General features: G+C 70.6%; 100 protein-coding genes and 3 pseudogenes (1 of these 103 running past the window's edge). 46 read left to right on the forward strand and 57 right to left on the reverse strand.

Features of this window, described 5'->3' with window-relative positions; genetic code table 11:
- Positions 1-559 precede the first annotated feature (559 nt).
- Positions 560-808, forward strand: a complete 249-nt coding sequence (locus ACIF83_RS12100; RefSeq protein ID WP_399725972.1) for a hypothetical protein — start codon at positions 560-562, stop codon at positions 806-808.
- 9 nt (positions 809-817) lie between these two features.
- On the opposite strand, the gene ACIF83_RS12105 is transcribed toward ACIF83_RS12100, so the two are convergent.
- From ACIF83_RS12105 to ngcE, 3 genes are read right to left on the reverse strand one after another with little or no spacing between them, the layout of a single operon-like run.
- Positions 818-1741, reverse strand: a complete 924-nt coding sequence (locus ACIF83_RS12105) for a carbohydrate ABC transporter permease (RefSeq protein WP_386575683.1) — start codon at positions 1739-1741, stop codon at positions 818-820.
- 4 nt (positions 1742-1745) lie between these two features.
- Entirely contained in the window at positions 1746-2672 is a 927-nt protein-coding gene (locus ACIF83_RS12110) for a carbohydrate ABC transporter permease (protein WP_386575684.1), read from the reverse strand.
- 28 nt (positions 2673-2700) lie between these two features.
- On the reverse strand, positions 2701-4146 hold the full coding sequence (gene ngcE, locus ACIF83_RS12115) for an N-acetylglucosamine/diacetylchitobiose ABC transporter substrate-binding protein (protein ID WP_393473663.1): 1446 nt from the start codon (positions 4144-4146) through the stop codon (positions 2701-2703).
- A 413-nt stretch (positions 4147-4559) separates the two neighbouring features.
- Here ngcE and ACIF83_RS12120 point away from each other — a divergent pair, with 413 nt between their 5' ends.
- Entirely contained in the window at positions 4560-8303 is a 3744-nt protein-coding gene (locus ACIF83_RS12120; RefSeq protein ID WP_399726301.1) for a GH92 family glycosyl hydrolase, read from the forward strand.
- Positions 8304-8360: 57 nt separating this feature from the next.
- Here ACIF83_RS12120 and ACIF83_RS12125 read toward each other — a convergent pair whose 3' ends face one another.
- Together ACIF83_RS12125 and ACIF83_RS12130 are read right to left on the reverse strand one after the other, a co-directional pair.
- Positions 8361-11627 carry a GH92 family glycosyl hydrolase gene (locus tag ACIF83_RS12125; protein WP_399725976.1) on the reverse strand — a complete coding sequence of 1089 codons (3267 nt, stop codon included), beginning with the start codon at positions 11625-11627 and terminating at the stop codon, positions 8361-8363.
- 340 nt (positions 11628-11967) lie between these two features.
- A pseudogene (locus ACIF83_RS12130) lies at positions 11968-12728 on the reverse strand (cellulose binding domain-containing protein); the annotation flags it as partial.
- A 355-nt stretch (positions 12729-13083) separates the two neighbouring features.
- Between ACIF83_RS12130 and ACIF83_RS12135 the strand changes: the two are divergent.
- The gene (locus tag ACIF83_RS12135; protein WP_399725979.1) at positions 13084-15753 is read left to right on the forward strand and encodes a SpoIIE family protein phosphatase; all 2670 of its coding nucleotides are present in this window, start codon (positions 13084-13086) and stop codon (positions 15751-15753) included.
- A gap of 48 nt (positions 15754-15801) precedes the next feature.
- Here ACIF83_RS12135 and ACIF83_RS12140 read toward each other — a convergent pair whose 3' ends face one another.
- The 7 genes from ACIF83_RS12140 to acnA all read right to left on the reverse strand — a co-directional run bounded on the left by ACIF83_RS12140 (position 15802) and on the right by acnA (position 35148).
- Positions 15802-18246, reverse strand: coding sequence for an ATP-binding protein (locus ACIF83_RS12140; RefSeq protein WP_398138466.1), 2445 nt, complete (start codon positions 18244-18246; stop codon positions 15802-15804).
- The gene (locus ACIF83_RS12145; RefSeq protein ID WP_399725982.1) at positions 18243-21515 is read right to left on the reverse strand and encodes a hypothetical protein; all 3273 of its coding nucleotides are present in this window, start codon (positions 21513-21515) and stop codon (positions 18243-18245) included. The genes ACIF83_RS12140 and ACIF83_RS12145 overlap by 4 nt, the downstream gene beginning before the upstream one ends.
- A gap of 3 nt (positions 21516-21518) precedes the next feature.
- Positions 21519-25160 (reverse strand): AAA domain-containing protein, encoded by a 3642-nt coding sequence (locus tag ACIF83_RS12150; RefSeq protein ID WP_399725985.1) that lies wholly within the window; start codon positions 25158-25160, stop codon positions 21519-21521.
- Positions 25135-29208 carry a hypothetical protein gene (locus ACIF83_RS12155; protein WP_399725987.1) on the reverse strand — a complete coding sequence of 1358 codons (4074 nt, stop codon included), beginning with the start codon at positions 29206-29208 and terminating at the stop codon, positions 25135-25137. Before ACIF83_RS12155 ends, ACIF83_RS12150 begins: the two co-directional genes overlap by 26 nt.
- Before the next feature lie 3 nt (positions 29209-29211).
- Entirely contained in the window at positions 29212-30642 is a 1431-nt protein-coding gene (locus ACIF83_RS12160) for an esterase/lipase family protein (protein ID WP_393473681.1), read from the reverse strand.
- Between the two features lie 89 nt (positions 30643-30731).
- A complete protein-coding gene (locus tag ACIF83_RS12165) occupies positions 30732-32249 on the reverse strand; it encodes an ATP-binding protein (protein WP_399725991.1) in 1518 nt (505 codons plus the stop codon).
- 181 nt (positions 32250-32430) lie between these two features.
- A complete protein-coding gene (acnA, locus tag ACIF83_RS12170; protein WP_399725994.1) occupies positions 32431-35148 on the reverse strand; it encodes an aconitate hydratase AcnA in 2718 nt (905 codons plus the stop codon).
- 245 nt (positions 35149-35393) lie between these two features.
- Here acnA and ACIF83_RS12175 point away from each other — a divergent pair, with 245 nt between their 5' ends.
- Both ACIF83_RS12175 and ACIF83_RS12180 read left to right on the forward strand, forming a co-directional pair.
- The gene (locus ACIF83_RS12175) at positions 35394-35726 is read left to right on the forward strand and encodes a hypothetical protein (RefSeq protein ID WP_399725997.1); all 333 of its coding nucleotides are present in this window, start codon (positions 35394-35396) and stop codon (positions 35724-35726) included.
- Between the two features lie 149 nt (positions 35727-35875).
- Positions 35876-37405, forward strand: coding sequence for a UDP-N-acetylglucosamine 1-carboxyvinyltransferase (locus ACIF83_RS12180; RefSeq protein ID WP_145884138.1), 1530 nt, complete (start codon positions 35876-35878; stop codon positions 37403-37405).
- A gap of 121 nt (positions 37406-37526) precedes the next feature.
- Here the strand turns inward: ACIF83_RS12180 and ACIF83_RS12185 are convergent, their stop codons facing one another.
- The 3 genes from ACIF83_RS12185 to ACIF83_RS12195 are packed head-to-tail and all read right to left on the reverse strand — an operon-like array spanning position 37527 to position 39132.
- Positions 37527-37895 carry a hypothetical protein gene (locus tag ACIF83_RS12185; protein WP_393473693.1) on the reverse strand — a complete coding sequence of 123 codons (369 nt, stop codon included), beginning with the start codon at positions 37893-37895 and terminating at the stop codon, positions 37527-37529.
- Positions 37892-38566: a hypothetical protein gene (locus ACIF83_RS12190; protein ID WP_399726000.1), complete on the reverse strand. Its 675-nt coding sequence runs from the start codon at positions 38564-38566 to the stop codon at positions 37892-37894. The genes ACIF83_RS12185 and ACIF83_RS12190 overlap by 4 nt, the downstream gene beginning before the upstream one ends.
- Positions 38557-39132, reverse strand: coding sequence for an RNA polymerase sigma factor (locus ACIF83_RS12195; RefSeq protein ID WP_399726003.1), 576 nt, complete (start codon positions 39130-39132; stop codon positions 38557-38559). The genes ACIF83_RS12190 and ACIF83_RS12195 overlap by 10 nt, the downstream gene beginning before the upstream one ends.
- A gap of 155 nt (positions 39133-39287) precedes the next feature.
- Between ACIF83_RS12195 and ACIF83_RS12200 the strand changes: the two genes are divergently transcribed.
- From ACIF83_RS12200 to ACIF83_RS12225, 6 genes are all read left to right on the forward strand, one after another.
- Positions 39288-39773 carry an Asp23/Gls24 family envelope stress response protein gene (locus ACIF83_RS12200; protein ID WP_399726006.1) on the forward strand — a complete coding sequence of 162 codons (486 nt, stop codon included), beginning with the start codon at positions 39288-39290 and terminating at the stop codon, positions 39771-39773.
- 79 nt (positions 39774-39852) lie between these two features.
- Positions 39853-40023, forward strand: coding sequence for a hypothetical protein (locus ACIF83_RS12205; protein ID WP_393474117.1), 171 nt, complete (start codon positions 39853-39855; stop codon positions 40021-40023).
- Positions 40020-40433 (forward strand): Asp23/Gls24 family envelope stress response protein, encoded by a 414-nt coding sequence (locus ACIF83_RS12210; protein ID WP_399726009.1) that lies wholly within the window; start codon positions 40020-40022, stop codon positions 40431-40433. The genes ACIF83_RS12205 and ACIF83_RS12210 overlap by 4 nt, the downstream gene beginning before the upstream one ends.
- Before the next feature lie 52 nt (positions 40434-40485).
- Entirely contained in the window at positions 40486-41193 is a 708-nt protein-coding gene (locus tag ACIF83_RS12215; protein WP_399726012.1) for a DUF6286 domain-containing protein, read from the forward strand.
- Positions 41194-41223: 30 nt separating this feature from the next.
- On the forward strand, positions 41224-41832 hold the full coding sequence (locus tag ACIF83_RS12220; RefSeq protein WP_399726015.1) for an alkaline shock response membrane anchor protein AmaP: 609 nt from the start codon (positions 41224-41226) through the stop codon (positions 41830-41832).
- A gap of 88 nt (positions 41833-41920) precedes the next feature.
- Positions 41921-42076: a DUF6131 family protein gene (locus tag ACIF83_RS12225; protein WP_351495678.1), complete on the forward strand. Its 156-nt coding sequence runs from the start codon at positions 41921-41923 to the stop codon at positions 42074-42076.
- A gap of 242 nt (positions 42077-42318) precedes the next feature.
- Here ACIF83_RS12225 and ACIF83_RS12230 read toward each other — a convergent pair whose 3' ends face one another.
- Genes ACIF83_RS12230 through ACIF83_RS12265 form a run of 8 tightly spaced genes read right to left on the reverse strand, consistent with a single transcriptional unit; the run spans position 42319 to position 46080 of the window.
- Positions 42319-42729 carry a gas vesicle protein K gene (locus tag ACIF83_RS12230; protein WP_217548036.1) on the reverse strand — a complete coding sequence of 137 codons (411 nt, stop codon included), beginning with the start codon at positions 42727-42729 and terminating at the stop codon, positions 42319-42321.
- Positions 42719-42961 carry a gas vesicle protein gene (locus ACIF83_RS12235; RefSeq protein ID WP_390772279.1) on the reverse strand — a complete coding sequence of 81 codons (243 nt, stop codon included), beginning with the start codon at positions 42959-42961 and terminating at the stop codon, positions 42719-42721. Before ACIF83_RS12235 ends, ACIF83_RS12230 begins: the two co-directional genes overlap by 11 nt.
- A complete protein-coding gene (locus tag ACIF83_RS12240) occupies positions 42958-43788 on the reverse strand; it encodes a GvpL/GvpF family gas vesicle protein (RefSeq protein ID WP_399726019.1) in 831 nt (276 codons plus the stop codon). The genes ACIF83_RS12235 and ACIF83_RS12240 overlap by 4 nt, the downstream gene beginning before the upstream one ends.
- Positions 43781-44188, reverse strand: coding sequence for a gas vesicle protein (locus tag ACIF83_RS12245; protein WP_399726022.1), 408 nt, complete (start codon positions 44186-44188; stop codon positions 43781-43783). Before ACIF83_RS12245 ends, ACIF83_RS12240 begins: the two co-directional genes overlap by 8 nt.
- Positions 44189-44227: 39 nt before the next feature.
- Positions 44228-44470: a gas vesicle protein GvpG gene (locus tag ACIF83_RS12250; RefSeq protein WP_067306907.1), complete on the reverse strand. Its 243-nt coding sequence runs from the start codon at positions 44468-44470 to the stop codon at positions 44228-44230.
- A 10-nt stretch (positions 44471-44480) separates the two neighbouring features.
- Positions 44481-45194, reverse strand: coding sequence for a GvpL/GvpF family gas vesicle protein (locus tag ACIF83_RS12255; RefSeq protein WP_399726027.1), 714 nt, complete (start codon positions 45192-45194; stop codon positions 44481-44483).
- Positions 45195-45221: 27 nt separating this feature from the next.
- On the reverse strand, positions 45222-45701 hold the full coding sequence (locus ACIF83_RS12260; protein WP_390772276.1) for a gas vesicle structural protein GvpA: 480 nt from the start codon (positions 45699-45701) through the stop codon (positions 45222-45224).
- A gap of 28 nt (positions 45702-45729) precedes the next feature.
- On the reverse strand, positions 45730-46080 hold the full coding sequence (locus tag ACIF83_RS12265; protein ID WP_399726304.1) for a gas vesicle protein: 351 nt from the start codon (positions 46078-46080) through the stop codon (positions 45730-45732).
- A gap of 262 nt (positions 46081-46342) precedes the next feature.
- Between ACIF83_RS12265 and ACIF83_RS12270 the strand changes: the two genes are divergently transcribed.
- Together ACIF83_RS12270 and ACIF83_RS12275 are read left to right on the forward strand one after the other, a co-directional pair.
- The gene (locus tag ACIF83_RS12270) at positions 46343-47230 is read left to right on the forward strand and encodes a histone H1-like repetitive region-containing protein (RefSeq protein ID WP_399726030.1); all 888 of its coding nucleotides are present in this window, start codon (positions 46343-46345) and stop codon (positions 47228-47230) included.
- Between the two features lie 3 nt (positions 47231-47233).
- On the forward strand, positions 47234-48223 hold the full coding sequence (locus ACIF83_RS12275; protein ID WP_399726033.1) for an SRPBCC family protein: 990 nt from the start codon (positions 47234-47236) through the stop codon (positions 48221-48223).
- A 27-nt stretch (positions 48224-48250) separates the two neighbouring features.
- Here ACIF83_RS12275 and ACIF83_RS12280 read toward each other — a convergent pair whose 3' ends face one another.
- Both ACIF83_RS12280 and ACIF83_RS12285 read right to left on the reverse strand, forming a co-directional pair.
- The gene (locus ACIF83_RS12280) at positions 48251-49840 is read right to left on the reverse strand and encodes a phytoene desaturase family protein (RefSeq protein ID WP_399726036.1); all 1590 of its coding nucleotides are present in this window, start codon (positions 49838-49840) and stop codon (positions 48251-48253) included.
- Positions 49833-50303 (reverse strand): SRPBCC family protein, encoded by a 471-nt coding sequence (locus ACIF83_RS12285; protein WP_399726039.1) that lies wholly within the window; start codon positions 50301-50303, stop codon positions 49833-49835. The genes ACIF83_RS12280 and ACIF83_RS12285 overlap by 8 nt, the downstream gene beginning before the upstream one ends.
- 545 nt (positions 50304-50848) lie before the next feature.
- Here ACIF83_RS12285 and ACIF83_RS12290 point away from each other — a divergent pair.
- From ACIF83_RS12290 to ACIF83_RS12315, 6 genes and pseudogenes are all read left to right on the forward strand, one after another.
- Positions 50849-51310 (forward strand): GNAT family N-acetyltransferase, encoded by a 462-nt coding sequence (locus ACIF83_RS12290; RefSeq protein ID WP_399726307.1) that lies wholly within the window; start codon positions 50849-50851, stop codon positions 51308-51310.
- Positions 51311-51526: 216 nt separating this feature from the next.
- A pseudogene (locus tag ACIF83_RS12295) lies at positions 51527-51619 on the forward strand (catalase); the annotation flags it as partial.
- Positions 51618-51776, forward strand: coding sequence for a hypothetical protein (locus tag ACIF83_RS12300; RefSeq protein ID WP_398138497.1), 159 nt, complete (start codon positions 51618-51620; stop codon positions 51774-51776). The pseudogene ACIF83_RS12295 and the gene ACIF83_RS12300, both read left to right, overlap by 2 nt.
- Positions 51777-51964: 188 nt before the next feature.
- A pseudogene (gene gvpK, locus ACIF83_RS12305) lies at positions 51965-52081 on the forward strand (gas vesicle protein GvpK); the annotation flags it as partial.
- Positions 52082-52119: 38 nt separating this feature from the next.
- Complete coding sequence (locus ACIF83_RS12310) at positions 52120-52293, forward strand: CsbD family protein (RefSeq protein WP_393473739.1); 174 nt, start codon at positions 52120-52122, stop codon at positions 52291-52293.
- Positions 52294-52340: 47 nt separating this feature from the next.
- Complete coding sequence (locus tag ACIF83_RS12315; RefSeq protein ID WP_399726042.1) at positions 52341-52493, forward strand: hypothetical protein; 153 nt, start codon at positions 52341-52343, stop codon at positions 52491-52493.
- Between the two features lie 199 nt (positions 52494-52692).
- Here ACIF83_RS12315 and metF read toward each other — a convergent pair whose 3' ends face one another.
- The 4 genes from metF to ACIF83_RS12335 all read right to left on the reverse strand — a co-directional run bounded on the left by metF (position 52693) and on the right by ACIF83_RS12335 (position 56729).
- Positions 52693-53625, reverse strand: a complete 933-nt coding sequence (gene metF / locus ACIF83_RS12320; RefSeq protein WP_399726045.1) for a methylenetetrahydrofolate reductase [NAD(P)H] — start codon at positions 53623-53625, stop codon at positions 52693-52695.
- Positions 53622-54605 (reverse strand): carbohydrate kinase family protein, encoded by a 984-nt coding sequence (locus ACIF83_RS12325; RefSeq protein WP_399726048.1) that lies wholly within the window; start codon positions 54603-54605, stop codon positions 53622-53624. Before ACIF83_RS12325 ends, metF begins: the two co-directional genes overlap by 4 nt.
- Position 54606: 1 nt before the next feature.
- Complete coding sequence (gene metK, locus ACIF83_RS12330) at positions 54607-55830, reverse strand: methionine adenosyltransferase (RefSeq protein ID WP_399726051.1); 1224 nt, start codon at positions 55828-55830, stop codon at positions 54607-54609.
- A gap of 68 nt (positions 55831-55898) precedes the next feature.
- Positions 55899-56729, reverse strand: coding sequence for a BTAD domain-containing putative transcriptional regulator (locus tag ACIF83_RS12335; RefSeq protein ID WP_393473752.1), 831 nt, complete (start codon positions 56727-56729; stop codon positions 55899-55901).
- Positions 56730-56961: 232 nt separating this feature from the next.
- On the opposite strand from ACIF83_RS12335, the gene ACIF83_RS12340 reads away from it, so the two are divergent.
- The 5 genes from ACIF83_RS12340 (at position 56962) to ACIF83_RS12360 (ending at position 62481) form a co-directional block, all read left to right on the forward strand.
- On the forward strand, positions 56962-57138 hold the full coding sequence (locus tag ACIF83_RS12340) for a hypothetical protein (protein WP_399726055.1): 177 nt from the start codon (positions 56962-56964) through the stop codon (positions 57136-57138).
- Complete coding sequence (locus tag ACIF83_RS12345; protein ID WP_399726058.1) at positions 57135-59411, forward strand: TOMM precursor leader peptide-binding protein; 2277 nt, start codon at positions 57135-57137, stop codon at positions 59409-59411. Before ACIF83_RS12340 ends, ACIF83_RS12345 begins: the two co-directional genes overlap by 4 nt.
- Positions 59412-59455: 44 nt before the next feature.
- The gene (locus ACIF83_RS12350; protein ID WP_393473760.1) at positions 59456-60310 is read left to right on the forward strand and encodes a hypothetical protein; all 855 of its coding nucleotides are present in this window, start codon (positions 59456-59458) and stop codon (positions 60308-60310) included.
- 361 nt (positions 60311-60671) lie between these two features.
- On the forward strand, positions 60672-61775 hold the full coding sequence (locus ACIF83_RS12355; RefSeq protein ID WP_393473763.1) for a sensor histidine kinase: 1104 nt from the start codon (positions 60672-60674) through the stop codon (positions 61773-61775).
- Between the two features lie 94 nt (positions 61776-61869).
- Entirely contained in the window at positions 61870-62481 is a 612-nt protein-coding gene (locus tag ACIF83_RS12360; RefSeq protein ID WP_393473766.1) for a DNA-binding response regulator, read from the forward strand.
- Here ACIF83_RS12360 and ACIF83_RS12365 read toward each other — a convergent pair.
- The 3 genes from ACIF83_RS12365 to ACIF83_RS12375 form a co-directional block, all read right to left on the reverse strand.
- Positions 62478-62756 carry a DUF6059 family protein gene (locus ACIF83_RS12365; RefSeq protein WP_393473769.1) on the reverse strand — a complete coding sequence of 93 codons (279 nt, stop codon included), beginning with the start codon at positions 62754-62756 and terminating at the stop codon, positions 62478-62480. The two genes, ACIF83_RS12360 and ACIF83_RS12365, sit on opposite strands and share 4 nt — an antisense overlap.
- Positions 62757-62851: 95 nt before the next feature.
- Positions 62852-63766 (reverse strand): LuxR C-terminal-related transcriptional regulator, encoded by a 915-nt coding sequence (locus ACIF83_RS12370; RefSeq protein ID WP_393473772.1) that lies wholly within the window; start codon positions 63764-63766, stop codon positions 62852-62854.
- Positions 63767-64088: 322 nt separating this feature from the next.
- Entirely contained in the window at positions 64089-64703 is a 615-nt protein-coding gene (locus ACIF83_RS12375; RefSeq protein WP_393473775.1) for a dTDP-4-dehydrorhamnose 3,5-epimerase family protein, read from the reverse strand.
- A 181-nt stretch (positions 64704-64884) separates the two neighbouring features.
- Between ACIF83_RS12375 and ACIF83_RS12380 the strand changes: the two genes are divergently transcribed.
- Together ACIF83_RS12380 and ACIF83_RS12385 are read left to right on the forward strand one after the other, a co-directional pair.
- Positions 64885-65682 carry a TylF/MycF family methyltransferase gene (locus ACIF83_RS12380; protein ID WP_393473778.1) on the forward strand — a complete coding sequence of 266 codons (798 nt, stop codon included), beginning with the start codon at positions 64885-64887 and terminating at the stop codon, positions 65680-65682.
- A 28-nt stretch (positions 65683-65710) separates the two neighbouring features.
- Positions 65711-66478 (forward strand): BTAD domain-containing putative transcriptional regulator, encoded by a 768-nt coding sequence (locus ACIF83_RS12385; protein WP_393473781.1) that lies wholly within the window; start codon positions 65711-65713, stop codon positions 66476-66478.
- Between the two features lie 25 nt (positions 66479-66503).
- Here ACIF83_RS12385 and ACIF83_RS12390 read toward each other — a convergent pair whose 3' ends face one another.
- Complete coding sequence (locus ACIF83_RS12390; protein WP_399726066.1) at positions 66504-67598, reverse strand: alkene reductase; 1095 nt, start codon at positions 67596-67598, stop codon at positions 66504-66506.
- 182 nt (positions 67599-67780) lie between these two features.
- Here ACIF83_RS12390 and ACIF83_RS12395 point away from each other — a divergent pair, with 182 nt between their 5' ends.
- The 5 genes from ACIF83_RS12395 (at position 67781) to ACIF83_RS12415 (ending at position 73619) form a co-directional block, all read left to right on the forward strand.
- The gene (locus ACIF83_RS12395) at positions 67781-68842 is read left to right on the forward strand and encodes a glucose-1-phosphate thymidylyltransferase (RefSeq protein WP_399726069.1); all 1062 of its coding nucleotides are present in this window, start codon (positions 67781-67783) and stop codon (positions 68840-68842) included.
- Complete coding sequence (gene rfbB, locus ACIF83_RS12400; protein WP_393473789.1) at positions 68839-69822, forward strand: dTDP-glucose 4,6-dehydratase; 984 nt, start codon at positions 68839-68841, stop codon at positions 69820-69822. Before ACIF83_RS12395 ends, rfbB begins: the two co-directional genes overlap by 4 nt.
- 160 nt (positions 69823-69982) lie before the next feature.
- Entirely contained in the window at positions 69983-71212 is a 1230-nt protein-coding gene (locus ACIF83_RS12405) for a class I SAM-dependent methyltransferase (RefSeq protein WP_393473792.1), read from the forward strand.
- A gap of 91 nt (positions 71213-71303) precedes the next feature.
- The gene (locus ACIF83_RS12410; RefSeq protein ID WP_393473795.1) at positions 71304-72230 is read left to right on the forward strand and encodes an LLM class flavin-dependent oxidoreductase; all 927 of its coding nucleotides are present in this window, start codon (positions 71304-71306) and stop codon (positions 72228-72230) included.
- Positions 72231-72314: 84 nt separating this feature from the next.
- Entirely contained in the window at positions 72315-73619 is a 1305-nt protein-coding gene (locus tag ACIF83_RS12415) for a glycosyltransferase (protein WP_399726073.1), read from the forward strand.
- Between the two features lie 75 nt (positions 73620-73694).
- Here ACIF83_RS12415 and ACIF83_RS12420 read toward each other — a convergent pair whose 3' ends face one another.
- Complete coding sequence (locus tag ACIF83_RS12420; RefSeq protein ID WP_399726076.1) at positions 73695-74798, reverse strand: nitrous oxide reductase family maturation protein NosD; 1104 nt, start codon at positions 74796-74798, stop codon at positions 73695-73697.
- Between the two features lie 286 nt (positions 74799-75084).
- Here ACIF83_RS12420 and ACIF83_RS12425 point away from each other — a divergent pair, with 286 nt between their 5' ends.
- From ACIF83_RS12425 to ACIF83_RS12460, 8 genes are all read left to right on the forward strand, one after another.
- On the forward strand, positions 75085-76014 hold the full coding sequence (locus ACIF83_RS12425; protein WP_393473804.1) for an SDR family oxidoreductase: 930 nt from the start codon (positions 75085-75087) through the stop codon (positions 76012-76014).
- Positions 76015-76187: 173 nt separating this feature from the next.
- A complete protein-coding gene (locus ACIF83_RS12430; protein WP_393473807.1) occupies positions 76188-77930 on the forward strand; it encodes a fatty acyl-AMP ligase in 1743 nt (580 codons plus the stop codon).
- 129 nt (positions 77931-78059) lie between these two features.
- Positions 78060-78869, forward strand: coding sequence for a BTAD domain-containing putative transcriptional regulator (locus tag ACIF83_RS12435; protein WP_393474110.1), 810 nt, complete (start codon positions 78060-78062; stop codon positions 78867-78869).
- 153 nt (positions 78870-79022) lie between these two features.
- Positions 79023-79805 carry a thioesterase II family protein gene (locus ACIF83_RS12440; protein ID WP_393473810.1) on the forward strand — a complete coding sequence of 261 codons (783 nt, stop codon included), beginning with the start codon at positions 79023-79025 and terminating at the stop codon, positions 79803-79805.
- Positions 79802-80641 (forward strand): BTAD domain-containing putative transcriptional regulator, encoded by an 840-nt coding sequence (locus ACIF83_RS12445; RefSeq protein ID WP_399726080.1) that lies wholly within the window; start codon positions 79802-79804, stop codon positions 80639-80641. Before ACIF83_RS12440 ends, ACIF83_RS12445 begins: the two co-directional genes overlap by 4 nt.
- Positions 80642-80781: 140 nt before the next feature.
- Positions 80782-82050, forward strand: a complete 1269-nt coding sequence (locus tag ACIF83_RS12450; RefSeq protein ID WP_393474112.1) for a beta-ketoacyl-[acyl-carrier-protein] synthase family protein — start codon at positions 80782-80784, stop codon at positions 82048-82050.
- Positions 82051-82102: 52 nt separating this feature from the next.
- Positions 82103-83362 (forward strand): ketosynthase chain-length factor, encoded by a 1260-nt coding sequence (locus ACIF83_RS12455; RefSeq protein WP_398140907.1) that lies wholly within the window; start codon positions 82103-82105, stop codon positions 83360-83362.
- A gap of 74 nt (positions 83363-83436) precedes the next feature.
- Positions 83437-83706: an acyl carrier protein gene (locus ACIF83_RS12460; protein ID WP_393473818.1), complete on the forward strand. Its 270-nt coding sequence runs from the start codon at positions 83437-83439 to the stop codon at positions 83704-83706.
- A gap of 68 nt (positions 83707-83774) precedes the next feature.
- On the opposite strand, the gene ACIF83_RS12465 is transcribed toward ACIF83_RS12460, so the two are convergent.
- The gene (locus ACIF83_RS12465) at positions 83775-84218 is read right to left on the reverse strand and encodes a nuclear transport factor 2 family protein (protein ID WP_393473821.1); all 444 of its coding nucleotides are present in this window, start codon (positions 84216-84218) and stop codon (positions 83775-83777) included.
- Positions 84219-84440: 222 nt separating this feature from the next.
- On the opposite strand from ACIF83_RS12465, the gene ACIF83_RS12470 reads away from it, so the two are divergent.
- The 3 genes from ACIF83_RS12470 to ACIF83_RS12480 are packed head-to-tail and all read left to right on the forward strand — an operon-like array spanning position 84441 to position 87887.
- Complete coding sequence (locus ACIF83_RS12470) at positions 84441-85223, forward strand: SDR family NAD(P)-dependent oxidoreductase (RefSeq protein ID WP_393473824.1); 783 nt, start codon at positions 84441-84443, stop codon at positions 85221-85223.
- Between the two features lie 53 nt (positions 85224-85276).
- On the forward strand, positions 85277-86257 hold the full coding sequence (locus ACIF83_RS12475) for an aromatase/cyclase (RefSeq protein WP_399726086.1): 981 nt from the start codon (positions 85277-85279) through the stop codon (positions 86255-86257).
- Complete coding sequence (locus ACIF83_RS12480; protein ID WP_399726089.1) at positions 86250-87887, forward strand: class I adenylate-forming enzyme family protein; 1638 nt, start codon at positions 86250-86252, stop codon at positions 87885-87887. Before ACIF83_RS12475 ends, ACIF83_RS12480 begins: the two co-directional genes overlap by 8 nt.
- 78 nt (positions 87888-87965) lie before the next feature.
- On the opposite strand, the gene ACIF83_RS12485 is transcribed toward ACIF83_RS12480, so the two are convergent.
- From ACIF83_RS12485 to ACIF83_RS12530, 10 genes are all read right to left on the reverse strand, one after another.
- Positions 87966-88745 carry a cyclase family protein gene (locus ACIF83_RS12485; RefSeq protein WP_399726092.1) on the reverse strand — a complete coding sequence of 260 codons (780 nt, stop codon included), beginning with the start codon at positions 88743-88745 and terminating at the stop codon, positions 87966-87968.
- The gene (locus ACIF83_RS12490) at positions 88742-89983 is read right to left on the reverse strand and encodes an FAD-dependent monooxygenase (RefSeq protein WP_399726095.1); all 1242 of its coding nucleotides are present in this window, start codon (positions 89981-89983) and stop codon (positions 88742-88744) included. Before ACIF83_RS12490 ends, ACIF83_RS12485 begins: the two co-directional genes overlap by 4 nt.
- Before the next feature lie 67 nt (positions 89984-90050).
- Entirely contained in the window at positions 90051-90836 is a 786-nt protein-coding gene (locus ACIF83_RS12495; protein ID WP_393473839.1) for an SDR family oxidoreductase, read from the reverse strand.
- Positions 90833-91585, reverse strand: a complete 753-nt coding sequence (locus tag ACIF83_RS12500) for an SDR family NAD(P)-dependent oxidoreductase (RefSeq protein ID WP_399726099.1) — start codon at positions 91583-91585, stop codon at positions 90833-90835. Before ACIF83_RS12500 ends, ACIF83_RS12495 begins: the two co-directional genes overlap by 4 nt.
- Positions 91582-91878, reverse strand: a complete 297-nt coding sequence (locus ACIF83_RS12505) for an antibiotic biosynthesis monooxygenase family protein (protein WP_393473845.1) — start codon at positions 91876-91878, stop codon at positions 91582-91584. The genes ACIF83_RS12500 and ACIF83_RS12505 overlap by 4 nt, the downstream gene beginning before the upstream one ends.
- A gap of 74 nt (positions 91879-91952) precedes the next feature.
- Complete coding sequence (locus tag ACIF83_RS12510; RefSeq protein ID WP_399726103.1) at positions 91953-92900, reverse strand: SRPBCC family protein; 948 nt, start codon at positions 92898-92900, stop codon at positions 91953-91955.
- Between the two features lie 102 nt (positions 92901-93002).
- Positions 93003-93980, reverse strand: coding sequence for an aldo/keto reductase (locus tag ACIF83_RS12515; protein WP_399726106.1), 978 nt, complete (start codon positions 93978-93980; stop codon positions 93003-93005).
- A gap of 46 nt (positions 93981-94026) precedes the next feature.
- Positions 94027-94488: a cupin domain-containing protein gene (locus ACIF83_RS12520; RefSeq protein WP_398140899.1), complete on the reverse strand. Its 462-nt coding sequence runs from the start codon at positions 94486-94488 to the stop codon at positions 94027-94029.
- Entirely contained in the window at positions 94485-95405 is a 921-nt protein-coding gene (locus ACIF83_RS12525) for an amidohydrolase family protein (RefSeq protein WP_399726109.1), read from the reverse strand. Before ACIF83_RS12525 ends, ACIF83_RS12520 begins: the two co-directional genes overlap by 4 nt.
- A gap of 205 nt (positions 95406-95610) precedes the next feature.
- Positions 95611-96201 (reverse strand): isochorismatase family protein, encoded by a 591-nt coding sequence (locus ACIF83_RS12530; RefSeq protein WP_399726112.1) that lies wholly within the window; start codon positions 96199-96201, stop codon positions 95611-95613.
- Between the two features lie 80 nt (positions 96202-96281).
- On the opposite strand from ACIF83_RS12530, the gene ACIF83_RS12535 reads away from it, so the two are divergent.
- On the forward strand, positions 96282-97271 hold the full coding sequence (locus ACIF83_RS12535; protein ID WP_399726115.1) for a GlxA family transcriptional regulator: 990 nt from the start codon (positions 96282-96284) through the stop codon (positions 97269-97271).
- A 12-nt stretch (positions 97272-97283) separates the two neighbouring features.
- Here the strand turns inward: ACIF83_RS12535 and ACIF83_RS12540 are convergent, their stop codons facing one another.
- The 9 genes from ACIF83_RS12540 to ACIF83_RS12580 all read right to left on the reverse strand — a co-directional run bounded on the left by ACIF83_RS12540 (position 97284) and on the right by ACIF83_RS12580 (position 107380).
- Positions 97284-98456, reverse strand: coding sequence for an MFS transporter (locus ACIF83_RS12540; protein ID WP_393473864.1), 1173 nt, complete (start codon positions 98454-98456; stop codon positions 97284-97286).
- Positions 98456-98959 (reverse strand): GNAT family N-acetyltransferase, encoded by a 504-nt coding sequence (locus ACIF83_RS12545; protein ID WP_393473867.1) that lies wholly within the window; start codon positions 98957-98959, stop codon positions 98456-98458. Before ACIF83_RS12545 ends, ACIF83_RS12540 begins: the two co-directional genes overlap by 1 nt.
- A gap of 1 nt (position 98960) precedes the next feature.
- Positions 98961-100157 carry a type III PLP-dependent enzyme gene (locus tag ACIF83_RS12550; RefSeq protein WP_399726120.1) on the reverse strand — a complete coding sequence of 399 codons (1197 nt, stop codon included), beginning with the start codon at positions 100155-100157 and terminating at the stop codon, positions 98961-98963.
- On the reverse strand, positions 100154-101452 hold the full coding sequence (locus ACIF83_RS12555) for a DUF6271 family protein (protein WP_399726123.1): 1299 nt from the start codon (positions 101450-101452) through the stop codon (positions 100154-100156). Before ACIF83_RS12555 ends, ACIF83_RS12550 begins: the two co-directional genes overlap by 4 nt.
- Positions 101449-102468 (reverse strand): phytanoyl-CoA dioxygenase family protein, encoded by a 1020-nt coding sequence (locus ACIF83_RS12560; protein ID WP_393473875.1) that lies wholly within the window; start codon positions 102466-102468, stop codon positions 101449-101451. Before ACIF83_RS12560 ends, ACIF83_RS12555 begins: the two co-directional genes overlap by 4 nt.
- Positions 102469-102661: 193 nt before the next feature.
- Complete coding sequence (locus ACIF83_RS12565) at positions 102662-104173, reverse strand: glycoside hydrolase family 3 protein (protein WP_398140893.1); 1512 nt, start codon at positions 104171-104173, stop codon at positions 102662-102664.
- Between the two features lie 8 nt (positions 104174-104181).
- Positions 104182-105012: a carbohydrate ABC transporter permease gene (locus tag ACIF83_RS12570; protein WP_393473880.1), complete on the reverse strand. Its 831-nt coding sequence runs from the start codon at positions 105010-105012 to the stop codon at positions 104182-104184.
- Positions 105009-106007 (reverse strand): carbohydrate ABC transporter permease, encoded by a 999-nt coding sequence (locus ACIF83_RS12575; protein ID WP_393473883.1) that lies wholly within the window; start codon positions 106005-106007, stop codon positions 105009-105011. Before ACIF83_RS12575 ends, ACIF83_RS12570 begins: the two co-directional genes overlap by 4 nt.
- Positions 106008-106099: 92 nt before the next feature.
- Positions 106100-107380, reverse strand: coding sequence for an extracellular solute-binding protein (locus ACIF83_RS12580; protein ID WP_393473886.1), 1281 nt, complete (start codon positions 107378-107380; stop codon positions 106100-106102).
- Positions 107381-107703: 323 nt separating this feature from the next.
- Here ACIF83_RS12580 and ACIF83_RS12585 point away from each other — a divergent pair, with 323 nt between their 5' ends.
- Positions 107704-108468 carry a GntR family transcriptional regulator gene (locus ACIF83_RS12585; protein WP_393473889.1) on the forward strand — a complete coding sequence of 255 codons (765 nt, stop codon included), beginning with the start codon at positions 107704-107706 and terminating at the stop codon, positions 108466-108468.
- Positions 108468-109760 carry an NB-ARC domain-containing protein gene (locus ACIF83_RS12590; protein WP_399726130.1) on the forward strand — a complete coding sequence of 431 codons (1293 nt, stop codon included), beginning with the start codon at positions 108468-108470 and terminating at the stop codon, positions 109758-109760. Before ACIF83_RS12585 ends, ACIF83_RS12590 begins: the two co-directional genes overlap by 1 nt.
- Positions 109761-109764: 4 nt before the next feature.
- On the opposite strand, the gene ACIF83_RS12595 is transcribed toward ACIF83_RS12590, so the two are convergent.
- Entirely contained in the window at positions 109765-112056 is a 2292-nt protein-coding gene (locus tag ACIF83_RS12595; RefSeq protein ID WP_399726133.1) for a Dyp-type peroxidase, read from the reverse strand.
- A gap of 109 nt (positions 112057-112165) precedes the next feature.
- Positions 112166-114061, reverse strand: a complete 1896-nt coding sequence (locus ACIF83_RS12600; protein ID WP_399726137.1) for a galactose oxidase-like domain-containing protein — start codon at positions 114059-114061, stop codon at positions 112166-112168.
- 240 nt (positions 114062-114301) lie between these two features.
- Here ACIF83_RS12600 and ACIF83_RS12605 point away from each other — a divergent pair, with 240 nt between their 5' ends.
- The gene (locus ACIF83_RS12605) at positions 114302-114706 is read left to right on the forward strand and encodes a hypothetical protein (RefSeq protein WP_393473901.1); all 405 of its coding nucleotides are present in this window, start codon (positions 114302-114304) and stop codon (positions 114704-114706) included.
- Between the two features lie 22 nt (positions 114707-114728).
- On the opposite strand, the gene ACIF83_RS12610 is transcribed toward ACIF83_RS12605, so the two are convergent.
- A protein-coding gene (locus tag ACIF83_RS12610; RefSeq protein WP_393473904.1) for an MmgE/PrpD family protein crosses the window boundary here: on the reverse strand, positions 114729-115343 show its 3' portion. 954 nt of this gene lie beyond the right edge of the window; 615 of the gene's 1569 nt are visible here — the last part of the coding sequence; its start codon lies off the right edge, out of view; it ends in the stop codon at positions 114729-114731.

A 115343-nucleotide genomic window follows, 5' to 3' on the forward strand; every position in this document is an offset into this window, starting at 1 on the left:
GAGGCCGCGAGGCCGCGAGGCCGCGAGGCCGCGAGGCCGCGAGGCCGCGAGGCCGCGAGGCCGCGAGGCCGCGAGGCCGCGAGGCCGCGAGGCCGCGAGGCCGCAGCAGCGTACGACTCGGGGGTCGGCGGACGAGATTTGCGGCTGGCGGCTGGCGGCTGGCGGCTGGCGGCTGGCGGCTGGCGGCTGGCGGCTGGCGGCTGGCGGCTGGCGGCTGGCGGCTGGCGGCTGGCGGCAAGACCGTAGGGCCGGGAGACCTGCAGCGACGTAGAACTTGGCGCTGACGGCAGCGAGACTGCGGCCGGCAGCAAGACCGCCAGACCAGCGGCAGCAGACCGCGAGACCTCAGGGCCGCCAGGCCGGCGGCAGCGTAGGGGGGCCGTGGCGGTGGAGGGCTCGGGGGGGGCGGGCGGCGGCCTCTGCCTCGGCGGGCTGGTGCTACCGCTTCCCGAAGAGCGGTGGCCCGGGTGTGCGGCAGGATGGGGCTGTGCTTCCGGAGCGACTGTCGTGGTGCGACCCGCGGCCCATCCCCCGGTTCAACCGGCAGGAACCGGTGACCGTGATCGTTCGTGACCCCGCGTTCCACGAGCCGGGGGACGAGGACGACTGTGTGCGGGTCTGGTACGCCTGCCGGACGCACGGGCGGCCCTACCTGCACGAGGGCTGCGGGGAAGGCGCCCACCTGATCGCGCTGCACTGCGAGGCACACGGGCCCGAGAACCTGTGGCCGGACCCGCGCATGCTGATGTTTCCGGACGGCTTCACTCCCCCGCTGAGTGAGGCCCAGCTGAGCTGGGCCCGCTCGTGAGGACGCTTCCTACTTCAGCGCGCCGGCGGTCAGGCCCGCGACCACCTGGCGCTGGAAGATGATGTAGGCCGCCAGGACGGGCAGCATCGCCATGACCAGCCCCGCGAAGAGGCCGGACCAGTCGCCCTTGTAGCCCTGGCTGACCGCCAGCTGGACCAGGCCCTGGGTGAGGACGCGCTTGTCGGGGTCGGTGTTGAGGACCGTCGGGAGCATGTACTGGTTCCACTGGCCCAGGAAGTTGAAGATGCCCACGCTGATCAGGCCCGGCTTGGCCATCGGCAGCATGATCTGGAAGAACGTACGCGTGTGCGAGGCGCCGTCGACGAAGGCCGCCTCCGCCACCGAGGTGGGCAGCGTGCGGAAGAAGGCGGTCAGGAAGAACACCGTGAACGGCAGCGAGTACGCGATGTAGACCAGGATCAGGCCGTGGATCGTGTTCAGCAGCCCCATGTTGTTCACGACGTAGAACAGCGGGACCAGCGCCAGCATGATCGGGAAGCTCATGCCGCCGATGAAGAGGTAGTAGATGAAGCGGTTCCCGGGGAAGTCGAAGCGGGCCAGGACGTAGGCCGCCATGGAGCCGAGGACCAGGGTGCCGATCAGCGAGCCGCCGACCACCAGGATGGTGTTCAGGAAGTAGTCGCTCATGTTGGCCTGGGTCCAGGCCCGCGACCAGTTGTCGAAGTGCAGTTTGTCCGGCAGGGACCAGGGCGAGCCGAAGATGGCACTGTCGTCCTTGAAGGACGTCATCACCGCCCACAGCAGCGGCATGACCACCATGATCGCCCACAGGATCAGCATGCCGTGGGAGAAGACGTTGAGGACGCTGCCCTCTTTCTTCTCGGCGGCCGGCTTCGCCGACGGCACGTCGACCTTGGAGACGGTCGCACCGGACTCGGCCGGCAGCGGAGCGGAGGTCTCGGTCGTCTTCATCGCTTCAGTACTCCAGCCGCTCGCGACGGCCCAGCCGCATCACGATCGCGGCGAACGCGAGCGTGACGACGAGCAGGGCGACGCCGATGGTGGTGGCGTAGGCGGCCTGACCGTCCCGGAACGCCTTCTGGTACACGTACAGGACCATCACGGTGGTCGAGTAGTCGGGACCGCCCGGCCCGGTCGTCATGATCTGTACGACCGCGAACGACTCGGCGCCGAGCGCGAGGATGCCCATGTAGACCCAGCCGGACTGCACCGTGTCCCACAGCAGCGGCAGGGTGACGCGGAAGAACGTGGTGGCGCGGCTCGCGCCGTCCAGCAGGGCCGCCTCGTACAGCTCGGCCGGGATCGACGCCATGCCCGCCGAGAACAGGACCACGAAGAAGCCGACCGTGGACCACACGAGCACCGCCATCACGCACCACAGTGCGAGACTCGGGTCGCCGAGCCACAGCGGCTGGACGCTGTCGAGCCCGATGCCGCGCAGGAGTGAGTTGATCGCGCCGCTGTCCGGGTTGTACGCGAAGGCGAACAACAGCGACACGATCGCGATCGACAGGACCTGCGGGAAGAAGTAGACGATCTTGTAGAAGGACGAGCCCCGGACACCCGAGATCACGGGGCCGCCCCTTCTCCGCCGTCCGCCCACATTGATCATGAAGGCGAAGAACAGCGCCAGACCGAGTGTCACCAGTGGCAGCACCAGGGCGAAGAGCAGACTGTGCTGCAACGACTTCCAGAAGATGTCGTCATGGAACATCCTCTTGTAGTTGTCGAAGCCGACCATCTTGAATTCGGGGCTGAGGCCGGTCCAGTCCGTGAACGAGTAGTAGATGGACTGGATGAACGGCCACACCACGAATAGCGCGTACAGTCCCAGGGGCAGTGCCAGAAACCCCACGATGAACCGGTACTTGCCGTGCTGCATCGCCACTCCGGTGCGGTAAAGGTGCTGGTTACTGGTGCTTGTAGTGCTTGATCGAGGTGTCCTTGGCCGCCTCGTCGGCAAAGCCCTGGATCTTCTTGATGGCCTCGGCCGGGGTGAGGCGGCCGGCCATCATCTCGCCGAGACCGGCCACACCGATCTTCTCCTTCTGCAGCTGCACATACCAGTCCTGCAGCCGCGGGTTCACCACGTTGGATCCGGCCTTGTCCAGCGCCGCCACACCCGACTTCAGACCCGGGGTGAGGCTGATGCCGCTGGTGCCGCCGTTGTACGCGGTCAGCGACTTCACCTTGGCGGTGAAGTTCTTCGAGGACGCCTCGGAGAGCATGATGCGCAGCTGCTCCATGCCGCCCTCGGCGTTGGCCGCCTTGGCCGGCACGACGAAGGGCTCACCCCCGGAGGCCCAGATGGTGCCGAACGGCATCTTGTCCGAACTGTCGATGCCGGTGGGCGCGGACACCGCGAGGTTGAAGTCGGCCGGGATGACGTTGGCCGACTCGTTCTCCACCCAGGAACCGTTCGGGATGAACAGCGCCTTGCCCTTGGCCCAGGCAGTCTGCGACTGGATGTGGTCCAGGCCCGGGGTGCCCTTGAGGATGTAGCCCTTCTTGTAGAGCTCGTAGTAGGCATCGAAACACGCCTTGACCGCCGGGTGCTTCCAGGCGTTCGGCTCCAGGTTGTCGATGGCGTCGAGCACCTCGCGGCCGCCGACCTTGCCGATCATCGGGTACAGCGAGAACGGGAGGTAGTACGGGTACTTGCCCGCGTACGTCCAGCCCGCCATGCCCTTCTTCTTGGCCTTCTCGCACACGGCGAGCATCTGGTCCCAGGTCTCGGGGTACTCCGCGTCGAGGGAGTCCAGCGCCTTCTGCGAGTACCAGACGCCGTAGACCGTGTAGGCGTAGTACAGGATCCAGACCGGCTTGCCGTCGAACTGCCCCATCTCCACGATGCCGGGGCGCAGCGTGTCGCGGACCTTCTTGCTCGGGTCGTCGTACGACGGCGCGTCCAGCAGCGGGGTGAGGTCCGCCAGCTGGTTCTTGCCGACGAGGACGCCCATGTCCATCTGCTCGGCGCCGGAGTTGTCGATGAGGTCCGGCGGGTTGCCCTGGTTGAAGCGGGGCTGCAGGGTGGACTGGATCTTCTGGGTGGCGGAGAACTTCACCGTCGCCTTGGGGAAGTCCTTCTGGTAGATCTTCACGGCGTCCTGGGCGTACTCCTTGCCGAAGCCGCCGTCGAAGAGGACGAACTCCATCTTCGCCGTCTCGTTGACGCCGAGCGGGTTCTTCGCGGTCTTCTTGCCCGCCTTCGCCTTGTCCTGGCCGTCGCCGCCGCTGCTCGCGCAGGCAGACAGCAGACCCATTCCGGGGGCCGCCACCAGACCGAGGGCGGCCGAACGCTTGATCAGATCGCGGCGGCCGACGCCTTCGCCACCGTGGTGCGCAGTGGATCCCATGCTCAAGTCCTCGCCTTCTCCAGGACTCAGGCGGTGAACCGGATCCTCCCCGGCACCGCTGTCGGGTAGTGCAGGGTCATGCGGGAAACGCCGACAGGTATAGTCCACTTCCCGCCAGCGGAGCAAGATCGAATGCAAGGTTGGCGATGGGTCTTTTCCGAGTTGAGACCTCTCGGAAATATGAGCGACCTGTGGGTGTCGTGGCGGAAAAATTGGCGACATAGGCCCCTGAATGCCACACCCAACACCCTTGACATCAAGGGCCACTTGACCACCTACTGGTTCCTGCGCATCGAAGTTGACAACGTTGTCCAGAGCGGGCGCAGGAGGGGAATCCGTAGATGCAGCGCAAGAGGCAGCGGAGAACTCGGCACAGATACGGTCCGGCGGTCGTCCTCACGGCCGCCTTTGTCATGGCCGTCGGCGCGCAGGGCGCCGCGGTCGCCCAGCCGGCCAAGGCCGCGGCCACCGACCAGGAGTTCGCATCCTCGTTCGAGGCCGGTGACCCGGCGCCGGACTGGTTGAACACGGTCGACACGGCGCCGGACGGGAGCAAGCGCGCCTCGGGCGTGGACGGCGGCTACAGCACGGGCATTCCGGGCAATGTCACCGACCATGTGACAGAGGTCCGGGCCAGCGGCGAGAACGAGGGCGCGGGCGAGGTGAAGGAGAACCTCGTCGACGGCGAGCCCGGCACCAAGTGGCTGACCTTCCAGCCCACCGGCTGGGTCGAGTTCGACCTGGACAAGCCCATCAAGCTGGTGACGTACGCGCTCACCTCCGCCAACGACTTCGACGAGCGCGACCCGAAGGACTGGACGCTCAGGGGCTCGACGGACGGCAAGGACTGGAAGACGATCGACACCCGCTCCGGTGAGTCCTTCTCGGAGCGCTTCCAGACGAAGTCGTACGACCTGGCCGAGCCGGCCGAGTACCAGTTCTTCCGGCTGGACGTGACGCGGAACAACGGCGCCTCGGACATCCTGCAGATCGCCGACATGCAGTTCTCGACCGGCGGCGGGGGCGGCCCGGTGCCGCAGGACATGCTGTCGCTGGTCGACAAGGGCCCGAGCGGCTCGCCCACGGCCAAGGCCCGGGCCGGCTTCACCGGCAAGCGGGCCCTGCGCTACGCCGGGCGGCACACGGCGGCCGGCCGGGCATACTCGTACAACAAGGTCTTCGACGTGAACGTGAAGGTCGGCGCCGACACCCAGCTGTCGTACCGCATCTTCCCGTCGATGGCCGACGGCGACCGCGACTACGACGCCACCAACGTCTCCGTGGACCTGGCCTTCACCGACGGCACCTATCTGAGCGACCTGGGCGCGCTGGACCAGCACGGCTACCCGCTGTCGCCGCGCGGGCAGGGCGCGGCGAAGGTGCTCTACGTCAACCAGTGGAACAACGTGCTCTCGCGGATCGGCTCGGTGGCGGCCGGCAAGACCGTCGACCGGATCCTGGTGGCCTACGAGTCCCCGGGCGGCCCGGCGAAGTTCCGCGGCTGGATAGACGACGTGGCGCTCAGGCCGGTGGCTCCCGAGAAGCCGAAGGCGCATCTGTCGGACTACGCGCTGACCACGCGTGGCACCAACTCCAGCGGCAGCTTCTCACGCGGCAACGACTTCCCGGCCACGGCCCTTCCGCACGGATTCAACTTCTGGACGCCGGTGACCAACGCGTCCTCGCTGAGCTGGCTGTACGAGTACGCACGTGCGAACAACGACGACAACCTGCCGACGATCCAGGCCTTCAGCGCGAGCCACGAACCGAGCCCGTGGATGGGCGACCGGCAGACCTTCCAGCTGATGCCGTCCGCCGTGCCCGGCACCCCGGACACCGGCCGTGAGACACGGGAGCTGGCCTTCCGACACGAGAACGAGACCGCGCGGCCGTACTACTACGGCGTCAGGTTCGAGAACGGCCTGAAGGCGGAGATAACGCCGACCGACCACGCGGCCGCGCTGCGCTTCACCTACCCGGGCGACGACGCGAGCGTGCTGTTCGACAACGTCACCGAGCAGGCGGGCCTGACCCTGGACAAGGAACACGGGGTCGTCACCGGCTACTCGGACGTGAAGTCGGGCCTCTCCACGGGCGCCACCCGGCTGTTCGTGTACGGCGTCTTCGACAAGCCGGTGACGGACGGCTCCTCCAGCGGGGTCAAGGGCTATCTGCGCTTCGACGCGGGCGCCGACCGTACGGTCACCCTGCGCCTGGCCACCTCCCTGATCAGCGTCGACCAGGCGAAGGACAACCTGCGCCAGGAGATCCCGGACGGCACGTCCTTCGACACGGTGAAGAAGCAGGCCCAGCGGGCCTGGGACGGGCTGCTCGGCAAGGTCGAGGTGGAGGGCGCGACCCCGGACCAACTGACCACGCTGTACTCCAGCATGTACCGGCTGTACCTGTACCCGAACTCCGGCTTCGAGAAGGTCGGCGGCAAGGACCAGTACGCCTCGCCCTTCTCCCCCATGCCGGGTCCGGACACCCCGACGCACACCGGCGCGAAGATCGTCGACGGCAAGGTGTACGTCAACAACGGCTTCTGGGACACCTACCGGACCACCTGGCCGGCGTACTCCTTCCTGACGCCGTCTCAGGCGGGCGAGATGGTCGACGGGTTCGTGCAGCAGTACAAGGACGGCGGCTGGACCTCGCGCTGGTCCTCCCCCGGTTACGCCGACCTGATGACCGGCACCTCCTCGGACGTGGCGTTCGCCGACGCGTACGTCAAGGGCGTGCACTTCGACGCGAAGGCGGCGTACGACGCGGCGGTCAAGAACGCGACGGTCGTTCCGCCGTCCTCGGGCGTGGGCCGCAAGGGCATGAGCACCTCGCCGTTCCTCGGCTACACCAGCACCGACACGCACGAGGGCCTGTCGTGGGCGATGGAGGGCTACGTCAACGACTACGGCATCGCGAAGATGGGCGAGGCCCTCTACAAGAAGACGGGCGAGAAGCGCTACCAGGAGGAGTCGCAGTACTTCCTCAACCGCGCCCGGGACTACGTGAACCTCTTCGACCCCAAGGCGGGCTTCTTCCAGGGCCGGGACGCCAAGGGGGCCTGGCGCGTGGACTCCGCGAAGTACGACCCGCGCGTGTGGGGCTACGACTACACGGAGACCAACGGCTGGGGCTACGCCTTCACCGCCCCGCAGGACAGCCGGGGCCTGGCCAACCTGTACGGCGGCCGCACCGGCCTCGCGGAGAAGCTCGACGACTACTTCGGCACCCCGGAGACCGCCTCGCCGGACTTCGTCGGCTCCTACGGCGGTGTCATCCACGAGATGACCGAGGCCCGGGACGTCCGGATGGGCATGTACGGCCACTCCAACCAGGTCGCGCACCACGTGATCTACATGTACGACGCGGCCGCCGAGCCCTGGAAGGCGCAGGCGAACGTCCGCGAGGCGCTGTCCCGGCTGTACACCGGAAGCGAGATCGGGCAGGGCTACCACGGCGACGAGGACAACGGCGAGCAGTCGGCCTGGTACCTCTTCTCCTCGCTGGGCTTCTACCCGCTGGTCATGGGCAGCGGCGAGTACGCCATCGGCTCCCCGCTGTTCACGAAGGCGACCGTGCATCTGGAGAACGGCCGGAACCTGGTGATCAAGGCGCCGCGCAACAGCGCGCGGAACGTGTACGTGCAGGGTCTGAAGGTCAACGGCCGTCCCTGGACATCGACTTCGCTCCCCCACTCGCTGCTGGCCAAGGGCGGGGTGCTGGAGTTCTTCATGGGGTCCAAGCCCTCGACCTGGGGCACGGGCAAGAACGCGGCACCGGTGTCCATCACCCAGGACGACAAGGTGCCGACGCCCCGTGCGGACGCGCTGAAGGGTGACGGCGCCCTGTTCGACAACACGTCGGCGACGAGCGCCACGGTCACCTCGGTGGACCTGCCGGTCGGCGCCGCCACCCGGACCGTCCAGTACACCCTCACCTCGTCGGCCGACCACACCAAGGCGCCGACCGGCTGGACCCTGCAGGGTTCCACGGACGGCACGACCTGGAAGACCCTGGACCACCGCTCCGGCGAGTCGTTCACCTGGGACCGCCAGACCCGGGCGTTCACCGTCGCCGCACCGGGCTCGTACGCGAAGTACCGCCTGGTCCTCGACGGCGAGTCGACGCTGGCGGAGGTGGAGTTGCTGGCCTGACCGCGGCACGGAAGAGGGGGCGGGCCCGCTCGGGTCCGCCCCCTGTCGTGTGTGCGCTCAGCCGGTGGCGAGGGTGAACACGTGCAGGTCCGTGTTCTCCGGCAGCCGGACGCTCCTGACGGTCTTGCCTGCCGGTGCCGCGAACGGCTCGGTGGCGAAGACGTATGTCGCCACCGGGTCCTTGTCGGCGCCCGCGACGTTGCGGTACGCGGTCTTGGCGACGACCTCGTTGCCGTACTGGACGGTGCCGCCCCCGCCGCCGACGGTCCAGTCGGTGAAGGAGAGGTCGACGGTGTCGGTGGTGCCGTCGGTGTAGGTCACGGTCGCCTTGGTCTGCTGGTTGCCGTTGACCGCGCTGCCGATGAAGGACAACCGGGCGGAGGGCTTGGCGAGTTCGATGGTCTGGCCGGTGGCCGAGGCGTTGTCGGGGCGGGCCGCGGACGAGGCCGGCCAGGTGAAGGTCAGGCCGTCGACCGTGCCCCGGCCGCCCGGGGTGAGGCCGGCCGCGGCGAGGGCCTGGCGGGAGTAGCTCCAGCCGCCGCCGTCGTAGTCGGCCTCGTCGTGCTCGCCCTCGTCGTCGGAGACGCCGGTGTTGTTGTAGGCGGCGAGCAGGGTGCCCGGTGCGGCCACGGTGAGGGAGACCGGCTGCTCGTAGGAGGTGTCGCCGGAGGTCACCGTGACCTTGACGGCGTAGAAGCCCTGGGTGGCGTCCTCGGCCGCGGTGAGGGTGATCTCCTGGGAGCCGTCGGTGACCGTGCCCTCGGCGGGCGTGGCGGTCACTCCCGAGGGGGTTTCGACCCGGAAGCGCACCTCCGGGCCGGTGCCGCCGCCGAGCGCGAGGGCGCGGACGCCGAGCTTCGTGCGGTCACCGGGTGCGACCGTGGCGGCGGTGGGGCCGACACCGATCTGGTACGGCTGCTCGCCCTCCCGGAAGGAGGGCGGCGGGGAGGCCGCGCCCCAGGTGCGGTCCGGGGTGGTGGCGAGGGTGTAGTCGAGGCGGCCGCCGTCGCGCACGAAGGAGGCGGGCAGCCAAGGCCGTTCGCCGACCCGCCCGTTGACCTTCAGGGACCGGATGTACGGCGCGTCGGCCGCCGCCCCGGTCGCGTGCACAGAGATGTCGTTGCCCTGCGGACGGTCGATCTCGATGCGCTCGAACAGCGGTGAGGCGAGGACGAGTTCGGCCCGGGAGGGCACCTGCGGGTACATGCCGAGCGCGGAGAAGACGTACCAGGACGACATCGCCCCGAGGTCGTCGTTTCCGGGGATGCCGCCGGGCGCGGTCGACCAGAGCTGCCGCATCGCCGCACGGACGGTCTCCTGCGCCTTGTAGGGCGCGCCCGCGTAGTCGTACAGGTAGGGCACGTTGACGGACGGCTCGTTGTCCAGCTCGGACTTGGTGCCGCCCTGGCCGGTGAAGGCCCAGCCGCCGTCGCTCGTGTGGAAGAAGTCGTCGAGCCGGGCCAGCGCCTTGTCCGTGCCGCCCATCGCCGCGAACAGGCCCGCCGGGTCGTGCTGGACCATCCAGGTGTACTGGGCGGCCGTGCCCTCCACGAAGCCGTTGCCGGTGTCGGGTGTGAAGCCGGTGACCCAGCTGCCGTCGGCCCTGCGGTTGGCGACGTAGCCGCCGCTCCGGTCCGCCGCGATGTTGAAGTTGTTCTGCCACCACTGCGCGCGGCGGGCGAAGGCGGCCGCCGTGTCCTTCTCCCCTGCCGCCATGGCGAGTTGGGCGAGGGAGAAGTCCGCGGTGGACATCTCCAGGGTCTCGGCGGCACCGCCCCAGGCATTGGAGACGCTGGGCATGTAGTGCAGCTTGAGGTACTTGTCGAGCGACGGGCGCTGGCCCACCGACAGCACCGGCTTGCCCGCCGCGGACAGGTCCTGCTGCGTGGGTACGGTCGCCGCCCGGACCAGCGAGTGCAGGGCGCCCTTGAGGTCGAAGCCGGTGCCGCCGAAGGCGTGGATGCCGGCCAGTGCGGTGGGCGACGGGTCGCCGTTCATGACGTGGGTGCCGCTCGCGCCGTGCAGCCAGCGGTCCCAGATCCCGCCGTTCTGACCGGCGAGTTCGTACAGCGACTGGGCGATGTCGGAGCCGGTGCGCGGGTCGAGGAGGGTGAGCAGCTGCACCTGGTCGCGGTAGACGTCCCAGCCGGAGAAGGTGCCGTACTGCGCGCGATGGCGACGGTCGACGGTGTGCGGCCGGCCGTCCGCGCCACGGTATCTGCGGTCGGCGTCGCTGATGACGTTCGGATGCAGCAGGGAGTGGTACAGCGCCGTGTAGAAGGTGGTGCGTTCGGCCTCGGTCCCGCCGCCGACCCGGACCGCGCCCAGCCGGTCGTGCCAGGCCCGCCGCGCCGCGTCCGCGACGGCGTCGAAGGAACGGCCCGCCGGGTTCTCCGCGGCGAGGTTCGCCTCGGCGCCTGCCTGACTGACGTAGGAGATGCCGACCTTGACGTTCACCGGGCCGGTTCCGGGCGCGAACTGCACATACGCTCCGGCGCCCTTGCCCGCGACCGGCCGGCCGCCGTGCGAGAAGCCGCCCGTACCCCCGGAGGCCTGCAGAGAGCCGGGGCTCAGCCTGTCGTCCTGCCAGGTGCCGGTGGCCGTGAACGCCCGGTCGAAGCGGGCGGTGAAGTACAGCGTGTAGTAGGAGCGTTGGCCCTCGGGGTCGAGGTAGCCGCAGAAGTTTCCGGAGGTGACGGAGCCGGAGACGGTGCGGGTCGCCGGGTCGACGGTGACCGTCGAGTCCGCCGAGCCCACCTCGGCGTTGGCGGTGCGCACGAGCAGCGAGGCGGGCTTGTCCGCCGGGTAGGTGAAGCGGGCCGAGCCGGTGCGGGTGGTCGCGGTGAGGTCGGCGGTGACGCCGGAGGCGAGGCCCACCTTGTAGTGGCCGGGCTCTGCCGTCTCGTCGGAGTGGCGGAAGTCCGCTGCGTAGACGGCGTCCTTGGTGTCGTTCGCCGGGGAGGAGGTGACCTCGCCCGCGTACGGGAAGAGCGGGATGTCGCCGCTGCCGCCCGCGCAGCCGGTGCCGGACATGTGGGTGAGGCTGAAGCCGCGGATGCGGGTGGCGTCGTACTGGTAACCGCCGGGCGCGGCGGTGCGGGTGGCGTCGCCTCTGGTGTTCTCCGGGCTGAAGGAGAACATGCCGAACGGCACGACGGCGCCCGGGAAGACGTTGCCGCCGTTCCTGGTGCCGATCAGCGGATCGACGTACGGGGTAGGGTCCTTGACGAGGCCGGGGGGAGCTGCGGTCGCCGCGAGGGCGGGGGTGGCACCGCCGGTCGCGAGCACCGCGGCCAGCAGCAGGGACGTGGGACGGAATCGCATGACGCGGCCCTTCCTCCTGACGGACGGGTCGCGCACCACAGGTCGCACAAGCCGCAGGGACAGTAACGCGCGCCACCCGTAGCACGGAAGACCGCGTTCGCCCCGGCGGGCGCGCGCCGGGATCACTCGGTCGGGCTACCCCAAGTACCTTGACATCGTTGTCGGTTGAAGCGGTAGAGTCATGTACAGACCATACGACAACGTTGTCGCGCACCACAGGGCAGAGGCCCGCCCACGGCCTCGCCGTCACAAGCCAGCACCACCCGGGCAGGGACTCACCCCCTCGCCTGCCCGGCTCGCGGACCCGGTGTGCACGGCCACCGGGTCCGCCCAGAGCGGCTCAACCGACCTGACGGGGAAGGATCGTGGAGTCGTCACCGCCGGAGCCCCGGACGACATGGCCGAAGGTCGTGCTCCGCCCCGGACTCGGCGAGCCGTCCCGGTCCGCGTTGTGGACCGTCACACCCTGTCCGGTGCACGTGGCGTTGCCGTGCCAGAGGCCGGACACCACCTGCCCGGCGGGCGGCGCCCGATCGACCATCCAGCCGAGCATCGGGGCGTCACCGCTGTCGGTGACCGTCACCTCGGGCCGGTGACCGCCGGGCCGGGTGCCGGCGGTCCGGCTCGTCGCGGTACAGGTGCCGGGCGGGGGGGGTTCGGTGGGGTTGCCGGGGTCGTGGACGCCCGCGACCTCTCCGCTGCCGCCGTCGAAGACGACGCCGGACCAGGAGTAGCAGGAGCAGGAGCAGGAGGTCTCCGTACTGTCCGAGCGCTGTCAGACCATGTGGATGATGTGCCGCCCCGTCCTGCCCGACGGGAGCTTTCCGGCCCAGGAGCAGTCGGCCTCGACCGTGCCCGGGGTGCCGCTCAGTGGCGGGTGGTCGACGGTGAGGAACGGATGGCCCTCCAGTCACCGGCCGGTCGTCGCGGGCCAGGTCGAAGCCGGTGAAGTCGGGGTTGCCGCCGCTGCACGGCCTGCCGTCCGGCACGAGGCCGCGGGTAGCGGCCTGCGCCGACCGGGCGGAGCACCGAGAACCAGTCATGGAACGACGTGGTGCCGCCCGACTGCTGCGCCGCCTTGCGGGCCGGGCGGGCGTCTCGGGAGGCCCGCATCGATTGCCGCAGGCATGACATTTATGCCCTCGGTGCGTTCTCAGTCGTACCGTAGGAAGACAGGTGCGGGAGCGTTCGCGCGATCCGGGCGGGTTCCGGTCCGCCCGGGCCGCGCCAGGGCCCTCAGGAGCCGTGGGAGCGCTCCCAGCCCTTGTGCGCGAAGCTAGCGCACACGGCGTCAGGTGTAAACGCCTGACGTCGGCGTTGTGACACACGGACCGGCATACCGGTCGGGATGTGATGTCCATCGCTTGGACCAGCCGTAGTCACTCAGAAAAGCCGGTGCTAGAAATATCGCATGTGGGACCTTTTGGCCCGATTCAGGCACCTCTCAAGGCGTGCGATGGTCGGCAAGAGCCCTCGTAGCGTCGCCGGGCAGGTCTTCGTCCTGCAGGTGGCGCTGGTGGTGGTGCTCGTGGTCGGCGCCGTCTTCGCCCTCGTCCTGCAGTCGGAGCGTGACACCAGCACGGAGGCCAAGCGGCGGTCCATCGCCGTCGCGCAGACCTTTGCGCACTCTCCCGGCGTCCTCCAGGCCCTGCAGACCGCCCAACCGTCGAAGGTGCTCCAGCCGCTCACCGAGGCGGGGCGCAAGAGCGCGGGCGTCGACTTCATCGTGGTCATGGACACCAAGGGGATCCGCTACACCCACCCCATTCCGAGCAAGATCGGTCATCGGTTCGTGGGCCGGATCGGGCCGTCCCTGGCCGGGAAGGTCTACACCGAGAGCGTCCACGGCCCGCTCGGCCACGAGGTGCAGGCGACCGTGCCGATCAAGGACGACCACGGCAAGGTGGTCGCCCTCGTCTCCGCGGGACTGAAGGTCAAGAACGTGGCCAGCGAGGTGAACCGGCAGCTGCCGATCATCCTGGCCGCGGGGGCCGGAGCGCTGGTGCTGTCGACCGGCGGGACGGCCCTGGTGGGCAGGCGGCTGCGGCGGCAGACCCACAGCCTGGCTCCGGCCGAGATGACCCGGATGTACGAACACCACGACACGGTGCTGCACTCGGTGCGGGAAGGTGTGCTGATCGTCGCCGACGACGGACATCTGCTGCTGGCCAACGACGAGGCCAGGCGGCTGCTGGAGCTGCCCCCCGAGGCCGAGGGACGCAACGTGCGGGAGCTGTCGGTCCTCGACGCGGAGATGGTGGAGCTGCTGGTCTCGGGGCGCGAGGCCACCGACGAGGTGCACTTCGCCGGTGGACGGCTGCTGGCGGTGAACCAGCGGCCGACGGACCGCGAGGGAGGCCCCAGGGGAACCGTGGTGACGCTTCGGGACTCCACCGAGCTGCAGGCGGTGTCCGGCAGGGCGGAGGCCGCCCGGGAGCGGCTCGAGCTGCTGTACGACGCGGGACTGAGCGTCGGCACCACCCTCGACGTGGTCCATACGGCCGAGGAGCTGGCGCAGCTCGCCGTCCCACGCTTCGCCGACTTCGTCACCGTGGACGTGGCCGACGCCGTGCTGCACGGAGAGGATCCGGCCCCCACGGCAACGGACATGCGACGCGTCGCCGTGAACGGCATCCGGGACGACCACCCGCTCTACGAGAAGGGCCGGCTGATCGACTTCCTGCCCTCCACCCCGCAGGCGCGCGGCTACGGCGCCGGCCGCTCCGAGCTGGTGACCGACCTGTCGACCGCAACGGGCTGGCAGGCGCAGGACCCGAAGCGGGCCCGGCAGATCATCGACTTCGGCATCCACACGCTCATCGCCGCCCCGATCAAGGCCGGCGGTTCCGTGCTGGGCATGGTCAACTTCTGGCGGTCCAAGCGGGACACCTTCGACGAGGAGGAGCTGTCGCTCGCCGAGGAGCTGGTGGCCCGGGCCGCGGTCAGCATCGACAACGCCCGCCGGTACACCCGCGAGCACGCCCTGGCGGTCACCCTCCAGCGCAGCCTGCTGCCGCGGGCCCTGCCCGAGCAGAGCGCCCTGGAGGTGGGCTACCGCTACCTCCCGGCCCACTCGGGTGTGAGCGGCGACTGGTTCGACGTGATCCCCCTGCCGGGGAGCCGGGTGGCGCTGGCCGTCGGAGACGTGGTCGGGCACGGTCTGCACGCGGCCGCGACGATGGGCCGGCTGCGGACCGCGGTGCACAACTTCTCCACGCTCGACCTGCCGCCCGACGAGCTGCTCAGCCATCTGGACGACCTGGTGGGCCGCATCGACCAGGACGAGTCGGCGTGCGCGGAGTCGGCCGGTGACATCGTCGGCGCCACCTGTCTGTACGCGATCTACGACCCGGTGACGCGGCGCTGTGTCATGTCGCGGGCCGGGCACCTGGCGCCCGCGCTGATCCACCCCGACGGCAGCGTCACCTTCCCCGAGCTGCCGGGCGGGCCGCCGCTGGGCCTCGGCGGCATGCCGTTCCGGACGGCCGAGCTGGAGCTCGCCGAGGGCACCCAGCTCGTCCTCTACACCGACGGGCTCATCGAGGACCGCAGGCGCGATCTGGACGTGGGCATGGAGCTGCTGCGCCAGGCGCTGACCGGGCACCCCGACCGGACGCCGGAGGACAGCTGCCAGGCGGTGCTGGACGAGCTGCTGCCCGAGCGGCCCAAGGACGACGTCGCCCTGCTCATCGCTCGCACCCGGGCGCTGCCGCCCGAGAACGTGGCCGACTGGGACGTGCCGCGCGACCCGGCCGCCGTCTCGGGGATGCGTGGCGCCGTGTCCGAGAAGCTGGAGGAGTGGGGCCTGGCCGAGCTGGGCTTCGCCATGGAACTGGTGCTGAGCGAGCTGATCACCAACGCCATCCGCTACGGCTCCGACCCGATCCACGTCCGGCTGATCCGTGACCGCACCCTGGTCTGCGAGGTGGCCGACGGCAGCAGCACCTCGCCGCATCTGCGCTACGCCGCGACCACCGACGAGGGCGGCCGGGGCCTGTTCCTGGTCTCGCAGATGACCGAGCGCTGGGGCACCCGCTACACACCCCAGGGCAAGGTGATCTGGGCCGAGGTGGCGCTGCCGCACTTCACGGAGCTCTCGGACTTCTCGGACTTCTCTGCCGACTGACGGGGTTCATCAGAAGTCCGCTGAACGTGTCCAGGCCCGCCTCCGTGTTCAGGCTCGCGGAAGCAGCAGCTGAAAGTGTGCGCCCCGCAGGACGGGGTGCCCCAGTGCGCGCGACCGCACGCTGAGGTCGCCATCGACACCGCGGGCCAGCCTGCGAGCGTTGTACAGACCAAGGCCGCGATCCGGCCCTCGGCTCGACTCCCGCTTGCGGAACACCACGTGCTCCGTCCCTTCGACGTAGGTCAGACCAGGACCGCTGTCCTGGACGTCCACGACGAATTCCGTCCCCAGAGGCGTCACCGTCGCCCGTACGGTCTGCTCGCCATGCCCGGTGCAGGCCTCGGCCGCGTTGGTCAGCAGTTCGTAGAGGATGACCTGCAGGCTCTGGGCGGAGACGGCGACCGGGGAGCTGTCCGGTGCGTGGATCTGCAGCTTGATCTCGGGATAGTGCGCGGCGAACGACTCTTCCATCTCGCCCAGCGTGGCAGTGACGTCGGAGACTCCGTCCACCGGGGCCGCCGGGAGTTCGGTGCTCCCGGCGATCAGTTCGTTCGCGGCTGCGGTCAGCTCCTCGGGTTTCGTGGTGGGTGTGTCGGCAAGCTCCCGGTAGCGTCGCAGCTCGGGACGCAGGGCGTGCCGGTACAACCGCCAGTCCCCGGAGCTGAGCGGCCGGCCGTTGCCCTCGCGGGCTGCTGTGGCCTCCTCCGTCAACCTGAACAGGGCATCCTGTACCTTCCGGTCTGCTTCACCGGCAAGGACCAGAAGGACACCGCAGCGGTCGAAGTGAACCTCCTCCTCGCCGGCTCTGACGACCAACGGCAGTGCCTCAAGCCGGGCCAGGCCCCGCCGGATCTCGGATACGTGGCCGTTGTCGGCCATCTCGTCCCCCGCGATCGTCGCGGCGCTCAGCAGGATCTCGTCGAGGGTCACCGTCTGTCCCGGGACGGCCGCCGACAAAGCGGCCCAGAAGGCGACCTGGGCCGCCGGGGAGTCGGCGATCGGGCTGAGCACCACCTTTTCGACGGTCCTGGCGAACTGCGGGTCCTTCGACCAGCCGCGTACGTCGTCGTAGGCGCTGCTCTGCGACCGTTCCACTCGCTTCTTGCGAGCCAGGAACTCCAGGAAGAGGTGGAGCAGCGCCGGGTCGTCACCCACCTGGAATGCCAGGGCGTCCGCCGTCGTCAGGTCCCCGAGACCGGCGAGATCGATGATCCAGCGCAGGACATGCCATCGCTCGCCGGGCTCACTGCCGATCAGTGTCTCCAGCGAGGCGACCGACCCGCCGGTGAACGCGGCCAGCGGCCATTGCCGTCCGAGGACCCTCAGCAACTGCAGGCGTACGTGGGAGCGCAAGGTGACCAGCTCGACGAGGTGTCCGAGATCGAGCACCGCACAAGCGCCCCGCTCAGGCGCGTCGGCTGCCGACAGGGAACGCCCAACCGCGATGTAGGGCTGCTGCAGACTGAGTTCCGGCCTCTCCCTGGTCTCCGGATCGGCAATGAAGAGTTCCGCCCTGTCAGCGGGGCGGAACCGGGAGATCTCAGCTTCGGCGAATACCCCGGTGATGGTCGCGAGATACCCTCCGTCGACGCGATGCACCGAGACCGCAGGAGATTCCTCCGGCCCCGTGCCGAGGAGCCGGGCGAGCGCACGGGCGAACTGGGCGGCGGCTGCCTCGGTGTTGTCACCAAGGGCTTCGAACGCCTCCAAGAGTTCCTGCCCCCGCTGGTCAGCAGGGGCCCAGCGCTCGTAGGTCCGTGGTCTCAGCGCCGCGTTGAGATGCCACTGCATGACCTCCGAGGGAGATTCCGCGACATGCGACCAGCCGCGCAGCGGCGGCACGCTCTCCGGTCCCGGGCGTGGTGAGGCCCCGCTGGCCAGAAGTAGTTCCACCGCTCGCAGTTGCCCGGCTTCCAGCAAGGTGCTGACACCGCGCAGGGCGTCCGACTGCCAGCCCAGTGCGTCGTCCCACTCCCCAGCCCGTCGGGCGGCCTCCTCGCAGCGCGCGCGCAGCGTCGCCCGTTTTTCGCGCAGGCTGTCCCGCAGCGCGTCCTCTTTCGCCTGCAGCCGCTCCTGGACCTGCGGCCACGACCGCTCGCAGAGCGCGATCAGCGCGCCTCGGTCCAGATCGAAGTCCACCTCGGCGGCCCCGGCCCGGTCAAGGAGCTGCTGCACTGTGCCCAGCAGGTTCTGCAGGCATTCCGCCCGGCGTCGGCGCAGCCGGGTCCGCAGTTCGTCGATCTGTGCCGTCTCCAGGGACTGGCACTCGGCGAGTGCCTCCTCCACGACCTGGAACTCGCCGGTGGAGATCAGCCCCAGGAAGGTCTGGTACTCGTTGCCGTCGGCAGCGATCCCCTCCAGGCCGAGGAGGGCCAGATCCTCCGGGGAGGTGACCCGACCATCGGAGAGCGCCACCAGCAGTCCGGGGAATCTGAATCGGCCGGACCACAGGGCGAGGGCTTCCGTCAGGAAGGTGTCGGTCTCGTTCGTCATCCTTCGGTCCTCCTCCTGCTCTGCGCCCTGTGCCACTGGGCGAGCGGATCTAGCCGGTCCAGCAGGGCGAGGAGTGGTGACGCATACGGGCGGGCCAAGCCATTCGCCTCGCTGAACAGGGCGTCCCACCTCGCTGCGATCAACTCTGCGAGCTCGGCGCAGTGGTCCAGCTCGACAGGATGGCCCAGGGCGGAGCCGCGCTCCCTCGGCAGGGCTGTGAGAGACCTCGCGCGACGCACGATGTCCTCGATGGTCTCCAGGAAGGTGCGCTGGTTGCCCCACTGCATATCGGGTCGCCCGCCGTCGGCCACGATCTGGTCCAGATGGCGACGGACGTGCGTGGGGAGGCCGGCCTGCATCCGTACGCACTCCTCGGCGCCGGCCTCGGCCGCCGCCCGTATCCCCGACAGCAGCCCGTCCTTGGCGAACAGCTCCCGATGCAGGAACTTTCCCGAGTCGAAGGTGAATCGGTGCAGCCGTTCCATCCGGTTGATCCGGTCGACGAGATCGGCCCACTGTTCGGCGGTCTCGCTGAGTTCCGTCATCCGCGACAACTCGGCGTCCAGCAGGGCGAGCGGGAGCGGGCCACGGCCGCTGGGCCCGCGGTGACGCTCGGCAGCCGCGGCGAGGTCCTGCCACGCGGGTGGCAGCTTCTCCCTGAGCAGTTCGAGCGCGGCCAGTCCTCCGTCCGGAACGGCGCGCAGCAGTGTCTCGGCAAGTCCGCCGGCGGCACCCACCGCCTGCGCCCGTACGTCATCGCAGTAGGCCAGTTCGAGCGCCGCGTCCACCAGGACCGTGCTGAGGGGGCCGGTCTCGATGGCCGCGGCTGCTGTGCAGGCGGCGGGGGGCACTGTCCCCTCGGAGTCCCGCAGCAATCGGCCCATCAAGGCGGCCTCGACGAAGGCACGGCGCTCCCAGGCGTCGGCGACCAGCCAGCCGGCCCAGCGAGTCCACTGCTCTCCCCTGCTCTCACGCTCCTGGATGAGGGCCGCGGCCACGACCGGCCGGAGGTCCTTGGAGGCGACCTTCTTCTGCTCCCAGACGCGCAGCACTCCCCACAGGTCGTCCACTTGGCGAAGGCGCGCGGCAACGGTCTCGGCGTAGCGCACGCCGCCCCGCTCGGCGCCTGCGTCGACGAGCAGTGACAGCGCGACGGCGGTGGCACCGCTGAGCCGCCCGCCTGGCTGCACGGTGCTCTGGGGCTCGGCGCTGCGCTCCGCGACGACGCCGAGTTCCGCGGCGATCCGGTTGGCCGCTTCCGCGCCTCGGACATGGACGCCGACGTGGCTGGTCCGCTCGGAGGGCCGCTCGACGCGCCGACGGTCGCTCAGCAGCGACATGCTGCCGAGGACCGCTTCGTCGTCCCAGACCGCGGCGCGCGCCCCGGCCCGCTCGTCACGGACCCGCAGACCGCGACGGACGAGATCCTTCAAGGCCGACTGCGCGGTGGGGTTTTCCGGGCCCCGGGTGCCGGGCCTGATCAGTTGTACGGCCACGCCTTGGTCGATCCGCTTGGCGAGCGCCACGATGAACCGTTCGTCGGAGGCGTGGGCCCCTTGGACGTCGTCGGCCAGCACCAGGCGTCGGGACGCGGTCTGCAGGGCTTGCTGAAGGAGGTCTCGCGGTGCTCCGTCCTCCAGGATCTCGACGACGGGGTCCCCCTCGGTCGCGCGGTGCAGCGCGTCGGCGAGCACGGCATGGTGTTCCGCCCAGCTCTCGGCCCACAAGGCACGGGCGGCAGGGTCGTGGCGAAGCAGGTCGAGCCGGCCCTCGTCCTCGCCCGGTGGCGGGGCGGCGGCTGCCGGTTCGGCGCGCCGGGCTTCCGTCGCGGTGGCGAAGCGGCCGTCCTCGATGAGGATGCGCTGCCCGAGCTGCCAGTAGGGGAAGGACTTGCGGGCCCAGACCAGCAGATCGGTGACGCACTGCGGCCTGCTGTGCGGCCCGTCCTGGGCGATGCCCTCGACCAGGAGGCCCACTTCTCCACGCTTGTCCCGGACCGTGCCCACATCGAGCGGGCTGTGGGTACCGATGAATGCCCGCTGGTTGTCCTGGATCACCAGACAGGCCGAGGTACGGGCACTGCGGTCGGTGAACAGGACCCGGGGACGGTGGTGTGCCTCCAGGTCGAAGAGCGCGGTGCTCACCCGGTCGGGCAGCGTGTCGCCGTCCCTGCGGCCCCACAGGAAGACAAGCTGTACCCCGCGTGCGAGCGCCTTGCGCAGCAGGGGCAACAGCCCACTGAGGGCCGCGTAGTTGATGACGGGCGCGGAGAAGACCAGCTGGGTCGTGGCGGACTGGATCAGGTCCTCGACCGTCCACTGGTGGCCGGCCGCATGGGACACGACGGTGACCGCCGCCTTGCTCTGCCCGATGTCGGCGATCCGGGCGGACACCCGGCGGGAGAGGTCGGCAAGGAACCTCTGCCTCTCCTCGACCTTTTCCTCCTCCGTGCGGGACAGGTTACCGACGGCTTCGCCCATGCGCCGCAGCAGACTCTCGGCGCTTTCGGCGGGCACCAGCTGAGGCTGTGCTCTTCCCCGCAGTGCGCGCACGAACTGGTGCTCGGGCTGCCGGTCGGCAAGGTCGGCCAGATGCTGGCGCATGCGTTCACCGGCTCGCGCGTTCCAACCGGGCTCGTCGACGAGCCGGACCGAGAACCTGTCGGTGTCGGGGTCCAGGGACACCTGTGCGTGCGCGCTCAGCCACCGCAGTTCACTGGCCGGGCGCAGCACGGGACTGCTGAACCCGACGTCGAGGACGTTCTGCCGGAAGCCCCTGGTACGGCGGTCGTTGCGAATGGCGGTCTGGACCGCCCTCAGGAGTTCGGCGGCCGGTACGTCGGTTTCGCTCAGAACCTGATGGAGCGGAACCTTGAGGCTGCTCTGCGACGGTCTGCGGATACCCTGATCGGCTGGGAAGACCCGGCCTGTCACAGGTTCGAAAAGGAACTGCCGGTGCTCCTGTTTCGTGGCGCTGTCACGCAGCGATCCGCCAGAGGTGATCACCTCCCTGGCTCCGTCGGTCAGTTCCAGGCTGCCGTCGGTGAAGTCGACCATGACGTGCCCCTTGCGCCAGAGGCTGTGGACCACGTCGAGAACGAGTCTGCGAGGCAGCGAGAAGAGTTCCGCCTGGTCCTCGACGGTGGTGCGGCCGGCCGCAATCGCTTTCGCGACCAGGTCCTCCAGCGTGGTGAGTCCGTCTTCGGGTCCCAGGAGCAGGGACAACGTGACCAGTCTGCAGGGGATGGCGAGTTCGACTTCCTGTGCCATGGTTCACGTCCAGTCGTCGGCGTGGACGACCTTGCCGAACCGCTTCACGGTGTCCGTCACCAGACGCCAGTCCGTTCCGCCGTACTCCGCGAAGTGCTCGAGGCTGCCGACGATGACCAGAAGATGGCGGGCCCTGGACATGAGGACATTGATCACCTCTGCCTGGCCGACGTGTCCGACGCTCTGCAAGGTGTTTCCTCGCACGGTCGAGCGGACGAGTGAGACCACCACTCGATGCGCCTCGCGGCCCTGGAAGGAGTGGACGGTGTGTACTCGGCCCCGCAGCGAACCGCGCTGGTTCAGGAGTTTGACCTGAGCGGCGTAGGGAGTGAGGACCGCGAGGCTGCCCGGTGCGTCGGACTCGGCGAGTTTCGCCGGAGCGGGTCTCATGTCGGTCACCAGCCGGTCTACCAGCTCCACCTCTCCGGGGTTGCTCCAGTACCCCTGGTCGGCGCAGTCCGGCCGCCCGGCGGTGTCGATCCAGACCAGGGGACGGCCCTCCAGGAACTCCGGCTGCAGAACCCTGTGCGGCTCGTTGGCGGTGCTGTGGGTGGTCAGGAAACTCACCGGCAGCCCCAGAGCCGGGTCCATCTCGGCGGGTTCCTTGGGATAGAAGGACCGGCTGGCCGGTTCGGCGATGGTCTCATGCATCCGGAACTGCTTCTCCAGACTTCCGAGCGGCGGGACCTGTCTGCTGTGCGGCGGCCGTGCCCGCTGGGTGCCGAACAACTCGCCGAAGAGTCCCAGCACCTTCAGATAGCTCTCGCGGGCGTCGTAATGCCGCTTCACGTCGGGGTTCCCATGTCCGGCAAGGCTGGTCAGGAAGGCCCGCACATCGCTCTCGCGGTGCGGGCCGAGCTGCCGGTGGTCTCCGATGAGCGTCCAGCGGACGCCCAGCACCAATGGCGTCACGACCTCCGTCGGCCACGCCTTCGCGGCCTCTTCCAGGAGCACCCAGTCGAAGAGGTCGGAGGGGTTCCGGACGGTGTCGGTGATGGTGGCGGCCATGGAACAGGTGGCGAGGACGAGGTTGGCGCCGGCCTTGATCCGCTCGGAGATCTCGACCTGGTCGGCCTCCACCCGCTCCAGCCACTGCTGCGCGAGTGCGGCCTCACCTGACGTGAGGGAAGGCCGCCCGGACGTGCCCGACCTCTTGCCCAGCGTGTCCTGGATGGTGCTCACGACCTTCCCCGTCAGTTCCGGCAGCGTGTGCGGGATCAGTCGTTCGTCCACCTTGTCGACACCACGCAGCTCGGAGGTCTCCCTCAGCAGGAGGATCTGGCCCTTGCCGATACCCTCGGACAGCTCCTCCGCCAAGCGGATGCCGAGGTTGTCCAGGGCGAAGTTCGACTGCGCGCTGACCAGGACTCGGGCGCCCTTCTCCAGCGTGACGTAGCGGCTGAGCGCACGGGTGGCCACCGTGGTCTTGCCGGTGCCCGGCGGGCCTTGGAGGGCGTAGAAGGGGTGCAGCGAGAGCATGTCCCTGATCACGGTGGGAGCGTTGCCCTTCAGGTCCCCGCCGTCGTCGTTGTAGCGTCCGCGGCCGAGGTCGATGGAGAGCGGCTCGCGCAAGGCCCTGATGAGACCCGGAAGGTTGCCCAGGGCATGGCGGGCGCGCGCCTGCCGGCCGAGTTGAATGTAGGACCCGGAGTCCGACGAGGGTCGAACCCATCCCGAGTCCGGAATCGACCCTCCACCGATCCTGCGCACCCTGACCGACCGGGCGTCGAGGCGTTCGAGGAACTGCAACTGGACCGGATTGCGGCCGAAGTGAGTGGTCTCCGAGAGATCCAGCTTGACGAAGTCATCCTCGTCGGAGCGGAGGTCGGCGAGGAAGTCGCCGAATTCCGGGCGGCGGCGGGGGTCCGATGCGTAGGCGGTGAGCAGGGCGTCGCGGTGCAGGCGTACGTCGTCGAGGCGTTGTTCGTAGGTCAGGACGGCCGTGCCGGTGACCGCCCCGGTCTCGGTCGCGCCCGTCCCGCGCCGTTCGACGCGGAACGGATACCTACGGGCGTTGAGCTCGATCATCTGGTAGTCGATGAGGAAGTCGAGAGCGCGCAGGAAGGCCTCGTCCTTGTCGTCCTTGGTCCGCCTGCCCGTCGAAACGGAATCGGTGAGCCTGGTCCACGAGGGACGGCCGGCCCTGTAGTGGGACAGGTCCTGGCCGGCCCGGTAGGCGACCAGGTCGATCCGTGGCAGCCGACGGCGTGGCTGGGCGTTGACGAGTTCCTGGGCGTAGTCGCGGTCACGGAGGTACTTGATGACCAAGGTGTCGTCGTACCTCCGCTGGCGGTCCTTGGACGTCGAGTCGTCGTACAGGTAGGCGCAGAACCACACCGCGCTCTCGCCGATCAGGACCCACTCGGCCTCACGCAGCTTGTCCTCACGGCCCGTGGCGTAGCCGAAGGCGCCGTTGGGCGACCTGACCAGTTCGGCCTGGCGCAGCTCCTTCTCGAAGAAGGCCTTGAGTTCCTCACGGCCGGCTGAGTCGTCAGGACTGCGGGAAATCCAGTTACGCGCCTTGTAGATCGTCTCCACCGACTCGTCGGGCATGAAGGCGACGAGGTGGGGACGGCCGGTGTCCTCCTTGTCCTCCCACACCCCGCAGACCGCCTCCCAGTCCCGTTCGATCCGGCGGGCCGTCTCGAACGAGGTGATGCGCGCTTCGGGACGTGGTTCCAGCATCTTCCTGAGCACGCGGGTCAGCGCGGCGGGGAGGTCGGACCGCTTGGACAGATACGTCCGCATCCCGCGGTGCAGATCGCCCAGGGCCTTGCTCAGCTCCGCGTCTTCGGCCTCCGCCTCGGCCACACGGGCGTACTCGTCGGGCAGGCAGCTCTTGATCGGCCCGCAGAAGAGCTCGAAGCCCAGGACACCGAGGCCGAAGACGTCGGTCGTCTCCCAGTCCCGGCGGGAGACCGGCATCACCTCGAAGAGCGAGGGATGGGTCTCGGGCGCCAGATAGGTGAGGTGCCGCGCCCGCTCGACGTGCTCCGGGGGCGTCAGATAGAGCTTCCGGATGCTTTGTTGGGCCTCGTCGGCCTGGGACTGGCTGCCCATGGAACGCAGCAGGTTGCCGATGAGCGTACTCATCTCGAAGCGTTCGAAGCCCAGAGCCATGTGCTCGGATCCCTCGGAGTGCCCCGTTCTGACCCTGAGGGCGCCGAGGGTCAGATTGCGGTGCATGATGCCCGAGCCGTGCAGCTGGCTGAGCGCGTCGACGAGTACGCTGAACTGTTCGAAGGCGGCGATCCGATGTTGTTGCGCCCACTCGACGGCACGGTCGATGTTCAGCGGCCGGCCGTTCGCCTGAGTCATGGTGAAGGCGATCGACTCCGTCGCGTCGAAGCTGCCGTCGGTGATCTGCGGCAGGGCCGGATGATTGAGTGCCTGGAGCCGCAGCAGACTGCGGACTTCGTGCTCCCACAGTTCGCCGGCGAATCCGTGGATGCCGTCGAACAGCGACATCTCGAAGGTCTCATACGCGTCGCCCGGAGTCTGCATCTGCACACGCATCAGCCGGTTCTCGAGCACGACCTCCGGTGCGGAGATCCTCTCGTACGGGCCGTAGGAGGCACCCGGACGACAGAAAAGCCGGTCCACCATCTTGGCGTACCACTCACTGCCCTTGCGCGGTCCGGACATCTCGGCCCCCTTCCGTCCGTCCTGTGAGCAACCAGGACTCCATGCGTACGACGAGCACGCCCTCGTCGGTTCCGATCGCGAGCCGGCCGTCGCCGAGCGAGGCAAGGCTGAAGCATCTGGTGTCGAGCGAGAGGGTGTAGAGCGGTGTCCGGTCGACGGGCTCGGCAGGGCCGGCCGGAGTGGCGGGGCCGGTGGGGTCGGCGGGGTCCCAGAATCGCACCGTGCAGTCACGGCCGTCTGCGCAGGAGACGACGAGGTTGCGTCCGTCGGCGGTCGTGAATGCGACGACGTCGGTCACCCAGTCCTGATGTGCCCGCAGCGGTGTGCCGTACCGTCGCCCCGTCGCTTCGACGGTCAGTTCGAACGTCTCGCTCCTGCCGTAGGAGGCGCACAGCGCCAGCCCGTCCGGGCCCGTCAGCCGGGACGTCCGCTGAGCGGGCGGCGGCCCGGCCGGGCCCTGGTCCGCCGGGGTTGCGACGCGCTCGCCGGTGAGCGCGTCGTACGCCGCGAGGGTGCCCCGGTGGCTCTCGGCGAGCAGCAGGGTACGACCGCCTTCTGCGCTGACCGTCGTCAGCCGCACGATCCGCTCCGCGTGCGGATCGGTGGCGGCTGGGGCCTCCTGGTCGCCCGCCGTGTGCCGGGGGTGCGGGTGCCAGACACTGACCGTGCCGTCGGCGGTGCTCGTGGCCAGCAGCGTGTCCCCGCTCGGATCCTCGAAGGCGACGATGGCAAGACCTTGGTGGTCGGGGTCGTTGGAGTGGGCGTCCTCCTTCTCCGCCCGGCTTGCCGCTCCCTCCGCCGTCTCCCCGGTCAGCGCGTCCCAGACACGTACGGCACCGTCCTGTGTCACGGCGGCCAGCAGGGGGCGGTTGCCGTCGACCGAAGCGAGGACGGCCAGTGCGTGAACCGGGCCGTCCGAAACGAACGCTGCCGCCCTGTCGCCGGTGACGGGATCCCAGACCTCTATCCCGCCGTCGTCCCATCCACCGGCCACGAGTGCTCCCCCGCCGTCGGGCCGTTCGAAGGCCACGACGGCGCGTGCCGTCGCCCCGGCCCGTCGCACCGCGTCGCCGCGACGGCGGCTGGCGACCGTGTCCCAGACCTGTATGCCGTTGTCCGCCACGCTCGCCAGCAACATGGATCCGGTGCCGTCGGTGAAGGTGGTGAGTGCCCAGACCGGTGCGCCGTCCTGGCTCCGGAGGCATCTTTGCCTCATGTGTCCGGTCAGCGGGTCCAGGAAGCGAATCGCCCCTCCGTACTCCCCGATCGCCACCTCGGGTTCCTGCAGCGGGACAGCGTCCGGGAGGTTGTCACCACCGCTCCTCGGCGCCAGATAGCCGTGCAACGCATGCGGCCACATGCCGCTCTCCACCTTGCGACGGAGCTTCGGCCGTTCCGAGGAGAGGTCCCAGATCCGAACGCATTTGTCGTGTCCCGACGTGGCCACCAGTGCCCTGCCGGGCAGCGCGGTCACCGTCGTCACCGGGCCTGTGGCTAAGGAAGCGGCGGTGGTCGCCGCGTACTCGCAGGAGGGATCCCAGACGTGGAGGTTCCCGTCGTCGTCGACACCTGCAAGTCGCGTGCTTCCATCCGCCCCGGTGACGGCCGCGAGGGAGCGGACCGGCGCCGCGTGGCGGGCAAGGGTGAGCCGGGACGGGCGGGGCCGCAACCGGGCCCAGCACACCTGCCAGCCGGCGCTCTCCGCGCCGGGATGCCGTTCTTCGACAGGCGCGACCCCCGCTGCGCGCGTCGTGCCAAGCTGCCGCAGCCCCACTCGATCGGCCGGTCCGCCACGGCGCAGCAAATAGGCGGCGTCGAGCACGCCGAGGACGCTCGACGGCAACCGGTCCGACATACCCACTGCCCGCAGGACGTCGGTGGCCATGGCCGGAACGGACAACCGGTCGAGCACCGCGGGACACTCGGCGAGCGCGACCCATCCCGCTGTGCCGACGGCGGCGGCATGACCCGACAGATGCCGTGCCAGATAGGGGTTCAGAGGCTGACCGGGGTCCTCGTCCGCCAGGCGCACCAGCGCCACGGTGATGCGCCGCGCCCGCTCGCTCACGTCATCGGTGGCGATTTGCGTGAAATACTCCGCGAAGGTGCGGTGGGCCAGTCTGTGGACGCTCTGTCCGTCCTCTCCGTCGAGCATGATGTAGGGCGCCGCAACTTCGAGGACCTCGTCGATGTCCTGCGCGCCGATCGAGTCGTCAGGCCCGCTTCCGAGCGCGGTGGCGGCAGTGGCCCAGATGCGGTCCGCCCGGGGAAGACCCCTGCCCTGGGCGTGTGCGAGGGCCTCCAGCAGTTGTGGTGAACTGGGGTGTTGTGCGGCCAGCCGGCGAAGTGTGGTCGTGAAGAGGGTGCGGTGGTCTCCCAGCAGCAATTCGGCGAGTTCACGCACTCGTTCGGCGAGGAGCAGGCCCGGGTCGGCGAGGATCTCGTGCACGGCGAGGGTCGCGTACAGGAAGTCCCGGTCCGCCGTGGCGTCTCCGTCACCGACGATCAGCACGGCGGCACGCCGCACCGCGTCCTGGAAGTTCTCCTGCGATTCGGGAAAATCAGCTCTCGCCCGCTCCAGACTCCGCGTGACGAAATCGGTCAGTGCCTGCGGGTCACGCCGCAATCGGTGCACCTGGACGTGGTCCTCGGCGATGCCCAGGGCGTCAAGGAGATCCTCGTCGGCGCGTGGGAAGGACCCGACGCGCTCGGTGGACGAGGCGCGCGTACCCACCAGGATGCGGATGCCCGGCAGTGTGCCGAGTTCGCGGAGGAGCCGTGCGATCAGGGGCGGTTCGTGCGCCTCGTCGAGGGCGTCCACGAGAAGGGTGTAGGTACGGTCCCCGTCAGGACGCGATCGCAGGGCCTGAATCAGGGCGTTGGAGCGTTCGGCTGGGTACAGGATGTCCGGGGGCAGCTCGACGTCGAACACCTTGGAGAGCCGCGCGGTGATGTCATGCGTGGTCGCCCCGGCCAGGTGGATCGTGGCGTCGAACGTCGGCAGGTCCAAGCTTTTCTCGTCCTCCCCGTCCGTGAGGTGCGCCCTGGACAGCAGCGGCAGCAGTTCGACGAACCGCGTGTGGGCGTGCAACAGGAGGTTGCCGAGCAGGGCGGACTTCCCGCAGCCCGCCCGCCCTGTGACGACCAGGACACCGGAGTGGTGACCGGAGAGCCATGCGGCGATGGCGGTTCGGTCTGCCCCGCGCCCGGCGAAGCACCAGGCGAGTTCTCCGAATTCCGAGCCGAGCCCCTTGCGTGCGAAGTGGGTGCGTTCCTCCTCGGAGAGCGACTGAAGCGCCTCGCGCAGCCGGGCATGGTTCTCCACTGACGTGGTGACCGCGAGCGGGGTGCGGCGGCGCAGTGGGGGGAGGCCTCCCAGGTTCTGTGAGGACACGTAGAACGTCTGAGCATCGTCCAGGTGCTTGGCAAGTCCGGAGACGGTGATGACCGTGTCGTGATCGCCGTAGACGTGGGTGAGGATGTGCTCGAGTGTGCGCCGGAACGTGCCGAGATGCCCGCTGCCCTCGTCCCGCCCCGACCCGACGAGCAGGAGACCCTTGCTCAGACCCGCCTGAGTGATCGGACCGAGCGCAGCCTCCACGAAGCGCGCGGCGCCGCACGCCTCGACGACGACGATGTCCCACAGGCGGTCGTAGGACCGCAGTCGGCGGGCGTCCTTGACGTGCTCGGCGAAGGCAGCGGGTGAGAACTCGCTGTCGTCCGTCCCGGAGGAGTGCCCCCTGATGAACAGCACGGCCTCTTGGCCGTTCGATGTGCCATGCCCGATCCACAGGAGGACACCGTTGCGGACGGGTTCGGGCTGGGCCCACCCCTTGAGCCGCATGTCGACCCGCGCGAGGTCGCGCTCTTCGGGCTCGACGTCCCAGGTGACCGGGGTGCCGCCGAGCTGGGTGAGGAGCGCACCGATCTCCCGGGCTTCCGCCTCAGCGTCAAAGTTCTCCTGCCGAAGGTAGTCACCGAGCGCCACGGAATAGACGTCGAAGCCTTCCCCGTCCGGCGCCTCCTCCGAGTATGCATCCCCCCACACGAGTCAGCCGCCGATGTCCGGATCCTCGGAGCTGGCCATCACAAGGCTGGTGACCGGTTCGGCCCCTCCGGAGACCTTGACGCGGTACAGGCCGGGTGCACGCAGCCGGCACCGGGCCCGCAACGCGCCCGAGGCATCGCGGCGTGGGGGCAACGAAGGTGCGGTGACGACGCGATCGGCGTCACTGGTGTCCTGCACCTGGCAGGTCAGCCGACGCGGATCGTCCTCGCCGGTCACGACGATCTCGAAGTCCTCATCCACGCCGACCAGATCGGGGACCTGCAGCCCGGTCTCGCCGTGCCCGAGCCGCTGTCCCAGCTCTTCGGGACGACGCAGCCCGTTCAGCAGGGCGCGCGATCGGTCGATCACGCTCCCGCAGGTGGCCAGCGCGCCATGCTGTTGAGCGTACGCACCGCCTTCCGCGACGCCGTAGGCATGCCCCGCGTAGCGGTAGACAGTGCCGTCACCCGCGCAGTCGTCCTTGAGTGGCCGCCCGATCTCGTCACGCCGTACCTCGCCGTCCTCGTGGCGTCGGAAGACGTACGACTGAGGAGTGACCGCCCCGTCCGCGAGTCGCATGCTCTGCATGGTGTCCTGGGCTATGCCGACGATCATCACGTGCTCCGGCAGACGCGCGCTGCGCAGTGCCGATGAACGGCTGAAGGATCGCTCGGCCAGCTCGCGGTCCCCGCCGAAGGCCACCACGTCGGATGGAGTCAGCACAGTCATGTCGTCGTCGGTCTCGAGGCATCGGTACGTCGGCAACAGGTCGTGCAGCCCCGGGAGCGTACGGGCGAGATCCCGCAACTGCCGGTGGGGAAGGGGGACGGGGGCGCCTCGGCCGGAGTTGAGGATCGCAGCGGCTTTGACGGCGCCGTGGAACGGGGTTCCGATCGTGAGCGAGGCTCGGACGCGATCGGCCGCCCCGGGGATCTGAACCATCTCCCGTACGAGGAGTCCGCCCATGGAGTGGGCGATGAGCACGACCTCAGCGGGTCGGCCTTCGGCGTCACCACGGCGAGCCTGCTGATAGGCGGGGTGCGCGGTCCAGGCCTTGAGATGCGAGTCGACGGCATCGGCAAGCCGACGGGCGTTGTACTCGACGGGCAGCCGCCAGTCGTAGGGGAACTCCAGGATGGCCGCCGGGTCGGCCACGGCGGGGGCCAGACCCTGTACCAGACGCGTATACGGCTCCAGGCCGCCCAGAATGGGTGACCATGAGGCGAACTTGAGCAGGCGCCGCGCCTTGACCCTGCCGAGTCGTCCGGCCCGTTCGGCCTCCGTGACGGCCAGTGCCGCCATTCCGTCCTTGTGATGCCAGCGCGCCGCATAGGCGAGCGCCGTCTTCATCCCCCACAGGACACGACCCGTTTCGGCTTCTACGAGTTCACTGCCCATGATCCCCGGAATGATCACCACGGCATCGTGCGTCACGGCCCTGGAGACACCCGGCGCATTGACTGGATCTAAATGCTGCACAAGCACAGAGCGTACGGTGAAACGTGGCCGTCATGTGGGCGTTCTCAGCTCTTTGAAGGTTCGGAGGAAGCTGACGGCGAATGGGACACCGGATTCAGTCCGGAGAGGACCACGGGCGGTGAAACGGCGTCCGAGGCCGCCGGCACGTCGACCGTGAACTCCGTGCGCCCGGGCACGCTCGTCACGTCGATCCGGCCCTGGTGGGCCCCCACGATCGCCGCCGCGACGGCCAGCCCCAGACCAGCACCCCCCTGCGCCCCGGGGCCCCGGGAGCGTGAGGTGTCGGCCCTGGTGAAGCGTTCGAAGACGGTCGGCAGGAGGTCGGGCGGTATTCCGGGGCCGTCGTCGCGGACACGGATGAGGTGGCGGCCTGCGGTGGATTCGACGGTGGCGGTGACGGTCGTACCGGGCGGGGTGTGCGTGCGCGCGTTGGCCAGCAGGTGGGCCACCACCTGGTGCAGCCGGGCCGCGTCCCCGGTGACCGAAGCCGGGGTGTCCGGTCGCAGTTCGAGGCGCCAGAAGTGATCGGCGCCGGCCGCCCGGGCGTCCCACACGGCCTCGGCGACCACGGCGGCGAGGTCCACCTCGGCGGTCTGCAGCGGGCGTCCCTCGTCGAGGCGGGCGAGCAGCAGCAGGTCCTCGACCAGGTCCGTCATGCGGGCCGACTCGGTGAGGACGCTGCGCCAGGCGAGGTCGGGGGCGACGCGGTTCATCAGCTCCGCGTACCCGGCGATGGAGGTGAGCGGGGTGCGCAGTTCGTGGCTGGCGTCGGCGACGAAGCGGCGCATGCGTTCCTCGCCGCGCCGGCGTTCGGCGAGCGAGGCCTCTACGTGGTCGATCATCCGGTTGAGGGCCGCGCCGACCTGGCCGGCCTCGCTGCCGGGGTCGGTGTCGCGTGCGGGCACCCGGGGCAGCGCGGTGACCTGTCCGTGGCCGAGCGGGACCCGGGTGACCTCGACGGCGGTGGCGGCGACCCGGTCGAGCGGGCGCAGCTGCCTGCGGATGACGATCGCGCAGACGCCGCCGGCGAGCGCGAGTCCGGCGGCCCCGACGATCGCCTCGATCTCGACCAGCCGGCCGAGCGTGGCCCGGACGTCGTCCATGGGCAGGCCGGTGAGGACGCGGATGCCGCTCGCGTCGAGGGCGGTGACGCGGTAGGTGCCGAGTCCGGGCACCGTCCGGGTGTGCACCGAGCCGTCGGCCCGGATGCCGGTGAGGCCGGCGCGCTGGGCGGAGGTGAGCGTGCGCGGGGCCGCGTCCCGGGTGACGACCGCGGCGGAGACGAGGTGCCCGGCGGCATCCAGCCGGGCGGCGAGCAGCCCCTCGGTGTGGCCGCCCTCGTGGAGGAAGGCGAGGTCGGCGGGGAGTTCGGGGTGGAGTGCGGCCCCGTCCACGCTGCGTTCGGCGGCGGCGTTCACCCGGTCGTCCAGGGTGCCCATGAGATAGGCGCGCTGGGCGAGGACGGTGGTGAGGGCGAGCGCGGCGCACACGCCCACGAGGGTGACGGTGACGAGGACCAGCAGGCGTGTGCGCAGCGAGCGGGCCCACGGGCGGCGGCTCATGTACCGATCCTGTCCCGGTCCGCTGGGGGAAGCCTGTGTTCCGTCTGAGGATGGGTGATGACCTTCGTGATGACCTTCGTGATGACCTTCGTGATGGCCTTCGCCGTACCCGGATCGGACACGGCGAAGGGCCGCACCCCCGTCACCGGGGATGCGGCCCTGTACCGCCGTGCGCTGCCGCTTACTTGCGGATCAGGTTGCGCAGCACGTACTGCATGATGCCGCCGTTGCGGTAGTAGTCGGCCTCACCGGGGGTGTCGATGCGGACGACCGCGTCGAACTCGACGCCCGTGTCGGTGGTGACCTTGACCGTGCGCGGGGTGGTGCCGTTGTTCAGCTCCTCGACGCCGGTGAAGGAGAAGGTCTCCTCGCCGGTCAGGCCGAGGGACTCGGCGGAGGCGCCCTCCGGGAACTGCAGCGGCAGGACGCCCATGCCGATGAGGTTCGAGCGGTGGATGCGCTCGTACGACTCGGCGATGACGGCCTTGACGCCGAGCAGCGCGGTGCCCTTGGCGGCCCAGTCGCGGGACGAGCCGGAGCCGTACTCCTTGCCGGCCAGGACGACCAGCGGGATGCCCTGCTCGATGTAGTTGCGGGAGGCGTCGTAGATGAACGACACCGGGCCGTCGGCCTGGGTGAAGTCGCGGGTGTAGCCGCCCTCGGTGCCCGGCGCGATCTGGTTGCGCAGGCGGATGTTGGCGAACGTACCGCGGATCATGACCTCGTGGTTGCCTCGGCGGGAGCCGTAGGAGTTGAAGTCACGACGCTCGACACCGTGCTCGGTCAGGTACTTGCCCGCCGGGGTGTCGGCCTTGATGGCGCCGGCCGGGGAGATGTGGTCGGTGGTGACCGAGTCGCCCAGCTTGGCGAGCACGCGGGCACCGGCGATGTCGGTGACCGGGGCCGGCTCCATGCCCATGCCCTCGAAGTACGGGGGCTTGCGGACGTAGGTCGACTGGGCGTCCCACTCGAAGGTGTTGCCGGTCGGGACCGGGAGGGACTGCCACTGGGCGTCGCCCGCGAAGACGTCCTGGTAGGACTTGTTGAACATGTCCTCGCCGATGGCGTTGGCCACGACGTCGTTGACCTCGGCCTCGGTCGGCCAGATGTCGGCCAGGTAGACCGGGTTGCCGTCCTGGTCGGTGCCGAGGGCGTCCTTGGTGATGTCCACCTTCATGGAGCCCGCGAGAGCGTACGCGACGACCAGCGGCGGGGAGGCCAGGTAGTTCATCTTGACGTCGGGGTTGATACGGCCCTCGAAGTTCCGGTTGCCGGAGAGGACCGAGGTGACCGCGAGGTCGTGGTCGTTGACGGCCTTGGAGACCTCCTCCGGCAGCGGGCCGGAGTTGCCGATGCAGGTGGTGCAGCCGTAGCCGACGAGGTTGAAGCCGACCTTGTCGAGGTACGGGGTGAGGCCCGCCTTGTCGAAGTAGTCGGTGACGACCTTCGAGCCCGGGGCGAGGGTGGTCTTGACCCACGGCTTGCGGGTCAGGCCCTTCTCGACCGCCTTCTTGGCCACCAGGGCGGCGGCGACCATGACGTACGGGTTCGAGGTGTTGGTGCAGGAGGTGATGGCCGCGACCGTCACCGCACCGTGGTCGATCGTGTAGGTCGTTCCGTCGGGGGCGGTGACCTGGACCGGGTTGGACGGCGCGCCGTTCGGGTGGATGGCCGGGGCGTCGGAGGCCGGGAAGGACTCCTGGCCCGCCTCGTCCACGGTGTCGACGTAGTTGCGGACGTCCTGCGTGAACTGCTGGGCGGCGTTGGCGAGGACGATGCGGTCCTGCGGGCGCTTCGGGCCGGCGATCGACGGGACGACCGTCGACAGGTCCAGCTCCAGCTTCTCGGAGAAGTCCGGCTCGGCCTGCGGGTCCAGCCAGAGGCCCTGCTCCTTGGCGTAGGCCTCGACGAGCGCGACCTGCTGGTCGCTGCGGCCGGTCAGACGCAGGTACTTCAGGGTCTCGTCGTCGATCGGGAAGATCGCGGCGGTGGAGCCGAACTCCGGCGACATGTTGCCGATGGTGGCGCGGTTCGCGAGGGAGGTGGCGGCGACGCCCTCGCCGTAGAACTCGACGAACTTGCCGACGACGCCGTGCTTGCGCAGCATCTCGGTGATGGTGAGTACGAGGTCCGTGGCGGTGGTGCCGGTGGGCAGCTCACCGGTCAGCTTGAAGCCGACGACGCGCGGGATGAGCATGGAGACCGGCTGGCCGAGCATCGCGGCCTCGGCCTCGATGCCGCCGACGCCCCAGCCCAGCACACCGAGGCCGTTGACCATCGTGGTGTGCGAGTCGGTGCCGACCAGGGTGTCCGGGTAGGCCTGCCCGCCTCGGACCATGACCGTGCGAGCCAGGTGCTCGATGTTGACCTGGTGGACGATGCCGGTGCCCGGCGGGACGACCTTGAACTCGTCGAAGGCGGTCTGGCCCCAGCGCAGGAACTGGTAGCGCTCCTTGTTGCGGCCGTACTCCAGCTCGACGTTCTGCTTGAAGGCGTCGTTCGTGCCGAACTTGTCGGCGATGACGGAGTGGTCGATGACCAGCTCGGCCGGCGCCAGCGGGTTGATCTTCGCCGGGTCGCCGCCCAGCTCCTTCACGGCCTCACGCATGGTCGCGAGGTCCACGACACAGGGAACGCCGGTGAAGTCCTGCATGATCACGCGGGCCGGCGTGAACTGGATCTCCTGCGAGGGCTGGGCCTGCGAGTCCCAGCCGCCGAGGGCGCGGATGTGGTCGGCGGTGATGTTCGCGCCGTCCTCCGTGCGGAGCAGGTTCTCCAGCAGGACCTTGAGGCTGTACGGCAGGCGAGCGGAGCCCTCCACCTTGTCCAGCCGGAAGATCTCGTACGACTCGTCGCCCACCTGCAGCGTGCTGCGGGCGTCGAAGCTGTTCGCCGACACGACAGTCTCCTTCATTGATGTGCGCGTACCACCGCAATCCTGCCGCCACACTGATCCGGCCGATCCGCTAAGGTAAGGCTAAGTTAGGTAACCCTTACCAGGGTGGTGGCTGCGGTGCGCCTCGGCAGATATCTCGATGTCGAGATAACTCTAGTACATGGGGGCTGGCTGGTCATGTCCGGCCGGGCCCGGCCCTGCCGTTTTTCGGTGGCGTCGACCACAGAACGACAGGCGAAGATCGCTACATGCCACTCGATACCGCACTGATCGGCCGCTGGGACAGCTCCCCCTTCGACTACGGAGTGATGGAGGCGTCGGAGCTGGCGTTCCTCGACGACGGGCGGGGCACCGGCACGCTGGCCAACGCTCTGGGCGAGGACGTCACGGAGTTCGCGTGGCACTGCCCGGAACCGGGGGTACTGGAGGTGCGTGACGAGTACGGCGGCGTCGAGCGGGTCCGTTACACCGTCGCACCCGCCGTACCGGTGTACGCGACGGACCCCGTGCCGGCGGTCCGCTTCGAGCCGGCACTGTTCTTCGCCCGGGAGTACGCGAGGATTTGTGCTGCATCCGTGTGATTGCGAGGGAAACCAGGACAGGGGATGAGTACCGGGCGAATCCCCCACATCATCCCACACCACCCGCATCTCCGCTGGTCACTGACGTCCCATCACCCGAATGGACCCCCCAACAGGCGCCATCTCATATCTGAGATAACCTCAACCTCATGGCAGACGACTACCTCGTACGCATCGGCAAGCTCATCCGTGATGCCCGGCAACACCGTGGCTGGACACAGACGCAGCTCGCGGAGGCGCTCGGCACCAGCCAGAGCGCGGTCAACCGCATCGAGCGCGGGAACCAGAACATCAGCCTTGAGATGATCGCCCGCATCGGTGAGGCCCTCGACAGCGAGATCGTGTCCCTGGGCTATGCGGGTCCGATGCACCTGCGCGTGGTCGGCGGCCGTCGGCTCTCCGGCGCCATCGACGTGAAGACCAGCAAGAACGCGTGCGTCGCCCTACTGTGCGCCTCGCTGCTCAACAAGGGGCGCACGGTGCTGCGCCGGGTGGCCCGGATCGAGGAGGTGTACCGCCTGCTGGAGGTGCTCAACTCCATCGGCGTGCGCACCCGCTGGATCAACGACGGGGTCGACCTGGAACTGGTGCCGCCGGCCGAGCTGGAGATGGCGGCGATCGACGCGGAGGCTGCCGTACGCACCCGCTCGATCATCATGTTCCTGGGCCCGTTGCTGCACCGCATGGACGCCTTCAAGCTGCCGTACGCCGGTGGTTGCGACCTCGGCACCCGGACCATCGAGCCGCACATGATCGCGCTGCGCCGGTTCGGTCTGGACATCGCGGCCACCGAGGGCCAGTACCACGCGCAGGTCGACCGCACGGTCCGCCCCGACCGCCCGATCGTGCTGACCGAGCGCGGCGACACCGTGACCGAGAACGCGCTGCTGGCCGCCGCCCGGCACGACGGCGTGACGGTCATCCGCAACGCCTCCTCCAACTACATGGTCCAGGACCTCTGCTTCTTCCTGGAGGCGCTGGGCGTCAAGGTCGAGGGCATCGGCACCACCACGCTCACCGTCCACGGTGTGCCGAACATCGACGTCGACGTCGACTACTCGCCCTCCGAGGACCCGGTCGAGGCGATGAGCCTGCTGGCCGCCGCGGTCGTCACGGAGTCGGAACTGACCGTCCGCCGCGTCCCCATCGAGTTCCTGGAGATCGAGCTGGCGGTCCTGGAGGAGATGGGCCTCGACCACGACCGCAGCCCCGAGTACTTCGCGGACAACGGCCGTACGCGCCTGGTGGACCTCACCGTCCGCCCCTCCAAGCTCGAGGCGCCCATCGACAAGATCCACCCCATGCCCTTCCCGGGCCTGAACATCGACAACGTCCCCTTCTTCGCGGCCATCGCAGCGGTCGCGCAGGGCCAGACGCTGATCCACGACTGGGTCTACGACAACCGCGCGATCTACCTGACCGACCTCAACCGCCTCGGCGGCCGTCTGCAGTTGCTGGACCCGCACCGGGTCCTGGTCGAGGGCCCGACCCGCTGGCGCGCCGCGGAGATGATGTGCCCGCCGGCCCTGCGCCCCGCCGTGGTCGTCCTGCTGGCGATGATGGCGGCCGAGGGCACGTCGGTCCTGCGCAACGTGTATGTCATCAACCGGGGTTACGAGGACCTCGCGGAGCGCCTGAACTCGATCGGGGCGCAGATCGAGATCTTCCGGGACATTTGATTCATGCTCCCGGGGCGGCTGCCGCACACGAGTACCGTCGGCGCTGCCCTCCTCCAGCGAAGCGAGCACGCCCGCCGTGGCCGGAGCAAGCTTCCACACGTGGGGCCGGCGCCCACGGCGCTCATGCCGCGTCGTACCGAGTGGCGATGCGGGTCACGGTGACCGTGACGGTGACCGGCTCCGGGGCGGCGAGGTGGGAGATGACGGCGGTCCGCACCCGGTCGTGCACGTTACGGGCGACGTCCAGCGCCCGTCGGCCCTCAGCGAGGGCGCAGCGCACTTCGATGTGCCATCCCGAGCCGTCCGGCGCCCGGTCGGCGCGGACGCCTGCCTCGGGCTGCGTGCGGTGAGATGTGGTGTGCGTCCCGGTGGGCGCGGTGGCTGCCGCGAGGCGGTGGGCGAGTCGGGGCTGTAGGCCGGTCACGCCGGGAACCGCGAGGGCTGCCTCGGCCGCGACGCCGAGGAGCGTGGTCGGGCCGACGGTGGTCATGACGCACCACCACCGGTCCGGAGTCCGGCGCCGGGGTGCGGCGGCCACGGCTCCAGTACGTCGACCACGGCGATGTCGACGGCCGTCGCAGCCAGACCCAGGTCCTGACCGGCCGAGCGAAGGACCGATCGGCGTACCTGATGAACGCGCTCGGGCAGCGGACGGTCGAGGGCGGCGGCCAGGGTCATGGTCACCCGAACGTCGGTGCCCTCGCCCGCAGATGTGAGCCGGCAGGTCGCCGCCCTCGCACCGGGGACCGTGTCCGCGGCCTGCCTCAGTACCTTCGCCGCGGCGCTCTCGGCGATCCGCAGGTCCCGGTCCGGGTCGGCCAGGGGCAGCAACCGCCCGAGCCGTACCTCTGCCCTGACGATGTTCATGACGCGGTCGGCGAGTGCGTGGAGGCCGGAAGCGTCCTCGGCCCACAGCGCCCGGGTAACTGCGTTCACGGTGGCCAGTCCCTCGACGGCCTCGCGGCAGTGAGGACAGGACACGGTGTGCGGATCCGCGGCCGGCGCCTCGTCCTGGGTCTGTTCCCAGACCCGGCTGAGGAGGCGGCCGCAGGGCAGCACCTCGTCCCCCGGGAACGGCACGTCGGCGGCGGCCGATCCGGTGCGGGGGCCGTCGGCTCCGGGCGGTTCGGGAGGCCGCGTGTGCGGGTCGTCTAGCGCCATGGGCCCATCGCCTCCTGCAGGGATCGGCGTGCCCGGAACAGTCTGCCGCGCACCGTCGGCTCGCTGGTCCGCGTCACGTGGGCTATCTCCTTGTAGGGCAGGCCCTGCACCTCCCTCAGGATCCAGCAGATCCGCTGCCCGGCGTCCAGCTCGGCGAGCGCGCGGGTCAGGGCGGCGGTGGCCGCGTCCTGCTCGGCGGACCGGTCGGGCTGGCTCCACGCGTCGCCCGCCACGGGTTCGACGACGGTGTTCAGGGAGAGGGGCGGCAGCCGGCGCCGGCGCATGGTCAGGCAGCGGTTGACGGTGATCCGGTACATCCAGGTACGGAACTCCGCGCCGTGGCGGTATTCCGGCAGTCGCCGCCAGGCGCTGACGAAGGCGTCCTGGACAGCGTCCTCGGCGTCCTGGGGGTTGCCGAGCATGCAACGGGCCAGGCTCAGGAGGGACCGGCTGTGCCGTCGGACGAGAACGGCGAAGGAGTCCTCGTCACCCTCGGCCGCCCGTACGGCCAGCAGTCCGTCCGGCAGGTCGCATTCAGGCCGTGGCGAAGCAGTGCGTTCGATCATGACAACTCCCGCACAGGGCTCGCTGAGCGTTTACCCCTTCACCGGAATGTGATGCACATCACATGTGATGAGAGTGAGAAGTACGCCGCCACGTGTGTCCAACCTTTCGACGGCACCACGCAGGTGTCTCCCACTGACCGATCGAGGCGACCGCCATGACGGACAACATCACCAGCGTCGGCGGGGGCGGTCGGTCCGATGCGGGCGTGAGCGCGCTGAAGGGCCGCACCGGGGCCGGGACTCCGGCCGAGACACGAGGGAAGACCACCATCGCGGACGGGGTGGTGGCCAAGATCGCGGGCATGGCCGCCCGCGAGGTACCGGGGATCCACAGCCTGGGAGCGGGGATGGCCCGCGCCTTCGGCGCCATGCGGGAACGCGTCCCCGGCGGCGGCGGAGGCGTCACGCGCGGAGTGAAGGTCGAGGTCGGCGAGCGGGAGGCCGCAGTGGACCTGGATGTCGTCGTCGAGTACGGCGTCTCCATCGTCGACGTCGCCGGCGGTGTACGCACCAACGTGATCAGCGCCGTGGAGCGGATGACGGGACTGGAGGTCGTCGAGGTGAACATCGTTGTCGACGACGTCCACCTCCCCGACGACGAGGAGGGGCAGACCGAACCGGACGAGGGCCGTGTGCGGTGACCGCTGCCGTGACCACCGTCGTGCCCTCGGGCATGAGCGGTGATCACGACGAAAGGACGCTCGCGAGACGGGTGAGTGCATGATGAACACAGCGACGACGGGCCTCGCGGCCGGCATGGCCCTGGGCTTCGCCGGTTACTTCGGCGGCTTCTGGGCATTCCTGCTCGTTCTCGTCCTGGGGACGGCGGGACTGATCGTCGGCCTCGCCGTGCAGGGCGACCTCGACCTCCGTGCACGGAGGCAGCGGTGAACACCGGGTCCGGTTCCCCGCCCCTCGGCGAAGAGTCCGGCCCACCGGCGCGGGCCGCCTGCCTGCCGTCCCCGGCCGAGCGGGGCGCCACCGTCATACCGGACAGGGTGGTCGCCCGTATCGCCGCCCAAGCTGCCCGCACGGCCCAGTCCCGGCGCGCCGCCATACCGCCCGACCGGAACGGACCGGCGGCGCCCGCCGCCTCCGCGGTCACCCGTACCGGATCGGTGCGCCTGCACCTGACCATGGACCTGCCCTACCCCGCCGACATCCCCCAGGTCTGCGAGCGGATACGGCAAGACGTCGCCGAACGGGTGGTTCAGCTGACCGGTTTGGAGGTAGGAGAGGTCACGCTCACCGTCCGGCGGCTGGTGACCGCCGCCGGCGCGAACCGGGGACGGGTCCGGTGAGCCGCCCCGCGTCCGGTGCCGCCGGTCACGCCACGCAAGAAGGAGGACCGGAATGACATCCGACCCGGCCCCTCCCGCCCGCAACTCCGCGCCATCCGCGCGCCCTGCCACGGTGCCGCTGACGAAGGAGCCCGAGGAGCCGAGGGAGCCGACACAGCCCGGTCCGCCCGAACACGACGCGCCCCCACCGAACCTGACGGCGGGTGAGCCCGACAGAGGGCACCGGACCTACCGGCCGTGGTCCGCGCGCCGCCTTCCGGCCGCGCTGGTCGCCTCGCTGATTCTCGTGGCGGCAGGCGCAGCACTGATCGACGTCGTCGCCGTACGGGCGGGACGCCCTGCGGCAGCCTGGCGCCGGCACCTGGCCGACGAACTGGCCACACGCCCCATGAACGACGTGTGGATGCTCACGGGAGCCGCTGTGGCGGCCGCCGTCGGCGTCTGGTTGATCGTGCTGGCCCTCACTCCTGGCCTACGCCACTGGCTCCCCCTGCGCTCCCCCGCGCCCGGGCTGCGGGCCTCCCTGGACCGAGACGGCGCCGCCGATCTGATACGCGACGCCGCCATGCGGGTACCCGGGGTCAGTAGGGCTCGCGTCCGGGTGCGCCGCCACCGCGTCAAAGCCCGCGCGGACGTCCGCTTCCGCGAACCCCGCCAGGTGAAGGACGACCTCACCGCCGTCCTCGACGACGAGCGCGACCAACTCGCCCTCGCCCGTCCTCCCCGCATTGTCGTACGGGTACGGCGACGCGCCGACTGACCGAAACCCCCCTGGACCGGAGCCCGCACCATGACGCCGCAACCCGTGGTCAACCGCAGTCTGCTGGCCCTCGCCGGGCTGGTACTGCTCGGCGGCGGTCTGCTGATCCTCTTCGCCGGGCTCGACATCTACCGGCGACACGATCTGGTGCCGCCCGTCGGCTGGCCCCTGACCACCCCGGACGACGTCCTGTTCGGCTCCGCCGACCGGGCCCGCTGGAGCAGCCAGGGCTGGTGGTGGTGGCCCGCGGTCATCGCCACCCTCACCCTCATCGCCCTGCTCGCCCTGTGGTGGCTGCTCGCCCAACTGCGCCGACGCCGCCCCGGAGCACTGCCCGTCGGCGGCACACCCCCGCAGGAAGGCATCGAACTCCGCGACCGCGCGCTCAGCGACGCGATCGCCGCCGAAGCCGGTGCCCTGCCGGGCGTGGAGCACACGGCCGTACTCATCACCGGCCGCCCTGCCCACCACCTGACCCGCGTCGCACTCACTCTCACCCCTCAGGCGTCCCCCGGCGCCGTCCTCGATGCCCTGCGCGAGGGCCCGCTCCGAACCGCCCGTCGGTCCACCGGCACCCCTGGCATGCCCACCGAGGTCCGCCTGCAGGTCGCAGGCCACAAACCGCACCGCGCGGAGTAAGGAGGAAACCGACCATCCCCGTGCCCACCGCCCTTGCGCTCTCTCGCAGTTCACAGGGACACCGGCACCACTCCCCAAGGGAGAGACCATGATCATCCTCGGCATCATTCTGCTCGTCGTCGGCTTCCTCACCGGGATATCCATCCTGTGGACCATCGGGATCATCCTGCTGGTCGTCGGAGCCATCCTGTGGATCCTCGGCGCGATGGGACATGCCGTCGCCGGTCGACGCCACTACTGGTGATCGCCCCACGTGCCCGCGCGCCTGCCCCGATGGCAAGGGGCGGCAGGAAGTCCCACACGGCCTACGGAGCGGGTAGCCGGGGGTACCCCTCCGACCTGCTGTGCAGCGCCCGACTCGGCTTCGGTCGGCTCAGGCGCTGTCTCGTTCTCGGCCCTCGACGGTCACCGAGTGAACTGTGGCACCTCCACCTCTGCGCCCTCGTTCCACCGCACGGACAGCGGTATTGCCGCGTTGCCGGGGGTTCAGTCGGAGGGCGGAAGCAGTGTGCCCAGCGGCCCGAGGTCGAGGTTGAGGTCCTCCATGGTCAGTCCGTACTGGGCGCACAGATCGCTCATGCGGTCGTGGAGGAGCATGAGTGTCGCTCCCAGGCGTTCTTCCTGTTCGTCGGTGAGGTCTCCTTGGTCGACGCGGTGCAGGGCCTGTCGTTCCATGAGCTGGCGCAGCAGTTCCACGAGGGTGAGGACGAGCCTGAGGAGGTCCCGTTCGACGGTGTCACGGTCGGAGCTGATCCGTCGAGCCGGGGAACGTGGGCCCTTGCCGGCCGGCGGGTCCAGGTCGCGTGGGGCGGCGGGCAGCAGCCGGAAGGCGCGTGCGGCGGCCTCCGCGACCTCGTCGGCGCGGCACGGCGGCCGGCTCTCACCCTCAGCTGTCATGGTCGCCGCCTCGCAGCGGGCTGGTGCTCGTCCATGGCGAGGGGTTCTGCTCGCTGACGGAAACGATCAGGGCACGCAGTGAGACGCGTACCAGATCGATGTCCGCGATGGACAGCACGACGTCACCGGTGAGGACGACCCCACCGGTCAGCAGCCGGTCCAGCAGATCGATCAGAGCGACCTGACGCTGAGGCAGGCGCTCCGCTTGCGGTGGCGGGCTGGGCGTGCTCACGGGGGTGCTCCCTCCGCGGTACCGCCGGACTCACCGGGTGGCATGGCGAAGGAGTACGGAGCCCAGGGGCCGGTGGCCTCGACCCGTACCCCGTCCAGCCCGTCGGCGGCGCGCGTCACGTCGGCCAGGAAGTCGTCGCAACGGATCAGGGGCACAAGGTACGCGTCATTGACGACGTTCTCGCCGGCACCGGGGGCGCTGCCGGCGGCTTCGGCGAGAAAACCCTGTTGCACGCGGTGCCGGACCCGGTCGGAGGCGTGCTCCCGGCCCGCGGCCTCCACCCGCTCGGCGGCCTTCTGCGCCGCCTGGTACACGGTGTCGCGCACACTCTGCTGCTGCCGGCGGTTCCGCAGATAGGCGCGCCCAGGGGTCAGGTCTGCCGCGGGAACGGCCGGGGCCGCGGGGACCGCGGACGGCTCGACATAGATCTTGACCCCCCATTCGACCTGTTCGGAGAGCCGGGCCAGGCGCTCGGCGAACACGGTCCGCCCGGCTTCCAGGACCTCCCGGGCCCGCTGGTCGTCGAGGTAGACGGTTGCCAGGCGCAGGGGAAGGACGGTGGTGCGCTCGGCCAGGGCCTCTATGACGCCGTGGTGGGCTCGGGCCACCGCCTCCAGCCATTCCAGGTCCTCGAGATGCTGCTTGAGAGCGTCCTCCCCGAAGTCCTGCGCCGGCACATGACTCACCACGAGCCCCAGCTGATCGTCGCCGGTGTCGGTGACGAGACCGACCGGGGCGTCGGCGACGCCCCGGAGCGGAGCGGCCGCCTCCTGCAGCCCCTCGGCGGCGCCCACCACCGCATACGCGTACGTCAGCAGGTCACTCATCGCGAGCACTTCCCCGGCGACGGCCGCCCGTGACCCGGGGCGCTTCCTCCTCCATGGGGAGGGCCTTGCCCTGGCGGAGAGCATCGATCTCGGCCCGCAACCGGCGGTTCTCCTCGGCCAGTGACCGTTCACCGCGGGCCCGGGAGGAGAGCGCGGGATCGTGCTCCCACCAGTCGATGCCCATTTCCTTCGCCTTGTCGACGGAGGCGACCAGGAGGCGCAGTTTTATGGTCAACAGCTCGATGTCGAGAAGGTTGATCTGTATGTCGCCCGCGATGACGATGCCCTTGTCGAGTACCCGTTCAAGGATGTCGGCGAGATTGGCGGAGGAGCCCTGCCCGTAGGGCGGCGCCGCTCGGGACGGGTAGGAACCAAGCCTGTTGGCCAGGGGTTCAGTCACGGTTGCGGCCTCGAATTCCCTCGTACCGGATCAGGAGTGTCAGCCCTGCCGGTAGGCACGGATCTCCTCCAGCCGGTCGAGCAGTTCGTCCTCGCGCTGGTCGAACGTCTCCTCGTCGATGTCCCCCGCGACGAGGAGACGCTCGAGCTCGGCGAGTTCTCGGTGCACCGGTGCGGGGTCGTAGTACTGGTTCTCGGCTTCCTCCCGGACCCGCTCCACGACCCATACGACGCCCCGCACGGGGGCCAGGGGGAGGGTGACGAGCTGGGTGAACAGGCCCATGAGAACTCCTTCAGACGAAGCTGTAGGGGGGCAGGGGGCCGTTGAGCCGGAAGTCGACGTCGTCGCCCATCTGATGGGCGACGCTCAACTCCGTGGTGAGGAAAGCCTCTTCCTGGTCCCCGGTCACCAGGAACGACACGTTGAGGAAGTCCGAACCCGTCGGCTGGGATGATTCAAGCGTCCGGGCGAAGGGCCGCAGTGCTTCGACCACACCCGCCGCCAGCGCCTCTTGCCGTGCCTGTACCTCCTGGGCGACCAGCTCACCGAGTCGCAGCGATGCGTCGGGGGCAGCGGTGCCGCCACGGATCTCGTCATTGAGTTCTCGTGCCACGTCCGACTCCCGCAGGATCTGCCGCAGCAGCGCGTCCTCGTCCTGCGACGCCTTGAGGTGGTACTCGCTGCACCCCTCCAGTGCCTGAAGCCGGTCCGTATAGTCCGAGGCATTCTGCTCCAGGGCCACCAGGACGGCCTCGTCGTTCTCGGCGATGAGACCGAACCGCATGGGGAGCACGGTGCCGTCGGCCATGAGGCGCTCCTGTACCTCCTGGTGCGCGATGACGTCGCGACGCTTGGGGCGCAGATCCTCTGGCGCGTCGCTGACCACAGCACACAGTGGTCCGGCCGTCACTGTCCGCAGGCCCGCCGGGGGTTCACCTACACCGTTGAGACCGTCGAGGCGGAGCGGATGCTGCTTGCCGGTGATGGAGTAGATGTATACGGCCATGGCTCATTCCTTCTCGCGCGGCGAGCCTCATTCGCGCTCACGTCGGGAGGCGCGCCGAACCGGCCGCCGTCGCCTCTCCACGGGTTCCCTTTCCTTGCCCTCGTCTTCTTCCTCGGGCTCTTCTTCGGCTTCCTCGGCGTCGTCACGGCCGGTGATCCCCTTGAGGGAATCGGTGACCGCCTCCGCCGCGCCGGAGAGGGCCCCCTTGGATTTGCCTTTGGCACCGCTCTCGACCGTATCTCCGACGATGTCGGTCAACTGGGCGGGCGCCTTCCTCCCGGATTCGAGGTCAAGGCGGTTGCACGCCTCGGCGAAGCGCAAATAGGTGTCGACGCTGGCCACGACGATGCGAGCGTCGATCTTGAGGATTTCGATCCCCACCAACGACACGCGGACGAACACGTCGATGACAAGCCCGCGGTCAAGAATGAGTTCCAGAACGTCGTAGAGGCTGCTGGTCCCGCCACCGCGAGCGACACCGCCTCCACTTTGCGGCACCACTGTCATGGCGCCTCCCTTCACCGGCTGTGCCGCCTCAGCCCCGCCGGTCGATTTGGCCACGCGTATAGCGGCGCTTCCGTTCGTAACCCACCAGATCGCCTTCCTCGTCGAGCGTCACTCGATAGGTGGCCATCACGCTGGTGGTTTCGGGGACGCGCTCCAATTCGAGTACCTCGACATCGGCTTCCCAACCGGTTTCGGTCGGTTTCACTGCCGAGACGGACTCGGGGGCACGGCCGAGCAACTCCTGAAGTTGTCCGACGGCGGAGCGTATGGCCCAGCCGGCGTTGCCCTTGCCGGAGCGGCGACGGGAACCACTCGTGCCGTCCCCGTCGGAGCCGCGGCTCCGACCGCTGGATCGCCTTCGGGGTTCTGGTGCGGCCATGGTCTCTCCGGTGGTCGGAGCGGGCGCGCGGGCGCCATATTCCACCCACTAACCCTATAATTTCATCATATAGGGACACATATCGCCCTAGCGTGGACGACTTCGCGGCGACCTGCCCGGTGGTTGCATGGTGTGTCTGTGACACAGCGGGCTGTGAGGCACGGTGCGTGCGATCCGCCTTCTGTCTCCATCGCGGGTTCGGGACCGGGACGTTGGTCCGGACGCGGGCGTTTTCATCTGCCCTTTCGGAAGGGAATCGCTCATGAACGACACGACCAAGGTCGGCCTCGCCGCCGCCGTCGCGGCGGGCTATGTGCTCGGACGCACGAAGAAGGCGCGCCTTGCCTTCACCATCGCAACTTACCTTGCCGGCCGCCGCTTTGGGCTCGACCCTCAGCAGCTGCTGACGACCGGACTCCGCAAGATCGGTGATGTTCCAGGGGTCGCCGAGTTGAACGAGCAGGTGCGCGGCGAACTGCTGGGCGCCGGCCGCCAAGCCCTGGCAGCCGCTGCCGATCGGCGCCTCGCCGACCTCGCCGACTCGCTCCACGAGCGGACGCTGCGCATTGGCCAGGAAAAGGACGAGGCCGAAGAGGACGAAGACGAGTACGAAGAGGACGAGGAGGAAGAAGAGGGAGAGGAGGAAGAGCCGGAGGACGAACTGGAGGAAGAGCCCGAAGAGGAAGAGCCCGAGGAGGAGGAACCCGAAGAGGAAGAGCCCGAGGAAGAGGCCGAGGAAGAGGCCGAGGAAGAGGCCGAGGAAGAGGCCGAGGAGGAACCGCCGGCGCCACAGCGTCGCCATCGGCGGACGGGAACCGCGGCGCGGAAGCGCCCGGCCGAACCCGCTTCCCGTAAGGCGGCCGCCAAGAAGGCTGCTCCTGGAAGGAAGGCGGCCCGGGCGAAGAAGACCGCAGCGCGCAGGCCCCCCGCCAAGAAGGCGGCGGCGGCGGCGAAGAAGACTGCGAAGAAGTCTCCGCCTCCCGCCAAGAAGGCTGCTGCGAAGAGGCCCACTGCCAAGAAGGCTGCTGCGAAGAGGCCCACTGCCAAGAAGACTTCGACGAAGAGGGCGGCCGCGAAGAAGGCCCCCGCCAGGAAGACGGCCCCGGCGCGGAAGACCGCTGCCAAGAAGACGACCGCGCGGCGGAGGTAGATCATGGCCGGCACAGTGCGTGACACCAACCACGAAGAAACTTCGGGTCTGGACCTGCTGCGCGAAGAGTTCGTCGACTACCTCGGCGCTCAGATGGAACATCTCGTCGACAAGGCAGGGGACAAGTTGGGGGATGTCACCGACCAGCTTCTCGACGTGGCCGAGAACGGGGGAACACTCGCCGGCATCGGCAGTCGGATGCTCCAGGGCGACTCCCCGCTGAAGGCGTTCGTGGGTCAGAAGGCCAAGGGGCTCAAGGACAGCGTGATGGACAAGGCCAAAAGCGTTTTCGGCGGAGGGAGCGGGGGCAAGGCCGGCAGCACCAAGGTCATGAACATCATCGAAGTGCTGGACGTGGGTGTCCCGATCCGCACGGCGTACAACTACTGGACCCAGTACGAGGAGTTCAGCGGCTTCACCAAAGGCGTACGCAGTGTGTCCAAGAACGACGAGGTCGCCAGCACCTGGAAGGTGAAGGTCGGCCCCTCTACTCGCGGCTGGAAGGCGACGGTTGAGGAGCAAGTGCCGGACGAGCGCATCGTATGGAGCTCCGAGGGCGCGAAAGGCACCACTCACGGCTGTGTCAGCTTCCACGAACTCACACCCACCCTGACGCGCATCGTGCTCGTCGTCGAGTACTACCCCTCGGGCTTCTTCGAGAAGACCGGCAACCTGTGGCGGGCCCAAGGCCGCCGTTTGCGGCTGGACTTCAAGAACTTCCAGCGCTACGTCACGTTCGCCGACGAGGAAGTCGAGGGCTGGCGCGGAGAGATCCGCGACGGCGAGGTGGTTCGCAGCCACGAGGAGGCACTGGAAGAGGAGGAAGCGGCAGGGGAGGACGAGGACCAGGAGGCAGAGGAGGACGAGGACCAGGAGGAGTACGACGAAGAAGACGGGGAGGCACCCGACGAAGAAGAGGAAGAGGAAGAGGAAGAGGACGAAGAGGAGCCAGAGGACGAGTACGACGAGGAGGCCGACGGGGACGAGCGCTGACGCGACCCGCCAAGCGATTCCCCTCGTTCAGATCCGTTGTGCGCGGTGGAGGAGGGTGTGCAGTGCGTAGGGCCGTAGCGCGGCTCGTGCGGCGTTCGCTCCGGGAGCTCCGTGGACTCCTCCGCCGGGGTGGGCGGCCGCTGAGGCGAGGTAGAGGCCCTTGAGGGGGGTCTCGGGTCGGCCTGTGCCGGGGACGGGGCGGAAGACGGCCTGTTGGTGCAGGGCAGCGGTGCCGTTGTTGATGGCGCCGTTGTGGAGGTTCTCGTTCATGGCCTGGAGGGTGGTGGGGGCCAGGATCCGGCGGGCGAGGATCCGGGTACGGAAGCCGGGCGCGAACCGCTCCACCTGGGCCTCGATGCGGTCCGCCATCGCTTCCTGTTCGCGGGCGTCCCAGCGGCCGGTGATGCGGTCGGGGCCGGCGTCGGAGGTGATGTGCTGTGGGACGTGGGTGTAGGCCCACGCCGATTCCGTGCCGACGGGTGAGCGGCTGGGATCCGCCGTCGTCATCTGTCCGAACAGGGCGAACGGCTCGTCGGGGACATGTCCCATGGCGATCTGCGAGGCGAACCGGGTCAGGCTGTCCATGCCGTCGGCCACGTGGACCGTGCCCGCGTCGGCGGCTTGCGGGGCCGTCCACGGCACCGGGCCGGTCAGCGCCCAATCGACCTTGAAGGTCGCGAAATCCCACTGGAAGCGTTCCACGTCCCGTAGGAGTCGGGACGGAAGGTGTTCCTCGCCCACAAGCTCCCGGTACAGCGCAGGCGCCGACGTGTCCGCGAGCACGGCGCGCCGCGCGCTGACGGTCTCGCCGCCGGCCGTCCTGACGCCCACCGCCCTACCACCCCGTACGACGACGGACACGACGCGCTCCCCACAGCGCAGGACGCCGCCACGGTGCCGAAGGCGGCTCACGAGCGCCGCGGTCAGGGCACCGGCCCCGCCGACGGGGACCGGGAAGCCGTGGCTCTGTCCGACCATCGACATCAGCCAGCCGAATCCGCCGCTGCCCACCGCCTCGGGAGCCAGGTCGGCATGCAGGGCGTTCCCGGCCAGCAGAAGCCGTCCGCCCTCGCCCCGGAACTCCTCGTCGCCCAGCCGGCGCACCGGCAGGGCCAGCTTCCGGGCCAGCCGCAGTCCGCCCGCGGCCCGGAGCTTCGCCGCCAGACGGAGCCCGGAGCGGACCGGCGGGAACGGCGTGAACATCGCCTGCACCAGGTCCCGCCCGATACGGCTCCACACTTCGTACATGTCCCGCCAGGTATCACCGTCACCCGACGCGAACTCCTCCAGCCCGGATGCGGTCTCCTGCACGCGACGCTCCAGCACGGCGCACCTCCCGTCCCTGAGCGGGTGGGCCAGCACGCGCGGGGCGTGGCTCCATCGCAGTCCCTCCGCCGCAAGATCGAGGCAGGCGAGGACCGGCGACACGGCAGCCAGCGGGTAGAAGGCACTGAAGAGATCGGATACGTAGTCGGGATGGACACCGCGGTCACTGCGCACGGCGCCGCCGGGCTCCTGCTGAGCCTCCAGGACTTCCACGTCCCACCCGGCGTCCGCCAGCAGGTTGGCAGCCACCAGCCCATTGGGTCCGGCACCGATCACCACCGCGTCAGGCATGGCGAGCCCCGGCGTGATCCTGTCCGACGGGATCCTGTTCCACGAGTCTGGCCAGGCGGGTCAGCATGCCGCGGTGCCGTAGCTGAAACACCGCTTCACTCGCGGCGCTGTGGAGGGTGCCTCCCAGGCCGCGCAGGGGGTGCTCGTCACAGATGACGAGGGTTTCCTCCTCGCCCCACGGCCGGAGCTGGAGGAAGATTCTCGCAGTGCCCAGCGGCTTGAACGAAGCTTCCAGTTCCAGCTCGCCTCCGGATTCCTGGTGACGGACCGTCGTCACGCCGTCGGCCGACCAGGGACCCAGCCGCAGGGTGTAGCGGAGCCTGGATCCGACAGCGGGCCAGGTCTGGTCGAGCGGGATGGACCTGGTGGGCCCTACCACCCACTCTCCGTAACGAGTCGGGTCGGCCAGCACCGCCCACACCGCGTGCGGGGGACGCCGGATCAGCTGATGACGGACGGCCACGAAGGAGCCCCTTCTGTGGGTAGTAGCGGACGAGGTGTCGCACAGCCGCGTCAAGCGGCACTCGGAGCGCCTGCCTGTGTACGTACCGGCGCTCGCACAGGGCTGGAACACTCGGGTACGGCTGACGTCTTCGTCCGCCATGCGGTGTCACGGCCATGGTGCGCGTACTCGAATGCCCTCGCATCTCACCCAGGCCGGAGGAGAGTGCCGCGCGGCGCCCACCGGGAACCGGGCAGGACAGCCGATCATCCGTACCAGCTGCGAGGAAGCAGCGACGTTGAGCCGCGAAGCAAGCGATGACGCTTGGGTGGCCCCATCACCGCTGACCTGGTCATACGCCGTTCGAGCAGCAATCCTGCCCGGGCTGAAGGAACCGCTGCTGACCGTGTTGCCCGCAAAGACCCAGGGCTTGTATCGAAAGTGCCTGGTTGTGGCTCTGTGGCCTGTGCTTCTATTCCGGAGTGAACATCAAGAGCTCCGGGGTGCCTGATGAGAGGTCGAGCCTCTGCGTCCGGCAGAGGGCTGATGGCGATGTTGAGGAGTGTGTGCGGGTCCTCGCGGAGGTCCATCGGTTTGACGGCTATCCGGTGAACTGGCCTGATCAGCCCGGCGCGTGGCTGTCACGCGGTCCTCTGCTGGGCTCCTGGGTTGCCCACCTCGAAGGCCGCCTGGTCGGGCATGTCAGTTTGTCGCACGTCGGCGAAGGCGATCTGGCCCCGACGTTGTGGAGCGAGCGGAACGGGGCGCCGCGGGCCATGGCCGCCGTGGTCGGCAGACTGTTCGTTGCCCCGCAGGCGAGGGGACATCGGATCGGTGCACTGCTGATCGGCCAAGCAGTGGAGGAAGCACGGCGTCGTGGCCTGCATCCGGTGCTCGACGTCGTCACATCCGATACTGCCGCGGCAGCCTTGTATGAGCGGCTGGGCTGGGAGCTGATGGCTACAGTCGAGCAGCAGTGGAGCCCGCATCAGACGGTCGCCATCCGCTGCTACGCAGCTCCATCGTGACGTGGCCAGGAAGAGAATTTCGGCGAGCGGCGGCCCAGGGCCGTCAGGGCGCGGGGCCGGACAGGTCGAGGTCGGCATGCCTCCGGAGGATCTGTCGCCCAGACGACGTTTGACGTGGCTGCTCGGGGTCACGCGCCTTGTGGGTCCCGAGAGGGCCACCGAAACCGATGCCGGCTTGTCTGCCCGATGTGCGGCGCAGAGGTCCACACCGCCACCGATACGCCGGTCTTCTTCGTAAAGGATCCGATGAAGTTCCAGCACTTCATCCGGTCCCAGAAGCGCCGCAAACCCGAGAGAGGAGAACCTCATGCACACCCCCGGTGAAAACGACAGACCTCCGGCCGACGACAAGACGCGGCAACGGTCCGCGGAGCAGCGGAATGTCACCGCGCCCACACCGCGAGATGTCCGGGACAAGGCCAAGGATGAGGACGAGCCCGAGTTCCCGACCGAAGACGCCTCTTGACCGCCGGTTGCCGCATCTCGAGCACCCGCGTTCTTGGCTACGCGGGACGGCATGACGGAAAGGCCGTTGGCCTACGGCGGCTTTCCCGTTCGCCCGCGCCTTTGGGGTCGGCCGTCACCGGGTAGCCCGCCGTCGGCACACCCTTCCAGTTCAGAGGGCCACTACCCGCCCACCAGGCTCGGCCAGCCCTCCACGACCGCATGTCCGACCTGTGCGCCGGCTACGGCCTGACCATGAAGGACCTCAACCTGGACCTCGGCCCGCTGGGAACGGTTTTACTGCCCTATATGGGGTACTCGGAATAGGTGCACGATTTCCCACGGGCGTAGGAGAGTGAACGATAATGTCCGGAGAGCAAAAGGCAAAGGGCAAGATGGAAGAGGCCACGGGAAAGGCCAAGGAGACGGTCGGCCGTACCGTGGGCAACGAGCGAATGGCGGCCGAAGGGCAGGCCAAGAAATCGAAGGGCGCGGCCCGTCAGGCCAAGGAGAAGACGAAGGACGTTTTCAAGCACTGACAAGGCAGATGCTGAGCGGGATCCCATTTCGGGGATCCCGCTCCTTCGTGCCATTGCTCCTTCCGGCGGACCAGCCTCCCTCGCAATCACAGGGGCATCCGGTCTTCCATGTCGCGGACCGTGACACCGCGAACGCCGACTTCGTGGTGCTCGACGAGGGGCTGGCCGAGCGGATCCGCGTGGGGAAGGCTCGGCACTGATCCCGGCATCACCGAGAAGGGCATGTCCGGCGGGACCGCGTTCCTGTACCGGGGCACCATGGCCGTCGGCGTGACCGGCGACGACCTCATGGTCCGTAAGCAGGGGCCGTTTCACCGGGAGGTCGGCGGGGGCCCACGTGCGTCGGCCCGCGCGACGGGCCCTGGAGCGCGTCGCGCAGCGCTCCCCGGGTCCGGGTACTCACGGCCTTTCGGGTGACGTACGTCCAAGGCGCCGGACGGCCTGGTGGATGTCGAGGGCCGCGGTCGACCTGTTGAGCGTGATGTAGTGCAGGCCCGGCGCACCCTCCGCGAGCAGGCGTTCGGCCATGGCGATGGCGTAGTCGACGCCGATCCGGTGGCCCGCCGCCGGGGTGTCCCTGGCCGCTTCCAGGCTGCGGGCCAGGCTCTCCGGGAAGGCGGCACCGCTCAGTTCGGCGAAGCGGCGGATCTGCCGTACGTCGGTCGCGGGCATGATCGCCGGGATGACGGGGATGTCGCAGCCGAGGGCCGCGACTCGGTCCCGCAGTCGCAGGTAGTCCTCCACGTGGAAGAACATCTGGGTGATGGCGTAGTCCGCGCCGGCCCGGCACTTGGCCACGAAGTGCCGGATGTCGCTGTCCGGGTCGGGTGAGCGTGGATGTCCTTCGGGGAAGGCGGCCACGCCCACGCTGAAGTCCCCCGTCCGCCGTACCAGCGAGACCAGTTCACGGGCGTACCGGAAGCCCTCCGGATGCGGGGTCCAGGGGCCGGCCGGGTCACCGGGCGGGTCGCCGCGCAGCGCGAGCACGTCGCGTACCCCGGCGTCGGCGTAGCGGCCGATGATGTGCCGCAGCTCGGTCACGGAGTGGCCGACCGCGGTGAGGTGGGCGACGGGCCGGAGCGTCGTCTCGGTGGCGATCCGCTGCGTCAGCTCGACGGTACGGTCGCGGGACGAACCGCCCGCGCCGTAGGTGACCGACACGAACGTCGGCGACAGGGCCTCGATCCGGCGGATGGTGTTCCACAGGGTGCGCAGGCCCGCCTCGTTCTTCGGCGGGAAGAACTCGAACGAATAGGTCGGTGAGCCGCCGGCGAGGGCGGACCGGAGGGTGGTCGCGGGCACCGGGGCCGCCAAGGCGGCGGGCGCGGTCATGGGCCCTCCCCCAGGTAACCTGCGATCTCGTCCGTCGCCGCACTGCCGTAGGCCTCGCCGATCGAGGTGAGCAACTCGGCGGGCACGAGCTTGTACTCCTGGGTGCCGACCGATCCCAGGACGACGGTCGCCAGGGCACAGCCGAGTTGGGCGGCGCGTTCGTACGACAGCCCCCAGCCCCACGCCGCGAGGAATCCGGCGCGGAAGGCGTCGCCCACGCCGGTCGGGTCGGCGACGGCGCCGACCGGTACGGCGGGGACGGCCAGCCGGGTGCCGTCCGCTGTGAGAAGGACGACTCCGTCGGCGCCCCGCGTCACGATCCACGTTCCGACGCGGGCCAGCACCTCCTCCTGCGTCCAGCCCGTCCGCTCCAGGAGCAGGGCGCTCTCGTACTCGTTGGTGAAGAGCAGGAACGCGCGGTCCACCAGGTCGCGGGTCTGCCGCGAGGTGAGCCGGGCCAGTTGCTGGGAGGGATCGGCGGCGACCGGGATGCCGAGGCAGTGGGCGGTCGCGGTGTGCCGCAGCATCGCGGCGGGGTCGTCCGCGCCGACGAGGACCAGGTCGAGGCCGCCGCCCCGGGCCTGGGCCCCGGCGAGGTCGATCAGGGCCGCCTCGGCCATGGCACCCGCGTAGAAGGTGGCGATCTGGTTCTGGTCGAGGTCCGTCGTGCACACGAACCGGGCCGTGTGCAGCGATTCGCTGACGCGGACGGACGCCGTGTCGACGCCGGCCTGCTCCAGGCGGTCCCGGTAGCCCGCGAAATCGGCGCCCGCCGCGCCGACCAGGACCGGCCGCAGACCCAGCCGGCCCAGGCCGAAGGCGATGTTGGCCCCGACCCCGCCCTCACGGACCTCCAGTCGGTCGGCGAGGAAGGACAGCGAGACCCGGTCGAGCCGCTCGCTCAGCAGTTGCTCCGAGAAGCGGCCCGGGAAGACCATCAGGTGGTCGGTTGCGATGGAACCGGTCACGGCGATGCGCATGTCACAGCCCGGCGGCGCTGCGGAGTGCGTCGACTCGGTCGGTCCGCTCCCAGGTGAAGTCGGGCAGCTCACGGCCGAAGTGGCCGTACGCCGCCGTCTGGGAGTAGATCGGGCGGAGCAGGTCGAGGTCGCGGATGATGGCGGCCGGACGAAGGTCGAAGACCTCGTCGATCGCCTTCTCGATCTTCTCGGCCTCGATCTTGGCCGTGCCGAAGGTCTCCACGAACAGACCCACCGGCTCGGCCTTGCCGATCGCGTACGCGACCTGGACCTCGCAGCGCGAGGCCAGGCCCGCCGCCACCACGTTCTTCGCCACCCAGCGCATCGCGTAGGCGGCCGAGCGGTCCACCTTGGACGGGTCCTTGCCCGAGAAGGCACCGCCACCGTGGCGGGCCATGCCGCCGTAGGTGTCGATGATGATCTTGCGGCCGGTCAGGCCGGCGTCACCCATCGGGCCGCCGATCTCGAAACGGCCGGTCGGGTTGACCAGCAGACGGTAGCCCTCGGTGTCCAGCTTGATGCCGTCGTCCAGCAGCGCCTTCAGCTCCGGCTCGACCACGAACTCGCGGATGTCCGGGGCCAGCAGCGACTCCAGGTCGATGTCCGACGCGTGCTGCGAGGACACGACCACCGTGTCCAGACGCACCGCCTTGTCGCCGTCGTACTCGATGGTGACCTGCGTCTTGCCGTCCGGACGCAGATAGGGGATGGTGCCGTTCTTGCGGACCTCGGAGAGGCGCTTGGACAGGCGGTGCGCCAGGAAGATCGGCAGCGGCATCAGGGTCGGCGTCTCGTCCGAGGCGTAACCGAACATCAGGCCCTGGTCGCCCGCGCCCTGCCGGTCCAGCTCGTCGGTCTCTCCTTCTGTGGCGGAGCCCTCCACCCGCGACTCGTACGCGGTGTCCACGCCCTGCGCGATGTCCGGGGACTGCGCGCCGATCGACACCGACACACCGCAGGAAGCGCCGTCGAAGCCCTTCTTCGACGAGTCGTAGCCGATCTCGAGGATCTTGTTGCGGACCAGGGTCGCGATGTCCGCGTAGGCCTTGGTCGTGACCTCGCCGGCCACGTGCACCTGGCCGGTGGTGATCAGGGTCTCGACGGCGACCCGGGAGGTCGGGTCCTCGCGCAGAAGCGCGTCGAGAATGGTGTCGCTGATCTGGTCAGCGATCTTGTCGGGGTGACCCTCGGTCACGGACTCCGAGGTGAAGTAGCGGCTGGCCATCGGTGAACCCCTCCGAACGATGCCGCGGTCAGGAACGGAACTGATCGTGCGCATCGTGGGCGGGGGCGCTAAAGCAGCGCTTGTGTCCGCCTCGCACCGGCGAGCCGCGCGCCGACGCCGGGTGCCGGCCTCGTGTGCTCGGGGCCGTCGCCGGACAGGATCGCCTGGTGCAGTCTGCGCAGCCGGGAGGAGGGTTCCAGCCCCAGCTCCTCCACCAGGGTGTCCCGCAGGCGCCGGTACGCCTCCAGCGCGCGCCAGCGGTGGCCGGTGCGGTGAAGTGCGGTCATGAGGTGCGCCCAGAGGTTCTCGTTGAGGGGGTAGGCCGCGGTCAGGGCCGTCAGTTCACCGAGCAGGTCGCCGTGCAGTCCCCGCTCCAGATCTGTCTCGATCCGGGCGTCCAGCAGGGAGAGCCGTACCTCGTTCAGACGGACCACCTCCCGGCGCAGGACGGGGCCCGTCCGTACGTCCGCCAACGGCGCTCCGCGCCACAGCCCCAGTGCCCGCGCCAGGGTCCGGGAGGCGGCCTCGGTGTCGCCTCGGTCGGCGGCGGCCCGCCCCGCCTCCGCGAGCTGCTCGAAGGCGTGCACGTCCACGTGGTCCAGGGGCACGTCGAGCGAGTATCCGCCGTAACGGGTGGCCAGCACGCTCTTGCCCGCGCCCGGTTCGCCGAGAGCCGCGTCCAGGCCCTTGCGGATCTGGAGCACGTACGTCTGCACCGTGGTGGCGGCGCTCGGCGGTGGGGCGTCCTTCCAGAGTTCGGTCATCAGGGTGGAAACGGTCACCATACGTCCGGCTCCGAGAGCGAGCAGGGCGAGGATCTGACGCGGCTTGGCCGCGGTGGGTACGAAGGTGCCGCCGCCTGCCTGGGCTTGTAGAGGTCCGAGTAGCGCGATGTCCATCTGCATGAACTCCCTCTCCAATCGGCGTGCCGTGCAACAGCCCGCATTCCCAGGAGGCTTGCACCCGGGCGTCGCCGAGCCCAGTGCGCGCTTCATGCCGCACCCCGTGAAAAACGCATGGTGTGCAAGTGACGAATGCACTGTCGTGTACTCGCCATGCGGAGCAACAATCCCTCGCGTCACCCCCCTCTCGACGCGGTCTCCGAACCGCCGGCTGCCCTCTGGAGGAAACGTGGACGCCCTGTGCCCCGCCTCGCCCCTGCCCGCTGCCGTCCGGCCCGTGCCCGACCCGGCACCCGACCCGGCCGGCTCCGAGGAGCTGACCGTCGTGAGCCTGCGGCATCCGTCCCCCGAGACGACCGCCCTGTTCACCATCTGCCTGCGTGACGAGTACTCGGTCGGAGCGTGAACACCGGGGAGCCGTCCGCCGCCGACCCGCTCGTGGGCTTCAAGAGCCACCTGCGGGTCGACGTGCTGCCCGGCCAGGCCGTCTATCTGTCGTCGTCCCGCGATGTCCTCGCGGTGCGCGGCGCCGGAGCCGAGACGCTGGCTCCGCTCCTGGACGGTACGCGGACCGTGGCGGACGTGGTCACGGCGGCGCGTCCCGTCCTCGGGCCCGCGGACACCCGGCGCGGCCTGGAGCAGCTGGACCGGGCCGGGCTGCTCAGTGCGACCGTGCCCGGCGCACCGCCGCCCGGCCCGGCGGAGCGTGCGTACTGGGATCTGGCGGGAGTCCCCGGCACCACCGCGGACCGCACGCCGGTGACCGTGACGGTGTGCGGCGCCGCCGACGCCGAGGAGATCCGGGAGCAGTGCCGGGCTGCCGGTCTGACCGTCGCGGCGGCGGAGTCGGAGGCCGCGCTCGGTCTGGTCGTCTGTGACGACTACCTCGACCCGGCGCTGACGGACGTACAGGCCCGGCAGCGCTCGGCCGGCCGGCCCTGGCTCCTCGTCTCCCTGAACGGCCCGGACCTGTGGATCGGGCCGTTCTTCGGCACCGACGGCGGCCCCTGCCACTCGTGTCTCGCCCATCGGCTGCAGGCGCACCGGCGGGGTGAGCTGCCGGTGCGTGACGCGCTGGGCCTCACCGGTCCGGTCGCGGTACCGCGGGCCTCGGTGCCGGCGAGCCGGGGGGTGGGGGTGCAGCTCGCCCTGCTGGAAGCGCACAAGTGGCTGGCGGGGCTGCGTCATCCGGGGCAGCAGGCCGTGCTCGTCCTGGACACGCTCACCCTGGAGTCACGGCACCACCCGGTCCGGCGGCGGCCGCAGTGCCCCGACTGCGGGGATCCCGGCCTGGTCGCGGCGCGGACCCGGCGACCGGTGCGCCCCGGATCCCGGCCGAAGACCACCACCGGGGGCACCGGGCACCGGACGGCTTCCGCGGAACGGATGCTGGCGGAGTACGGCCATCTGGTCGGCCCGGTGGCCGGGATCGTCCCGGAGTTGCGGCGCGACGCCCGGGCACCGGAGTTCCTGCACTGCTACCTCTCCGGGCAGAACCTGGCCATGCCCGCGGCGAGTCTGACGGCGCTCACCTCGAACCTGCGCGCGCTGAGCGGCGGCAAGGGCGTCACGGACGTCCAGGCGAGGATGAGCGCACTGGGTGAGGCGGTGGAACGTTACTGCGGCACTCTGCAGGGCGACGAGGAGGTCGTCCTCGACAGCTTCAGCGCCCTGGGCGAGAGCGCGGTCCACCCGAACGACTGCCAGCTGATCGACGCCAGGCAGTTCCGGGACCGCGCCCGCTGGAACGCGGGGCACTCCCCTTTCCACCATGTGCCGGCGCCCTTCGACGAGCATGCCGAGACGGCCTGGACCCCCGTGTGGTCCCTGGTCGACGGCCGCCACAAGCTCCTGCCGACCTCGCTGCTCTACTACGGCGGCGGCACCGGGGCGGGCGGCACCAGCGGTCTCCTGGCCGACTCCAACGGCTGTGCCGCGGGCAGTTCGCCGGAGGACGCCCTGCTCCAGGGTTTCATGGAGCTGGTGGAGCGCGACGCCGTCGCCGTGTGGTGGTACAACCGGCTCCGCCGGCCCGCCGTCGACCTGGACGCCTTCGACGACCCGTGGATCGCCCGGCTGCGCACGGGACTTGCGGCCCTGCACCGGGAGGTCTGGGCCCTCGACGTCACGTCGGACCTCGGCATCCCGTGCGTCGCGGCCCTGTCCCGGCGCACCGACGGCCCGCGCGAGGACATCGTGTTCGGGTTCGGGGCGCACTACGACCCCCGGGTGGCGCTGTTCCGGGCGCTCAGCGAGATGGGGCAGCTGCTCCCGGCGGTGCTCGGCGCGCGCGAGGACGGGACCGGGTACGCGGTCGCCGACCCGACGGCCGTGGCCTGGTGGTCCGGTGCGACGACGGCTAACCAGCCCTACCTGCGGCCGGATCCCGGGCACGCGCCCAAATCCCCTGCCGGCTACGGCTACAGGCCGCGGCAGGACCTGGCCGACGACATCGACGCCATGGTGGGTCTGATGCGCGGCACCGGGCACGATCTGCTGGTCCTCGACCAGACCCGGCCCGATGTCGGCCTGCCCGTGGTGCGCGTACTGGCCCCGGGACTGCGCCACTTCTGGGCCCGCTTCGCGCCCGGCCGGCTCTTCGACGTGCCGGTCCGGCTGGGCCTTCAGAAGCGTCCCACCGCGTACGAGAACCTCAACCCGATCCCGATGTTCGTCTGACCGCCGACCGGACGACATCCCCCTCGACCCCTTGAGTGGCAACCGTGACCCTGCGCCTGACTCCCTGCAGCGACTGGCCCGAACTGTGGTCCCTGAGGGAAGACATCTCCCTGTCGGTGCCGCCCACGGGACAGGCGGTCGAACTGCACAGCCCCGGGATCGCCGTGCGCCTGGCGGATCCGACGGGTGTCATCGGCATGGCCCTGTACCGGCTCTGCCTGGGACCGATCCGGCTCGGGAACGTGCTGGCGGGGCTCACCGATCTGCAACGCAGTGAGATCCAGCGGCTGTTCATCACCGTCGAGGGCCTGCTCGTACGCTCGCTGGCCACGCAGACGGGCCGCCCCCTGCTCTCGGTGGTTCCGCTGTCGCCGCAGGCGCAGTTCCGGCCGGCGCTCCTGCCCGCCCACCGGACCGTGATGCTGTCCCGCTCCGCGGCGCTGCGACGCCAGGGGCACGCGCACGTCCTGCAGGCGCCGCCGGCCCTGCACCAGGTGGTGCTGCACCTCGCCGACACGCTGCGGATCATCGAGTCGCTCAGGGCTCCGACGCGGGTCGAGGACATCACGGGTGCGGTGGGGGCGCCACCGTCCGCGGCGGCGGTCCTGGCCTTCCTCACCGCCAGCGGCACGGTCACCACGGGTTCCGTCGACGGGGCGCCGGCGGTCGGGTTCGGCGAGCAGCACGGCACCGCACCGGCCCATCCCCCGCCCGGGGCGGCCGAGGTCCAGGGGCATGGCGGCGGGGTGTGGGACGACGATCCCCCGGTGCGTCCCGAGCCGGTCGAGCGCTCTGCGCTGCGCCGTCCGGGCCGGCAGGCGGCTGCGGGAACCACCGGTGCGGAGAATCCCTTCCTTGCCCGGGGTGTCACCGGAACGAATCGCCCGCTTACTCACTAAACCGCTTGCCTGCGCCCACCTCCGCTTACCGGAACGAGCCGTTCGCCGCTTCTGCGAGGCTTACCGAATTCTCATCCCGACTCGCCCCGCGCGCCCCTGCCCTGCCTGCAGGGACTCCACAAGTCGCCCTGGTCCGAGTGGAGTTCACGGGCCCACGCAACAAACGATTCCAGCCGCATCGGGGGTGGTACTTTGTAACGGGAACGGGGGAGGGAGAACGGACGTGTCATATCACCCAGTGGATTTAGCCCTTTCTGAGTCCGCTGGCAGCGGGAGTCCTCCCTTTTCCAGTCATCACGACATTCCGGCTCCACGACTGGCACGCAGCATCCTGCTCGTCGTCCTGGCCTGCTTCTCCGTCGTGATCTTCCTCGACGTGCTCGCCGAACGTCCGTCCGCGCACGCGGTGCCGTGGTGTGCGGTCGGCCTGGTGGCGGCGGTCGCGCTGCAGATGCAGCACTCGTCCCCCGCGGCGACGCACTGGAGCATGCCGCGCCGCGCGATCTCGCTCGGCCTGCAGGCGCTCGTCACCTATCTCCCCCTGCTGGTGATCAAGCAGGAGTGGGGCGGCATGGCGGGCTTCCTGGCCGGATCGGTTCTGCTGCTGGTTCCGGGGGTCCTGGCATGGATCCTGTTCGCCGGCGTGGTGTTGAGCATCCTCGTGCCGGGGCTGATCCTCGGCCTGGACACGCTCGACATCGTCTACCTGAGCCTGTCGACCTCGGTGATCGGCCTGATCGTCTACGGCCTGTCACGGCTCTCCGGTCTGGTGGCCGAACTGATCGCCGCTCGCGAGGACCTCGCACGGCTGGCGGTCGTACGGGAACGGCTGCGCTTCGCCAGTGACATGCACGACCTGCTGGGCTTCAACCTCTCGGCCATCACGCTCAAGAGCGAACTCGCCCACCGTCTCGTCGCCGCGCAGCCGGAACGGGCGCGCGCCGAGATCACCGAAATCCTCGACATCTCCCGACAGGCGCTGGCCGACGTCCGGGGCGTGGCCCACGGCTACCGCCGGCTGTCCTTGGCCACGGAGGCCCACCACGTCCAGGCGGCGCTGACCGCGGCACGGATCAGCACCCAGATCGACTTCCGCCACGGCGCCCTGTCCCCGCAGGCCGACACCGTACTGGCCATAGTGCTGCGGGAGGCGGCGACCAACGTGCTGCGGCACAGCAAGGCGACCCGGTGCCGGATCGCCACCGCGGTCATCGGCAACGTGAAGGGCCGCATCCGGCTCTCGATCCGCAACAACGGTGTGGCCGCGCGCCGTTCGGCACCGCGCACCGTCGGCGGCACCGGCCTGGCCAGCCTGACGGACCGGCTCTCCGCGATGCACGGCACGCTGACGGCGGGCGTCACCGACGACGAGGAGTTCGAGCTCGTCGTCGAGATGCCGTCCCACGCCGACCAGCGCGCCGTTCGCCAGTGGAGCGCGGCGTCCCAGGACACCACCGTGGCCTGAGGGGCCTGTCACCTTCCCCCAGTTGTCCGCTCCACCGCATCCAACCTGAGGATCCACCTTCCCGCGCGGGAAGCCGTTGAGAGGGAACGGTGCAATGGAACTTCGCATTCTGCTTGCCGAGGATGTGCAGATGGTCCGCGGCGCCCTGGTCGCCCTGATCGAACTGGAGCACGACATGACCGTGGTCGCGGACGTGTCGAGCGGTTCCGAGATCGTTCCGGAGGCCCTGCGCGTAAGACCGGACGTCGCCGTCATCGACATCGACCTGCCGGGCCTCGACGGACTCACGGCGGCGGCGCAGCTGCACGAACAACTGCCGTCCTGCCGCACCCTGATCCTGACCAGCCTGGACCGCCCCGGCACGCTGCGGCGTGCGCTGGCCACCAACGTCGGCGGATACCTCCTCAAGGACGCGCCGCCCGCCGAACTCGCCTCCGCGGTCAGACGCGTGGCGGCGGGCCAGCGCGTCATCGACTCGGAGCTGGCCCTCGCCGCCTGGCATGCCCAGGATGCACCGCTCACCCCGCGTGAGGTGGAAGTGCTCCGGCACGCGGCGTCGGGCGCCGCCCCCTCCGAGATCGCCAGCACGCTGAACCTGTCGACGGGCACCGTGCGCAACTACCTGACAGCCATCGTGATGAAGCTGGGGGCGCGCAATCGCGTGGACGCGATACGGCTGGCCACGGAGGCCGGCTGGATCCCCTAGGGCGTGTTCGGCCGATCATGCCGGACCGGCCCCTGGTCCGGGCCCAGCTCCCGGGCCAGTTCGGCCTCCAGAGGGCTGAGCGGGATGTCCGCCCGGACGCGTTCGGGGTGGTACAGGAACACCGTCCCCTCCGCTTCCGGAGCCTTGGCCCACGGGTTGCCGAACACGCCGGCGTCCATCGGTCCGAACAGCATGCCGACGGCCGCCAGTCCGCGGCCGAAGGGTGACTGCAGAAACCGCCACAGTCGGTCGTGCCAGGGTTCGTCGCCAGCCACCGGGTCACCTCCAGGCCGATGCCGCGCCCTCACGCGGCCCGCGGCAGGTTCCGTCTCGCGGCTAGAGGTTCCTTGGAGCAGCGCTCGGGATCCCGCTACGCGTAGCCGGCCGCCACCAGTACGGCGACCTGCACGCGCGTGGCGCAGTTCGACTTGGCCAGGATGCGCTGGACATGCGTGTCCACCGTGCGCTCGGCGATGCTCATGCGCTCGGCGATCTGCCGATTGGTCAGCCCCGAGGCGACCAGCAGGGCGACCTCCCGTTCGCGCCGGGTCAGGCTCTGCAGGCTCGTCTCCGGCCGGGCGGGCTCCTGCTCGCGCCGTGCGGCGGGCAGGCGACGACCGGTCGGCGCGAACCCCGGCACTCGTGGGCCGCCGGCACGGGGTCCGCCGGCGGATCTGCCGCCGGTCTCCAGGGCGGAGAGCATCCACAGCGCGGTGAGCGCGCTGCCCCGGGCGCCCGCGACACGGAAGGCCTCCACGGCGGCCAGCAGGTGTTCCCTGGCGCCGGCGTCCCCGGCTTCGGCCGTCACCACGGCGAGGGCCAGCCGGGCGTGACCGCCCGCACGGACGTCCCCGCGGTCCCTGAACAGCCGCTCCGCGGCGCCCAGTCGGGCCGTGGCGAGGCCGGCCTCCTGCGCGGCCCGGTACACGGCACCCAGGGCGTAGCAGGCATAACCCTCCTCCCAGCCGGCGCCCTGTTCCCGTGCGGCGGCGAACGCCGCGGTGAGCACGGCCGACGCGCCGGGGCCGTCGCCCAGGTGGAGCCGGGCGAGGCCCGCGTTGACCCGTGCGCGCAGTCCCGCTCCGAGGTCGCCGGCCGCGGTGAGGCGGCGGGCCGCCAGCTCGGACTGGCGCAGCATCTGGTCGAGTTGTCCGCGGAACGCCGCGTGCACCCGCTCGGGCCCGGGGGCGTCCCACAACTGCCAGAACTCGAAGTTCTCACCGGTCGGGCGGAGACCGGGCGGGCGGTACGCGCGCGCTGCCGGACCTTGGATGCCGCTGTGCATGAACTCCCCCGGGTGACGCGACGAGTGAGGCGAAGCGATGTGGCCGTGCCTGGGCCCTGTCGTCGGACTCCCGCCCGCCGTGCGACGCCATGCACGCTCCCCCGCTGCCTCAAGGGCGTGGGAGGTGCCCCGCGACGGGCGCGGCCCGTCCTTCGGACGGACGACGGGAGTTCGACGAGAGGACCTGGCGCCCGCCTCCGCGCCGCATCCTGACACGGTTCGTCCCGCCCGACCACAAGTCGCCCGGCGGCACGGGCGGCCGCTCAAGCGGCGTTCGAGCGGGGCTGGAGCCGGCGTGTACACGGCCCCTCGGCGCCGGACGTCAACGCACGGCCGGGTGCGCGCCACCGCGCAGGCGCTCGGCGTACGACCGGCAGGCCGCGTAGGACGGCAGCAGGCCGAGCCGCTCCGCCTCGGCCAGCGACGGGGCGGCGGCGTCCCGTGCGGACAGAACGGGCGTCACGTCCTCGGGCCACCGGATGCCGAGGCCGGGGTCGAGCGGATGGATGCCGTGCTCCCGCTCGGGCGTGTACGGCGTGGAGCACAGGTACACGGCCGTGGCCTCCTCGGAGAGGGCCATGAAGGCGTGGCCGAGGCCCTCGGCCAGGTACACGGCCTGCCGGTCGCGGTCGTCCAGCCGGACCGCCTCCCAGCGGCCGTACGTCGGTGAGCCGACCCGTACGTCCACGATCACGTCGAGGAGCGCCCCGCTCACACAGGTGAGGTACTTCGCCTGTCCCGGGGGGACGTCCGCGTAGTGGATCCCGCGCACGGCTCCTCGGCGGGTCACCGGACAGTTGGCCTGGGCCACCGCCAGGGGGTGCCCCACGTCCTCGGCGAACTCGCGGCCGCTGAACCACTCCAGCACGCTGCCGCGCTCGTCGTGATGGATGCGCGGGGTGTACAGCCACGCGCCTTCGATCCCCAGTTCCCGCACGGAAATGCCTCCGCCCTACAGTGCCCGGCAATGGCCGCGTCCAGGTTCGGCCGCTGTGCCGGGAGCGTCCCAGCCCCGGGTCGACACCGTCTCGACCGGCACCTGAGCACTCTTGTAGAACTCCTCGAGCGGGACTTCCTAGCGTGTCGGCGACCTCGACACCGGCGATGGAAGGACCCTCATGAGCACTGCGGAAGCTGTTCGGGCCCTGTATCTGGATCTGATGAAGAAGGCCCTGTCGGGTGTCCTCTACAACGACCCGCCCAACGCGGCCACCCCCACCCTGCCCGGTGAGGCCGCCCCGCCCGCGGGGGTCTTCCTGGCCGAGCGACGGGAGGGCGGCGAGGACTGGCCCGCCAACGCCCACACCATGATCGGGTCCAAGCGCCTGGACAACCTGCAGGAGTGCGCCGAGCGGGTGCTGGCCGACGGCGTTCCCGGCGACTTCGTCGAAACGGGTGTCTGGCGCGGTGGCGCGTGCATCCTGCTGCGTGCCGTCCTCAAGGCGTACGGCGTGACGGACCGGATCGTGTGGGCGGCCGACTCCTTCGAGGGCATGCCCGTCGCCGACGAGTCCAGCGGCGGCCGGGACTTCCAGATGCAGCTGCACAAGTACAACGAGGTGCTGGGCGTCTCCCTGAAGGAGGTGCAGGAGAACTTCCGCAGCTACGACCTGCTGGACGACCAGGTGCGCTTCCTGCCCGGCTGGTTCAAGGACACCCTCCCGGCCGCCCCGATCGAGAGGCTGGCGGTGCTGCGGCTGGACGGAGACCTGTACGACTCCACCATGGACGCCCTGACCCACCTGTATCCGAAGCTGTCCCCCGGCGGCTTCGTCATCGTCGACGACTTCGGGCTGCCCACCTGCGCCGCCGCGATCCACGACTATCGCGCCGCCCACGGCATCACGGACGAGATCGGGCGCATCGACAGGTTCGGGGCGTTCTGGCGGCGGTCGGCCGAGCCCACGGACGCTTGAGAACCGCTCTTCGGAAGGACGTCGCGCCATGATCCGGTACCGAGTGCTCGGCCCGTTCTCCGTCACCGTCGACGAGGAGCCACGCACGCCCAGTGCGGCCAAGGTGCGCCAGGTCCTGGCGCTGCTGCTGCTCCGCGCCAACCAGGTCGTCAGCCTTGACTCGATCATCGAGGAGCTGTGGGGGGACCGGCCCCCGCGCAGCGCGGTCACGACGACGCAGACGTACATCTACCAGATCCGCCGGCTGCTGGACCGGGCCGGCGGCACGGAGCACGACGAGCAGACCGTCCGCACGGTGCCGCCCGGGTACGGATTCTCCGTGGGGCCGGGACAGCTCGATTCCTGGGAGTTCGAGCAGTGTGTGGACCGGGCACGCGCGCTGCTGGACGACGGCCGGGTCGACGCGGCCGCCCCCTTGCTGGCCCGGGCCAGGTCGATGTGGACCGGGCCGGTGCTGGCCGACGTCTGCCAGGGACCGGTGCTGCGGCGTTACGCCGCGCGCCTGGAGGAGAAGCGCAATCTGGCCCAGGAGTTGAGTCTGTCGGTGGACATGCGTCTGGGTCGCCACCGCGAACTGGTGCCCGAGCTGAAGTCGCTGGTGATGGCGAACCCCTTCCACGAGTGGCTGCACGCCCAGCTCATGATCGCCCTGCAGCGTTCGGGGCGGCGCGCGGAGGCACTGGCCGCCTTCCACGACGCACGGCGGCTCCTGAACGACCAGTTGGGGATCGAGCCGTCGGGAGACCTGCAGCGGATCCACCAGGACATCCTCAAGGAGGACGCCCTGGCTCCGTGACCCGTACGGACCGTGCCGCGGTCGACTACCCCGGGTACGCGGGGTAGTCGACGTAGCCGTGGGCGTCGCCGCCGTAGAAGGTGGCGGCGTCGGGGTCCGTCAGCGGGAGCCCGTCGCGCAGGCGCCGCGGCAGGTCGGGGTTGGAGACGAACAGCCGGCCGAAGGAGACCAGGTCGCCGGCGTCCTGCCGGAGGACGGCGCGTGCGCTCTCCGCCCCCACCGGGGTCCTGCGGTCCGAGGCGTGCGGATTGAGGATGAACGTGGTGGGCCAGCGGTCGCGCAGCCGCTGGGTGCCGACCCGGTCGAGCGTCTCGTACACGTGCAGGAACGCGATGCCCACGGCCGCGACGGCGTCCACCAGTGCGGGGTACAGCTCCTCGGCGTCGCGCTCGTCGATGTCGTTGAAGGTGTTGTGCGGGGAGATCCGCAGGCCCACCCGGTCGGCCCCGACGGCGTCGGCCACGGCCTCGGTCACCTCGACGACGAAGCGGATCCGGCCGGGCACGGAGCCGCCGTGGGCGTCGGTGCGCACGTTGCTGTTGCCGGCCAGGAACTGGTGCAGCAGCATGCCGCTGCCGCCGTGCAGTTCCACCCCGTCGAAACCGGCCGTCAGCGCGTTGTGTGCCGCGGTGGCGAAGTCCTTTACCGTTTCAGCCAGTTCCGCGGACGTCATGGCGCGCGGTGCGACGAACTCCTTGGGTCCGTCGTAGGTCTTGGCCGCACCGGCGGGCCGTACCGGCGACGGCGCCAGCGGGATCCCGTCCGCGGGCGCACCGGGCCGGCCCCGCAGCAGGTCGGGGTGGCTGATGCGGCCCGCGTGCATGAGCTGGGCGTAGATCCGGCCGCCCGCCGTGTGCACCGCGTCGGTGACGTGGCGCCAGGCGGCGATCTGCTCCCCGGTGTGCAGTCCGGGGGTGGCGAAGAAGCCCTGCCCGGCCACGCTCGGCTGGATGCCCTCGCTGATGATGAGCCCGGCCGAGGCGCGCTGGGCGTAGTACGTCGCCGCCAGGGGTGAAGGCACTCCGCGACGGTCGGCCCGGTTGCGGGTCAGGGGGGCCATCACCACGCGGTTCGGCAGGGTGAGGGCGCCGAGTTTCACTTCGTCGAACAGATCTGCCATGCCTGGCTCCTGGTCGTTGTCGGTGTCAGACCGGCCCCAGCCTCGGCGGCAAGGCTCGAACCACGGTCAAGGGCCGCCCGAGCGACCGTTCTCGAGGGATTCACGACCGGTGGGCCACATCCTCTGCGCGTCCACATCCCCTGCGCGTCCACGCCGTGCGTACCGGAGTTGAGGAGAAACGCATGAAGGCCCTGATTCTGTCGGGCGGTTCGGGCACCCGCCTGCGGCCGTTCAGCCACTCCATGCCCAAACAGCTGATGCCCATCGCCAACCGCCCGGTCCTCGAACACGTGCTGACCCGCGTGGTCGAGCTGGGTGTCACGGAGATCGGCATCGTGGTCGGCAACCGCGGCCGGGAGATCGCGGACGCGCTGGGCGACTCCTCCCGGTTCGGGGCGCGGATCGCCTACATCCCCCAGGAGCGGCCGCTGGGCCTCGCCCACTGTGTCTCCATCGCGCGGGACTTCCTGCGGGACGACGACTTCGTGATGTTCCTCGGCGACAACATGCTGAGCCATGGCGTGAGCGCGATCGCCGAGGACTTCCGGGTCCGCCGGCCGGCCACCCAGCTCGTCGTGCACAAGGTAGCCGATCCGCGGCAGTTCGGCGTCGCCGAGATCGAGGCGGACGGCACCGTGACGCGTCTGGTGGAGAAGCCCGCGGCGCCCCGCTCCGACCTGGCCGTGGTCGGGGTGTACTTCTTCACCCCCGCGATCCACGAGGCGGTCGCCGCGATCACCCCCAGTGCGCGCGGGGAGCTGGAGATCACCCACGCCATCCAGTGGCTGATCGACCGCGGGGACGCGGTGTACGCCACCGAGTACTCGGGGCACTGGAGCGACACCGGGCGCCTGGAGGACGTGCTGGACTGCAACCGGGAGGTGCTCGACGGTCTGGCCCGCCGGATCGCGGGCGAGGTCGACGGGGACAGCCGGCTGCTGGGGCAGGTGGTGGTGGAGGCAGGTGCGCGGGTGTACCGGTCGCACATCGAGGGCCCCGCGATCATCGGGGCACGCAGCACCGTCTCCGACAGCCGGATCGGGCCGCACACCTCCATCGGCCGGGACTGTGTCATCCAGGACGCCGGCCTCGGTGACTCGATCGCCCTGGACGGAGCCCGGGTCACCGGTGTCACCGGCGTGCACGGGTCGGTCATCGGCCGGGACGCCACCGTGACCTGTGTCGCCGGCGCCCAGCAGCGGCTGATCGTGGGCGACCATTCCACGGTGGTGGTGGCGGCGTGAAGATCCTGGTGACCGGCGGTGCCGGCTTCATCGGCTCCCACTACGTCCGGACCCTGCTGGAGGGCGGCTACCCGGGTCACGCGTCGGCCCGGGTCACGGTCCTGGACGCGCTGACCTACGCGGGCGACCGCGCCAACCTGCCCACCGGGCATCCCCGGCTGCGTTTCGTCCGGGGTGACGTGTGCGATCTGTCCCTGCTGCTCTCGCTGCTGCCGGGGCACGACGCGGTGGTGCACTTCGCCGCGGAGTCGCACGTGGACCGTTCGCTCGGGGACGCGGCCGCCTTCTTCCGCAGCAATGTCGTGGGCACCCAGACCGTGCTGGAGGCGGCCCTGGTGTCCGGGGTGGGGCGCGTGGTGCACGTCTCCACCGACGAGGTGTACGGCTCCATCGAGCGCGGGGCCTGGACGGAGGAGTGGCCACTGGCGCCCAACTCGCCGTATGCGGCGTCCAAGGCGGGTTCGGATCTGGCGGCCCGCTCGTACTGGCGGACGCACGGGCTCGATGTGCGCATCACCCGCTGTTCGAACAACTTCGGCCCCTACCAGCACGTGGAGAAACTGATCCCGCTGTTCACCACCCGGCTGCTCGCGGGACTGCCCGTGCCGCTGTACGGGGACGGCTCGAACGTACGGGAGTGGCTGCACGTCGACGATCACTGCAGGGCCATCCAGCTCGTCCTGGAGCGCGGGCGCGCGGGCGAGATCTACAACGTCGGCAGCGGCGACGCCCACACCAACCTGGAGCTGGCCGAGCACCTGGCCGAGCTGTGCGGCGCCGACGCCTCGCTGATCCGGCGCGTCGCCGACCGCAAGGGCCACGACCTGCGGTACGCGCTCGACGACAGCAAGATCCGGCGGGAGCTGGGCTATGCCCCGCGCGTGCCGTTCGACCGCGGTCTGGCCGACACCGTCGACTGGTACCGCCGGCACACCGAACGGTGGCCGCACCCGGCACCCGTCCGGGCGGCGCTCGACTGAGCGGACCCAGTCCGGCTCAAGCGGCATTCGAGGTGGGGTTGCCAGGCTGTGTCCGGTGACCGGTTCGCCGGACCCTGTACGCGCACGATGCGCGGCACCCCCCCATCCACAGCACGTCACATCCGATCTCACCCGGCAGGGAAGCGAGGGATTCACGGTGGTGGACATCACGCCATGGGGCACGGTGGACCAGTTGGTCGTGGCGGCCGGCGGCCGGTACGACCAACTGCAGCAGGCGATCGTCGAGGCAGGACCGGACCGCGTCGCGGAGCTGCTGGCCGCCGAGATACGGATCAGGACCGCGGCACCGGACGACGTCACCGACGTCCATCTCAATCTGACCATGGAGTTCCGCGGCGAGCTCTTCCGCCACCTGGTCTCCTTCAAGGAGGGGCGGATGTCCGTGGAGGCCGGCAGCTCCGACGGCATCCTGGCGGACATCCGCTACGAACTGACCGATCTCGTCCAGCTGTTGTACTCACCGCGCGAGGGCATCCAGTCGCACAGCCGCGACGTGCACGTGGTCACCTGGCCCTGGACGGGGCAGAACAACCGGTTCAGCCCGCTGTGGCCGGACAAGGTCGTCGACCGTGCCGCCCTCTCCCAGGAGCAGCGCGCGGCGCTCGGCATGTCGCGGATGGCCATCCTGTTCCGGGCGGTGCAGGCGGTGATCGCGGCCACGTCCAACGGACCGGTGAGCCTCGACGAACTGGCCGCGCGCTACGGCTCGGACAAGTGGGGTGCCCTGCACTTCTACACCCCGCACTACGCGAACCACTTCGGTCCGCTGCGCCACGAGCCGGTCCGCATCCTGGAGATCGGCATCGGCGGGTACGACTCGGAGACGCTGGGCGGCGAGTCGCTCTACATGTGGCAGCGGTACTTCCCGCGCGGCCTGGTCTACGGTCTCGACATCTTCGCCAAGCCCGGTGTGACGGGTCCCCGCATCCGGACCGTGGTCGGTGACCAGAACGACCCGGCGTTCCTGCGCGAACTCGCCGAGCAGGAAGGGCCGTTCGATATCGTGGTGGACGACGGCAGTCACGTGAACGAGCATGTTCGCACCAGTTACGAGACCCTGTTCCCCTATGTGCGGCCCGGCGGCTTCTACGTCATCGAGGACCTGCACACCGCGTACTGGCCGGAGTTCGGCGGCGAGATGCCGCCGGGGTCGTCCGCGACCACGACCGGTCTGCTCAAGGATCTGATCGACGACCTGCACCGCTGCGAGCTCGCCGAGGACGACGAACTGCCCGCCGGAAACCACCCGTCCGACATCTCGATCTACCACAATCTGGCAGTCCTCAGAAAGGGGATCGCCCACGAGCGGGGCATTCCCGCTTGGGTCCAGCAGCGCGCGGACCAATGGATTCACCCCGGCCGGAAGTGATCGGTCGAGCAACCAGGAATCGCGGTAACCGTGGTACACCGCACCGCAGTTGCCGCCCCCCCCTTCCCTGACATGAAAGACGCACGTGCAGATGAGTGAGCCCAAACGAGTGAGCTTCGGCCTCAAGACCACCCCCATGCATGTCGATTACGACGACATCCTGCGGGTGTGGCTCGAGGCGGACGAGATTCCCGAGATCGAGCACGCCTGGCTGTGGGACCACATGCTGCCCCTGGCCGGCCCGAAGGACGGCAAGATCTACGAGGGCTGGACGCTTCTGGCCGCGCTGGCCGCGCAGACGCGGCGCCTGCGGCTCGGACTTCTGGTCACCAGCAACCGCATCCGCCAGCCCGCGGTGCTCGGCAAGATCGCCACCACCGTCGACGTGGTGTCCCGGGGCCGGCTGGTGATGGGCCTCGGCGTGGGTGGGACGCACCAGCCCACGGGCGCCGGCGGCATCGCCGGTGACAACCCGGCCATCGCCGAGTACGAGGCGTACGGGCTCACCCTGGTGCCGCCGCGTGAGGGCATCGAGCGGCTGGAGGAGACCGTCACGATCCTGAAGCGGATGTGGACCGAGAAGGAGTTCGACTTCGAGGGCCGCTACTACACGCTGAAGGGCAACCGCAACGAGCCCAAGCCCGTCCAGCCGTCGGGTCCGCCGCTGCTCATCGGCGGCTGGGGCAACAAGACGCTGCGGCTCGTGGCGGAGCACGCCGACATCTGGAACATCCCCGGCCCGCCGCACAACCAGATCGACTACATCACCGAACGCTCCCGCGTCCTGGACGAGCACTGCGCGGCCATCGGGCGGGACCCGTCGGAGATCAGCAGGTCCGTCCAGGTCGTCATGTCCTACGACAACATCGAGACCTCCCGTCGGCAGGTGCTCGAACTCATCCACGCCGGCCTCGACCACATCGTCCTGAGCCTGCCCCGCGGCTACCCGCAGGGCGTCGCCCAGTGGCTGACGGACGAGATCATCAAGCCGGTACGGGCGGAACTCCCGGACGCATAGCGCCACTTCGTCACTCCGGGCCCGGCCTGCTTCCGCAGGCCGGGCCCTTTTTCCGTAACGGACCGTGTGAAGGGCCAGGCAACCATGACACGCGTACTGTTCACGACCGCCGCGATGGCCGCCCATGTCCGGCCGACCGTGCCCCTGGTGAAGGAACTGGTCAGCGGGGGCCACGAGGTGGCCTGGTACACCGAGCCGGAGTTCGAGGACGTCGTCACGGGCACCGGAGCCCGCTTCGTCCCGGCCCGGGCCGGGGTGGACACCAAGGAACTGCTGCTCCGTACGGGGGGACGGGGGCGCGGCTTCTCGGGGCTCAACAGGATGGTGCTGGAGCTGTTCCTGAAGCCCATTCCGGCCCATGCGAGGGATCTCGCGCCCGTCTTCGACTCCTTCCGTCCCGATGTGGTGGTCTCGGACCACAGTTTCCGCGCCGGGCTGCTGGTGGCGGAGCAGCGGGGCATCCCCCGGGTGGCGTTCTCGGCGGGCCCGCTGAACCTGTCCAGCGTGGACACCGCCCCGTTCGGGCTGGGCTGGCAGCCGTCGTCGTCCGCGCCGGGGCGGCTGCGCAACCGCTTCACGGCCTGGCTGATGTACGGCATCGCCTACCGGGAGCGCCAGCGGGTGCTGGGCCGGGTGCGGGCGGACATGGGGCTGCCGTCCCTCGGCGGGTACAGCATCGACTGGGTCGCGCGCTCCTGCGACCGCTATCTGCAGACGGGTGTGCCCGAGTTCGAGTACCCCCGCAGCGACCTGCCCGCCTCGGTGGAGTTCATCGGCCCGACGCAGCCGGAGGAGGACGGGGCCGCTCCCCGGCCCGAGTGGTGGCCGCAGGTCCTGGAGGCCCGCGCGGCCGGCCGCCCGGTGGTCTTCGTCACCCAGGGCACGATCGCGACCGGTCTGTCCCGGCTCGTGCTGCCCACCATCGAGGCGCTGGCCGAGGAGGACGTCCTGGTGGTGGCCACGACGAGCGGCCGGGATCCCGACACGGTGCTGCCCGCCGAGCGCCGGCCCGCCCATGTGCTCCTCGCGCCCTTCGTCCCGTACGGCGCCATGCTGCCGCTGGCCGACGTCCTGGTCACCAACGGCGGCTACGGCGGCGTCCAGCACGCCCTGACGCACGGTGTGCCGCTCGTGGTGTCCGGGACGAGCGAGGACCGTATGGAGACCAACGCCCGTGTGGTGTGGGCCGGGGTGGGCATCTCCCTCAAGACCGACACCCCGTCGTCGGCCCGACTGCGGCGCGCGGTCCGTACGGTCCTGCGCGACCCGTCGTACCGGTCCCGTGCCCGGGCCCTGCAGAGCGCCCATGCGTCGATGACCGGGACCGGCCGGGCGACGGCCGCCATCGTGGCGGCGGCGGCCCGGCGCCCCCTGACCGCCGAAGCCTGACGGCCGGGACCGCACGGCGGAGGCCGGCACCGGAAGATCCGGTGCCGGCCTCACTCCGGGGTACGGAGTCGGACGTCAGGAGGCGGAGCACAGACCGCTGGGCGACGACGTACCGCACGCGTTGTGCGAGAAGGTGATCCCGCTGCCGGCGCCGTCCCACACGAGGTCGGCCGGCCCGTTGCCGCGCAGCGCGTTCGACGTGACGCTGATGTTGCCCTCCTCGGTCGGGTCCGCCGGGTCGAAGGTGTGGCTGGTGACCACGACGATGCCGCCGGACATCGGGTCGGGGCCGGCGTTGTCCGAGATGGCGTTCTGCTGGACGGTGGCCCGGGTCGCGCCGACCAGGATCACGCCGGACCCCTGCACGGCCTGCGGGAAGCCGTACTGGCCGGGGCAGTTGGAGTTGTTGGAGGTGAACGCGTTGTTCGCGACGTTGAGCAGTTCGCCGCCGGGGACCCGGTAGCTGTCGGAGAAGGAGAAGAAGCCCGAGCAGCTTCCGGTCACCACGTTGCGGGTCACGTCGACACCGGAGCTGTCGTACGACGAGATGCCGTACGCGGAGCGGGTCACCTTGTTGCTCGTGACGACGGTGTGCGAGGCCGGGATGTTGTAGTTGCCGACGTAGACGGCCGCGCGCGCCACGTCGCTGATGACGTTCGCGCTGATCGTGCTGTTCTTCGAGACGGTGTCGGTCACGCCGTACGAACCGCTGTTGAGAATGGTGTTGCCGTCGGCCTTGGTGCCGTCGGTCGCGGACAGCGAGATGCCGACCCGGAAGCCGTCGATCCGCACCCCGGTCACCCGGCCGCCGGTGACGAAGCTCGTGGCGTGCGAGGTGGGCCCGTCGGTGCCGTCCACCGTGCCGCGGAAGCAGACGGCGGCCTTGTGCGAACCGCAGTGGTTGGTGGGGAAGGTGGCGGGCGGCGTCAGGACCGTGCCGTCGGTGCCCGATCCCGCGCCCTTGATCGTGATGTTGTCCTTCTCGACCTGCACGCTCTCCTGGTAGGTGCCGGCGGCCAGCTGGATCGTGTCGCCGGGCTGGGCGGCGTCCACGGCCGCCTGGATGCTCTGTCCGGGGCTGACGGTCCATACGGTCGCCGCGTGCGCCGTGCCCGCGGTCGCCACCGTTCCGGCGGCGACCACCATGGCCGCGGCCACGGACAACAACGTCTTTTTCATGGATGCTCCTCGGAGAAGATGACGTCGACTGCGCGCACTCGCCTCCGGGCGGGAGGGGGCGCGGGTCGGATCCAGCCACCACGGGTGGCGGTCGGCCACCGACGATACGGCGACCGACGCCTGACAACATCAGCACAAAGGCGTACCCCAACTCCTGCTGTTAGTCGGTCAGTTCGGTCCGTACGGACTCCAACGCGGGTCCATCCCGGCGCGAGCGTGAACCCTTTGAATCCGTGCTGCTCCGGGCGCCCGAGGCCCGGCCGCGCGAACAGAATGGGGTGAGGGTGTGCGAGTCGTGGTGATCGGCGCCGGCGGACTGCTCGGCACCGCGTTCCGCCGGGTCGCCGGCGAACTTCCGGACGTCGAGGTCGTGTTGCCCGGCAGGCGGGAACTCGACGTGACCGACCGGCTCTCGGTCGAGAAGTACCTGATCAGCAACGGCCCGGACGGCGTCGTGAACGCCGCCGCGCTGCTCCCTGCGGACCTGTGCGAGACCCATCCGCGGGCCGCCTACGAGATCCATGCGCTCGGCGCCCGCTGGGTGAGCCGGGCCTGCGACCGGATCGGGGCGGTCTCGGCCTACATCAGCACCGACTTCGTCTTCGACGGGACGAGCCCGGACGGCTACGCACCCGACTCCCCGACCAGCCCGGTGCTCACGTACGGGGTCACGAAGCGGGCGGGCGAGGTCGAGGCCTGTCTGGGCACGGCACGGCATCTCGTGCTGCGTACGGCGGGTCTGTTCGGGCCGCCGCCGACCGGCTCCCGGGCCCGCCCGTGCTTCGTGGACCGGATCCTCGCCCAGGCCGACGCGGGCAGGCCGGTCGGGGTCGTCGACTCGGTGGTGATGTCCCCCACCTACACCGTCGATCTGGCCCGCATGACATTCGCGATGCTGCTCGACGAGGCCGCTCCGGGCGTCTACCACGCCGTCAACCGGGGTGCCGCCTCCTGGTACGACGTGGCGGCGACGGCGGTGCGGCTGTCGGGCCGGCAGGTCACCGTGGCACGCCAGCGGGAGCAGACGCACGTGGCGGCCGGCCGGCCGGCTCGCACCCCGCTGACCGGGGCGCTCCCGGGCCGTGCCGCCGCACACCAGCGCCCGTGGCAGGAAGCCCTCGCCGAGTACGTCGGGGAGCGATGGCCCGCACCCGGCGGCCGGCCCCCGCACCCCGCCGCGGAACCGTCGGCCACCCGACCGCACGCCCGGACCTGACCGGTCCGCCGCGTCGGCCGACCGTACGGTCGGCCCGTGCCGCCGTACGGTCGGCCCGTCCTCGAGGCGGATCCGAGCGCGTTCTCACCGGTGCACCAGTGGCGTTCGAGACGCGTTCGAGGGCAGGGGCGAAGACTCCAGTCGTTTCCCGAATCCGAGCGAAGGGGACTCGAGTGGCCGACTACCGGAGCTTCGCGGAACTGATGTGGGAGCGCGTGGACCTGCTCGGCGACCGGACCGCATACCTCAATCTGCCGGTGGACGGCGGCACGGCGGACCCGGAGCCGGTGACCTACCGGATGCTCGACCGCGCCGCCCGCTCCGTCGCGGCCGGCCTGCAGAACCTGCCGGGGCGCCCCGCCCGCGTCCTGGTGGCGCAGAGCCGTGCCCGGCACGTCGCCGAGAGCCTCCTGGCGTGCTGGTACGCCGGGGCGGTGGCGATCCCGGTGCCGCCGGGCGGCGGGCGGCACCATACGGAACGGCTGCAGAAGATCCTCAAGGACGCCCGCGTCGACGCCGTCCTGTCCGACCGTTCCGGTGCCTCGGAGCTGTCACGGCAACTCGCCTGGGTGGGCCAGGAGCGGGTCCCGTGCCTGGCGGTGGACGGCGCCGCGCCGGCCGACCCGGACGACTGGCGGCGGCCCGGCCCCGCCACCGCCGAGGCGGCGCTGATCCAGTACACCTCGGGCACCTCGGGGGAACCGAAGGGCGTGCTGGTCTCCCACCGGAATCTGCTGGCCAACCAGCGGGCGATCAGCGAGGCGTTCGGCACGCACGAGGGGACGGTGGTCGGCGGCTGGCTCCCCCTCCACCACGACATGGGGCTCATCGGGCAGTTGCTGCATCCGCTGTGGCTCGGCACGCGCGGTGTCGTGATGGCGCCCTGGGTGTTCGCCCACGAGCCGGTGCGCTGGCTGCGGATGATCGGCGAGCACGGGGTGACCGCCACCGCCGCGCCGGGCTTCGCCTACGACCTGTGCGTACGGCGGGTGCCGGCGGAGCGGATCGGCGAACTCGACCTCTCCGGCCTGGAGACGGCCGTCGTCGGTGCCGAACCGGTGCGGGCCGGGACCCTGCGGGCCTTCACCGAGCGGTTCGCCCCGGCGGGCCTGCGCCGCGGCACCCTGCGCCCCGCCTACGGGCTCGCGGAGGGGACGCTGCTGGTCACCGCCACCGAGCGCGCGCCCGAGGTCCGCGAGCGCGTGGTCGACGCCACGGCGATCGAGGAAGGACGACTCGAACCCGCGGACCACGACGGCCGGCGGCGCACCCTGGTGAGCTGCGGACCTCCGGTCGGCGCGCGGCTGCGGATCGTGGACCCGGAGACCCGCGCGGTACTGCCGGACGGGCGGATCGGCGAGATCTGGGTCCGCGGCGACGGCGTGGCGACCGGCTACTGGGGGCGGCCGCTGGACACCCGAGGTGTCTTCGACGCGCGTACCGGCGACGGCGAGAGCGGCTTTCTGCGGACCGGGGACCTCGGCGTGCTGGACGGGGGCGAACTGTTCGTCACCGGGCGGCTGAAGGACGTGATGTTCATGGAGGGGCGGCATCTGCACCCGCACGACCTCGAACAGTCCGTGCAGAGCGCGAGCCCCCTGTGCGGGGCCGCCACGGTGTTCAGCGTGGCGGCGGACCACGAACACGTCGTCGTGATCCAGGAGGTGGCCCTGGGGCACGGCGCCGACCAGGACCTCGGCCGGCTCGGCGAGACCCTGCGGGACCGGCTCGCCGGCGACTTCTCGGTGACCTCCTCCAGCATCGTGCTGGTACGTCCGGGCACCATCCGCCGGACCACCAGCGGCAAGGTGCGGCGCTCGCGGATGCGGCAGCTGTTCCTGAGCGGCGCACTGGATCCGCTGCACATGGACCTCGCCGCGGAGGTGCGGGATCTGCTCTGCGTCTGCCACCCGTGACCTGGGAAGACAGCGCAAGGTTGAACACATGAATATCTCACTGTCCGGTTCGATCACCCGCTGCGAGACTGTGCGCGTCGCTTCGCCCCTGCCAAGCACGAGTCGCCGAGGGAGACGCCCACCGTGGACATGGAGATCGGTTTGCTCGGTCCGATGTCGGCCACCGTTGACGGACGATCCATGTTGCCCAGTGCCAGCAAACCCCGTCAGGTCCTCGCCCTGTTGTCCCTGCACCCTCGCCGCGTGGTGCAGACGGAGGTCCTGATCGAGGAGCTGTGGGGAGCCGCGCCTCCGCGCAGCGTGCTGACGACGCTCCAGACGTACGTGCTGCAGCTGCGCCGGGGGCTCTCGGAGGTCCTTCCGCTCGACGGACCTCCGGCCAAGGACGTGCTGGTGACCTCACGGGGCGGATACCTGCTGACGATCGACCACGCGGACACGGAAGTGGGCCGGTTCGACGACCTCTTCACCCGCGGCCAGCGGGCCTTCCGGGCGGGCGACCACGTCGCCGCGTCCCGGCTGCTGCGCCAGGCGCTGGATCTGTGGCGCGGCCCTGTCGTGGCGGACGCCCGGCACGGCCGCACTCTCGAGATCGAGTCGGCGCGCCTGGAGGCGGACCGCCTCAGCGCCCGGGAACTGCGGATCTCCGCCGAGCTGCGGCTCGGCGGCCACCTCGCGCTGCTCGGTGAGCTGACGGCGCTGGCCGGGACGTATCCCCTGCACGAACGCCTGCACGGTCAGCTGATGCTGGCGCTGCACCGCGCGGGGCGCACCGCGGACGCCCTGCAGGCGTTCCACCGGCTGCGCCGCACCCTCATCGAGGAGCTGGGCCTGGAGCCGACCCGGCACATCCGGCAGCTGCACCAGGCGCTGCTCTCCCCGGACCCGGCACCCATCGCCAGGGGCGGCGTGCTGGAGGAGGCCGTGCTCATCGGCTGACCAGCGGCACCCGCACCACCGGACCTGAGGGCTCCAGCAGGCGTCGAGTCCCCGTCCAGCCCCCGCGGTGACCGTTTGACCCCACGCCGATCCGTACCCGGGTCACGGACGGATCGGGCATCGGATCATCGGATTCCCGGTCGGGGGCCTGTCATGAATCCCACTGTCCTCGCCCCATCCCCTCCCGGTTCCCCGGTCCGCCTGCTGTGCTTCCACCATGCGGGCGGCGGAGCTTCCGCCTTCGCCTCCTGGCCGCGGGCCCTGGGCCCCCGCTGGCAGCCGCTGGGGGTACGGCTGCCGGGCCGGGAGACCCGGCTGCACGAGGCTCGCATCACCCGGCACGAGGCGCTGCTGGACCGGTTGGACGACGACCTCGGGCCGCTGCTCGATGCGCCCTACCTGCTCTACGGGCACAGCCTGGGCGGACTGGTGGCGTACGCGTTCGCCGGGCGGCAGGCCCGGCGGGGGCGACCCCCGCTGGCTGTGCTGGTCGGCGCCTGTCCTCCCCCGCACGTGGTGCCGGCGCTCGCGCTGACGGGGGACACGGACGACCGCCGACTGCTGGCCGAACTGAGCCGGCTGGGCGGCCTGCCCGCGGAGGTGCTGAGCCGCGCCGGGCTGCTGCGCCGGACGCTGGACGTGATCCGCGACGACCTGCGGCTGGCCAAGAGCCTGCGCACGGCGTGCCACGACCGGCTGGCCGTACCCCTGTTCGCCTTCGCCGGCGACCGGGACCCCGTGGCCGGGCCGGCCACCATGCTCGGCTGGGCCCGGTACACCACCGGCCCGTTCCACTGCCATGAGGTGCCGGCGGGTCACTTCTTCCACACCGACCCGGACTTCCTCGCACTCCTCCGCACTCACCTCGCGCGGCTGCCCACCGGCTCCCCGCGCACGTTCCCGGAATCATCCACGGACCACAGGGAGGCGCAATGACGGACATCAGTGTGCTCGGATCGCTGACGGTGACCCACGCGGGCCGCTCGATCGTGCCCACCGCGGCCAAGCCCCGCAAAGTGCTCGCTCTCCTCGCGCTCCGCCCGGACCAGACGGTGTCGGTGTCGGCCTTTCTCGAGGAGCTGTGGGAACAGCGCCCGCCGCGCAGCGCCCTGACGACGCTGCAGACGTACATCCTGCGGCTGCGGCACCTCATCGACGAGGCGGAGCACGGGCGGGCGGGCGCCGGCGCCGGCTCGCGTCCGCCGTCCAGAGAGGTTCTGGCCACCTGGGGCAACGGCTACCTGCTGGGCACCCACGGCGGCCGTATCGACATCCAGGAGTTCGAGCAGTTCGCGTCGGCCGGACACCGGTCGATGGCCGCGGCCGACCACCGCGCGGCCAGTGGCTACTTCCGGCGCGCCCTCGCGCTGTGGCGGGACGAGGCGTTGGTGGACGTGCAGGCGGGGCCGCTGCTCAGCACGGCGATACGGCATCTGGAGGAGCAGCGGCTGAGTGTGCTGAGCCGGCGGGTCGAGGCGGACCTCAAGCTCGGCAGGCACCACGAGCTGCTGAGCGACCTGGCCAGCCTGTGCGCCCAGTACCCGCTGCACGAGGGGTTCCAGGCCCAGTACATGCTGGCCCTGTGCCGGGCGGGCCGCCGCAGCGACGCCCTGCAGACCTTCCAGCGGCTGCGCAGCCGTATCCGCGAGGAGCTGGCGATGGATCCGTCCCCGGCCCTGCACCGGTTGCAGCAGGCGATTCTCAACGGCGACGCCGGGCTCGACCTTCCCGAACACCCGGTGCAGGAGTCGGCCCTGCGCATCGCGGGCTGACCGGCCCGGTCAGTCGGTATTCGAGCACCCGTCGAGACCCGGTTGTCACCTTCGGTCCGCAAGGACGCGCCGTACCGGAGACCGGACGACGCAGGTGCTGACAGAGAGAGCTGACACAGAGAGAGAAGGTCATGGCAGAAATGAGGCGGCGGGTCGTCGTCACGGGCATCGGGGTGGTCGCTCCCGGCGGAGTCGGCACCAAGAACTTCTGGTCGCTGATCACCGAGGGCCGTACCGCCACGCGCACGGTGACCCTGTTCGACGCATCGGCCTTCCGTTCCCGGGTGGCCGCCGAGGTGGACTTCGACCCGGTCGTGCAGGGCCTGACCCCGCAGGAGGTCAGGCGGCTGGACCGGGCGGCGCAGTTCGCTCTGGTCAGCGCCCGTGAGGCGGTCGCCGACAGCGGGCTCGCCGACGCCCTCGACCCCACGCGCACCGGTGTCTCCATCGGCAGCGCCGTCGGCTGCACGATGAGCCTGGACGCGGAGTACGGCGTGGTCAGCAACGGCGGCCGGGACTGGCTGGTCGACCACAACTACGCGGTCCCGCACCTGTACGAGTACCTGGTGCCCAGCTCCCTCGCGGCCGAGGTGGCCAAGGACTTCGGGACCCGGGGCCCGGCCGCGGTGATCTCCACCGGCTGCACCTCGGGGCTCGACTCGCTGGGGCATGCCGTGGAGCTGATCCGGGAGGGCGCGGCGGACGTGATGATCGCGGGTGCGGCGGAGGCCCCCATCTCCCCGATCACCCTGGCCTGTTTCGACGCGATCAAGGCGACGACCCCGCGCAACGACGACCCCGAGCACGCGTCGCGGCCGTTCGACCGCACGCGCAACGGCTTCGTCCTGGGCGAGGGTGCCGCGGTCCTGATCCTGGAGGAGCTGGAGCACGCCAGGCGCCGTGGCGCCACGGCCTACGCGGAGATCTCGGGGTACGCCTCGCGCTGCAACGCGTACCACATGACGGGGTTGCGCCCCGACGGCAAGGAGATGGCCGAGGCCATCCGGGTGGCCCTGGACGAGGCGCGGCTTCCGGGCGGCGCGGTGGACTACATCAACGCGCACGGCTCGGGCACCAAGCAGAACGACCGGCACGAGACGGCGGCCTTCAAGCGCAGTCTCGGCGAACACGCCCGCCGCACCCCCATCAGTTCGATCAAGTCGATGATCGGTCACTCCCTCGGTGCCATCGGCTCCCTGGAGGTGGCCGCCAGCGCCCTGGCCGTCGCCGGTGACGTCATCCCGCCCACCGCCAACCTCCACGAGCCGGATCCGGAGTGCGACCTGGACTACACGCCCCTGACGGCACGGGAGGGGCGGTACGACACCGTGCTCAGCGTCGGCAGCGGCTTCGGCGGGTTCCAGAGCGCCATGGTGCTCACCCGTCCCCGGCTGATGGCGGCCGCCTGATGCGGACGTCCGGTCAGTGCCCCGAGGGTTTCCCGGAGAGAGGCGGAACGACATGACGAGGCCGACCAGCACCGCGGAGCGGCTCCCCGCCGGTGCCCCGGTCCCCACCGGCGCCGCGGTGGTCACCGGCATCGGCGTGGCCGCGCCGAACGGGTTCGGGCGCGAGGCCTGGTGGGCGGCCACGCTCCGGGGCGACAACGGCATCGCGCGCATCAGCCGCTTCGACCCGTCCCGGTATCCCGTGCAACTGGCGGGCGAGGTACCCGGATTCGAGCCGACCGAGCACATCCCGAACCGGCTGCTGCCGCAGACGGACCACATGACCCGGCTGGCCCTGGCCGCCGCCGCGGAGGCGGCCGGGGAGTCCGGTCTCGACCCCGAGACGCTGCCCGAGTACGCGGTCGGGGTGGTCACGGCCAGCTCCGCGGGCGGATTCGAGTTCGGGCAGCGGGAGCTGCAGGCCCTGTGGAGCAAGGGCGGTGCGCACGTGAGCGCGTACCAGTCCTTCGCCTGGTTCTACGCGGTGAACACGGGCCAGATCTCGATCCGCCACGGGCTGCGGGGGCCCAGCGGCGTGGTCGTCACCGACCAGGCCGGCGGGCTGGACGCCGTCGCGCAGGCCCGCCGGCACCTGCGCAAGGGTGTCCAGGCGGTCGTCACCGGCGGCGTGGACGGTTCGCTGTGTCCCTGGGGCTGGGCCGCGCACCTGGCGGGCGGCCGGATGAGCCGTGTGACGGACCCGCAGCGGGCCTACCGGCCGTTCCATCCCGACGCGAGCGGCGAGATCGTCGGTGAGGGTGGCGCCATCCTCGTACTCGAGGACGAGGCGTCGGCCCGCGCCCGGGGCGCCCGCGTCTACGGTGAAGTGGCGGGCTGCGCGGCCACGTTCGACCCGGACGGCGGTGCTCCCGGGCTGCTGCGCGCGGCCCGGACGGCTCTGCAGCAGGCGGGTCTCGAACCCTCGGACGTGGACGTCGTGTTCGCCGACGCGGCAGGGCTGCCCGACGCCGACCGCGCGGAGGCCGAGGCCCTCACCGAGCTGTTCGGGGCGCGCGGGGTGGCCGTGACCGCGCCGAAGACCATGACCGGCCGACTGCAGGCCGGCGGTGCGGCGCTCGATCTCGCCGCCGCCCTGATGTCGGTGCGGGACTCCGTCGTCCCGCCCACCGTCCATGTGGGGGCCGGATCGCACGACCCGCGGCTCGACCTCGTCTGTGACACCCCTCGCCCCGGCCCGATCCGTGCCGCGCTGGTCCTCGCCCGCGGTCACGGCGGGTTCAACGCGGCCACGGTCGTCCGCGCACCGCACTGACCTGACCTGACCTGCCCCGCACACCTTCCCGGATCCGTCAGCCGTGGATCCGTCAGCCGAAGAAAGGAAATCCCATGTCCGCCTCGTCCTCCTTCTCCCGTTCCGACCTCACCCGGCTCCTGCGCGAGAGCGCCGGGGAGGAGGAGCCGGGGCTCCTGGACGGCGACGTCCTCGACGTCTCCTTCTCCGACCTCGGTTACGACTCGGTCGCCGTGCTCCAGCTGATCGGCCTGATCGAGCGTGAGCGCGGCATCCAGCTCGCCGACGAGACCGTCTCCGAGGCGCAGACGCCCCGCGCGCTCCTGGAGGTCGTGAACACCGTGCAGGGGCAGGCGGCGGCCTGACCCACACGTGCCGAAGGCCCACCCTCCGTCAGGAGGGTGGGCCTTCGGCACTTACCCGGCCGGTGCCGTCAGACGAGGTCGTCCCGCGTGACCCCGCGATGGCTGACCAGCCAGCCCTGCGGACCCCGTTCGAGCTCGTCCTCGCACAGGGTGCTCAGCCGCAGGGCCGCCTGGCCGCCCCGCGGGATCTCGAAGACCAGCGCGTAGCAGCGCGCCCGTACCCGCGTGCCGTCCTGGCCGTCCACCGCGACCATGCCGAGCCAGTGGCGGCGCCGGATGCCGCCGGCGGCCAGCTGCTCGTGCGCCGCGCGGGCGGCCGCCGCTATGGCCTCGCGGCCCCTGGTGGGCTCGGGGTGCGCGTTGGCGGCGAAGACCCCCTGGGGCGCGAAGGTGGCGGCCCACTCGTCGACCCGGCCGTCGTCGAGCAGCTGCATCTGCCGGGCGTAGAACTGCTGGATCTCGTGGTAGGTGTCGGCGCCGACACCGGTCGGGGGCTGTTCCGTCACTGTCATGGGGCGTCCCTTCGCTCGGGTCCACGGGGCCGCGGTCGGCACGGCACCGCCCGCCACGCTCGGCGACCCGGCTCGCGACGGTGTCCAGGGCCGGTGGGGCAGCGCGCCCGGGATCGATCCCCTCTCCAGGTGTTTGCGAGCCGGTTCGGTGAACCTCCCCGACGACGCTCAACCGCGCCCGGGGACACCGGGCGTCAGCCGGACCGACAAGCGGAGGACAGCGTGAGCGAGCAGCGAAAAGTGGCTCTGGTGACCGGCGGCACCAGCGGAATCGGACTCGCCGTGGCCCGGCACCTCGGCGGGTCGGGCTTCCGGGTGTTCCTGTGCGCGCGCAGCGCCGACGACGTGGCGCGCACCGTCAAGACACTGACCGACGAGGGCCTCGAAGTGGACGGCACCACCGCCGACGTGCGCCGCCCGGACGAGGTGCGGGCCCTGGTGTCGGCCGCCACCGCCCGCTTCGGTCCGGTGGACGTCCTCGTCAACAACGCCGGGCGCAGTGGCGGCGGCGTCACCGCGGACATCAGCGACGAGCTCTGGTACGACGTGATCGACACCAATCTCCACAGCGTCTTCCTGATGACGCGGGAGACGCTGCGGCAGGCCGACCTCACCGGGCGCGGCTGGGGGCGGATCATCAACATCGCCTCCACCGGCGGCAAGCAGGGTGTCGTGCTGGGTGCCCCCTACTCGGCCTCCAAGCACGCCGTGGTCGGCTTCACCAAGGCCCTCGGGCTGGAGCTGGCGAAGACGGGCGTCACCGTGAACGCGGTCTGCCCCGGCTACGTCGAGACGCCGATGGCCCAGCGGGTGCGGGAGGGATACGCGGCCGCCTACGACACCACGACGGACGAGATCCTCGAACGCTTCCAGAGCAAGATCCCGCTCGGCCGGTACTCCACGCCTCAGGAGGTGGCCGGCATGGTCGGCTACCTGGTCTCCGACAGCGCGGCCTCGATCACCGCGCAGGCCATCAACGTCTGCGGCGGCCTGGGCAACTACTGATCCCGCAGCCCGTGCACCCGTCCCGCACCGCACCGACCTTCCGGAGGACACAGATGGCCCAGACCGACCAGCGGCAGCTCGCGGCCACGGCCGAGCCCGCCGTGCACCACACCTCGCACACCGTCGACGTGCAGGCACCGCCCGAGGCGGTCTACGCGATCGTCTCCGACGTCGCGCAATGGCCGCTGCGCTTCGCCCCCAACGTGCATGTCGAGCACCTGGAGCGGACCGCCACGACCGAGCGCATCCAGATCTGGGCCACCGCCAACGGCGAGGTCCGCACCTGGATCTCACGCCGTGAACTCGACCCTGCGGCACGGCGAGTGACCTTCCGTCAGGAGGTGTCCTCGCCTCCGGTCGCGTACATGCAGGGCGAGTGGATCATCACGCCCGCGGCGGACGGCACCTCGCACCTGGAGCTGACCCACGACTTCCGGGCCGTGGACGACGACCCCGCCGGCGTCGAGTGGATCACCCGGGCCACCGACCGCAACAGCGCCGCCGAGCTGGATGCCGTCCGGGCGCTGGCCGAGCAGTACGCCCGGCTGGGCGAGCTGGAGCTGACGTTCGAGGACACGGTGCGCGTCGACGGCTCGGCCGACGACGTCTTCGACTTCCTCTACCAGGCGCAGGAATGGCCCTCCCGGCTGCCGCACGTGGACCGCCTGGAACTGCAGGAGGACACGACCGGCATCCAGGTGATGAGCATGGACACCCGGACCGCGGACGGTTCGGTGCACACCACGCGTTCCATCCGTGTCGCGCTCGGCCGGGAGCGGATCCTGTACAAGCAGACGGAGACCCCCGCCCTGATGACGGCCCACACCGGTGAGTGGTCCCTGGCGGCGGACGGTGACGGGGTCCTGGTGACCTCCCGGCACAGCGTGACGATCAGGGCCGAGGCCGTCGCGAAGGTCCTCGGTGAGCGTGCGACGGTGGCGGACGCCCGGGCGTTCGTGCAGAAGGCCCTGAGCACGAACAGCACGACCACGCTGCGGCACGCCAAGGCGTACGCCGAGGCACGCCGTGGCTGAGCCGTCGCCGGAGCTGCCCACGACCGCGGGGTTCGTGGCCCTGGACGACTCCCGGCTCCCGGAAACCCTGGACGGACTGCTCTCCCGGGCCGCCGCCGCGCGGCCCGGGCACCCGGCCGTCGTCGCCCCGGACCGGGTCGCGACCTTCGCCGAACTGGACGAGTCGGCGAGCGCGCTGGCCGGCGTGCTGCGCACGGTGCTTCCGGGGCGTGGCCAGGTGGTGGCGGTCGCCGCCCTGCTCGACCCGGACTTCACCGTGGCGTACTTCGGGGTGGCGCGCAGCGGACATGTGGCCGCCGTGGTCAACCCGCTGCTGCGCGAGGACGACCTGGTCCACGTGCTCGGCCTGTCGGGTGCGCGTGCGGCCTTCGTCGACAGCGGCCTGTACGCACGCCTGGCCGCGGTCCGGGACCGTCTTCCCGAGCTGGAGCACGTCTTCCTGCTCGGTCCGGCCGGCGCTCCCGCCCCCGCACCACGGCTGGCGGAGCTGCTCGTCGCGGCCTCGCCGGATCCGGCGGGGCCGCCGGCCGCCCCGGGCCCCGACGACGTGGTCTGCCTCCATTTCACCAGCGGTACGACCGGGCGCCCGAAGGCGGTCCGGCTGACCCACCGCAATCTCGTGGTGAACGCCCATCAGATCGCGGTGGCGCACGCGCTGGACGGCGACTCGGTGACGGTCAATCACCTGCCCACCTACCACCCCATGCACCAGAACTCGGCCCTGCACGCGCTGGCGACACAGGTGCTGTGCACCGAGCCCGACCCGGCGGCGCCGGTGCTCGCGGCCAACCGGCACCGCGCCACGCACCTGTACAGCCTGCCGTTCCGGCTGGCGCTCCTGGCCCGGCACGAGCGCCTGCCGGACCTGCGGCTCGACACGGTCGCCCACATCGCGTCCGGCGGTTCCGCGCTGTCCCCGGATTCCGCGTCCCGGCTGTCCGAGCACTTCGGTGTCTCGGTCTTCCAGGGATACGGGCTGGCCGAGACGTCCCCGCTCACCCACTGCGACGATCCGCGCCGGCCGGTGCCGGGCTCCGTGGGCCGCCCCGTCCGGGGGACGGAGTGCAGGGTGGTGGACGTGGAGACCCGGCAGGTCCTGCCGGGCGGCGAGACCGGCGAGGTCCAGGTGCGGGGGCCGCAGGTGATGCGCGGCTACCTCGGCGCCCCGGAGACGGGCGGGGTGGAGCCGGACGGCTGGTTCTCCACCGGGGACGTGGGCCGCATCGAGCCGGACGGCCGGCTGTTCCTCGTCGACCGGCTCAAGGACGTGTTCAAGTACCACAACTGGCTCGTCTCACCGTCGGAGACGGAACGCGCGCTGCGCCGGCACCCGCTGGTCGCCGACTGTGTCGTCTTCGACCACCCCGAGGGCGACGCCGGCGCGGTGGCGCACGCCCTGGTGGTGTTCCGCACCGGTGCCGGGACGGAGGGGTCCGGCGCACTGGCCGAGGTGTGCCGGCTGGCGAACTCCCGGCTCCCGTATTTCCAGCAGGTGCGGTACGCCGAGGCGGTGCCGTCGATTCCCCGCTCCCCCAACGGCAAGGTGCGGCGCCGGGAGTTGCGCGACCGGCACCTCGACGGGTCGGGCGAGGCCCTGGTGGTGCAGGGCGCGGCGGCCGTCCCTGAGTGAGCCCTCCCGATACGACCACGGGCTTCGGCCTCCCCGAGCGGGGAGGCCGAAGCCCGTGGTCGTATCGGGGGCGAGGGGTCAGTCGGACAGCAGCGCGACCGCCCGCGCCCAGCCCGCGCCCGCGCCCTTGATCTTGACCGGCAGGGCGCTGACGGTGAAGCCGTACGGCTGCGGCAGCTCCCCCAGGCCGGACAGCCGCTCGATCTGGCAGAACTCCCTGCGGCGACCCGCCATGTGGGCGGGCCAGAGCACGTCCCGGTCGCCGGTGCGCCGGTAGGCGTCGACGACGTGGGTGAAGGGGGCGTCCAGGCTGAAGGCGTCCGTTCCGATCACCCGCACCCCGAGATCGAGCAGATGGTCGGTGGCCGATCCGTCGAGGCCGACGAAGTCGGTGAAGTACTCCATCGTGCCGGCCCGTCGGTCGGCGCCGGTGTGCAGCAGGACGATGTCCAGGGGCTGCGGCCGGTAGTCGATCCGCGCGAGTTCCTTGGCGATGACGTCGGCGTCCACCGTGCCGGCCGGGCGGCCGGTGAGGTCCAGGACGACGCCGGGCCGGTGGAACCAGTCCAGGGGCAGTTCGTCGATGTTCCGGGGGCGGCCGCTGCCGTAGGTCGTGCGGGAACCGTAGTGCGAGGGGGCGTCGACGTGGGTGCCCGTGTGGGCCGACAGTTCCAGGAAGTCGTTGTTGAGGAACTCGCCGTCCGGGAAGTCGTCCTGGGAGATCCGCATGCCGAAGTGTTCGTGCATCTCGGACGCGCAGTGCCGGGCCCCCTCGGCGGGCGACATCACACGGTGCCGGACCGTGTCGGGCTCCCAGCCCGCCGCGTCGATGGGGGACGAGAGATCGACGATCCTCACGCTGCCTGGCTCCCTGTCTGCTCGGTGAAGAGGTCCGCGCGCACGCGCACGGGGGTGCGCCCGAAGGCGATCTGCTGAAGGACTTTCCGGTAGACCGGCGTGTGGGCGAGGAGACGGGCCACGAGCGGCCGGATGCGGTCGCTCAGCCCGCCGTGGGTGAGCATCGCCGCGCTCTGCCTGGCCTGCAGGGAGAACACCGCGTCGATGTCCGGGCGGCGGGCCGTCTCGTACGCCGCCAGGCGCTCTTGCCCGGCGTCCTTGTCGTGCCACGAGGCGATGAGCACGGGATGCAGCACGGCCGCGTCCTGCAGGGCGAGGTTGATGCCCTGGGCGCCGATCGGGCCGTGGGTGTGGGCGGCGTCTCCGATCAGCACGAGGCCGTCGGTCACCCAGCTGTCGGCGCTGCCGGCGAACACGTCCAGCAGGCTCAGGTCGCCGGGACCGGTGAGGGTGGCCCGGATCCGGTCGGCGTAGATCGGCACCGCCTCCTCGATCCTGCGGACCAGGGCGGGGAACCCCTCGGCCGACAGCTCCTTGTATCCGCCGTGCGGCAGGGTCCAGCCGATCTGGATGCTGTCGGGGTAGGAGTCGTAGATGAGGACGGGGTTCCCCGCGGACCGGTAGACCCTGATGTCGTGCGCGGTGCGGCCGTCCGACGGCACCTTGAACCACAGGACGTCGTGCTTGAACGCGTCGACGCGGGTGTAGCCGAGTCCGGCGAGCCTGCGCACCTTGGAGTAGCGCCCGTCCGCGCCCACGGTGACGTGCGCGTCGATCCTCAGGCGCTGCTCGCCGCGTCCCACGACGGCCCCGGCGACCCGGCCGCCCTCCTGGTGCAGTTCGGTGACGGACTGGCCCTCGAGATAGCTGAAGTCCGGGTGCTCCCGGCAGGCGGTGAGCAGTTCCTCCAGCAGGTGCAGCTGGGGCATGCTCAGCAGGAAGTCGTGCGGTGCGGGCAGCTGGCGGTAGTCGATGTCCATCAACACCCGTTCGTGCTCGACCAGTTGGAAGCGGCGCAGCGGGTAGCCGCCGCGCCGCCGGGCCCGGTCGAGCACCCCGAGCTGCTCCAGGAGCAGCATGCCGCCGGGCTGGAGGATCTCGCCGCGGAACTCCCGCTCGAAGGACCGGGTCCGTTCGACGACGGTGACCCGGGCTCCCGAGCGCAACAGCAGCAGGGCCAGGGCCAGCCCGCCGGGGCCGCCGCCCACGACGCAGAAGTCGGTTTCCATGTGTTCCATCGGTGCTCCTAGCGGGACTTGCGGGCGAAGAGGGCAAGAGGGAGGAGCGGGGACGGGGCGGGGGTGCTCAGGCCAGCAGGCCGAGCCCGCCGTCCACCGTGATCACCTGTCCGTGCAGCCAGGCCGCCTGGTCCGTGGCCAGGAGCGTGATGAACTCGGCCACGTCCTGCGGGGTGGTCAGCCGCCCGGCCGGGGTGCGCCGGCCGAGGAACTCGGCGATGCTCCGGTTCGCCGTGAGTTCGCCCTTGTCCAGCAGAGCGGTGGCCACCGCGTTGACGGCGATGCCCTGCCCGGCCAGTTCCACGGCGAGATAGCGCACCAGGTTCTCCAGGGCGGCCTTGGCGACACCGACGTTCAGATAGCCGGGTATCACCGAGTGCGCCCCGTTGCTGGAGACGACGACGATGCGCCCCGGCCGTCCCGCCATCAGCTCGGCGAGCCTGGGACCGCCCGTCAGCAGGGGGTTCAGCGCGAGGTCGAGCTCGGAGCGGAAGGCGTCCAGGTCGGGGCCGACGGCCGTGTTGTGCCGGAAGGTGGCGGCGTTGTGCACGAAGACGTCCAGGCCGCCCCGTTCCGCCGCCACCTTCTCCAGCAGGCCCTGGAACTCGGCTCCGTCCCGTACGTCGGCGCGGACCGCCACCGCCGTGCCCTTCAGCCCGGCCAGTTCCTCGACGGTGCGCCGGGCGCTCTCCTCGTCGCGGTGGTAGTTCAGGTACACGTCGCAGCCGGCCGCGCACAGCTGGGCTGCGATGGCACGGCCCAGACCGCGGGCGGCCCCGGTGACCAGGGCCACCCTGCCGTCGAGCCCGAGCCGCGCCGGTTCGCCGCGGACCGTGTCGTCGTAGGTGGTCATGGCTTCGCCTCCATGAGGGGGGACGGGTGGAGCGCCGGATCCTGCGGGCCGGCCTCCCCGGTGACGATGACGGGCTCGCCGCGCAGCTCCGCGTCGGCGCCGGTGAGCCGGAGCACGGCGTCGGCCACGCGTTCGGGGGTGGTCGGGGGGATCGGCGAGGGCGGATGCCCGACGCCTGGCCGGGCGATCGGGCCGGGCGCGACACAGCGCACGCCGATGCCCTCGGCGGCGAGTTCGGCCGACAGCCCCAGGGCCAGGCCGTTCACCCCCGCCTTGGCCGCGCACAGGTGGACCGCCATCGGCCGCCCGCGCAGTCCGGCCACCGAGGAGACCAGCACCACGCGGCCGGCCGGCGCTGCCCGCAGCAGCTTCAGCCAGGCCCGTACGAGCAGGAAGCTCCCGGTGACATCGGTCTCCAGGACCCGGCGGAACTCCTCGGGCGACAGGTCACCGGCGGGGACGGGACGCCCCTGGTATCCGGTGACGAGGTTGACCACGGCGTCCAGCCGGTCCAGCCCCGCCGCCTCGGCCCGGCGCACGGCGCGGTCCAGCGACGCCGGGTCGGTGACGTCGGCTTCCAGGGACAGCACGGGAACGCCGTGTTCGGCTTCGAGCCGGGCCGCCGGCGCATTCAGCCGGTCGGCCGAGCGGCCCAGCAGGACGAGTCCCGTCCCCTGGGCCGCGGCGGCCTCCGCCAGGGCGGTGCCCACGAGGCCGGTCGCACCGGCGATGAGCAGCCGGCGGCTCACTGGGCCGGAGCGCCTTCGAGCACCACGGTGTACAGGTCGGGGTCGGGAACGGCGACGGCCGCGAGTTCCTTGATGTGCTCGGCGAACTCGGGGCTCGCCAGGACCCGCTGATGGTCGGCCTGCGACTCCCAGAGCGCAACGTTGACGTAGACGTCGGGGCGGCTCAGCGAGCGGTGCAGCTTGAAGCCGATGAAACCCTTCTGGGAGCGCATGAAGTCGGCGCTCTGTGCCCAGATCCGCTCGAACTCGTCGAAGTCGCCGTTGACGGTGAACTTGTTGATCAGGGTGACCATGGTCGTTCCTTTCGGCGTGGTGTGCGGTCGGAAGGTGCGGTGGTCCGGCCCCGGTGCGGGGCCGGGCCGGTCGCTCACGCGGCGACGGTGCTCCGAGCGGCCAGCCGCTGGAGGCGGTCGCGGGCGTCCGCCGCGAGACAGGAGCGCAGCCGCTCGGCCACCCGGTCGTGGCCCGGCAGGCCGTGCCGCGCCGCGGACAGCAGCGCCCTGCGGTGGACGCCGGCCTGCGGTCCGCCGGCGGAGCCGGTGCCGGGGTTCACCGTCCACTCGTCGACGAGGGCGAGCAGGGCGGCGGGCGGCCTGAGCCGCTTGGTGACGACACGGCCGCCGGGCAGGCCGAGGCAGACCGTCAGCCGGAAACCCCGCCGCCCGGGCTCGGCGGCCAGGAAGGCGTCGGGGGCCAGCGGAACCCGCAGGGTGTCCGAGGTCGCCGGCAGCGTGTCGAGGTTCGCGAGGACGTCGTGGGGGGCGGCGGTGCCCCCGTGAACGCCCACGGCAGCGCTGAGGTCGGCCACGGAGCGGTCGATGCCGTACGGCAGGTGCGCCGCGGCCCGCAGGCCCGCGAGCTGGGAGTCGGTGGCGCCTTCGACCATGGGCCGGACCCAGGGGTGCCGGTCCGTGCCGCCGTCGGCCTCCACCTCGTGGGTCAGCGTCACCTCGCAGGTGTCCGTGCCCGGCACCGCGCGGAACTCCCAGGTGCCGCCCATGGACAGCAGCGGCGGCTGCGGCGCCTCCTGGCGGAAGGCGATGGTGGGCACACCGGTCCGCCCGAAAGTGCGCCGGGCCGTCCAGCTGCGCAGGACTCCGGGAGCGGCGGTGTCGCGGCCGGTCGAGGCGGCTGCCGCGAAGGCCGCGTCGACGTCCACGGCCCACAGCCGCAGCCGGTCCGCGTCGTCGGACCGCGCCAGCACCTCGACGTGCACGATGTTCTCGAACAGCAGCGGCCACCACCGGACGTCCGCCACCAGTTCCCGCACCTGGGCGGCGGGCGCGCGCACGGCGGTGGTGTGTGTGACCTTCATGGCAGCATTCCTTTCGGGCCGTGGTAGGCGAGCGCGGGAGGCCGTCCGCGCGGATGACGGACGGCCTCCGGCACACCGGGGAGCGGGAAGGAACAAGCCGCGTCAGACGTCGATCGTCCTGAGCAGCGGTGCCGGGTAGCGCTCGCCCCGGGCGGCGGGGATCGCCTCGGCGAGCCCCTGGACCTCGTCCGGGGTCAACTCGACGCCCAGGGAGGCCGCGTTCTGCTCCAGGTAGGTACGGCGCTTGGTGCCCGGGATCGGAATGACGTCCTCGCCCCGGGCGAGGAGCCAGGCGAGCGCGAGCTGCGCCGGGGTGACGCCCTTGTTCTCGGCCAGTTCGTACAGGACCGGGAGCAGCGTCATGTTCTTGTAGAGGTTGTCCCCCTGCAGCCGGGGGTCGTTGCGCCGGAAGTCCGCCATGGCCAGCCGGTCCATGGTCAGGTCACCGCTCAGGAACCCGCTGCCCAGGGGCCGGTAGGCGACCAGGGACACGGCCAGTTCGCGGAGCGTGGGCAGGATCTCCCGCTCGACGTGACGCTCCCAGAGCGAGTACTCCGTCTGCACCGCGGCGATCGGATGGACCGCGTGGGCCCGGCGCACCGTGGCGGCGGAGGCCTCGCACAGGCCGATCTGCCCGACCTTGCCCGCCGCCACCAGCTCGGCGAGCGCCCCGATCGACTCCTCCACGGGTACGTCGGGATCGACGCGGGCGAGGTAGTACAGATCGATGCGGTCGGTGCCGAGCCGGGTCAGCGACGCGTCGATCCGTGTCTTGATGAAATCCGGCCGGCCGTTGACGCGCGGGGGGCCGCCGGGGACGGCCACCATGCCGGTCTTGGAGGCGATGACCGCCTCGTCCCGCCGGCCGGCCAGTGCCTTGCCCACGGTCTTCTCGCTCGCCCCGTCGGGGCCGTAGAAGTCCGCGGTGTCGACGAGGGTCACGCCCAGGTCGAGGGCGCGCCGTACCGTGGCCACCGCCTCGGCCTCGTCGGCCGGTCCGTACGAACCGCCCATGCCCATGGTGCCCAGGCCGAGTGCGGACACCTTCGGTCCGCCGCCGCCCAGTTGCCGGTCGTCCATGGAGCCTCCTCTCCAGTTGCTGCTCGTGCGGGACCAGTACGGGCCGTCAGGCCGGTTCCTGGTCGTAGCGGTCGAAGATCTCCTTGAGCACCTCAGGGGTGGCCTGTCCGGGCGGGACGGCGTCGATCTCCCGGAAGTGGTTCTCGTATCCGGCCGGGTTGATGACGCTGAGGAGCGTGCCCGGCTCGTCGCCGATGTTCCTGAAGGCGTGCGGCACACCGCGCGGGGCGTAGCAGAACGCGCCGGGTCCTGCCTCGATCAGCTCGTCGCCGGTCAGCACCTCGAAGCGCCCGCTGACCACGTAGAACGCCTCGGTGTGGGTGCGGTGCAGGTGGGGCGGGGCGTTGCCGCCCGGCGGGAAGACGGCCTCGATCATGGCGAGGGAGCCGTCCGTGTCGTCGCCGCTCAGCTTCATCGAGAAGCTGTTGCCGAAGATGTTCATCTGCTCGCCGATCCCCGGCGGCAGCAGGACGTACTTCCGGCCGGTGGCGGAGTGGAAGCCGGTCACTTGATCCGGCCAGGGAACAGCGCCTGGGCGTTGGCGAAGTTGATGCCGTCACGCTGCTCGGACGTCATGTCGTGCGTGTCGAGGAAGCCGTTGTAGTAGGGGATCTCCTCCTCGGCGAACGGCCAGTCGCTGCCGTACAGGACGTGCCCGGGCTTGGCGAACGCGAGCAGGCTGGGCAGGCTGGAGGGGCTGGCCGTGAGGGCCGTGTCGAAGTAGAAGGAGCGCATCTGCTCCACGACGTCGGCCGTGCTGAGGTCGCCCCAGGTGGCGGGCGCGGTGGCCATGCGGTGGGCGGCGAACGGCACGAAGCCGCCGCCGTGGGACAGGATGATGCGCACGTTCGGGTACTTCATCGTGCGTCCGGTACGCACCAGGTCGATCGCCGTGCGCACCGTGTCCAGGAGGTAGTCCGCGACGTACGAGGGGATGCCCGGTGCCGGGGTGCCGCCGACGCCGGTGGGGTGCGTGAACAGGACGGCGTTGCGCCGGTTCAGCTCCTCGAAGACGGGCTCGAACTCGGGGTCGCCCAGGTAGCGTCCGTGCACGTTGGTCGGCAGCAGGACGCCGTCGGCCCCGAACTCGTCGTAGGCGACGCGGATCTCCTCGAGGGCGGCGTCCACGTTCGGCAGGGGCAGGGTGGCGAAGAAGCCGAACCGGTCCGGGTAGTCCTTCGCCATCTCGGCCGTGAACTCGTTGACCTCGCGCGCCTTGGGGGCGAGGTCCTCGGCGTCCAGCCGGAGCCCGATCGGTGCCGTCGAGACGATCGCCGTCCGGATGCCGTGGTCGTCCAGCATCCGGACGGTGCGGGGCACGCTCCACGGCACGGGCCGCGCCTTGTACAGGCCCTTCTCGATCAGCCAGTTCCGGTAGGCGGGCGGCAGCACGTGGTGGTGGGTGTCGACGCGGCCTTCAGCCATCGGTTCTACCTCGCTTCGGTGACGGAGACGCTGACTCTGTGGGCCCGCGGCAGCAAGCCGAAGCGAGATTGACAACGGGGACTAGCGGCGGATTGGAGGATGGGTGGGACGGCCGTGGCGGACGTGCGGGGCACCCCCGTGGTCCCGCACGCCCGCGTCGGCGAGGCGCTTCTGCATCCCCGCCGGTTGATCCGCCGGACCGGCGCTAGCTCAGCGCGGACGCCGACGGTACTACCACCCCGTACAGGTCCTCGATCGTGGCGAGGGCGCTGTGGTGGAGCTGCTCGGCGCTCACCTGGGCCACCGTGGTGTGCGGCGGGCGGGTCGCGGAGGCGTCGGCCACGACGGTGGGCCGGTTGCCGCGCAGGAACGCGCCCTGGGCGGTGAAGGCCACGCACATGTGGGTCATGAACCCGGCGATGACGACGTCCGTGTGGCCGGCGGCGTCGACGCGGTCGCCCAGGTCGGTGTGGCGGAACGCGTCGGGCAGCTGTTTGACGACGACCGGCTCGCCCTCGGCCGGGGCGACGCGGGGGTGGATCTGCCCGATCTCGGCCCGGATGTCGTACGGGGTTCCCTCGCCGCCGTCGTTGATGACGTGGATGACCCGCGCGCCGGCGGCGCGGGCCCGGGCGAGGAGGTCGGCGGCGGCGTCGAGGGCCTCCGGCCAGCCCGCCAGCTCCATCACGCCACGGGTGTAGGTGTTCTGGTAGTCGATCAGGATCAGCGTGGCATCGGCCAACGAGGCCGGCGTCCGGTCGAGTCCGTTGAGTTCACGCAGAGTTGTCGTGGTCACGGCTCCACGCTAGGAGCCGCCCCGGCATGGCAACAATGTCATGTAACTTGCAGATCCGGACACCACGGGGGACGGAGCTCATGGGCGGCATCAACCGGCTGATCGTCATCATGCTCTTCACCGACGTCGACCTGCTCGACGTCACCGGTCCACCGGAGGTCTTCTCACTGCTCCGGCGGGAGACCGACGACGAGACCGGGTATCAGGTCGTCCTGGCCGCCGAGACCATGGACCCGGTCACCACCGCCGCCGGGGTGCGCGTCCTGCCCGACACCACCTTCCGGGAGGTGTCGGGGCGCGCGATCGACACCCTGCTGGTTCCCGGATCGGTGGAGGTCGACGACGAGCGGCGGGTGCACGCCCTCGCCGATCCGTCCGTCGTCGGCTGGGTGAAGGAACTCGCCGGCCGGGCGCGGCGCGTCGCCTCCGTGTGTGTCGGCGCCCATCTCCTCGCCGCCGCCGGGCTGCTGGACGGCAGGCGCGCCACCACGCACTGGTCGACCGCGCAGCAGCTCGCCGCCGACCATCCGGCGGTCGAGGTCGACGCCGACCCGATCTTCGTCCGGGAGGGCGCCGTGTGGACCGGTGCGGGCATCACCGCCTGCCTCGATCTGTCGCTCGCCCTGGTCGCCGAGGACTACGGCGAGGCCCTCGCCCTGCGTGTCGCCCGGCAGCTGGTGATGTACCTGAAACGGCCCGGCGGCCAGAGCCAGTTCAGCGTCCCCATCGAGCCGGCGTCGACCACGCGCCGCATGGACGACCTGCGGCACCACATCGCCCGGCACCTCGCCGCTCCCCTGACCCTCGCCGACCTCGCCGAGCACGCCCATGTCAGCGAGCGGCAGCTCAGCCGGATCTTCAGGACCGAACTCGGCATGACCCCCGCGGCCTACGTCGAGTCCGCCCGCGTCGAGGCGGCGCGCAACCGGCTCGAGACGACGGACGACACCCTCGAACGCGTCGCGTCCGCCTGCGGTTTCCACACCCTCGACACGCTCATCCGCGCGTTCCGCCGCAGGCTCGACACGACGCCGACGGAGTACCGGAGCCGGTTCCGGTACTCCGTCTAGTGCCCCGGTACGTCACCCGGCCGGCACCGGGACCCGGTCCCGCCACGGGATACGGGTGGCGGCCAGAGTGACGATCAGGGCCGAGGCCGCGACCGTGGCCATGCCCAGGGTCAGACCGCCCGCACCCGCGACGAAGCCGATCACGCCGGGGCCGGCCAGCAGTCCCGTCGTCCCCATCGCGGCGACCAGGGACAGCGCGTCCGAGCCGCGTTCGGCGGCGGCGACGTACACGCACGGCGTCACGGCGGCCGCGCCGAGTCCGACGCAGGCGAACCCCAGCAGGGTGGGCACCACCCCGCCGGCCGAAAGGGCCAGGGCCAGGCCGAGGCCGGCCACGGCACTGCCCGTGCGCACCACGCGTCCGTCGCCCCAGCGGCCGCGCCAGCGGTCCGCGCGCACCCGGGCGAGCAGCATCATGACCGAGACGACCGCGATGCCCAGCGGCGCCACCGTCGAGGAGGCCTTGACGACGTCCCGCATGTAGAGCGTCGACCAGTCGTTCATGGCGCCCTCGGTGATGGTGCCGAACGCCATGGCACAGCCCATCAACAGGGTCTTCCCGGACGGCAGGGTCAGGCGCCCCCGCCGCTTCGGTGCCGTCTCCGGGTCCGCGGGCCCGGCATCCGGGTGCGGGAGGAGGCCCGGGCGCGCGTAGGCCAGCAGAAGCAGCAACAGCGCCGCCGCCACCGCGAAGTGGGCCGGAACGGACGCCGTCACGGCGGTGATGCCGGAGGCGAGCAGGGCGGCGGCGAGCAGGCCCGCACTGAACGTGGCGTGCAGCTGGGACATGGCGGTGCGGCCGTACGCCTTCTCCAGGGCGGCACCCTGCGCGTTCATGGCGACGTTGAGGCAGCCGACGGCGACACCGTCACCGCAGATGACCAGCAGGGCGAGCGGATAGTCCGGCACCACCGAGAGGGCCGCCAGCAGCGCCACCAGGCACAGGGCGGAGGCGAGGGAGAGCCGTCGGGAGCCGAGCCTGCGCATCAGGACGGCGACGAGCGGGAAGGAGGCCGCCGCGCCCGCACCGCAGGCCATCAGCAGCAGACCCAGTTCCCCCGCGCCCAGGTCCAGCCTGGTCTTCAGCGCGGGCAGCCGGGCGGCCCAGGTGGCGTACTGGAACCCGAGGAAGCAGAACAGCGCCGCGATCGCCCACTTGGCACGGCGGAAGTCGGAGTTCTCCATCAGCTCGCCTCCCGGTACGCGGCCACCCGGGCCGACATGTACACCGCGTCGCTGCCGTAGCTCGGCGGCAGCCGGGCCTCGCGGTGCGCCCGGTAGCCGTTGGCTCGCCAGAAGGGCTCCTTGCCGCCGACCGCGATCAGCGACATCGTCCGGAAACCGCGGGCGCCGGCCGCGTCCGTCAGATGGCGTACCAGCCGGCTGCCCAGCCCCCTGCGTCGCAGGGGCGCGCTGATGACGAGGTCGTGCAGGTGGAGGTTGGCCGAGTGCTGGGCCACGCGCTCGGGCCGGGTCAGGTCCGGATAGCGGAACATCGGGTACGGCAGGGCCAGGACGTAGCCCGCGATCCGGCCGTCGAGGTCCAGGACGAAGCAGGTGCCCGCCGCGGCCCGGGACCGCAGCGCGGCCTCGCCCTCCGTCAGCGCGGTGTCCGCGTACGCCCCGGCCTCCAGGGCGGCGACCTGGGGCCAGTCGGCCTCGGTGATGCCCCGTACGAGGTCTCTCATCTCAGTGTTGTCCTTCCGGGCCGCGGGTGCAGACGCACGGCAGCGGGCGGATGCCGTTGAAGCCCTGGGTCGTGTAGCTGGTGGCGTAGGCGCCGGCGGACAGGATCCAGACCGGGTCGCCGGAGGCGAGCGCCCGGGGGACGCGCACCGGGTGCCGGCCGCCGCCGTAGGCGTCGTCGCTGTCACAGGTCGGGCCCGCGACGACGGCGGAGACGTACGCGCCGTCGTCCTCGTCGGCCTGGGCGGGAAAGACCAGCTGGTAGCTCAACTGGTCCATCTCGTAGAGGCCGTTGAACTTTCCGACACTCAGGTACAGCCAGCGGGCGTGGGTCCCGTCCGGCTGCGCTCGCCCGGTCAGCCGGTACACGTGCGCGCGGACCGCACCATGGTCGGCGACCAGGTGCCGCCCCGGTTCCAGGACGAAACGGAGCGGTGCGGCGGCGAGGCCGCTCAGGCGCTCCATGCCCTCGCGGATCACGGTGAAGATCTTGTCCAGGGGCGGGTCGAGGGGGTTGCCGTGACGGTCGAGGTAGCCGAGCGCGGGCAGGCCGCCGCCGAGGTTCACGTGGTCCGGTACGACTCCCAGCGCCTCCAGCGTCACCAGCACCTCGGCGAGGGAGTCGAGGGCCTGCTGCCAGGCCTCGCAGGTCAGCTGCTGCGAGCCGACGTGCACGGACAGGCCGGCCGGGACGAGCCCGGACGCGCGAGCCGTGGCCAGGATCGCGGCGGCGTCCTCGGCCGAACAGCCGAACTTGCGGCTCAGGCCCCACAGGGCGCCGTCCCCGCTGGTGGCGAGGCGGCAGAACACCCGGGCGCCGGGGGCGTGTTCGGCGATCGCCCGCACGTCCTGCACGCTGTCGGTGGCGAAGGTGCGGACGCCGAGCCGGTGGGCCGCGGCGATGTCCGTGTCGGACTTGACGGTGTTGCCGTAGTGGATCCGCTCCACGGGCACGCCGGTGTGCAGGGCCTGGACGATCTCGGCGGGACCGGCCGCGTCGAACCCGGCACCCCGGTCCGCGAGACACCGCAGCACCTCGTCCACGGGGCAGGCCTTCAGGGCGAAACGGACCTGGACGCCGGGCAGCTCGGCCAGCAGCCGGTCGTACTGGGCCTCGATGCCGTCGAGGTCGTAGACGATGCGGTCCGCCGGGGCGGCGGCCAGTGCGGCGGCCAGCCGCGCGCTGATCTCCACGCTCACCAGTCCTCGTGTCCGGCCGCCTCGACCAGATGCGGCCAGGCCTCGGTCAGCAGGGCGAAGTCCTCGATGTCCCGGCAGGCCTCGGCCAGCAGCTGCAGGCGGCGCGCGGCCAGTCGCTCCGCGAACTCCTCGTAGCGGCCCCCAAGTTTGCGGTAGGCGGTGTCGACGCGGTCCAGGCGCCACACGTTCTCGGCGCGGTCCAGGGCGGTGCTCTCGCGCAGGAACTCCACGATCCTGTCGGCCCGTACGTGCTGCCGGTCGTCGAGGAGCCGGGCGCCCTCGGCGGCCATCCGGTCGTAGACGTGGTGGAAGTAGTGCATCGACAGCAGGAACTTCACGAACCGGGTCTGGTAGGCCAGGAAGCCCGCGTCGGTACGGCGTTCGGGGGTGTAGAAGTTCTCGATGTGCCGGTTGTGCAGGATGCCGGGGAGCGTGGCGTCGTGGACGAGGTGGATGAGGAAGTAGTCGCTGCCGATGGTGTCGGTGGCCGGGGGCAGCGGGATCCGCTCGTACACGTCGCGGTGGAAGGCGATGTTGCACATGTCGACCCGCATCGGGTCCACGAGGGCCAGCGTGGCGTGGTCGCCGGTGAAGGGGGCCGTGCCCGCTCCGGTGAAGGACTCCTCGACCAGCTGCCGCCGGTCCTCCGGTGACGAGTCGGCGGGCGCCCACAGGCCGACCACGTCGTGGTAGACGCCCTCGTCCAGGCTTCGTATCTCGGCTATGTCGACGGAGAGTTCACCGATGAAGGAGGCACCGGCCAGGGACACCGGACGCGTCGCATGGGCCGGGTCGAGGTCCGTGCGGGTGACGGAGGCCGAGGCCTGCGCGGCGGGCCTGCCCAGCCACGGAAGTTCGTGGTGGACCGGGAAGACCGGCTCTCCGTCGAGGAGTTGGTAGGTGCTGTCGGAGTCCCTGCGGTGCACCGAGTGGCAACCGAGGGCGGTGGCCAGCAGGAAGGCGCGGTCGGTGCAGGAGCCGTAGGAGACACCGTCGGGGAGCAGGAGGCCGAGAAGTCGGTCCGGGTCGGGCAGGCCGGCCCGCCGGATCACGCGGCGCAGGAAGTCGCGCTGCGGGTCCTCGCCGAGGTGGTGCACGGTGACGTTCGCCACCGGGGGCAGTGCCGCCGCGACGCGGGCGTGCTCGGCGCGGGTGAGGTCGTCGCAGGAGTCCAGGATCAGGAGTTGGACGTCCGCGCCGAACTGCTCGGCGGCGTAGGCGGCCTCCCGGTGGATCGCGGTGATGGTGGCGGAGCAGGCCCGGTTGGTGGGCAGGCACAGGCAGATCCGGTTCACCGTGCCGCCCAGGGGTCGAGGCCCAGCAGCTTGCGGCCCAGGTCGTCCAGTTCGGCGGGGCCGTACCGGAGGGCCTCCGGCCTGCGCGCATCGCCGAGCAGGGTGCCGTTCCAGTCGGGGGTGCCGAGCGTGCGCCAGGACTCGACGCGCGACCTCCGCAGCTCCGTGTGCTCCTCCAGGGCGGGCATCATCGACAGATACTGGACGGCCCGGACAGCGTTGTCGGAGTGGTTCGGTGCCACGCCGTGCGCCAGCAGACCGTTGAAGATCAGCAGGTCGCCGGCCTGGAGGTCGGGGCGGACCACGGGGAACTCGGCGCGGTCGAGCGCGGGCCGGATCGGGTCGCGGCCGGCCGGCTGGGCGACGCGCCACTCCTCGAAGCGACGGAACAGCTCCGGCGCGCACTGGAAGCCGCCGAGTTCGGGCCTGGTGTCGTTGAGGGCGATGATGCCCTGGACCCGCTGCGGGAGCACGGCGAGGGTGGTGTCGACGTCCCAGTGCAGCTCGATGTCGAAGCCCTCGTCGGTGGGTTCGATCAGGGAGCGGGAACGGGTGCGGACATTGGGCGGGTTGAGGTTGAGCCGGTCCAGGGTGACCCACAGCTCCTCGCAGTCCCACACGTCCACGAAGGCGTCGTACACGCGCCGCGTCCGGCGGCTGTCCCACATCAGCTGGTGGTGGTACGCCTCCACGAAGCCGTAGATGAACAGGTGCTGGTCGAGCTCGGAGCGGAACTCCGGTTCCTCGTACCAGGTTTCGGGGCGGTCGGGGTCGAGGCCCTGGAAGTCCCAGGCGAACTCGAGCAGGCTCTTCGCCTCGCCGGGGGTGATGGCCTCCCGGACGACGACATAGCCGTACGTCTGCCAGAAGGCGAAGTCCTCCTCGGACAGCACCCGCAGGGGCCGGGACTTCTCGAGGTCGCGCAGGGGTGTCGGGGCGAGGTAGGTCTCGCCGTCCGCGCTGAAGTAGGGGCGGCCGGAGGCCGCTCGGTGGAGGTAGGGGGTGGGCTTGTGCATGCCGTCACTCCGTGGTGATCGAACTGAAGCGCCCTCCCAAGCTGGACTAGACCAATTGAGGGTGTCAACGATTACCGGTCGGTACCCCCGTCAAAGTGCCGCCCAACTGCCGCTCAAATGCCGATGGTTGAACAAAGCAGAGGCCGACACCGGTGAGACTTCCGGTGTCGGCCTGAGCGGGTGACGGCGAGGTTCAGCCCCTGACGACCGCCTCCGCCGCCGCGATCCCGCAGACGCGGGCCGCGCCATGGGTGGCGATGTGCAGGGAGCCGCGCGGCGGGGCCTGCGGTATGCCCATCTCGACCACGACGGTGTCCGGCCCGGCGGCGAGCAGCGTGTCGAGGGCGGAGCCCATCCAGGCGTGCCGGTGCTCGTCGCGGACCACGGCGACGACCCGGCGCCCGGCCGCGGCCGCGAGAGCCTCCCGGCCCGCGTCGGGCCCGCTGAAGGACCCGGCGGTGCTGCCCGGCAGCAGCCGCAGCAGCTCGGCGGCCACGCCCCAGGGGGTCTCGTCGCCGACCGCGATGTTCGGGGCCGGGTTGAACTGGGCCACGTGGACCGGCTCGGTGACCGGTGCGACCGAGCCGTGACGGGTCACCGTCAGCGCTCGGCGGGCCGCGACGAGCCCGATCTCCGGTTCGGGTACGACGGTTTCGGCGTCCTTCTTGGTCTCGGCCGTCCATCGCGCCAGCTCCCGCACCCGGGCGGCCGCGTCGGCCAGGCGCTCCTCGGGCAGTTCGCCGGAGCGTACGGCGGCCACGAGCGCGTCCCGCAGGTTCAGCACGGTCGCCTCGTCGCAGAGGCCGCCGCCGACGCAGATCGCGTCCGCGCCCGCCGCGATCGCGAGGACCACGCCGTGCTCCAGGCCGTACGTCCCGGAGATGGCGCGCATCTCCATGCCGTCCGTGACGATCAGGCCCTGGTAGCCGAGTTCGCCGCGCAGCAGCTCGGTGAGGATGCGCCGGGAGAGGGTGCCGGGGCGGTCCGGGTCGAGGGCGGGGACGAGGATGTGCGCGCTCATCACGGCCCGGGTGCCGGCCGCGATGGCGGCGCGGAAGGGCGGCAGTTCGCGCGCGTACAGCGTCTCCGCGTCCACGTCGATGCGCGGCACCGCGTGGTGTGAGTCGACGTTGGTGTCGCCGTGCCCCGGGAAGTGCTTGGTGCACGCGGCGACACCGGTGGACTGCAGGCCCTCGACCCAGGCCGCGGTGTGCCGGGCCACCAGCGCGGTGTCCGCGCCGAAGGAGCGCACGCCGATGACGGGGTTGTCGGGGTTCGCGTTGACGTCGGCGGACGGCGCCCAGTCGAAGTTGACGCCGCAGGCGGCCAGCCGCCGGCCCAGCTCGCGGGCCACGCCCCGGGTGAGACCGGGGTCGTCGACGGCGCCGAGGGCGTGGTTGCCGGGGAAGGAGGAGCCGGTGCGCACGTCCAGGCGGGTGACGTCGCCGCTCTCCTCGTCGATGGCCACCAGCAGGTCGTCCCGCTCGGCGCGCAGCTCGGCGGTGAGTGCGGTGACCTGCTCCTCGGTGACGACGTTGCGGCCGAACAGGGCGACGGAGGCGAGGCCTTCGCCGAGGCGGCGGCGCACCCAGTCCGGCGCGGTGGTGCCGTCGAATCCCGGCTGCAGCACCGCGAGGGCGTCCCGGGTGAGGGTGTCGCCCGAGGCGGAGCCGCTGTCGGATGCAGTAGTGGCGAGCGGTGTCATCGGCGGTGTCATCCCTTCACGGCGCCGTCGGTCAGACCGCTGACGGCCTTGCGTTGCAGGAAGATGAAGAGGATCAGGATGGGCAGCGCGAACAGGGACGAGGCGGCCATCGTGGCGCCCCAGTCGTCGCCGAAGGCGGTCTGGAACTGGGAGAGCCAGAGCGGCAGGGTCTGCTTCTCGATGTCCTTGTTGAGGATCAGGACCAGCGGGAACTCGTTCCAGGCGGTGATGAAGCCGAACAGCGAGGTGGCCATCAGACCGGGGGCGAGCAGCGGGAAGATGACCTTGATGAAGGCCTGGGTCCGGGTGCAGCCGTCGACCATCGCCGACTCCTCCAACTCCTTCGGCACGGCGGCCACGTATCCGCGCAGCGTCAGGATGGTCAGCGGGAGCACCATGATCGCGTAGAAGACGGTGAGCGGGACCAGGCTGTCGAGCATGTCGTTGTCGCGGACCAGCATGTAGATGGCGATGACCATGACCTCCCAGGGCGCCATCTGCGCCAGCATGAAGGTCACGATGAACCCGCGCCGGCCCTTGAACCGCATCCGGGCGAGCGCGAAGGCGGCGAACAGGGCGATGACGAGCGACAGCAGCACCGCACTGACCGTGACGGTGACGGAGTTGAGGACCAGGGTCCAGAAGTGGTCGGCGTCCACGGCCTTGGCGAAGTGACCGACCGTGAGGTTCGTCGGGAACCACACCGGGTTCTCGGAGATGATGTCGCCGGTCGGCTTGAAGGCCGTCGCGAACATCCAGTAGACGGGGAACGCGAAGCCGACGAAGAGGATGACGGCGGTCGCGTTGGGCCAGATGCGGCCGAAGACGGAGCGGTTCACAGCTCGTCCTCCTCTTGCTTGAGCACCATGCGCAGGTAGTACGAGGTGAGAGCGAGCAGCACCAGGATGGTCAGGAAGGAGATCGCCGCGCCGACGCCGAAGTGCTGGTTGCCGACGCCCTCGACGAAGGCGTAGACCGGCAGGGTCTCGGTGAGGCGGTCGGGGCCGCCCTCGTTGATCGCGAAGATCTGCGGGAACGCCTTGAAGACCCAGATGACTTCGAGGAATGTCGTGGCGTACAGGAAGGGCCGCAGGAACGGGAAGGTCACCGAGGTGAAGCTCTTCCAGGCTCCGGCGCCGTCCAGGGACGCGGCCTCGTACAGCTCCCTCGGGATCGTGGTGGTGGCGGCATACAGGTTGATCGCCACGAACGGGATCGACTGCCAGACGATGATCAGCGTGATCACGGAGAAGGTGGAGAACTGGGAGCCGAACCAGTTGTAGTCGGCCATGGAGTGCCAGCCGAGCTTGTCCAGGCACCAGTTGACGACGCCGAAGCGCTGGGCGAACAGCCACTGGTAGACGGTGGTGGCCGCGATGACGGGCATGGCCCAGGCGAGGACGAGGCCCAGCATGAGCAGCAGCCGCATCTTCTTGCCGAGCCGGGCCAGCAGCAGTCCGATCAGGGTGCCGAGCAGCATGATCAGGACGACGTTGGCGGCGGTGAAGACGACCGAGCGCTCGACGACCTTCCAGAAGTCCGAACCGCTCAGGACCTCTTTGTAGTTGTCGCCGCCGTTCCACTCGGTGAGGTGCTGGATGAGCTGCCGTGGGTTGAGGTTCTGGAACGACAGCATGCCGTTCTTCACCAGGGGCCAGCCGAGCAGGATCAGTGTGGCCAGCAGCGCGGGCAGCAGGAGCAGATAGGGGGCGGCGGCACCGCGGCGGGACGGGGACCCGGAGCCGTGGTCCTCGCTCCTCGGCGGCCCTGGTATCCGGGCCTTGCGGACAGCGGGCTCCCCGGCCGTGTCCGTGCCTTCGGTCTGCACTGACATGAGTTGCCATCTCTTCCGTGGCGGTACCGGCCTTGCCGGCCGTATTGAACGACTGAGCCGGGGGCGTCCGCCGACGCCCCCGGCGCGGGTCATCAGTTCTGCTGGGCCAGGCGCTTGTTGATCTCGCCCTCGACCTGCTTGGCGGCGTCCGCCGGGGACTTACCGTTCAGCACCGCGGTCATGTAGGACTTGATCGGGTTCGGGGTGTTCTCCACCGCGGCCCACTCGGGGATCAACGGGGTGGTGCCACCGACCGAGGCGCCGGGCGCGGCGGCCTCGGCGACGGCGTTGCCCTTGAGGTTGGTCTCCAGGGACTGCTTGTTCGGGATGACGCCGTTGAGCTTGGCCAGCTCGCCCTCGAACTCGTCGGACAGGGCGACCTTCAGGAACTCCTTGGCCAGGGCCTGCTTCTTGCTGCCCTGGGCGACGGCGAGGTTGGAGCCGCCGAGGAAGACGCCTTCGGGCTTGTCGGCCGTGGCGCCCGGGATGGTGAAGTAGCCGAGGTCCTTCTCGATGGCCTTGTTGGCCTGCACCGCGGTGCCGGCCTCCCAGCCCATGCCGATGAAGGCGCCGGTCTTGCCCTTGGCGAAGACCTGGGCCTGCTGCGGGGTGGCCTCGTCCTTGTCCTTGGGGGCCTTGGAGTAGGAGGCGTACTTCTTGTAGGTCTCCATGGCCGCGGCGACCTTCGGGTCGCCCAGGTTGGAGACGTACTTGTCGCCGTCCTTCTTCACCAGGTCGGCACCCTGGCCGATGGTCAGGCCGTCGAAGAAGTACCAGTTCTGGCCCGGCATGTAGAGCGGCTCGGCGTCGGTCTTCTTGCCGATGGTGTCCAGGTCCTTGAAGAACTCGTCCCGGGTCTTCGGGGTGTCCTTGATGCCGGCCTTGGCCCAGATCTTCTTGTTGTAGATGACGACGCGGTTCGCGAAGTACCACGGGGCGGCGTACTGCTTGCCGTCGTACACGGAGGACTGGGAGACCGACGGGGTCCAGTCCGAGCCGATCTCCTTCTTGAGGTCGCCCAGTTCGGCGAGGCCGCCGGTGGCGGCGTAGGCCGGGGTCTGGGTGTTGCCGACCTCGATCACGTCCGGCGGGTTGGACTCGGAGAGGGCGGTGGTGATCTTCTGCTGGATCCCGTCCCACTTCTGGATCTCGAACTTCAGCTTGGCGCCGGTCTTCTTCTCGAAGGCGGCCTGCACATCCTTGGACCACTGCGGCGGAGCCGAGCCGTCCATCGTCCAGACCGTCAGGGTCTGCCCCTTGAAGCTGTCAGGACCCGCGTTCTTGTCCGTGCCCTTCCCGTCGTCGCCGCCGCACGCCGAGACGGAGACCATCATGCCCGCGATCACGATCGCGGCAGCAAGCTTGCGCTTCACGCCACCCTCCTCAGGGATGCCACTAATCCCCCCACGCCCTCGGCGGTGACCTGCGTACGACGCTGTTGCACGTAGGGCTCGGGACCTGGCCACTAATGGTGTAGACCAGTACGGTGGAGCTTGGCCTAGACCTTTTGAGGTGTCAAGGGTGGTTCAGGAAGGCGATCCGGCCGTTACGAGAAAGTCACCGGAGCGCCCGTCCCCTTTTGCACGCACCGCGGACGGCGCGCCTGCTGGACTAGACCTCCTGCACTGGTTGGACTAGACCATAGGGCAGTTGGTCGCTATAACGGGAGCCCACCCACACAGCCGGGAAGGCAGGCATGGCCACCGACGTCAGCAGCGCCCAGCACCCCACGGGGGCGCCCGGCCGCGCCGCGCGCGTGCCGAAGTACTACCGGATCAAGCAGCAGGTGCTGGAGATGACGCAGGCGCTGGAGCCCGGCTCCGCCATGCCCGCGGAGCGCCTGCTCGCCGTCCGGCTCGGCACCTCGCGCACCACCGTCCGGCAGGCACTGCAGGAACTGGTCGGGGAGGGCCGGCTCGACCGCATCCAGGGCAAGGGCACCTTCGTCGCCCAGCCCAAGCTGTACCGGACCCTCCAGCTCACCTCGCACACCGAGGACATGCGCGCCCAGGGTCTGGAGCCCGCCTCGCACATGCTGGACATCGGCGAGGTCGCGGCGGACGCCAAGCTGTCCGGTCTCCTCGGCATCGAGGTCGGCGAGCGCGTCCTGCGCATCGAGCGGCTGCGGCTCGCCAGCGGCGACCCCATGGCGATCGAGACGACGCATCTGTCGGCGCGGCGCTTCCCCGGACTGCGGCAGTCGCTGGCCACGTACCCGTCGCTGTACACGGCCCTCGCCGAGGTGTTCGGGGTCCATCTCGCGGAGGCCGACGAGACGATCGAGACCTCGCTGTCGACCCCGCGCGAGGCCCAGTTGCTCGCCACCGACGTGGGCCTGCCGATGCTGCTGCTGTCCCGGCACTCCCGGGACGCCGAGGGCAGACCGGTGGAGTGGGTGCGCTCGGTGTACCGGGGCTCCCGCTACAAGTTCGTCGCGGCCCTGCGCCGGCCGGCACGCTGATGAGCCCGCTGCACGTCGCGGCCGCCCCGGACAGCCTGGGCGCCGCGCTGGTCCGGGCCCGTGAGGCGGCCTGCCTCACCCAGGGGGAGCTGGCCGAGCGGTCGGGGCTGAGTGTGCGGGCCATCCGCAACCTGGAGACCGGTCACACCTCCCGTCCCCGCAGGCAGTCGCTGCTGCTGCTCGCCGAGGCGCTCGGGCTCCCGTCCCGCGAGGCAGGGCGGTTACTCCGGCTGCCCCGCGCCGGATCCCCGCCCGCTCCCCCGGGCGCGGCCGTACCGGCGGAACTGCCCGCCGCCCCCCGCCACCGGCTCGTCGGGCGCGATGCGCTGACGGCGGACCTGACGGCCCGGCTCGCCCGGACCGAGCCCGGTCACGGCCGGGCCGTCGTGATCGTCGGACCGCCCGGGGCCGGGAAGACCTCGCTGGTCCTGCGGGCCGCCCACGAAGTGCGTGGCCGGTTCCCGGACGGACAGGTCTTCGTCGACCTGCACCGCGCCTCCTCCCTCCCCGTCACCTCGGACGTGCTCGTCCGCCGGATCCTGCGCTCCCTCGGCGGCGCCCCGGCCCCCGAGAACCCGGAGGAGGCGCGCGCCCGGCTGCGGGACGCGCTCAGCAGACGGCGGGTGCTCGTGGTCCTCGACAACGTCGACAGCGAGGCGCAGGTACGACCGCTGCTCGTGGACGAGGACAGGAGCGCGGTCCTGGTGGCAGCGCGGCGCGAACTGTCGGCGCTGCCCGACGGGTTCCACCGCCGGATCGGCGCCCTGGACCGGCAGGACGCCCACCGGATGCTGGCGGACCTGGTGGGCACCGCCCGCATCCGCGCCGAGCGCCCGGCGGCGCAGAGCGTCGTGGAGTCCTGCGCGGGGCTGCCGCTGGCCCTGCACATCGCCGGCCTGTGGCTCACGGCGCGCCCGCACCGGTCCCTCGGCGACCTCGCGGACCGGCTGGCCGACGAGCGCGAGCGGCTGCGCTCGCTGCACGTCGGGGACCTGTCCCTGCACACCAGCGTGACCGCGTACTACCGGCCTCTGCCACCCCCGTTACGGACCGCTCTTCATCAACTGGCTGGCATCCAGGGAAACTTCGACGTTCAGGAGATGACGACCCGGGTGACACCGTCCCGGCGGCTCGCCGTGGACCTGCTGGAGGAGCTGCTGCACCGCCAGATGGTCCAGGCCTGCGAGCCGGACCGGAACGGGCAGATCCGCTATCGCGTGTACGACGCCGTACGCCTGTATGTGGCGCACGGCGCCCTACTGCCGCGGACACGGCACCTGCACTGCCTCTAGAGGCTCAGCCTCTACGGAACCACGGGGTGTTCGGGCGGGACTCGCGGACCAGTGTGTCCGGGTGACCGGCACCGTCGGAGATGGAGATCACCCGGTACTGCTGCTCGTGGAAGACCCAGCACCACGTCTGGCCGCTCACCCGGAACCGGCCCGGCACGAAGAGGAATCCCTCGGCCTTCCTGATGCCCTGCAGTGAGACCCACTTGGTCAGCTCGCGGTCGGTGCGCTCCATGACGTCGGTGTGCATGCCGCCGTCGGCGATGGAGATCAGCCGGTAGCGCTGGCCCTGCGGGGTGGTGTGGAAGAGCCAGTACCACGACTTGCCGTCGGCTTCGTCGGCCCGGCGCTGGTCGGGCACCGGCAGCACCGCGTCGACCCGGGTGACCCCGCCGAAGGAGTTCCAGCGGGACAGCGGCTGGTCGTCGCCGATCCTGCGGCTGGTGTGGCGGGCGTCGTGGGCGATGTTGATGCGGCGGTAGACCTGGGTGCCGCCCTTGGTGTGGAACAGCCAGTAACTGCTCTCGCCGTTGAGGCCCTGCTCGTCGGGCACGGGCAGGATCGCGTCGACCCGGTCCACGCCCGCCAGCGCGGGCCAGGAGGACAGGTCGATACCCGGGTCCATGACCGTCCCCGTACGGTCGTCCTTCCCCGTGGTCAGCTGTTCCAGCTCGGCGCCGCCGGTGCCGGCGACGCGGACGGTGCGCCCGGAGAAGGTCCAGTAACGGCCCTCGACGTCCGGCCAGGGCAGGATCTCGTCCATCGGGCCGGCCTGCACCGGCTGCCCGGTCTGCCCGCCGGTGCCGCCGGCGGAGGTCGCGCCCTCCAGGCGGCCCCGGCTGAGTCCGCGCAGGGTGGTGAGGGAGGGGCTGAAGGCGTAGACCGAGCCCTCGGTGGTCACGAACGGCTTGAAGCTCAGGATGGTGGTCTTCCGGTCGCCGTTGATGTTGGAGTGGCTCTCGAAGGCGATCTCGCCGGTGGTGACTCCGGGAAGCATGCCGCTGACCATCGGGTCCGGGCCGGGCTTGGGCTTGCGGTCGTGCGGGAAGTTCGGGTCGTTGATCCAGTCGGTCTGGATGAACTCGAACTGCTGGCGCAGGTCGGCCTGGTAGCAGACGAAGAGCAGGCCGCGGGACTCGTCGGGGCCGCCGCCGTCCTCGTTGGCGGGGTCGAAGGGGGCGCCGTAGGGGATGCCGCGCCGGATGATGCGGCGTAGGTCCATGAACTTCTCGTCGACCAGCTCGCCCCCGTCGACCAGGCCGTCGCGCGGAGCGGTCTTGCGCAGGTGGGAGAAGAGCGGGGTGGTGATGCCGTGGGGGTCGTCCTTGAAGCTGAGATCGTTGTCGGGCTTGGTGCCCGGCGGGGGCGCGGCGTCGGGGTACTTCGCGATCGAGGCTCCGCAGCGCCAGCGGCCCACCAGGCGGGCGCCGAGCCACTCGCTCTTGGTGTTCTCGTCCACCACCTTGGCTTCCCGCAGCTTCGCCAACTCGGAGTTGACCTGCGCCCACCAGCCGGGGACGTCCTGGCCGAGCCGTCGTACGACCTGGAAGGAGCCGTACTTCATCCAGTCGGGCACGCCCTTGGGCAGGGGGGTCTCCTGGTCGGCGCCGAGGACGAACTGGCCGGCCGGGATCATCCGGGCGCCCTCGGCCTCCTCCGGGTCGTCGAAGCCCACCACGAACGGCTCGCTGACGCCGTCCTTGAAGCCGAAGTGCTCCTTGCCCTTGCGCTTGCCGGGCAGCGTGGCGCCGGACTGCGGGTGGACGATCAGGACTCCGGCGCGAGAGGCGGCCTCCGTCTGGCGGGTGACCTCGGTGTCGTGGTCGCCCCTGAGGTCGGCCGCGATGGTCAGCACGGCGTGGATGGGGGGTTTCTGTTCGGAGCCGAAGATCCATCTCTTCGGATCGTTGCACCCCGTGTCGCCGAGCGCCTCGGCACGGACGGCGGACCCCTGGACGAACGCCTGGACGGTGGTGCCCGTGGGCACCTTGTCGAACACCTTGTCGTTGCCGGTGAGGAACTGGATGCCCGGATAGGTGAGGCTGAGGCCCACCCAGGTGGCCTTGAGGTTCTTCGGGTCGTCACCCTGGGAGTTGACGCGGGCGTCGTGGAACTTCTGGTTGAACTGGGCGACCTGCTCGGTGGTGGCGATGGAGGGGATCAGCTCTGCCAGCCAGTTCCGGGCGGCGGTCATGTCGCCGAACTGGAGGAAGAGCAGGGTCATGTAGTCCTTCTTGAACCCGGCGAGGATGTCGCCCTGGATCTCGGTGCTGTCGCGCAGCGGTAGCGGGGTGGTCATGGAACTCCCTTGCTGGATGGGGACGGTGGGGACGGTCCGGAGGCCCGGGCGGCGCGTGGACGGTGCCGCCCGGGCCTCCGGTACGGGACGTGACAGGTGGTACGGGGCGTCAGGCGCCGGGCCGCAACTGCACCCACTTGGCGATGCTGGGCACGCCGCGCTCGTCGAGCAGGAACAGCAGGTAGTAGCCGGGCGGCGCGTCGTTGACGGACGGCGGGGTCTTCAGCACGAGCTTGTTGCCGGCGCTGCTGGTGATGGGCAGCTCGATGCGGCGCTGGCTGGTGTCCACCGAGTGGGTGGAGGTGATGGGCGCCATCAGGACGGCCTTCTCGGCCAGTTCGGGCGTGCCGGTGCTGATCCGGAGGCTGCTGTCGTAGCCCACGGTGGGGTTCGTCACGTCCGTCAGGGTTGGCCGCTGGCCGCCCTGGTGGAGATACGGCGGCTCGTAGATCTCGATGGTGCCGTTCATCCCGGACTTGATGTCCTTGTTGTTGGCGATCTCCTGCAGCTCGTCGCCGGTGATCATGATGCGGCCGTCGGGCAGGATGACGGCGTTGGAGTGGTAGCCGCGCGGCAGCCGCTGGCTGGGGCCGACCCGCCAGGTGCCGTCGAAGCCGCGGATCTCGGTCTGCCGCCACTTGTCGTCGGCGTTGGGGTTGTAGTCGCCGTTGCCGTAGTTGCGGATGTCGTAGCCGCCGTTGACGGTGAACAGCCGGCCGTCGGGGAAGATCAGCGTGTCGTCCTGGGTTCGGCCGAAGGCGCGGGCGCTGTCCTCGGCCCAGCGGCCGCCGGAGAACTTGTACGTCTTCGGGTCGTTGCGGTCACCGCCGAGGATCAGGACGGAGTCCGGCCCGTTGCCGGGGGTGTTGTTCGGCAGGGCCACCGCGGAGCCGTAGTTGCGCATGCCGCCGCCGGGGCGGTTGCGCAACGGCTGCTCGGTCTCGGTCTGCGGGTCGAAGACGTACTGCTCGTTGTAGGTGCGCCCGAACCCGTAGATCTTGCCGTCCCGCAGCGAGAACAGGTGCGGGTAGTCGGTCGAGTACTCGGCCTTGACCGGCCACTTGTCGAGTGCCTGGTCGACCGGGGTGGTGGACGGGTCGTACGACACCGCGGTGTTCTTGGCCGGGAAGCGCTCGATCGCCTGGGAGAGCTTGCCCCAGCCGATGTCGCCGTGGCCGGAGGTGATGAACTGCCGGCCGTCGGCGCCGGTGACGACCGACGGGTACCAGCGGCCCTCGGCCATGTCCTTCTGCTGGTGCCAGGTCTCGGTCCAGGGGTCGAAGACCAGGGCGAGGTGGGCTCCGGTGCCGTGGTTGCCGCCGAGGTTGCCGCCGAAGATGCCGACCATGCCGTTGGGCAGGTAGGAGTGTCCGGCGCAGAAGATCGGGGCGGGGCGCGGTTCGTCCGTGCCGTCGTCCATGTTCAGGACCGGCGGTGGTACGGCCTTGAAGGTGCCGGTGCCCGTGCCGTTCTCGGGTGGGGTCCAGACGTAGGCGCGGCCTGCGTTGTCACGGCCGATGACCTCGGTGGGCGCCGTCTCCTTGTTCGGGCTGTCCTCGACGGCCTCGAAGGAGAACAGCAGGACCTTGCCGGTGGGGAGCAGTGCGACGTGGTCGCCGTAGTCCGGGCTGTCGATGTACTGGGCGAACTTCCCGGACGTCGACGCGTCGAACGCCGCGTTGGTCACCGTCTGCGAGTCGGTGTGCTCCTTCAGACTGCGGTTGCGCATCGGCTGCGGGTAGCCGCGGTCGACGGCGCGCAGGCCGATGCGGTCCCGGGCCAGGTTCTCGGCGCGGGCCCGGCCGAGGGCCTTGACCTCCTCGGGGCGGACTTCCTTCGCGATCTGTTCGCGGGAGATGCGCACGGGCCCCGGCGGGGGGCCGAAGTCGCGCGTGGCGGACGGGGTGGAGCCGAGCGCGACGGGTGCGGTGACAGACAGAACGAGCGCGGCACAGCCGGCCGCGAACGTCCACCTCCCCTTGCGGGGGATCCCTCTGCGGGACATGGGACTCCTCGTGGGAACACGCGGCGCCGCGGGCGGCACGAGGCAGCATGGGGCGACCACGTAGAGTTACGGAATGCGCTTACTCAATCACACACCGTAGCGATTCGAGGTCGTCTGCTCGAAAGATTGACCGTTTTACCCCGTTGGGTGGTAACGCTGCGTGTCCGGCACGGCCCGGCGAGAGGCGGCGGGCTCCAATGAGCCGAACTCGTCCCCTTCGCTCTTCCGAGGAGTCTCACCATGCCGGGAACACGCACGCCCCTCGCCGTGGCCGCGGGCGCCCTGACCCTGCTCTGCTGTGCCGCCGCACCGGCCGCCGCGGAACCGCAGCCCCCGCAGCACACGGCCGCCCCTGTCATCCACGGCGGTGCCGACGGCAGCCGTCACGAGGTGTTCTGCCCCGGGATGCAGCACGTCGAGAGCGGGGGGTACGTCCTCACCGCCAAGTCCGGCACCAAGCTCTCCGAGGTACCGGCCGACGTCCTGGAGAACCGGCCGAACGACCACGCCACCGGCTGGATCCTCGCCGTGCGCAAGACGACGCGGCGGTACCTCGCCTACGGCGTGCTGGGGCAGGAGGCCGGCCCGGCCGACCTGCAGATCCACCTCGTGTGCACCGACGAGACGATGTCGCACGGCGCCTGACGGCACCCGTGCGGCGGCGCTGTCAGTCCAGGAACGCCGTCTCGATCCAGCGGCGCACCGCCCGTGGGCGCATCCGGTGCAGGCCGCCGACGGTGTCGGCCACCTGCTGGGAGCCGCCGAGCGACAGGAACTTCTCCCGCACCAGGTCGGCGTGGCCCGCCCGGGTCTCCGGACCGGCGGCGCCCACCGGGATCAGCCGGGTGCGGGAGATCCTGCGGCCGTCCGTCAGCCGTACGGTGACCCGCGCGCCGGTGGCCTTGGTGGACCGGGAGAAGTCCCGGTCGTCGGCCTGCAACGCGCCGATCAGGTCCACGAGTTCGTCCCCGCCGAAGCCGCGCAGCCACGGCACGGCCAGCTCCCCCGCCTCCCGCACGGCCTCGCCGAACGGCGCGTCGGACAGGAACAGTTCGCGGGTCATCTCCGTGTCGTGCTCCAGCCGGATCCGCTTCGCCAGCGCCCAGCGGTCGGGGTCGTCCAGATACGGCGCGGAGAAGTCGTCCACCGAGAACTCGCCGGTGAGCAGGGTGGTGGCCACGGGATAGGGCACGTCGAGGACCAGCGCACCCAGCGGTGAGCCGGGCCCGGTGACGTACTGGGCGGCCCGCTCCCCCGCGAACAGCGTGTACAGGGAGGCCTC

The sequence above is a fragment of the Streptomyces sp. NPDC085866 genome, from assembly GCF_044541035.1.
Lineage (GTDB): Bacteria > Actinomycetota > Actinomycetes > Streptomycetales > Streptomycetaceae > Streptomyces.

Coding starts and splice junctions, on each gene's coding strand:
- ACIF83_RS12105 (WP_386575683.1), bottom strand. CDS start 1,741: ATGAAGACGACCGAGACCTCCGCTCCGCTGCCGGCCGAGTCCGGTGCG.
- ACIF83_RS12110 (WP_386575684.1), bottom strand. CDS start 2,672: ATGCAGCACGGCAAGTACCGGTTCATCGTGGGGTTTCTGGCACTGCCC.
- ngcE (WP_393473663.1), bottom strand. CDS start 4,146: ATGGGATCCACTGCGCACCACGGTGGCGAAGGCGTCGGCCGCCGCGAT.
- ACIF83_RS12120 (WP_399726301.1), top strand. CDS start 4,560: ATGGCCGTCGGCGCGCAGGGCGCCGCGGTCGCCCAGCCGGCCAAGGCC.
- ACIF83_RS12125 (WP_399725976.1), bottom strand. CDS start 11,627: ATGCGATTCCGTCCCACGTCCCTGCTGCTGGCCGCGGTGCTCGCGACC.
- ACIF83_RS12135 (WP_399725979.1), top strand. CDS start 13,084: ATGGTCGGCAAGAGCCCTCGTAGCGTCGCCGGGCAGGTCTTCGTCCTG.
- ACIF83_RS12140 (WP_398138466.1), bottom strand. CDS start 18,246: ATGACGAACGAGACCGACACCTTCCTGACGGAAGCCCTCGCCCTGTGG.
- ACIF83_RS12145 (WP_399725982.1), bottom strand. CDS start 21,515: ATGGCACAGGAAGTCGAACTCGCCATCCCCTGCAGACTGGTCACGTTG.
- ACIF83_RS12150 (WP_399725985.1), bottom strand. CDS start 25,160: ATGTCCGGACCGCGCAAGGGCAGTGAGTGGTACGCCAAGATGGTGGAC.
- ACIF83_RS12165 (WP_399725991.1), bottom strand. CDS start 32,249: ATGAGCCGCCGCCCGTGGGCCCGCTCGCTGCGCACACGCCTGCTGGTC.
- ACIF83_RS12175 (WP_399725997.1), top strand. CDS start 35,394: ATGCCACTCGATACCGCACTGATCGGCCGCTGGGACAGCTCCCCCTTC.
- ACIF83_RS12180 (WP_145884138.1), top strand. CDS start 35,876: ATGGCAGACGACTACCTCGTACGCATCGGCAAGCTCATCCGTGATGCC.
- ACIF83_RS12185 (WP_393473693.1), bottom strand. CDS start 37,895: ATGACCACCGTCGGCCCGACCACGCTCCTCGGCGTCGCGGCCGAGGCA.
- ACIF83_RS12190 (WP_399726000.1), bottom strand. CDS start 38,566: ATGGCGCTAGACGACCCGCACACGCGGCCTCCCGAACCGCCCGGAGCC.
- ACIF83_RS12195 (WP_399726003.1), bottom strand. CDS start 39,132: ATGATCGAACGCACTGCTTCGCCACGGCCTGAATGCGACCTGCCGGAC.
- ACIF83_RS12200 (WP_399726006.1), top strand. CDS start 39,288: ATGACGGACAACATCACCAGCGTCGGCGGGGGCGGTCGGTCCGATGCG.
- ACIF83_RS12205 (WP_393474117.1), top strand. CDS start 39,853: ATGATGAACACAGCGACGACGGGCCTCGCGGCCGGCATGGCCCTGGGC.
- ACIF83_RS12215 (WP_399726012.1), top strand. CDS start 40,486: ATGACATCCGACCCGGCCCCTCCCGCCCGCAACTCCGCGCCATCCGCG.
- ACIF83_RS12220 (WP_399726015.1), top strand. CDS start 41,224: ATGACGCCGCAACCCGTGGTCAACCGCAGTCTGCTGGCCCTCGCCGGG.
- ACIF83_RS12225 (WP_351495678.1), top strand. CDS start 41,921: ATGATCATCCTCGGCATCATTCTGCTCGTCGTCGGCTTCCTCACCGGG.
- ACIF83_RS12230 (WP_217548036.1), bottom strand. CDS start 42,729: ATGACAGCTGAGGGTGAGAGCCGGCCGCCGTGCCGCGCCGACGAGGTC.
- ACIF83_RS12240 (WP_399726019.1), bottom strand. CDS start 43,788: ATGAGTGACCTGCTGACGTACGCGTATGCGGTGGTGGGCGCCGCCGAG.
- ACIF83_RS12250 (WP_067306907.1), bottom strand. CDS start 44,470: ATGGGCCTGTTCACCCAGCTCGTCACCCTCCCCCTGGCCCCCGTGCGG.
- ACIF83_RS12255 (WP_399726027.1), bottom strand. CDS start 45,194: ATGGCCGTATACATCTACTCCATCACCGGCAAGCAGCATCCGCTCCGC.
- ACIF83_RS12260 (WP_390772276.1), bottom strand. CDS start 45,701: ATGACAGTGGTGCCGCAAAGTGGAGGCGGTGTCGCTCGCGGTGGCGGG.
- ACIF83_RS12265 (WP_399726304.1), bottom strand. CDS start 46,080: ATGGCCGCACCAGAACCCCGAAGGCGATCCAGCGGTCGGAGCCGCGGC.
- ACIF83_RS12270 (WP_399726030.1), top strand. CDS start 46,343: ATGAACGACACGACCAAGGTCGGCCTCGCCGCCGCCGTCGCGGCGGGC.
- ACIF83_RS12275 (WP_399726033.1), top strand. CDS start 47,234: ATGGCCGGCACAGTGCGTGACACCAACCACGAAGAAACTTCGGGTCTG.
- ACIF83_RS12280 (WP_399726036.1), bottom strand. CDS start 49,840: ATGCCTGACGCGGTGGTGATCGGTGCCGGACCCAATGGGCTGGTGGCT.
- ACIF83_RS12300 (WP_398138497.1), top strand. CDS start 51,618: ATGCACACCCCCGGTGAAAACGACAGACCTCCGGCCGACGACAAGACG.
- ACIF83_RS12310 (WP_393473739.1), top strand. CDS start 52,120: ATGTCCGGAGAGCAAAAGGCAAAGGGCAAGATGGAAGAGGCCACGGGA.
- metF (WP_399726045.1), bottom strand. CDS start 53,625: ATGACCGCGCCCGCCGCCTTGGCGGCCCCGGTGCCCGCGACCACCCTC.
- ACIF83_RS12325 (WP_399726048.1), bottom strand. CDS start 54,605: ATGCGCATCGCCGTGACCGGTTCCATCGCAACCGACCACCTGATGGTC.
- metK (WP_399726051.1), bottom strand. CDS start 55,830: ATGGCCAGCCGCTACTTCACCTCGGAGTCCGTGACCGAGGGTCACCCC.
- ACIF83_RS12335 (WP_393473752.1), bottom strand. CDS start 56,729: ATGGACATCGCGCTACTCGGACCTCTACAAGCCCAGGCAGGCGGCGGC.
- ACIF83_RS12360 (WP_393473766.1), top strand. CDS start 61,870: ATGGAACTTCGCATTCTGCTTGCCGAGGATGTGCAGATGGTCCGCGGC.
- ACIF83_RS12370 (WP_393473772.1), bottom strand. CDS start 63,766: ATGCACAGCGGCATCCAAGGTCCGGCAGCGCGCGCGTACCGCCCGCCC.
- ACIF83_RS12380 (WP_393473778.1), top strand. CDS start 64,885: ATGAGCACTGCGGAAGCTGTTCGGGCCCTGTATCTGGATCTGATGAAG.
- ACIF83_RS12385 (WP_393473781.1), top strand. CDS start 65,711: ATGATCCGGTACCGAGTGCTCGGCCCGTTCTCCGTCACCGTCGACGAG.
- ACIF83_RS12390 (WP_399726066.1), bottom strand. CDS start 67,598: ATGGCAGATCTGTTCGACGAAGTGAAACTCGGCGCCCTCACCCTGCCG.
- ACIF83_RS12395 (WP_399726069.1), top strand. CDS start 67,781: ATGAAGGCCCTGATTCTGTCGGGCGGTTCGGGCACCCGCCTGCGGCCG.
- ACIF83_RS12410 (WP_393473795.1), top strand. CDS start 71,304: ATGAGTGAGCCCAAACGAGTGAGCTTCGGCCTCAAGACCACCCCCATG.
- ACIF83_RS12415 (WP_399726073.1), top strand. CDS start 72,315: ATGACACGCGTACTGTTCACGACCGCCGCGATGGCCGCCCATGTCCGG.
- ACIF83_RS12420 (WP_399726076.1), bottom strand. CDS start 74,798: ATGAAAAAGACGTTGTTGTCCGTGGCCGCGGCCATGGTGGTCGCCGCC.
- ACIF83_RS12435 (WP_393474110.1), top strand. CDS start 78,060: ATGGAGATCGGTTTGCTCGGTCCGATGTCGGCCACCGTTGACGGACGA.
- ACIF83_RS12440 (WP_393473810.1), top strand. CDS start 79,023: ATGAATCCCACTGTCCTCGCCCCATCCCCTCCCGGTTCCCCGGTCCGC.
- ACIF83_RS12445 (WP_399726080.1), top strand. CDS start 79,802: ATGACGGACATCAGTGTGCTCGGATCGCTGACGGTGACCCACGCGGGC.
- ACIF83_RS12450 (WP_393474112.1), top strand. CDS start 80,782: ATGAGGCGGCGGGTCGTCGTCACGGGCATCGGGGTGGTCGCTCCCGGC.
- ACIF83_RS12455 (WP_398140907.1), top strand. CDS start 82,103: ATGACGAGGCCGACCAGCACCGCGGAGCGGCTCCCCGCCGGTGCCCCG.
- ACIF83_RS12460 (WP_393473818.1), top strand. CDS start 83,437: ATGTCCGCCTCGTCCTCCTTCTCCCGTTCCGACCTCACCCGGCTCCTG.
- ACIF83_RS12465 (WP_393473821.1), bottom strand. CDS start 84,218: ATGACAGTGACGGAACAGCCCCCGACCGGTGTCGGCGCCGACACCTAC.
- ACIF83_RS12475 (WP_399726086.1), top strand. CDS start 85,277: ATGGCCCAGACCGACCAGCGGCAGCTCGCGGCCACGGCCGAGCCCGCC.
- ACIF83_RS12490 (WP_399726095.1), bottom strand. CDS start 89,983: ATGGAACACATGGAAACCGACTTCTGCGTCGTGGGCGGCGGCCCCGGC.
- ACIF83_RS12495 (WP_393473839.1), bottom strand. CDS start 90,836: ATGACCACCTACGACGACACGGTCCGCGGCGAACCGGCGCGGCTCGGG.
- ACIF83_RS12505 (WP_393473845.1), bottom strand. CDS start 91,878: ATGGTCACCCTGATCAACAAGTTCACCGTCAACGGCGACTTCGACGAG.
- ACIF83_RS12510 (WP_399726103.1), bottom strand. CDS start 92,900: ATGAAGGTCACACACACCACCGCCGTGCGCGCGCCCGCCGCCCAGGTG.
- ACIF83_RS12515 (WP_399726106.1), bottom strand. CDS start 93,980: ATGGACGACCGGCAACTGGGCGGCGGCGGACCGAAGGTGTCCGCACTC.
- ACIF83_RS12525 (WP_399726109.1), bottom strand. CDS start 95,405: ATGGCTGAAGGCCGCGTCGACACCCACCACCACGTGCTGCCGCCCGCC.
- ACIF83_RS12535 (WP_399726115.1), top strand. CDS start 96,282: ATGGGCGGCATCAACCGGCTGATCGTCATCATGCTCTTCACCGACGTC.
- ACIF83_RS12540 (WP_393473864.1), bottom strand. CDS start 98,456: ATGGAGAACTCCGACTTCCGCCGTGCCAAGTGGGCGATCGCGGCGCTG.
- ACIF83_RS12545 (WP_393473867.1), bottom strand. CDS start 98,959: ATGAGAGACCTCGTACGGGGCATCACCGAGGCCGACTGGCCCCAGGTC.
- ACIF83_RS12560 (WP_393473875.1), bottom strand. CDS start 102,468: ATGCACAAGCCCACCCCCTACCTCCACCGAGCGGCCTCCGGCCGCCCC.
- ACIF83_RS12565 (WP_398140893.1), bottom strand. CDS start 104,173: ATGACACCGCTCGCCACTACTGCATCCGACAGCGGCTCCGCCTCGGGC.
- ACIF83_RS12575 (WP_393473883.1), bottom strand. CDS start 106,007: ATGTCAGTGCAGACCGAAGGCACGGACACGGCCGGGGAGCCCGCTGTC.
- ACIF83_RS12585 (WP_393473889.1), top strand. CDS start 107,704: ATGGCCACCGACGTCAGCAGCGCCCAGCACCCCACGGGGGCGCCCGGC.
- ACIF83_RS12590 (WP_399726130.1), top strand. CDS start 108,468: ATGAGCCCGCTGCACGTCGCGGCCGCCCCGGACAGCCTGGGCGCCGCG.
- ACIF83_RS12595 (WP_399726133.1), bottom strand. CDS start 112,056: ATGACCACCCCGCTACCGCTGCGCGACAGCACCGAGATCCAGGGCGAC.
- ACIF83_RS12600 (WP_399726137.1), bottom strand. CDS start 114,061: ATGTCCCGCAGAGGGATCCCCCGCAAGGGGAGGTGGACGTTCGCGGCC.
- ACIF83_RS12605 (WP_393473901.1), top strand. CDS start 114,302: ATGCCGGGAACACGCACGCCCCTCGCCGTGGCCGCGGGCGCCCTGACC.